Source organism: Streptomyces krungchingensis (genome assembly GCF_054729265.1).
This window is the reverse complement of sequence record NZ_JBPUKY010000001.1, coordinates 8,227,160-8,340,356: the sequence shown is the minus strand read 5'-3', so window position 1 is coordinate 8,340,356 and position 113,197 is coordinate 8,227,160. Positions and strand designations below refer to the sequence as shown.

97 protein-coding genes and 3 pseudogenes (1 of these 100 only partly in view) are annotated in these 113,197 nt (G+C 72.2%); 43 read left to right on the top strand and 57 right to left on the bottom strand.

Translation table 11 applies throughout. The features are described 5' to 3' along the window. The 3 genes from ACSYGO_RS36305 to ACSYGO_RS36295 form a co-directional block, all read left to right on the top strand. Window positions 1-1,330: the 3' portion of a phosphatase PAP2 family protein gene (locus ACSYGO_RS36305; protein ID WP_460389801.1), read on the top strand. The gene continues 188 nt to the left of window position 1, outside the view; 1,330 of the gene's 1,518 nt are visible here — the last part of the coding sequence; its start codon lies off the left edge, out of view; the stop codon is at window positions 1,328-1,330. A 128-nt stretch (window positions 1,331-1,458) separates the two neighbouring features. Further along, window positions 1,459-2,280 carry a class I SAM-dependent methyltransferase gene (locus ACSYGO_RS36300; protein WP_426680888.1) on the top strand — a complete coding sequence of 274 codons (822 nt, stop codon included), beginning with the start codon at window positions 1,459-1,461 and terminating at the stop codon, window positions 2,278-2,280. A 43-nt stretch (window positions 2,281-2,323) separates the two neighbouring features. After that, window positions 2,324-2,494 carry a hydrophobic protein gene (locus tag ACSYGO_RS36295; RefSeq protein ID WP_345649158.1) on the top strand — a complete coding sequence of 57 codons (171 nt, stop codon included), beginning with the start codon at window positions 2,324-2,326 and terminating at the stop codon, window positions 2,492-2,494. Window positions 2,495-2,603: 109 nt separating this feature from the next. Here the strand turns inward: ACSYGO_RS36295 and ACSYGO_RS36290 are convergent, their stop codons facing one another. The 4 genes from ACSYGO_RS36290 to ACSYGO_RS36275 form a co-directional block, all read right to left on the bottom strand. After that, window positions 2,604-3,389, bottom strand: a complete 786-nt coding sequence (locus ACSYGO_RS36290; RefSeq protein ID WP_460389161.1) for a GvpL/GvpF family gas vesicle protein — start codon at window positions 3,387-3,389, stop codon at window positions 2,604-2,606. 101 nt (window positions 3,390-3,490) lie between these two features. After that, a complete protein-coding gene (locus tag ACSYGO_RS36285) occupies window positions 3,491-5,338 on the bottom strand; it encodes a transketolase (RefSeq protein ID WP_426680890.1) in 1,848 nt (615 codons plus the stop codon). Further along, window positions 5,335-6,678, bottom strand: coding sequence for an NAD(P)/FAD-dependent oxidoreductase (locus tag ACSYGO_RS36280; protein ID WP_460389159.1), 1,344 nt, complete (start codon window positions 6,676-6,678; stop codon window positions 5,335-5,337). Before ACSYGO_RS36280 ends, ACSYGO_RS36285 begins: the two co-directional genes overlap by 4 nt. Window positions 6,679-6,857: 179 nt before the next feature. Then, complete coding sequence (locus ACSYGO_RS36275; protein ID WP_426680892.1) at window positions 6,858-7,343, bottom strand: phage holin family protein; 486 nt, start codon at window positions 7,341-7,343, stop codon at window positions 6,858-6,860. Between the two features lie 205 nt (window positions 7,344-7,548). On the opposite strand from ACSYGO_RS36275, the gene ACSYGO_RS36270 reads away from it, so the two are divergent. Further along, window positions 7,549-7,899 (top strand): VOC family protein, encoded by a 351-nt coding sequence (locus tag ACSYGO_RS36270; protein WP_028801850.1) that lies wholly within the window; start codon window positions 7,549-7,551, stop codon window positions 7,897-7,899. Between the two features lie 193 nt (window positions 7,900-8,092). On the opposite strand, the gene ACSYGO_RS36265 is transcribed toward ACSYGO_RS36270, so the two are convergent. From ACSYGO_RS36265 to ACSYGO_RS36205, 13 genes are all read right to left on the bottom strand, one after another. After that, entirely contained in the window at window positions 8,093-10,066 is a 1,974-nt protein-coding gene (locus ACSYGO_RS36265; protein WP_460389157.1) for a DUF5107 domain-containing protein, read from the bottom strand. Window positions 10,067-10,117: 51 nt separating this feature from the next. Next, the gene (locus ACSYGO_RS36260) at window positions 10,118-11,014 is read right to left on the bottom strand and encodes an arginase family protein (RefSeq protein WP_426680894.1); all 897 of its coding nucleotides are present in this window, start codon (window positions 11,012-11,014) and stop codon (window positions 10,118-10,120) included. A gap of 4 nt (window positions 11,015-11,018) precedes the next feature. Beyond that, window positions 11,019-11,579 (bottom strand): GNAT family N-acetyltransferase, encoded by a 561-nt coding sequence (locus ACSYGO_RS36255; protein WP_460389155.1) that lies wholly within the window; start codon window positions 11,577-11,579, stop codon window positions 11,019-11,021. A 26-nt stretch (window positions 11,580-11,605) separates the two neighbouring features. Further along, window positions 11,606-11,845: a LapA family protein gene (locus ACSYGO_RS36250; RefSeq protein ID WP_432177194.1), complete on the bottom strand. Its 240-nt coding sequence runs from the start codon at window positions 11,843-11,845 to the stop codon at window positions 11,606-11,608. 119 nt (window positions 11,846-11,964) lie between these two features. Further along, the gene (locus ACSYGO_RS36245; RefSeq protein ID WP_460389153.1) at window positions 11,965-13,782 is read right to left on the bottom strand and encodes a CocE/NonD family hydrolase; all 1,818 of its coding nucleotides are present in this window, start codon (window positions 13,780-13,782) and stop codon (window positions 11,965-11,967) included. Window positions 13,783-13,964: 182 nt separating this feature from the next. After that, the gene (locus ACSYGO_RS36240; protein ID WP_460389151.1) at window positions 13,965-14,900 is read right to left on the bottom strand and encodes a S66 peptidase family protein; all 936 of its coding nucleotides are present in this window, start codon (window positions 14,898-14,900) and stop codon (window positions 13,965-13,967) included. A 31-nt stretch (window positions 14,901-14,931) separates the two neighbouring features. Continuing rightward, complete coding sequence (locus ACSYGO_RS36235) at window positions 14,932-16,905, bottom strand: LpqB family beta-propeller domain-containing protein (RefSeq protein ID WP_460389149.1); 1,974 nt, start codon at window positions 16,903-16,905, stop codon at window positions 14,932-14,934. 9 nt (window positions 16,906-16,914) lie between these two features. Next, window positions 16,915-18,219 carry a M20/M25/M40 family metallo-hydrolase gene (locus tag ACSYGO_RS36230; protein WP_460389147.1) on the bottom strand — a complete coding sequence of 435 codons (1,305 nt, stop codon included), beginning with the start codon at window positions 18,217-18,219 and terminating at the stop codon, window positions 16,915-16,917. Further along, on the bottom strand, window positions 18,212-19,045 hold the full coding sequence (locus ACSYGO_RS36225) for a M55 family metallopeptidase (protein WP_095937589.1): 834 nt from the start codon (window positions 19,043-19,045) through the stop codon (window positions 18,212-18,214). The genes ACSYGO_RS36230 and ACSYGO_RS36225 overlap by 8 nt, the downstream gene beginning before the upstream one ends. 76 nt (window positions 19,046-19,121) lie before the next feature. Beyond that, window positions 19,122-19,847 (bottom strand): methyltransferase domain-containing protein, encoded by a 726-nt coding sequence (locus tag ACSYGO_RS36220; RefSeq protein WP_426680901.1) that lies wholly within the window; start codon window positions 19,845-19,847, stop codon window positions 19,122-19,124. A gap of 171 nt (window positions 19,848-20,018) precedes the next feature. Next, window positions 20,019-22,520 carry a SpoIIE family protein phosphatase gene (locus tag ACSYGO_RS36215; RefSeq protein WP_432188351.1) on the bottom strand — a complete coding sequence of 834 codons (2,502 nt, stop codon included), beginning with the start codon at window positions 22,518-22,520 and terminating at the stop codon, window positions 20,019-20,021. 318 nt (window positions 22,521-22,838) lie between these two features. Further along, window positions 22,839-25,229 carry an MFS transporter gene (locus ACSYGO_RS36210; RefSeq protein ID WP_426680903.1) on the bottom strand — a complete coding sequence of 797 codons (2,391 nt, stop codon included), beginning with the start codon at window positions 25,227-25,229 and terminating at the stop codon, window positions 22,839-22,841. A 178-nt stretch (window positions 25,230-25,407) separates the two neighbouring features. Further along, a complete protein-coding gene (locus tag ACSYGO_RS36205) occupies window positions 25,408-25,854 on the bottom strand; it encodes an SRPBCC family protein (RefSeq protein WP_426680904.1) in 447 nt (148 codons plus the stop codon). 170 nt (window positions 25,855-26,024) lie between these two features. Between ACSYGO_RS36205 and ACSYGO_RS36200 the strand changes: the two genes are divergently transcribed. The 3 genes from ACSYGO_RS36200 to ACSYGO_RS36190 all read left to right on the top strand — a co-directional run bounded on the left by ACSYGO_RS36200 (window position 26,025) and on the right by ACSYGO_RS36190 (window position 29,572). Further along, window positions 26,025-27,071, top strand: a complete 1,047-nt coding sequence (locus ACSYGO_RS36200; protein WP_432175022.1) for an Rv2578c family radical SAM protein — start codon at window positions 26,025-26,027, stop codon at window positions 27,069-27,071. Window positions 27,072-27,276: 205 nt separating this feature from the next. After that, complete coding sequence (locus ACSYGO_RS36195) at window positions 27,277-28,860, top strand: alpha/beta hydrolase (protein ID WP_435225324.1); 1,584 nt, start codon at window positions 27,277-27,279, stop codon at window positions 28,858-28,860. Between the two features lie 199 nt (window positions 28,861-29,059). Further along, window positions 29,060-29,572: a GNAT family N-acetyltransferase gene (locus ACSYGO_RS36190; protein WP_432175030.1), complete on the top strand. Its 513-nt coding sequence runs from the start codon at window positions 29,060-29,062 to the stop codon at window positions 29,570-29,572. A 130-nt stretch (window positions 29,573-29,702) separates the two neighbouring features. Here the strand turns inward: ACSYGO_RS36190 and ACSYGO_RS36185 are convergent, their stop codons facing one another. Continuing rightward, complete coding sequence (locus tag ACSYGO_RS36185) at window positions 29,703-30,281, bottom strand: adenylosuccinate lyase (RefSeq protein ID WP_460389144.1); 579 nt, start codon at window positions 30,279-30,281, stop codon at window positions 29,703-29,705. A 369-nt stretch (window positions 30,282-30,650) separates the two neighbouring features. On the opposite strand from ACSYGO_RS36185, the gene ACSYGO_RS36180 reads away from it, so the two are divergent. The 9 genes from ACSYGO_RS36180 (at window position 30,651) to pssA (ending at window position 42,061) form a co-directional block, all read left to right on the top strand. Beyond that, window positions 30,651-32,456: a 3-hydroxyacyl-CoA dehydrogenase family protein gene (locus ACSYGO_RS36180; RefSeq protein WP_460389142.1), complete on the top strand. Its 1,806-nt coding sequence runs from the start codon at window positions 30,651-30,653 to the stop codon at window positions 32,454-32,456. 136 nt (window positions 32,457-32,592) lie between these two features. Further along, entirely contained in the window at window positions 32,593-33,405 is an 813-nt protein-coding gene (locus ACSYGO_RS36175; protein WP_426680909.1) for a TetR family transcriptional regulator, read from the top strand. A gap of 919 nt (window positions 33,406-34,324) precedes the next feature. Further along, window positions 34,325-35,662, top strand: coding sequence for a crotonyl-CoA carboxylase/reductase (gene ccrA / locus ACSYGO_RS36170; protein ID WP_095937579.1), 1,338 nt, complete (start codon window positions 34,325-34,327; stop codon window positions 35,660-35,662). A gap of 9 nt (window positions 35,663-35,671) precedes the next feature. After that, entirely contained in the window at window positions 35,672-37,699 is a 2,028-nt protein-coding gene (locus ACSYGO_RS36165; protein ID WP_426680910.1) for a protein meaA, read from the top strand. After that, on the top strand, window positions 37,696-38,661 hold the full coding sequence (locus tag ACSYGO_RS36160) for an HpcH/HpaI aldolase/citrate lyase family protein (protein WP_432175019.1): 966 nt from the start codon (window positions 37,696-37,698) through the stop codon (window positions 38,659-38,661). Before ACSYGO_RS36165 ends, ACSYGO_RS36160 begins: the two co-directional genes overlap by 4 nt. Before the next feature lie 5 nt (window positions 38,662-38,666). Further along, a complete protein-coding gene (locus tag ACSYGO_RS36155) occupies window positions 38,667-39,194 on the top strand; it encodes a MaoC family dehydratase (protein WP_426680912.1) in 528 nt (175 codons plus the stop codon). 2 nt (window positions 39,195-39,196) lie between these two features. After that, window positions 39,197-40,402, top strand: coding sequence for an acyl-CoA dehydrogenase family protein (locus ACSYGO_RS36150; protein ID WP_028801874.1), 1,206 nt, complete (start codon window positions 39,197-39,199; stop codon window positions 40,400-40,402). Between the two features lie 170 nt (window positions 40,403-40,572). Next, window positions 40,573-41,220 carry a phosphatidylserine decarboxylase gene (locus tag ACSYGO_RS36145; protein WP_426680914.1) on the top strand — a complete coding sequence of 216 codons (648 nt, stop codon included), beginning with the start codon at window positions 40,573-40,575 and terminating at the stop codon, window positions 41,218-41,220. Window positions 41,221-41,242: 22 nt separating this feature from the next. Then, window positions 41,243-42,061: a CDP-diacylglycerol--serine O-phosphatidyltransferase gene (gene pssA, locus ACSYGO_RS36140; RefSeq protein WP_028801876.1), complete on the top strand. Its 819-nt coding sequence runs from the start codon at window positions 41,243-41,245 to the stop codon at window positions 42,059-42,061. 68 nt (window positions 42,062-42,129) lie between these two features. On the opposite strand, the gene ACSYGO_RS36135 is transcribed toward pssA, so the two are convergent. The 5 genes from ACSYGO_RS36135 to ACSYGO_RS36115 all read right to left on the bottom strand — a co-directional run bounded on the left by ACSYGO_RS36135 (window position 42,130) and on the right by ACSYGO_RS36115 (window position 47,117). After that, complete coding sequence (locus ACSYGO_RS36135) at window positions 42,130-43,392, bottom strand: ABC transporter substrate-binding protein (RefSeq protein ID WP_460389139.1); 1,263 nt, start codon at window positions 43,390-43,392, stop codon at window positions 42,130-42,132. Continuing rightward, window positions 43,389-44,522, bottom strand: a complete 1,134-nt coding sequence (locus ACSYGO_RS36130; RefSeq protein ID WP_432188357.1) for a branched-chain amino acid ABC transporter permease — start codon at window positions 44,520-44,522, stop codon at window positions 43,389-43,391. Before ACSYGO_RS36130 ends, ACSYGO_RS36135 begins: the two co-directional genes overlap by 4 nt. Further along, complete coding sequence (locus tag ACSYGO_RS36125; protein WP_426680917.1) at window positions 44,515-45,405, bottom strand: branched-chain amino acid ABC transporter permease; 891 nt, start codon at window positions 45,403-45,405, stop codon at window positions 44,515-44,517. The genes ACSYGO_RS36130 and ACSYGO_RS36125 overlap by 8 nt, the downstream gene beginning before the upstream one ends. Next, complete coding sequence (locus tag ACSYGO_RS36120) at window positions 45,402-46,238, bottom strand: ABC transporter ATP-binding protein (RefSeq protein ID WP_426680929.1); 837 nt, start codon at window positions 46,236-46,238, stop codon at window positions 45,402-45,404. Before ACSYGO_RS36120 ends, ACSYGO_RS36125 begins: the two co-directional genes overlap by 4 nt. Window positions 46,239-46,313: 75 nt before the next feature. Next, window positions 46,314-47,117, bottom strand: a complete 804-nt coding sequence (locus tag ACSYGO_RS36115) for an ABC transporter ATP-binding protein (RefSeq protein ID WP_426680918.1) — start codon at window positions 47,115-47,117, stop codon at window positions 46,314-46,316. Window positions 47,118-47,296: 179 nt separating this feature from the next. Between ACSYGO_RS36115 and ACSYGO_RS36110 the strand changes: the two genes are divergently transcribed. Continuing rightward, entirely contained in the window at window positions 47,297-48,508 is a 1,212-nt protein-coding gene (locus ACSYGO_RS36110; protein ID WP_432175016.1) for a PucR family transcriptional regulator, read from the top strand. Window positions 48,509-48,633: 125 nt separating this feature from the next. Here the strand turns inward: ACSYGO_RS36110 and ACSYGO_RS36105 are convergent, their stop codons facing one another. Continuing rightward, window positions 48,634-49,785: a glycerate kinase gene (locus ACSYGO_RS36105; protein ID WP_460389137.1), complete on the bottom strand. Its 1,152-nt coding sequence runs from the start codon at window positions 49,783-49,785 to the stop codon at window positions 48,634-48,636. 303 nt (window positions 49,786-50,088) lie between these two features. Between ACSYGO_RS36105 and ACSYGO_RS36100 the strand changes: the two genes are divergently transcribed. The 3 genes from ACSYGO_RS36100 (at window position 50,089) to ACSYGO_RS36090 (ending at window position 53,094) form a co-directional block, all read left to right on the top strand. Next, entirely contained in the window at window positions 50,089-51,168 is a 1,080-nt protein-coding gene (locus tag ACSYGO_RS36100; protein WP_460389136.1) for an ADP-ribosylglycohydrolase family protein, read from the top strand. Between the two features lie 110 nt (window positions 51,169-51,278). Continuing rightward, on the top strand, window positions 51,279-51,770 hold the full coding sequence (locus ACSYGO_RS36095) for an NUDIX domain-containing protein (protein WP_426680921.1): 492 nt from the start codon (window positions 51,279-51,281) through the stop codon (window positions 51,768-51,770). Between the two features lie 364 nt (window positions 51,771-52,134). Beyond that, a complete protein-coding gene (locus tag ACSYGO_RS36090; RefSeq protein WP_460389134.1) occupies window positions 52,135-53,094 on the top strand; it encodes a hypothetical protein in 960 nt (319 codons plus the stop codon). A 179-nt stretch (window positions 53,095-53,273) separates the two neighbouring features. Here ACSYGO_RS36090 and ACSYGO_RS36085 read toward each other — a convergent pair whose 3' ends face one another. Next, on the bottom strand, window positions 53,274-54,770 hold the full coding sequence (locus ACSYGO_RS36085) for a glycosyltransferase family 39 protein (RefSeq protein ID WP_460389133.1): 1,497 nt from the start codon (window positions 54,768-54,770) through the stop codon (window positions 53,274-53,276). Between the two features lie 205 nt (window positions 54,771-54,975). On the opposite strand from ACSYGO_RS36085, the gene ACSYGO_RS36080 reads away from it, so the two are divergent. Both ACSYGO_RS36080 and ACSYGO_RS36075 read left to right on the top strand, forming a co-directional pair. Then, window positions 54,976-56,082, top strand: a complete 1,107-nt coding sequence (locus ACSYGO_RS36080) for a tetratricopeptide repeat protein (RefSeq protein WP_432175012.1) — start codon at window positions 54,976-54,978, stop codon at window positions 56,080-56,082. A gap of 69 nt (window positions 56,083-56,151) precedes the next feature. Then, entirely contained in the window at window positions 56,152-56,877 is a 726-nt protein-coding gene (locus ACSYGO_RS36075; RefSeq protein WP_432175011.1) for an SIR2 family NAD-dependent protein deacylase, read from the top strand. Window positions 56,878-56,936: 59 nt separating this feature from the next. Here the strand turns inward: ACSYGO_RS36075 and ACSYGO_RS36070 are convergent, their stop codons facing one another. Together ACSYGO_RS36070 and ACSYGO_RS36065 are read right to left on the bottom strand one after the other, a co-directional pair. Then, window positions 56,937-57,425: a methylated-DNA--[protein]-cysteine S-methyltransferase gene (locus ACSYGO_RS36070; protein WP_426681948.1), complete on the bottom strand. Its 489-nt coding sequence runs from the start codon at window positions 57,423-57,425 to the stop codon at window positions 56,937-56,939. Window positions 57,426-57,465: 40 nt separating this feature from the next. After that, complete coding sequence (locus ACSYGO_RS36065; protein WP_460389130.1) at window positions 57,466-58,947, bottom strand: AlkA N-terminal domain-containing protein; 1,482 nt, start codon at window positions 58,945-58,947, stop codon at window positions 57,466-57,468. Window positions 58,948-59,181: 234 nt separating this feature from the next. Here ACSYGO_RS36065 and ACSYGO_RS36060 point away from each other — a divergent pair. Then, window positions 59,182-59,325: pseudogene (locus tag ACSYGO_RS36060) on the top strand (transcriptional regulator); the annotation flags it as partial. A gap of 28 nt (window positions 59,326-59,353) precedes the next feature. On the opposite strand, the gene ACSYGO_RS36055 reads toward ACSYGO_RS36060, so the two are convergent. The 4 genes and pseudogenes from ACSYGO_RS36055 to ACSYGO_RS36040 all read right to left on the bottom strand — a co-directional run bounded on the left by ACSYGO_RS36055 (window position 59,354) and on the right by ACSYGO_RS36040 (window position 63,318). Then, window positions 59,354-60,283 carry a M48 family metalloprotease gene (locus tag ACSYGO_RS36055; RefSeq protein ID WP_460389129.1) on the bottom strand — a complete coding sequence of 310 codons (930 nt, stop codon included), beginning with the start codon at window positions 60,281-60,283 and terminating at the stop codon, window positions 59,354-59,356. A gap of 71 nt (window positions 60,284-60,354) precedes the next feature. After that, window positions 60,355-60,717: pseudogene (locus ACSYGO_RS36050) on the bottom strand (BlaI/MecI/CopY family transcriptional regulator); the annotation flags it as partial. Window positions 60,718-60,877: 160 nt separating this feature from the next. Beyond that, complete coding sequence (locus ACSYGO_RS36045) at window positions 60,878-61,813, bottom strand: lysylphosphatidylglycerol synthase domain-containing protein (protein ID WP_426681951.1); 936 nt, start codon at window positions 61,811-61,813, stop codon at window positions 60,878-60,880. Further along, entirely contained in the window at window positions 61,810-63,318 is a 1,509-nt protein-coding gene (locus ACSYGO_RS36040) for a hypothetical protein (RefSeq protein WP_426681952.1), read from the bottom strand. Before ACSYGO_RS36040 ends, ACSYGO_RS36045 begins: the two co-directional genes overlap by 4 nt. A 220-nt stretch (window positions 63,319-63,538) precedes the next feature. On the opposite strand from ACSYGO_RS36040, the gene ACSYGO_RS36035 reads away from it, so the two are divergent. Then, on the top strand, window positions 63,539-63,922 hold the full coding sequence (locus ACSYGO_RS36035) for a BlaI/MecI/CopY family transcriptional regulator (RefSeq protein WP_426681953.1): 384 nt from the start codon (window positions 63,539-63,541) through the stop codon (window positions 63,920-63,922). A gap of 140 nt (window positions 63,923-64,062) precedes the next feature. Here ACSYGO_RS36035 and ACSYGO_RS36030 read toward each other — a convergent pair whose 3' ends face one another. From ACSYGO_RS36030 to ACSYGO_RS36015, 4 genes are all read right to left on the bottom strand, one after another. Further along, entirely contained in the window at window positions 64,063-64,584 is a 522-nt protein-coding gene (locus ACSYGO_RS36030) for an O-acetyl-ADP-ribose deacetylase (protein ID WP_426681954.1), read from the bottom strand. Further along, entirely contained in the window at window positions 64,581-65,990 is a 1,410-nt protein-coding gene (locus ACSYGO_RS36025; RefSeq protein WP_426681955.1) for a phytoene desaturase family protein, read from the bottom strand. The genes ACSYGO_RS36030 and ACSYGO_RS36025 overlap by 4 nt, the downstream gene beginning before the upstream one ends. Window positions 65,991-66,798: 808 nt before the next feature. Continuing rightward, the gene (locus ACSYGO_RS36020; RefSeq protein ID WP_460389126.1) at window positions 66,799-67,638 is read right to left on the bottom strand and encodes an inositol monophosphatase family protein; all 840 of its coding nucleotides are present in this window, start codon (window positions 67,636-67,638) and stop codon (window positions 66,799-66,801) included. A gap of 87 nt (window positions 67,639-67,725) precedes the next feature. Beyond that, window positions 67,726-69,555: a gamma-glutamyltransferase family protein gene (locus tag ACSYGO_RS36015; protein WP_460389125.1), complete on the bottom strand. Its 1,830-nt coding sequence runs from the start codon at window positions 69,553-69,555 to the stop codon at window positions 67,726-67,728. Window positions 69,556-69,766: 211 nt separating this feature from the next. Here ACSYGO_RS36015 and ACSYGO_RS36010 point away from each other — a divergent pair, with 211 nt between their 5' ends. Continuing rightward, the gene (locus tag ACSYGO_RS36010; RefSeq protein WP_426682012.1) at window positions 69,767-70,831 is read left to right on the top strand and encodes a lipoate--protein ligase family protein; all 1,065 of its coding nucleotides are present in this window, start codon (window positions 69,767-69,769) and stop codon (window positions 70,829-70,831) included. 187 nt (window positions 70,832-71,018) lie between these two features. Here the strand turns inward: ACSYGO_RS36010 and ACSYGO_RS36005 are convergent, their stop codons facing one another. Genes ACSYGO_RS36005 through ACSYGO_RS35995 form a run of 3 tightly spaced genes read right to left on the bottom strand, consistent with a single transcriptional unit; the run spans window position 71,019 to window position 73,491 of the window. Next, window positions 71,019-71,675 carry a DUF4232 domain-containing protein gene (locus tag ACSYGO_RS36005; protein ID WP_426681958.1) on the bottom strand — a complete coding sequence of 219 codons (657 nt, stop codon included), beginning with the start codon at window positions 71,673-71,675 and terminating at the stop codon, window positions 71,019-71,021. Window positions 71,676-71,713: 38 nt separating this feature from the next. Beyond that, window positions 71,714-72,382, bottom strand: coding sequence for a response regulator transcription factor (locus tag ACSYGO_RS36000; RefSeq protein ID WP_359495104.1), 669 nt, complete (start codon window positions 72,380-72,382; stop codon window positions 71,714-71,716). After that, the gene (locus tag ACSYGO_RS35995) at window positions 72,379-73,491 is read right to left on the bottom strand and encodes a sensor histidine kinase (RefSeq protein ID WP_432188367.1); all 1,113 of its coding nucleotides are present in this window, start codon (window positions 73,489-73,491) and stop codon (window positions 72,379-72,381) included. Before ACSYGO_RS35995 ends, ACSYGO_RS36000 begins: the two co-directional genes overlap by 4 nt. Window positions 73,492-73,721: 230 nt before the next feature. Between ACSYGO_RS35995 and ACSYGO_RS35990 the strand changes: the two genes are divergently transcribed. From ACSYGO_RS35990 to ACSYGO_RS35980, 3 genes are all read left to right on the top strand, one after another. Beyond that, window positions 73,722-74,729 carry a carboxymuconolactone decarboxylase family protein gene (locus ACSYGO_RS35990; protein WP_426681960.1) on the top strand — a complete coding sequence of 336 codons (1,008 nt, stop codon included), beginning with the start codon at window positions 73,722-73,724 and terminating at the stop codon, window positions 74,727-74,729. Beyond that, window positions 74,726-75,679, top strand: coding sequence for a class I SAM-dependent methyltransferase (locus tag ACSYGO_RS35985; protein WP_432174999.1), 954 nt, complete (start codon window positions 74,726-74,728; stop codon window positions 75,677-75,679). Before ACSYGO_RS35990 ends, ACSYGO_RS35985 begins: the two co-directional genes overlap by 4 nt. A gap of 168 nt (window positions 75,680-75,847) precedes the next feature. Further along, window positions 75,848-76,513 carry a hypothetical protein gene (locus tag ACSYGO_RS35980; RefSeq protein ID WP_426681962.1) on the top strand — a complete coding sequence of 222 codons (666 nt, stop codon included), beginning with the start codon at window positions 75,848-75,850 and terminating at the stop codon, window positions 76,511-76,513. Between the two features lie 19 nt (window positions 76,514-76,532). On the opposite strand, the gene ACSYGO_RS35975 is transcribed toward ACSYGO_RS35980, so the two are convergent. The 9 genes from ACSYGO_RS35975 to ACSYGO_RS35935 form a co-directional block, all read right to left on the bottom strand. Beyond that, on the bottom strand, window positions 76,533-78,059 hold the full coding sequence (locus ACSYGO_RS35975; RefSeq protein WP_426681963.1) for an NCS1 family nucleobase:cation symporter-1: 1,527 nt from the start codon (window positions 78,057-78,059) through the stop codon (window positions 76,533-76,535). Between the two features lie 197 nt (window positions 78,060-78,256). Further along, window positions 78,257-79,276 (bottom strand): TIGR03842 family LLM class F420-dependent oxidoreductase, encoded by a 1,020-nt coding sequence (locus ACSYGO_RS35970; RefSeq protein ID WP_359495090.1) that lies wholly within the window; start codon window positions 79,274-79,276, stop codon window positions 78,257-78,259. Window positions 79,277-79,294: 18 nt separating this feature from the next. Then, window positions 79,295-80,695, bottom strand: a complete 1,401-nt coding sequence (hydA, locus tag ACSYGO_RS35965; protein WP_359495088.1) for a dihydropyrimidinase — start codon at window positions 80,693-80,695, stop codon at window positions 79,295-79,297. Between the two features lie 151 nt (window positions 80,696-80,846). After that, entirely contained in the window at window positions 80,847-81,689 is an 843-nt protein-coding gene (locus tag ACSYGO_RS35960; RefSeq protein WP_460389121.1) for a nitrilase-related carbon-nitrogen hydrolase, read from the bottom strand. A gap of 124 nt (window positions 81,690-81,813) precedes the next feature. Further along, complete coding sequence (locus ACSYGO_RS35955; RefSeq protein ID WP_435225373.1) at window positions 81,814-83,439, bottom strand: PucR family transcriptional regulator; 1,626 nt, start codon at window positions 83,437-83,439, stop codon at window positions 81,814-81,816. 97 nt (window positions 83,440-83,536) lie between these two features. Beyond that, on the bottom strand, window positions 83,537-84,820 hold the full coding sequence (locus tag ACSYGO_RS35950; protein ID WP_426681965.1) for an aspartate aminotransferase family protein: 1,284 nt from the start codon (window positions 84,818-84,820) through the stop codon (window positions 83,537-83,539). Then, window positions 84,817-85,659: a nitrilase-related carbon-nitrogen hydrolase gene (locus ACSYGO_RS35945; protein ID WP_460389119.1), complete on the bottom strand. Its 843-nt coding sequence runs from the start codon at window positions 85,657-85,659 to the stop codon at window positions 84,817-84,819. Before ACSYGO_RS35945 ends, ACSYGO_RS35950 begins: the two co-directional genes overlap by 4 nt. Window positions 85,660-86,241: 582 nt before the next feature. Beyond that, window positions 86,242-87,747, bottom strand: coding sequence for a hypothetical protein (locus tag ACSYGO_RS35940; protein ID WP_460389117.1), 1,506 nt, complete (start codon window positions 87,745-87,747; stop codon window positions 86,242-86,244). A gap of 147 nt (window positions 87,748-87,894) precedes the next feature. Further along, entirely contained in the window at window positions 87,895-88,149 is a 255-nt protein-coding gene (locus ACSYGO_RS35935) for a helix-turn-helix domain-containing protein (protein WP_426681967.1), read from the bottom strand. Window positions 88,150-88,181: 32 nt separating this feature from the next. On the opposite strand from ACSYGO_RS35935, the gene map reads away from it, so the two are divergent. Continuing rightward, complete coding sequence (map, locus tag ACSYGO_RS35930; protein WP_460389115.1) at window positions 88,182-88,949, top strand: type I methionyl aminopeptidase; 768 nt, start codon at window positions 88,182-88,184, stop codon at window positions 88,947-88,949. A gap of 82 nt (window positions 88,950-89,031) precedes the next feature. Here map and ggt read toward each other — a convergent pair whose 3' ends face one another. Next, complete coding sequence (ggt, locus tag ACSYGO_RS35925; protein ID WP_460389113.1) at window positions 89,032-90,843, bottom strand: gamma-glutamyltransferase; 1,812 nt, start codon at window positions 90,841-90,843, stop codon at window positions 89,032-89,034. A 104-nt stretch (window positions 90,844-90,947) separates the two neighbouring features. Between ggt and ACSYGO_RS35920 the strand changes: the two genes are divergently transcribed. Continuing rightward, complete coding sequence (locus ACSYGO_RS35920) at window positions 90,948-91,709, top strand: hypothetical protein (RefSeq protein WP_426681970.1); 762 nt, start codon at window positions 90,948-90,950, stop codon at window positions 91,707-91,709. A gap of 217 nt (window positions 91,710-91,926) precedes the next feature. Beyond that, the gene (locus ACSYGO_RS35915) at window positions 91,927-93,498 is read left to right on the top strand and encodes a CocE/NonD family hydrolase (protein WP_460389111.1); all 1,572 of its coding nucleotides are present in this window, start codon (window positions 91,927-91,929) and stop codon (window positions 93,496-93,498) included. Between the two features lie 48 nt (window positions 93,499-93,546). Here the strand turns inward: ACSYGO_RS35915 and ACSYGO_RS35910 are convergent, their stop codons facing one another. The 3 genes and pseudogenes from ACSYGO_RS35910 to sigJ form a co-directional block, all read right to left on the bottom strand. After that, window positions 93,547-93,840 carry a hypothetical protein gene (locus tag ACSYGO_RS35910; RefSeq protein WP_460389109.1) on the bottom strand — a complete coding sequence of 98 codons (294 nt, stop codon included), beginning with the start codon at window positions 93,838-93,840 and terminating at the stop codon, window positions 93,547-93,549. Between the two features lie 131 nt (window positions 93,841-93,971). After that, window positions 93,972-94,238, bottom strand: a pseudogene (locus ACSYGO_RS35905) (ATP-binding cassette domain-containing protein); the annotation flags it as partial. Window positions 94,239-94,560: 322 nt separating this feature from the next. Further along, on the bottom strand, window positions 94,561-95,433 hold the full coding sequence (gene sigJ, locus ACSYGO_RS35900) for an RNA polymerase sigma factor SigJ (protein WP_460389107.1): 873 nt from the start codon (window positions 95,431-95,433) through the stop codon (window positions 94,561-94,563). 99 nt (window positions 95,434-95,532) lie between these two features. Here sigJ and ACSYGO_RS35895 point away from each other — a divergent pair, with 99 nt between their 5' ends. Then, entirely contained in the window at window positions 95,533-95,919 is a 387-nt protein-coding gene (locus ACSYGO_RS35895; RefSeq protein ID WP_426681974.1) for a hypothetical protein, read from the top strand. A 60-nt stretch (window positions 95,920-95,979) separates the two neighbouring features. Here the strand turns inward: ACSYGO_RS35895 and ACSYGO_RS35890 are convergent, their stop codons facing one another. Next, on the bottom strand, window positions 95,980-96,420 hold the full coding sequence (locus ACSYGO_RS35890) for a DUF6278 family protein (RefSeq protein ID WP_460389105.1): 441 nt from the start codon (window positions 96,418-96,420) through the stop codon (window positions 95,980-95,982). 507 nt (window positions 96,421-96,927) lie between these two features. Between ACSYGO_RS35890 and ACSYGO_RS35885 the strand changes: the two genes are divergently transcribed. The 9 genes from ACSYGO_RS35885 to ACSYGO_RS35845 all read left to right on the top strand — a co-directional run bounded on the left by ACSYGO_RS35885 (window position 96,928) and on the right by ACSYGO_RS35845 (window position 106,344). Next, complete coding sequence (locus tag ACSYGO_RS35885; protein WP_426681975.1) at window positions 96,928-98,283, top strand: radical SAM protein; 1,356 nt, start codon at window positions 96,928-96,930, stop codon at window positions 98,281-98,283. Window positions 98,284-98,342: 59 nt separating this feature from the next. After that, window positions 98,343-98,501: a hypothetical protein gene (locus tag ACSYGO_RS35880; RefSeq protein WP_158690554.1), complete on the top strand. Its 159-nt coding sequence runs from the start codon at window positions 98,343-98,345 to the stop codon at window positions 98,499-98,501. A 194-nt stretch (window positions 98,502-98,695) separates the two neighbouring features. Continuing rightward, window positions 98,696-100,195 carry a coproporphyrinogen-III oxidase family protein gene (locus tag ACSYGO_RS35875; RefSeq protein ID WP_460389102.1) on the top strand — a complete coding sequence of 500 codons (1,500 nt, stop codon included), beginning with the start codon at window positions 98,696-98,698 and terminating at the stop codon, window positions 100,193-100,195. Between the two features lie 4 nt (window positions 100,196-100,199). After that, window positions 100,200-100,916, top strand: a complete 717-nt coding sequence (locus ACSYGO_RS35870; protein ID WP_460389100.1) for a hypothetical protein — start codon at window positions 100,200-100,202, stop codon at window positions 100,914-100,916. Then, window positions 100,913-101,737, top strand: coding sequence for a methyltransferase domain-containing protein (locus ACSYGO_RS35865; protein ID WP_460389098.1), 825 nt, complete (start codon window positions 100,913-100,915; stop codon window positions 101,735-101,737). Before ACSYGO_RS35870 ends, ACSYGO_RS35865 begins: the two co-directional genes overlap by 4 nt. Window position 101,738: 1 nt before the next feature. Then, window positions 101,739-102,623 (top strand): SAM-dependent methyltransferase, encoded by an 885-nt coding sequence (locus ACSYGO_RS35860; protein WP_460389096.1) that lies wholly within the window; start codon window positions 101,739-101,741, stop codon window positions 102,621-102,623. A 22-nt stretch (window positions 102,624-102,645) separates the two neighbouring features. Further along, window positions 102,646-104,133 (top strand): MFS transporter, encoded by a 1,488-nt coding sequence (locus ACSYGO_RS35855; RefSeq protein ID WP_460389094.1) that lies wholly within the window; start codon window positions 102,646-102,648, stop codon window positions 104,131-104,133. Beyond that, window positions 104,117-105,727, top strand: a complete 1,611-nt coding sequence (locus ACSYGO_RS35850; RefSeq protein WP_460389092.1) for an FAD-dependent oxidoreductase — start codon at window positions 104,117-104,119, stop codon at window positions 105,725-105,727. Before ACSYGO_RS35855 ends, ACSYGO_RS35850 begins: the two co-directional genes overlap by 17 nt. Window positions 105,728-105,786: 59 nt before the next feature. Beyond that, window positions 105,787-106,344: a TetR/AcrR family transcriptional regulator gene (locus ACSYGO_RS35845; protein ID WP_426681982.1), complete on the top strand. Its 558-nt coding sequence runs from the start codon at window positions 105,787-105,789 to the stop codon at window positions 106,342-106,344. Between the two features lie 51 nt (window positions 106,345-106,395). Here ACSYGO_RS35845 and ACSYGO_RS35840 read toward each other — a convergent pair whose 3' ends face one another. Genes ACSYGO_RS35840 through ACSYGO_RS35830 form a run of 3 tightly spaced genes read right to left on the bottom strand, consistent with a single transcriptional unit; the run spans window position 106,396 to window position 109,283 of the window. Next, complete coding sequence (locus ACSYGO_RS35840) at window positions 106,396-106,605, bottom strand: acyl-CoA carboxylase epsilon subunit (protein ID WP_432174988.1); 210 nt, start codon at window positions 106,603-106,605, stop codon at window positions 106,396-106,398. A 21-nt stretch (window positions 106,606-106,626) separates the two neighbouring features. Then, window positions 106,627-108,201, bottom strand: a complete 1,575-nt coding sequence (locus ACSYGO_RS35835) for an acyl-CoA carboxylase subunit beta (protein WP_460389090.1) — start codon at window positions 108,199-108,201, stop codon at window positions 106,627-106,629. Next, window positions 108,198-109,283: a 3-oxoacyl-ACP synthase III family protein gene (locus ACSYGO_RS35830; RefSeq protein ID WP_460389088.1), complete on the bottom strand. Its 1,086-nt coding sequence runs from the start codon at window positions 109,281-109,283 to the stop codon at window positions 108,198-108,200. Before ACSYGO_RS35830 ends, ACSYGO_RS35835 begins: the two co-directional genes overlap by 4 nt. Before the next feature lie 170 nt (window positions 109,284-109,453). Between ACSYGO_RS35830 and ACSYGO_RS35825 the strand changes: the two genes are divergently transcribed. Together ACSYGO_RS35825 and ACSYGO_RS35820 are read left to right on the top strand one after the other, a co-directional pair. Continuing rightward, on the top strand, window positions 109,454-110,059 hold the full coding sequence (locus ACSYGO_RS35825) for a TetR/AcrR family transcriptional regulator (protein WP_432174986.1): 606 nt from the start codon (window positions 109,454-109,456) through the stop codon (window positions 110,057-110,059). Between the two features lie 185 nt (window positions 110,060-110,244). Further along, the gene (locus tag ACSYGO_RS35820; RefSeq protein ID WP_426681987.1) at window positions 110,245-110,970 is read left to right on the top strand and encodes a TetR/AcrR family transcriptional regulator; all 726 of its coding nucleotides are present in this window, start codon (window positions 110,245-110,247) and stop codon (window positions 110,968-110,970) included. Between the two features lie 359 nt (window positions 110,971-111,329). Here the strand turns inward: ACSYGO_RS35820 and ACSYGO_RS35815 are convergent, their stop codons facing one another. Continuing rightward, complete coding sequence (locus ACSYGO_RS35815; RefSeq protein ID WP_460389085.1) at window positions 111,330-111,494, bottom strand: hypothetical protein; 165 nt, start codon at window positions 111,492-111,494, stop codon at window positions 111,330-111,332. Between the two features lie 63 nt (window positions 111,495-111,557). Further along, on the bottom strand, window positions 111,558-112,619 hold the full coding sequence (locus tag ACSYGO_RS35810) for a type III polyketide synthase (RefSeq protein ID WP_426681989.1): 1,062 nt from the start codon (window positions 112,617-112,619) through the stop codon (window positions 111,558-111,560). Window positions 112,620-113,197 lie beyond the last annotated feature (578 nt).

Genomic DNA, 113,197 nt, shown 5'->3' with positions numbered 1-113,197 from the left:
GATCGCCGCGAGCCGCACCCCGCGGGCCCGCCGGGCCGCCGTCCGGGGCCTGGCCTCGCTCACCCTCGCCTCCGCGGCCATCAACACGATCGGGAAGCGGTCGGTGCGCCGCTCCCGTCCCGCCCTGGACCCCGTCCCGCTGGTGCGGCAGCTGAAGCGCCAGCCGATCACCACGTCGTTCCCGTCGGGGCACGCCGCCTCGGCCGCGGCCTTCGCGACGGGTGTCGCCCTGGAGTCCCGGGGGTGGGGCGCGGCCGTGGCGCCGCTGGCCACGGCCGTCGCACTGTCCCGCGTCTACACCGGTGTCCACTTCCCGAGCGACGTACTGGTGGGCGCGGCCCTGGGCGTGGGCGCCGCGTACGCCGTACGGGCCCTGGTCCCGACCCGTGACCTGGGCCGCCCGGCCGGGCGGCCCCGCGTGGACGCGCCGGCCCTGCCCGAGGGCGAGGGCCTGGTCATGGTGGCGAACACGGGTGCGGGCACGCCCGAACGGGTCCGGGCCCTGGCCGACGTGCTGCCGCGGGCGGAGGTCGTCGAGTGCGAACCGGCCGACGTCGGGGCCGAACTGGAGAAGGCGGCGGCGCGCGCCCGGGTGCTCGGCGTGTGCGGCGGTGACGGCACCGTGAACGCCGCGGCGGAGGTCGCGCTGCGCCACGGCCTGCCGCTCGCCGTCCTGCCGGGCGGCACCCTCAACCACTTCGCGCTCGACCTCGGCGTGGAGGGCGAGCGCGATCTGAGCCGTGCCCTCCAGCGGGGCGAGGCGGTACGGGTGGACGTGGGCCGCTTCTCGGCGGGCCGCAGGGGGGGCATCTTCCTCAACACGTTCAGCCTGGGCGTCTACCCGGAACTGGTGCGGGAGCGGGAGCGCTGGTCGCCCCGGATCGGCGGCTGGCCGGCCGGTCTGGTCGGCGCGGTCCGCGTCCTGCGTGCGGACCGCCACCCGCTGCACGCCGAACTCGGCGGCCGCAAGCACCCGTTGTGGCTGCTGTTCGCGGGCAACGGCACGTATCACCGGATGGGCCTCGCGCCGGCCCGGCGCTTCGACCTGGCGGACGGCAAGCTGGACGTGCGGGTCGTGCACGGCGGACGCCACCCGGCCATACGTCTGCTCGCCGCGGCCTTCGCGGGACCGCTGACCCGCTCCCCCGCGCACGCCGCCGTCCGGGTGCGCAACCTGCGCGTCGACGGCATCGCCCCGGGCACGCTCCTCGCCCACGACGGCGAAGTCACCGAGGTGGACGGCCCGGTGACCTTGCGGAAGACGCCCGAGGCACTGACCGTCTACTGCCCGCTCCCCTTCGACAGCCAGGACACAGGCCCCACCACGTGAACCAAGGCGTGTCCACATGGCAAGACACCGGTCTCATCATTCGACATGGACGCGTACGGTGATGCCATCGCCTCGCGGGGTGCGCACGCGGCCCCGCGAGGTCCCGTACGACGCGAAGGGGATCGGTCATGTCGAAGCCGCAGGAGACCGCCGTCTACACGCACGGCCACCACGAGTCGGTGCTGCGTTCGCACACCTGGCGCACCGCCGCCAACTCGGCGGCCTACCTGCTCGGTTCGCTGAAGCCCCACATGAAGATCCTGGACATCGGCTGCGGCCCGGGCACCATCACCGCCGACCTGGCGGCACTGGTCCCCGACGGGCACGTCACCGGCGTGGACCACGCGCCGGGCATCCTGGACCAGGCCCGCGACCTGGCCGCCGAACGCGGCCTGGACAACGTGGAGTTCGCCGTCGCCGACGTGCACGCGCTGGCGTACCCGGACGACACGTTCTGCGTGGTCCACGCCCACCAGGTGCTGCAGCACGTCGGCGACCCGGTCCAGGCGCTGCGCGAGATGTACCGGGTCACCAAGCCGGGCGGCTTCATCGCGGTCCGCGACTCGGACTACTCGGCCATGGCCTGGTACCCGCTGTCGCAGGGCATGGACGACTGGCTGGACCTGTACCTGCGGGTCGCCCGCGCCAACGGGGGCGAGCCGGACGCCGGACGCCGTCTCAAGTCGTGGGCACTGGCCGCCGGCGTCCGGGACATCACGGCCTCGTCGAGCACCTGGACCTTCGCCGGCGAGGACGAGCGGTCGTGGTGGAGCGGGCTGTGGGCCGACCGCACGGTGGCCTCGGCCTACGCGGAGAGGGCCACGGAGGCCGGTCACGCGACGGCGGAACAGCTGCGGGCGGTGGCGGACGCCTGGCGGGAGTGGGGTCGTCGGGAGGACGGCTGGTTCTCGGTCCTGCACGGCGAAATTCTCTGCCGTAAGGAGGCCTGATTCTGCGCTTCCGGGAAACTCGGACGTGCAGGAGGTCAACACTATGGTTCCCATCCTGCTGGTACTGCTTCTGGTCCTGATTCTCTTCGGTGCCGGTTTCGCGGTGAAACTGCTCTGGTGGATAGCGCTGGCGGTGCTCGTCCTGTGGCTGCTCGGATTCCTGGTGCGCGGCACGAATGCCGGCGGCGGCAGGGGCCGGTGGTACAGGTGGTAGCCATTCCAGTCTGATTCCGGGAGCTGTCCAGAGTTCCGGGAGAGCGAGACGAGCGGCCCGCGGACCGGTCATCCGGTCCGCGGGCCGCTCGTCTCGTGTCCCGTGCAGGTCAGGCGTGATGGACGGTGGTGTCGCAGGCGGGCCATGCCAATTCGCCGGCGAACGCGGATTCTCCGGTGAAGGCGTAGGCCGCCCACGGGCCGGTGAATTCGACCCGCACACCTTCCTCCTCATGCTGTGCGCGACGCACACGCTCCACGAATTCCTCCGATTTCATTCGAGGAACCAGATAGGCGGCGTCGAGCACATTCGTGCCGGACTTCCCGGGGAGCGCCACATTGCGTGGCGGATGCAAACAGGCGCCCTCGGCGCGGCGCGACAGGTCGTCGTGCAAGTGCCGGGCGTATTCCTCCGCATTCTCCGGAACCCGGCCTTCCGCTGCCGCGCCGGAAATCCCCGCGCGGTCCGGTCCCGCGCCGTCGAGGGCGGCGGGCCGGCCGGTCTCCGTGTAGATCCGCACGCGCCATTCCACCCGCCCGTCGATCCGGTCGAGCGCGCGCACGAACCGGTCGTGCCCTTCCTGCATCATCAGGCGCACGGCGGCGTCGTCGCGGAGCACCGTGGCGAGCCGCAGGGGCAGCGGGCTGGTGACGGTGGTGAGCGCGTCGACGACGCACTCGTGGGCCAGGGCGGTCTCGCCCACCCATTCCGGATCCCGCAGGCGGCCGCGCAGCGGCTCCACGGCGAAGTCCTCCTCCGGGACCGTGCCGACCACGGCGACCAGGTCCTCGTGCAGGACCTGGCGCGCCGGAGCTCCGGCGACACCGGTCAGCTCGGCCGACAGGGCCGCGGGGAACGGCCGGCAGATCGCGTAGACGTACCGCAGACCAGTCATGCGCTCTCCTCCTTCGGGCCCGGCCGGCGCGGCTTCGGCATTGTCCGCCCGCACGCGCCGCTCGGCATACCTTCGCGTCGTCCTTCGTCCTCGGCCGCCGCTCAGCGCACCACCGCCGTCTCCACCAGGAGCCGCGCCGCCGCCGCGATCGCCTCGGCGTCGATGCCCGCGGCGTGCAGCTGCTCTCCCGGGCTCGCCGAACCGGGCATCGTACGGACGGCGAGGCGCACCAGGCGGGGCACCGGGCGGCCGTCCAGGAAGGCGTCGAGGACCGCGTCCCCGATGCCGCCCTCCTCGCGGTGGTCCTCGACCGTGACGAGGCAGCCGGTCTGTTCGGCGGCGTCGCGCAGGGTCCGGCGGTCGACGGGCTTGACCGAGTAGAGGTCGACGACCCGGACCTGGATGCCCTCGCGGTCGAGCGCCTCCGCGGCGGCCAGCGCCTCGTGGACGGTGACACCGGCCGCGACGAGGGTCAGCCGGTCCTGGCCACTGGCGCGCAGCACCTTGCTGCCGCCGACCGGGAACTCCTCCGTGGCGCTGTAGATCACGGGGCTTTCGCCGCGCGAGGTGCGCAGATAGCGGATGCCCTCCAGGTCGGCCATGGTGGCGACGAGCTTGGCCGTCTGGTTGGCGTCGCACGGGTACAGCACGGTCGTGCCGTACAGCGCGCGGAACATCGCCAGGTCCTCCAGGCCCATCTGGGAGGGCCCGTCCTGTCCGATGGCCACGCCCGCGTGCGAGCCGACCAGGTTGATGCCGGAGCCGCTGACCGCCGCCATGCGGACGAAGTCGTGGGCGCGGGTCAGGAAGGCGGCGAAGGTCGAGGCGTAGGGCACCCAGCCGCGGCTGGCCATGCCGACGGACGTGGCGACGAGCTGCTGTTCGGCGATGTAGCACTCGAAGAAGCGGTCGGGGTGCTCCTTCGCGAAGAACTCGGCGCGGGTCGAGTCGCTGACCTCGCCGTCCAGGGCCACGACGTCGCCGCGTGCGCTGCCGAGCGCGGCGAGCGCCTGCCCGTAGGCGTCCCGGGTGGCGACCTCGTCGCCGGTGTCGTAGCGGGGCAGGTCGAGGTGTGCGGAGTGCGCGGCGTGCACGGTCCGCGCGGCGGGCGGCTGCTGGACCTCCACGTGCCGGTCGTGGACCCCGCCCAGCTCCGCGACGGCCTCCTCGGGGTCGGGCAGCGGCTTGCCGTGCAGGCCCTCGCGGTCCTGGGCGGAGGCGACGCCCTTGCCCTTGAGGGTGCGGGCGATGATCGCGGTCGGCTGTCCGGCGGTGGATCCGGCCTCGCCGTACGCGCGGTCGATCGCGTCCACGTCGTGCCCGTCGACTTCGACGGTGTGCCAGCCGAAGGCCCTGAAGCGCCGGGCGTAGGCGTCCAGGTCGTGCCCGTGCCGAGTCGGCCCGCGCTGCCCGAGGCGGTTGACGTCGAGGATCGCGACGAGATTGTCGAGGTGCTCGAATCCGGCGTGCTCGGCGGCCTCCCACACGGAGCCCTCGGCGAGTTCGCTGTCCCCGCACAGGACCCACACCCGGTAGCCGGTGTGGTCCAGCCGTTTGCCGGCGAGCGCGACGCCCACACCGACGGGGAGCCCCTGTCCGAGGGAACCGGTGGCGGTCTCCACCCACGGCAGTCGCCGGGGCGTGGGATGGCCCTCGAGCCGGCTGCCCCGCTTGCGGAAGGTGAGGAGCTCCGCCTCGCTGATGGCCCCCGCGGCCTTGTAGGCGGAGTACAGCAGGGGCGAGGCGTGGCCCTTGGAGAGGATGAACCGGTCGTTGCCGTGATGCTGGGGGCGTTCGAAGTCGTACCGCAGGTGCTTGGCCAGCAGTACGGCCATGAGATCGGCGGCGGACATCGACGACGTGGGGTGCCCGGAGCCCGCGGCGGCGGCCGCGCGCACGCTGTCCACACGCAACTGCTGTGCCAGCTCGTTGAGTTGACGGGTCTTCATGACGCTCCTTCCGGTCGGTCGGCGTGCTGCGCCGGTGCACCGGGCACTCGTGCCAGTTCCGGCGACGCGGTGTCCAGGGGGACGGACCACGAGCGGACCAGGCCGAGCTGTACGGCCTGGCGCGGGAGTACGGCGTCCAGCAGCCAGTCGGCCGCGACGCGGACGCGGTTCGCCGGCATGGCGGCGAGGTGGTAGCCGCGGGTGACCGCTCCGGCGACGGGCCCCGACAGCGGGATGCCGAGCGGGTCGGCGGCGGCCTTGGCGCCGCCGAGGTCGACGGTGAAGCCCAGGTCGCGGTGGTGGTAGGCGCGGCGGCTGCCGATACCGAGCGAGGCGGCGACGTTGCGTCCCGCGATCCGTCCGTGCCGCCAGGCGTGCTGGGCGGTCATCGGCGTGTACTGCCCGGGCCGGTCCAGATCCGGTACGGCCGCGGCGTCCCCGCACGCGTACACCTCGGGATGGCCGGGCACCTGGAGGTACGGGTCGACGAGCAGCCGCCCGTGCTCCAGGGGCCGGTCGAGTCCCGCGACCAGCGGGTCGGGGCGGACGCCGACACACCACACCAGGGTCCGGGTGTCCACGAACTCCCCGTCGCTGAGCCGGACCCCGGTGGGCGTGGCCTCCTCGACGGACGTCTGGGTGCGCACGTCGACGCCTCGCTGGCGCAGCACGCGGTCGGCGGTGCGCGAGAGCCGCTCGTCGAGTTCGGGCAGGACGCGCGGCGCGACGTCGAGGAGCAGCCAGCGGGGCCGCATGCCGTCGTACGACGGCTGCTTGCGCACCAGCGCGTCGGTGAACAGCTTTCCCTGGGCGGCGACCTCGGTCCCCGTGTAGCCGGCGCCCACCACGACGAAGGTGCGGCGTGCGGCGCAGTTCTTCGGGTCGTCGGCCGCGGCGGCGAGCTCCAGCTGCCGGGTCACGTGGTCCCTGAGGTAGAGCGCCTCGGGCAGACCGCGGAAGCCGTGCGCGTACTCGGCGACGCCCGGCACGGGCAGCAGTTTGTTGACGCTGCCGACGGCGAGGACGAGGCGGTCGTAGCCGAGGGTGCCGCCGTCGCCCTCCGGGCCGATGCAGTGCACGGTGCGGGCGTCGAGGTCGATGCCGTCGGCCTCGCCGAGCACGAGGCGCACCCGCGGCAGGGTTCCGGCGAGCGAGACGGTGACGCGGCGCGGCTCCAGCACACCGGCGGCCACCTGGGGCAGCAGGGGCAGGTACAGGAAGTAGTCGGTGGGGTTGAGCAGGGTGATGTCGGCCTTGTGCCGGGTCAGCCGCGACAGGACGCGGGCCGTCCGGTACCCGGCGAAGCCGGCACCGACGATCAGGATGCGGGGTCGACTCACGGTTCGCCTCCGGCGGTGTCGCTCGTACGGGCTCTTCCGCGTCCCCAGGGCGCGGGCACCCAAACACCGGCGCCCCCAGCGTCTCACCCGTCTCGTCCGGGTTCACGTCGGGAGCGCCGCGGCGACGACCCGCCGTCACCGCACGCGGCGTGCGGGACGGTCACCGCACGCGGTGTCCGTCACGCGCGGTGATGCGGCGCCTCCGGATAGTCCGTTCCGGGAATGTGAGGTGTGCTGCCCGGGGCGCCCGGCGGGACGGGCGGGACCGGCGGGTAGGGCATGCCGAGGCCGCTGGGCGGAGCGGCCGGGGCCGAACCGCCGACGACGCGGTCGGGGTCGGTGTGCCCGTGCGGGTGCGCGGAGTGCCCGTGCGCGGACGGCCGGGCCATGCCGCGCAGCACGAAGGCCACCACGCCGAGCAGCGCCGCGGTGATCAGGGCGGCGGCCCAGCCGGGCAGCCCCGCGGCGAGGCCCAGCCCGATGGCCAGAGCCAGCGCGGCGCCCGCGTACAGGGCCAGGGCGCCGGACGCCGCGTACAGCGTGGCCGTGCGGCGCTGTTTGCGGGTCTGTTCGCGCAGCTCGTCCCGTACGGTCTCGCGGGCCACCTGCGCCAGCTCGTCGACGAGGTCCTTGTCCAGGTGTTCCAGATGATCCAAGCGTTCCATGGCCGCCGAGTACCCGGCCCGGCAGTGGCATAACGCGAGGTCGGCGGCGGGTCCGGGGGCGGACCCTGGCGGCCGGTCCGGGGCGGACCCTGGCGGGCCCGGGCGGCCGCGCGTCCCGGCGGACCGGCGGGTGCGGTGCTCCCGCGCTGTGCGGGATCCGTGCGAAACGATCTCCCGTCCGGGCGGCCCCAACTAGGCTCCTCCCATGGAGATTCTGGGAGCCACGCTGCGTATCTGCGTCGACGACCTGGAGGCCTCGGTCCCGTTCTACGAGAGACTCGCCGGCGGGAGCGCCCTCCGCTTCGAACGCGGCGGTGTCTCCGTGGCCGCGGTCGGGTGCTTCCTGCTGATGAGCGGGCCCGAGGCCGAACTGGAGGTGCTGCGCAAGGTCGCCGCCACCATCGCGGTCAAGGATGTCGACGAGGCCCACCGCGTCCTCACCGACTCGGGCGCGCACGTGCTGGCGGGTCCCGTCGCCACTCCGGCGGGCCGCAATCTGATCGCCATGCACCCGGACGGATCGGTGTACGAGTACGTGGACCGCCGAGCGGAGTAGCCGTCGGGATCGGGGCCGGCCGGCCCCCGGGAGCTCCGGAGCGGATCCGGCCGGCCGCCGGCCCCCCTGGGGCTCCGGCGCGGATCCGGCCGCCCCCGGCGGGCTCCGGTGCGGATCCGGCCGCACCCACGGGGCTCCGGTACTGACGGAGCCCCCCGGCGGAACGCCGGGCGTGTGCCTCCGGCCGGTCCGGTCAGTCCGTGGGCGGCCGCATGCGGAACTCGTACCGCGCCGGCAGCGGATCGTCGGTCAGGCGGGCCCACACCTGGGACATCACCTCGGCGCCCTCCCGCAGGTCGGCCACCTCGAATCCCTCGTCGAAGACGGCGCGGGCCGCGGGCACGTCCCCCTCGGCGAGCAGCAGCTGCGCCTCGATCAGACGGAACCGGCCCCGCGCGCGGGTGCCGGAGCCGAGCCGCTCCCACACGGACCGCGCCTGACGGGTCCGCCGAACGGCGAGGAGCGCCTCCACGGCCTCCCGCCCGAGCGCGGTCGTCGCCGCGGTCCACACCTCCCCGGAGTCCCGCCGCTCGCGGCACAGGTCGTCGAACGCCTCGACGTACCGGTCGGCGGCCCGCTCCTTGTTGCCCGCCTGCGCGTCGGCGACGGCGAGGCAGCGGAGCAAGGGCCACAGGGACGGGGCGAGTGCGAGGGCACGCTCCCAACTGCGCACGGCCTGCGCCGAGTCGCCGGCGTGCCACTGGGCCACCCCGAGGTGGTACTCGGCCAGCGGCACGGCGGGCGCCGTCTCCAGCATGTCCCGCCAGTGCGGGGCGACCAGCGTCTCACCGGGCGGCCCGACCCGCCGGGGCTCGGGAAACGCTCCGGTCCGCAGGAGTGCGAGCCAGGGGGCCTGTGCCTCGCCGAGCGTGGACTCCTCGAACGGCGTGCCGGGCAGCTTGTGGGCGGAGCGCAGGACCTCCAGCGCTCCCCAGCCGGATCCGACGGCGAGCACCTCGCCGGGGTCGGTGTCGGCGTGCGGCAGCCAGGCGGCGTACGCGGCGTCGACGTCCCGGCGCGGCAGGACGTCCTCCAGCCGGGACTCGGCCTCCGCACGCGCCGCCGCCCAGTCCTCGCCGTGTGCCGCTCCGGCTCCCACGGTCAGCGGCCCGTAGGCCTCCAGCCAGGAGAACTCGCTCTCCGCCTCCAGCCGTACGTGTTCGAGCTGCGTGCGCGCCAGTCCGGCCTGGATCTCGCAGTAGCCGCCGGTCCCGGGCTCGGTGAGCCACTCCTGCCAGCGCCGCCCGCCCGGTCCCGAGCCCCACACGAACAGCTTGCGTCCGCGCAGCAGATCGGTCGAGGTCTGCACGAGCGCGTCGCCCGCCTCGTCGACCGCCGCGATCCAGCGGCGCTGCCCGTCGGGCACCTCGTAGAAGAAGTCGGCGGGGAAGTGGCTGTTGAGCGGGTACGTCCGGTCGGCGTCGTCGTACGACGGCACCGGTATGCGCCGCAGCCGGCGCTCGTACCCGAAGTGCCAGGCCTCGTCGGCCGGCGCCAGGACCCTGCGCTCCTCGGGGACCGCGATGTTGGACCACCAGTACACGGGCGCGGGCCGCTCGTGCGGATTGCGCACGCGGACGCCGACGTACAGGAAGTCGGAGCCGTCCGGCAGCCACAGATCGACCTGGAAGGGGAGGTCCCGCAGGCGCTCCCACTCCCACAGGCGCAGCATCTCGCCACCGTCGGGGGCGGGCACACGGGCGGCGTGGAGGGGTGAGCAGGACAGGGTGGTGTGGCCGGTGGCGCCGATGTTCCACTCGATGCCGCCGGAGAACCACGCGCCGTTGAGGGCGAAGCAGGCGGGCTGCACCACCGGGTTGCGGTAGAGGAGTTCGCGCTCGGTGGGTTTGTGCAGGAGCGAGACGATCCGGCCGCCGAAGCCGGGCAGCACGGTGGCGCGCAGCCGGTCGTTCTCGATGACGATGGCGTCGAGTTCGCGGGGCGCGCGCGCCCTGTCGTATCCGTCCCGGATGCGCTCCGGCAGGACGCTGTGCAGGGGCTCGTAGCCGATCTGCCGGGCCATGTCGCGCGGCAGGCCCTCGCGGTCCCGCTCGTCGATACGGTGCGCCTCGTCGAGGGTCAGCAGCGGAGGCAGCGGATTGCTGGGGCCCAGGTCCGCCGCCGGGAGGGTCAGTACGTCACGTCGGATCGTCGTCACGATGACCATGGAACATGGTCCCGCGGGAAGTGACCAGGGGCTGTGCTCGCAAGAATGCGGTCAGGATTCCGCAAAGGCGGCGACGACGAGGTCGGCGAGCAACCGGCCCGCGGCGCCGTCCGGGTCCAGGTCGGGGTCGTAGATGGTGACGTTGAGGCCGACGCAGTGCGGGGAGCGCACCAAGGGGCGCAGCAGGGCGAGAAGTTCGTCGGGGAGCAGTCCGTCGGGGTCGGGGCTGTCCACGGCCGGCATCACCGACGGATCGAGGCAGTCGGCGTCGAGGTGCACCCAGAAACCGTCGAGGTGCGGCTGTTCGAGGGTCTGCACGGTGGCCCGCGCGAGGGCGTCGGCACCCCACTCGCGCAGTTCCCCGACGGTCACCGTCGGGATCTTCAGCGCGGCGAGCTCGTCCCGCTCGGTGTCGTAGTCGCGGATGCCGAAGAGCCGGACGTCCTCGTCGCGCAGATAGGGCCTCAGCCCCTCCAGGTCGGTCAGGTCGTCCTGGCCGCGGCCGGTGGCCAGGGCGAGTTCCTCGCCGCCCGCGGCGCCGATCCGGTCGGAGTTGCCGGGGTGCCGGAAGTCCGCGGATCCGTCGACGGCGGCGAGTCCGTAGCGGCCGATGCGGCGCAGGGCGAGCGACGCGCCCAGCTGGATGGAGCAGTCGCCGCCGAGGACGACGGGCAGGTCACCGGCGCGGACATGGTGCTCGATGCGGTCGGCGAGCTTGACGGTGTACGCGGCGATGGCGGCGGCGTTGAAGACGCCGTCGCCTTCCTGCCAGTCACCCCGGTCGTAGCGCGGCGGGACGACGACACCGCCCTCCAGGGCGCCGAGCCGCTGCACGATGCGCTGCTCGCGCAGGGCGCCGGCCAGTTTGTAGCAGCCGGGGACGGTGCCCGGCGCCGGGGGCCGCAGGCCCAGGTTGGAGGGCGCGTCCAGGACCACGATGGTGCGCATGGGCTCATCCTCTCCCGGCGTCCGCCGGACGGGAAGGGATCATCTCCGCCGTGATCGCCCAGCGCTCGTGGTCCCGCCAGACGCCGTCGATGCGGATGAAGTCCGGCGAGAAGCCCTCCAGCCGGAAACCGCACCGCCGGGCGAGCGCGAGGGAACCGGCGTTGCCCGGCTGCGCGTTGATCTCCAGCCGGTGCAGCCCCATCGCGCCGAAGGCGTACCGCACGACGAGGTCGAGCCCCTCGGCCATCAGCCCGCGGCCCGCGGCGTGCGCGAAGGCGCCGTACCCCAGCGCGCCGCACAGGAAGCCGCCCTCGACGATGTTGTTGATGTTGATGAATCCGGCGATGCCCCCGTGGTCGCGTTCGCACACGAGGAAGCCGGCCTTCGTCGGATCGTCGATGAGCCGTCCCGCGTACCGGGCGTAGGCGTCGGCGCTGTCGGGCGGGAAGAGCCAGGGCTGGTGCAGTTCCTTGCTCTCGCGGGCCCGGGCGGTGAACTCCGCGCCGTCCTCGTGGGTGAAGTGGCGTATGCCCACACGAGGGCCTTCGGCGAGGTAGTCAGGCATTCCGTCACCTTACGCGAACGGGTGTTTCAGCTGCGGCGCTTCCTGACGGCATACGCGCCGCAGAGCCCGCCGATCGCCCCGGTACCGAGCAGGGCCATCCACAGCGGCATGGTCACCTCCGGGCCGAGCAGCCGGATCTTCGTGCTGTGCCTGTTCTCGAAGACGAAGATCAGGGTCAGCAGGGCCAGGGCCGCGATGCTGATCCTGCCGGGGGACGCCGGCCCGCCGCCGTTCCCGCCCGCGCTCTCGGAGGTCTTCGGGCTCATGCGCCCAGCATGGGCGGCGCGGTCGCGGCACGCGCGGTGGGACGTTCCTACGGGTGACCCGTGACCGCGGGCGGTCACGGGTCACCCTGGCCGGTCGCCGGGTTCCGTCGGTCCCCGCGTCAGTCCCCGACGACCGGCAGCTCCAGTACTCCGGTGTCCCCCGGTGAGCTGGTGACGGTCACCGGCTTCACCCCCTTGTTCCCGAAGTAGGCGTCGTCGCTGGCGGCGACGACGAACCGGAGCCGGTGTCCCGCCTCGTACCGGTGCACGATCCCCGGCAGCGAGACGGTGAAGCTCCGCGTGACGTCCGGCACCCGCACCGGCGCCACCAGGCGGTGCACCAGCGTCTTCGTGCCGTCGGGCGCCACGTCGTAGAGCTTGGCGAAGAGGACCAGCTTGTCCGCGGCGTCGCCGGAGTCCTGCACACGCTCCGTCCTCGGCGAGACGACCTTCAGCGTGGCCCGGGGCGCCCCGACCACGTCGACCGCGCGGGGCAGTGGTTCGCTGGTCCAGCCGAGGTAGGTGCCCGGTGTGTCGTACGGCGCGGGGTCGGGCACTCCGACGACCCCGGCGAGGGAGCTCTCGGAGTGGCTCGTGGGCAGCGGCAGGTTGCGGTACTCCCGGCTGCCGCGTGCGACCTTCTTGCGGTCGTCGACGAGCTTGCCGTCACCGGACAGGTAGAGCGTGCGGCTGAGCGAGGGCAGCCGGTCGGCCGTCGCGTAGGTGTGACCGGGGTCGGTGATCCAGTCGCGGTAGTACGCGAACGCCGGTCCGGTGCCCGCGTCCTCACGGTGCCTCAGATAGCGGTCGAACCAGGCGAGGATCCGCTTGCCGACGTAGCTCGTCTCCAAGTTGCCCTGTGACAGGTTGAGTTCACCGCTCGCCGGGTCGGTGAGCCCGCCGCTGTGGCCCCACGACTGCCAGATCATCCTGGTCGTGGTGCCCTGGGCCTTGAGCGCCTTGTACGTCGCCGTCGCCTCGTTGAGATTGAACAGGCTGTCGGACTGGCCCTGGACGAGGAGGGTCGGCGCGCACACGCCCCGCAGATAGGAGACGGGCGAGACGCTGCGGGCGTAGTCCAGCAGCGGCCCGGTCCTGGCCGCCGGGTAGCTGCCCGAGTTGAGGGTCCGCACCGTCCGGCAGGCGTCGCTCACGAAGTGCAGGCAGGTCAGGTTGTTGATCCGGGAGGGGTCCAGGTTCGGTTCGGTCAGCGGCTGGGTCTCGCCGATCAGGTAGAAGCCGTTGGCCCACTGCCATTTGAAGGCGCCGGGCACCTGGCTCGCACCGACCGCGTTGTTGGGGTCCAGGGAGTACGCGAGGTCGTGCCAGGTGATGAGGGGAACGAGGGCGTCGACGCGGTGGTCCACCGCGGCGGTGGCCATCTGGACGGCGCCGCCGTACGAGCCTCCGATCATGCCGACGCGGGGATCGGCCTTGCCGTCCCGCGCGACGTAGTCGGCCCGTGTGCCGTCGTCCGCGGCGCGTGTGCCCGCGAGGAAGTCGACCAGCCGGGAGGCCGCCACGCCGTCGATGCGCGGGTCGTCGAGGGAGATCAGGCACCCTGATCCGCCGAAGCCGAGCCCGGAGTAGACGAGTCCCACATAGCCACGGGCGGCGAACGCCTTGCCGATCGCGTCCGTCGAACCGTCCGACTTGCTGCCGCCGAAGCCGTTGGTGGCGAGCACGGCGGGTGCGGGGTGGTCGCGGTCCACACCCGCGGGCCGGTACAGATCGGCGTCGATCGTGCAGGTGCGCCCGCCGGCCTCGACCGTGAACGTGAGCGCGGTGACGGAGTACGGGACGGGCGCGGCGGACGCGGGTGCGGTGAACGCGAGCGGAGCCGTGAGCGCGGCTCCGAGAGCCAGGGCGAGCGGGGCACGGGATCGCCGGGCCCGGGATCCGGGCACTCGCGGGCGACGGGACACATGGACCTCCACGGTGAGGACGACCCGAATGAGCGCGAAACGACTACCGACCGGTAAGTACCGGCCGGAAGTCATGCTGTGACACGTGTCAGACGGAGGTCAATCACCGTGCTGCATGGTGTTGACGGAGATTCAGTGAACAGGCCGCGTCGGCGACCGCCGGTCACGGCGGTCACCGACGCGGCCCGGGAGCTTCAGACCAGGGCGGGTTCGTCCAGCGTCAACGTCCCTGCGTCGGCGTCGAGTTCGGCCGACAGGCCGAAGGGTGTGGTGAGCGCGCCCTCGCAGTGCCCGAAGCCGAAGTGCTCGGCCACGGGGACGCCGAGACCGCCGAGCCGGTCGGCGAACACGGCGCGCACCTCTTCGTAGGGACCGCAGTCCTCCCAGGATCCGAGGGCGATCCCGGAGACCCCGTCGAGCCATCCGGCGCGCAGCAGTTGCGTCAGGATGCGGTCCAGCCGGTACGCCTCCTCACCGATGTCCTCGATCAGCAGGAGCCCTCCCCGGGCGGAAGGACGCGCGTGCGGGGTGCCGAGGCCGGCGGCCAGCAGGGACACGCAGCCGCCGAGGGTGACTCCCCGGGCGCGCCCCGGCACCAGCGCGGTGCCGCGGCCCGAGGCGATCGTCAGCACCGACTCGGGCTCGAAGAGGGTGGCCCGCAGATGTTCCTGCGCCCGCGCGTTCTTCAGGAAGTCGATGCCCGCCACCATCGGGCCCTGAAGGGTCGCGAGGCCCACTCGGCTCGCGAACGCCTCGTGCAGCGCGGTGATGTCGCTGAACCCGAGGAAGACCTTGGGCCCGGCGGCGCGGATGGCGTCCCAGTCGAGCAGGTCGATCATGCGCTGCACGCCGTACCCTCCGCGGGCGCACAGCACCGCGGACACGTCCGGGTCGCACCAGGCGGCCTGGAAGTCTGCGGCCCGGTCGGCGTCCGTGCCCGCCAGATAGGTGAAGTCGGGGTGCCGGTCGAGGACATGGGGCGCCACCACGGGGTCGAGATGCCAGCCGCGCAGGATGTCCAGGCCCGCCTGGAGCCGCTCCTCGGGGATGGGGCCGCTGGGCGCGACGACGGCGACACGCGCCCCGGGAGCGAGTCGTGCGGGTCGGGTCAGGGGCTCGGTGGTGGTCACTCGGCGGGCTCCGGTTCCTGGCTGAGGGGTGTCACTTGGCGAGCTCCAGGGTCGGGACACCGGGCGGGTGCAGTCCGAAGACCTGGGCGTACAGGGAGAGTTCGGACTCCAGGGCCCGCACCATCGTCTCGGCCCGCCGGAAGCCGTGCCCCTCGCCCTCGAAGGCGATGTAGGCGTGCGGGACGCGTCGGCCGTGCTCCTCCAGCCTGGCCAGGAACCGCTCGCACTGCACGGGAGGACAGATCGCGTCGTCGAGCCCCTGGAGCAGCAGGAACGGCGCGGTGATCCGGTCGGCGTGCTCGGTGGGCGACCGCTCCGCGTACCGGCCGGGCACCTCGGCGATCGGGCCGACCAGGCTCTCCAGATACCGCGACTCGAAGTCGTGGGTCTCCCCCGTGGCCCAGCCCGCGAGGTCGAGGATCGGGTAGATGATCGTGCCGCAGGCGTACACATCGGTGCTCGCCAGGGACGCGGCCGTGGTCCAGCCGCCCGCGCTGCCGCCGCGGATGGCGAGCCGGCCGCGGTCGGCGGTTCCCTCCGCGGCCAGAGCCAGTGCGACGGCCGCGCAGTCCTCGACGTCGACGACGCCCCACTGCTCGCGGAGCCGGTTGCGGTACTCCCGCCCGTGGCCCGTCGATCCGCCGTAGTTGACCTCGGCGACGCCGATCCCGCGGGAGGTGAAGTAGGCGATCTCCAGGTCGAGGACGAGGGGTGCGCGGCCGGTGGGTCCGCCGTGCGCCCAGACGACGTACGGCGGCAACTCGTCGCCCGCGGCCACGTGGCCGGGATGGTGCGGCGGGTAGATGTGGGCGTGGATCTCGCGCCCCGCGGGACCGGTGAAGGAGCGGATCTGCGGCTCCGGGTAGTACGCGGGGTCCACCGGATCCTCGTGCCGGGCGCCGGTCACCCGGGCGCGGCCGGTGCGGGCGTCCAGCTCGACGACCTCGTAGGCGCTGCGGGGGCTGGCCCCGACGCCCATGACCCTGCTGCCGTGCACGGCGAGGGTGGGCGCGAACTCGGTCCAGGGACCGGCCGCGTCGACCACCTCACCGGTCTCCGGGTCCAGGACGCCGAGGGCGGTGGCGCCGCGCCCGTGGACCACAGCGATCAGGCCGGTCTCCAGCGGGGCGAACCAGCGGTGTCCGACGCGCCACGGCGGACCGCCGAACTCCTCCTCGCGCGGGCACAGCGCCACCGGGTCGCCGTCCGGGTCCAGGCGGTACAGATTCCACCAGCCGGTGCGGTCGCTCGCGTACAGCAGGGTGCCGTCGGGTGCCCAGTCGGCCTGCACCACGGACTCCTCGGGACCGCCGGCGACGGGCCGCGCGGCGTGGAGGGTGCCGTCCTCGGCCACGTCGGCGAGGACCACCTCCGTCCCGTCCCACGGCATCCGGGGGTGGTCCCAGGCGAGCCAGGCCGCCCGGCGGCCGTCCGGCGACAGGCGCGCCCCGGTGACGAACCGGTGCTGTCCGTCGCTCAGTTCCCGGACGGCGTCCCGGTCCTCGGCGGCCGACCCGTCCAGCGGTACGGCGGCGAGCACCCGCCGTACGTCGGAGGGGCCCTCCCCGGTGAACTCCTCCAGGACGCACCACACCTCGCCGCGCTCCGGCCGCAGCTGCGGGTCCACCCAGCGCCGTCCGCCGCCGACCGGCGAGAGGGGGGTGAGCGGCGTGGGTGTGCCGCCCGGTTCGTGCCGGTAGAGCCGCTGGTCGGCGAAGTTCACGAACACCGTCAGGGGCCCCTCGGGGCGCATGACCGCGGCCCACGGCTGTCCGCCGTACTCGATGACGCGGCTGCGCACGTTCCACGGGGCCGGCAGCAGGGACTCCTCCGTGCCGTCCGCACGGCGGCGGACGAGAGTGCGGCGCCCGCCCTCCTCGGGGCGGGGCTCGGTCCACCAGGCCTCGTCACCGACGAAACCGACGAACTCGGGGTGGCCGTCGTGCGCCGCGGCCAGGGTCGCGCCGATGGGCGAGGGCCACGATCCGTACGCCAAGGTCTGCATGCCGTCCCCCTAGGCCGTGCGCAGAAAGCGGTCGAGGACGCGGACACCAAAGTGGAGCGCCTCGACCGGGACGCGCTCGTCGACGCCGTGGAACAGGGCCTGGTAGTCGAAGCCCTCCGGAAGCTTCAGCGGGGCGAAGCCGTATCCGGTGATCCCGAGGCGCGAGAACTGCTTGGCGTCCGTGCCGCCGGACATGCAGTACGGCACCACATGCCCCTCGGGCGCGAACTCCTCCACGGCCGCGCGCATCTTCGCGTACGTCGCGGAGTCCAGCGGTGCCTGGAGGGCCACCTCCCGGTGGTGGAACTCCCACTCGACGTCGGGTCCGGTGAGCCGGTCCAAGGTCGTGCGGAACTCGTCCTCGAAGCCCGGGAGATATCTGCCGTCCACGTGGGCGACGGCCTCTCCCGGGATCACGTTGATCTTGTAACCGGCCTCCAGCATGGTCGGGTTGGCGCTGTTGCGCACGGTGGCCTCGACGAGCGCGGCGGCCGGTCCGAGCTTGCCCAGGAGGCCGTCCACGTCGTCCAGGCCGGCGTCCACGCCGTACAGGGCGGCCAGTTCGGTCAGGGCCGCGCTCACGGTGGGGGTGAGCCGCAGCGGCCACTCGTACTCCCCGATCCGGGTGATCGCGGCGGCCAGCCGGGTCACCGCGTTGCTCCGGTTCACCTTCGAGCCGTGCCCGGCCCGTCCGCGCGCGGTGAGCTTGAGCCAGCCGGTGCCCCGCTCGCCCGCGGCGATCGGATAGAGCTGCCGGCCCGCTCCGTCGTGGAAGGTGAACGCCCCCGACTCGCTGACGCCCTCGGTGCACCCCTCGAAGAGCGCGGGGTGCTGATCGGCGAGGAAGCCCGAGCCGTCCTCGGCACTCGCCTCCTCGTCGGCGGTGAAGGCGACGACGATGTCGCGGCGCGGACGCACGCCGGTGCGCGCCCACTCCCGGACGACGGCCAGGATCATCGCGTCCATGTTCTTCATGTCGACGGCGCCGCGCCCCCAGACCACACCGTCGCGGACCTCGCCGGAGAACGGGTGCACGCTCCAGTCCTCCGCCTGCGCGGGCACGACGTCGAGATGGCCGTGCACGAGCAGCGCGTCGGCGGACGGGTCGGTGCCCTCGATGCGCGCGACGACGTTCGTCCGTCCCCGGGTGCGCTCCAGCAGTGTGGGCTCCAGACCCGCTTCCGCGAGGAGCGCCGCGGCGTACTCGGCGGCCGGGCGCTCCTGGCAGTCGCCTCCGCCGCGATTGGTCGTGTCGATACGGATGAGCTCGGAGGTGAACCTCACGACCTCGTCGAGTGCCTGTGCGTCAGCCATACTGCTCCTCCACCGCGGCCGAGACGATCGTGGTGACCGCCTTGAAGGTGCGAATCCCCTCGTACATGGTGTCGCTGGTGTAGGCCACCTTCCGCTCCCCGATGCGGTCGACACCGGGCACGACGGTGGCGGCCATCGACAGATGCTCGGCGTCGAACTCCAGCGCCACGGTGAACGGGCCGCCGACTACCGGTTCGTGACGCACCGCCAGCGCCGCCGCCTCCTTGGCCGCGGCCCGGATGTCCGCGGCGGTCCTGGCGGGTGTGCGGCACACGGCCGCATAGCGCGAGACATGGTCCTTGACGGCGACCTTCAAGGCCTCCGGCGCGTAACCGAGCGCGTCCTCGCAGGCCACGTCGTCGCCGGTGACGAGGACGACCGGCACTCCGTACTCGGCGACGACGTGGGCATTGAGCAGACCTTCGCTGGCGCGGACGTCGTTCACCCACACCCCGGTGATGGAGTTCGCCAGGTAGGTGTGCGCGAGGACTCCCTCCATTCCGGCGCCCGCGTGATAGCCGACGAAGGCGATGCCGTCCACGTCGGCGTGCTGCACGCCCTCCACCATGGACAGCGACTTGTGCCGCCCGGTGAGCATCTGTGCCCGCTCGTCGAGCCGCTCCAGCAGGAGATTGCGCATGGTCCAGTGCGCCTCGTTGATCAGCACCTCGTCGGCGCCGCCGTCGAAGAAGCCGAGCACGGCCGCGTTGACGTCGGAGGTGAACAGTGAGCGGCATCGCTCCCACTGCTCGGTCCCCGGCAGCACGTCGGCCGGCCAGGTCACTCCCGTGGCGCCCTCCATGTCGGCGCTGATGAGGATCTTCATGACTCGAAACCGTACGCGCTTCGGCCCGGACCCGGCAGAGCCTGTGGACAACTCTCACCGGTCCAGACCACTGACGTCACCCGGTACGCCCCGCCACCAGCCATTTCGACGGAAGCTCGATGCGTGTGCCGTCCGCCGTGTACTCGGTCGTGACGAGCGGGAGTTCACCGTTCGCCAGGACCGTGAGGCCGGCGGCGCGCAGGTACTCGGGGACGGCGGCGTCCGCGACCTCACCGGGGGCGATGCCGTGCCGGAACACCGGAGCCAGCTTGGCGGGCGGGCCGTCGGCGCCCTGCGCCAGACCGCGCAGCACGGCTCCCGCGGCCTCGGCGAGTTCGACGAGGAAGACCCGGCCGCGCTCCCCCACCAGCGTCGCCAGCCCGTCCACCAGCGGCTGCCGGTCGTCCGGTTCGGCCTGGTGGAGGACCCCGCGCATGTAGACGTTGGCGTCGCCGAGCTCCGCGTGCAGGGTCTGCGCCTCGGTCTTCTCCGCGGCGTCGAGCTGCCGGTAGCCGGCCTGACCCGCCGGGTCGGCCTGGCGGGCGTGCGCGAGCGCGGCCGCCGACAGGTCGGCGCCGACGACGTGCGGGAAGCGGTCGGCGAGGAAGCGGGTCTGGGTGCCGTTGCCGCAGCCGAGGTCCACGACGGGCAGGTCCCGGGCCCCCAAGTGGGGTTCGAACAGGGCGAGATGGACACCGGCGGTCACGGCGGGCTCGGCGTCCCAGAAGACCGCTCCGGGTCCGTCGGGGGCCTCCTGCCAGAAGCCCTCCCAGGCCTGCCTGTACCGACTCGTCACACTCATGCCCGCTCCCCGGGTCGAGACCGCAGCCCGCCGGGACCTGGCAGGCGAGATCGGTCTATCGCGCCCGGCGCGCGGCGACAAGCGGACGGCGCGTTCCTTCACGCCACTTTCGGTCCGTGTACCCCCGGCGCACTTCGCGCGCCCCCTCCCGGTGGCCGCCGGTACCGCCGTTCAGTGTCGTCGTGGCAGGGTCAGTTCGAACCGGACGGACTTGCCCGCGCCGGTCCGGCTGGCGCCCCACTCGCGGGCCAGGGTGCTGACGACGCGCAGTCCGCGCCCGCACTCGTCGGTGGGCCCGGCGCTGAGCAGCGTCGGCAGTGTGTGGTCGTCGTCGGCCACCTCGCACAGCAGGGTGTCGCCGCGCACCAGCCGCAGCTCGATGCGCCGGCTGTGCGCGTGGCGCACGGCGTTGGTGACCAGCTCGCCGACCATCAGCTCGGCGTTGTCGGTCAGTCCGCCCAGATCCCACGCGTGCAGCTGTTCGCGGACCACCGCGCGCGCCCTGCCGACCTCGACCGGGTCGAGCACGAGACGCCATTCGGCGACGTCCTCGGGCTCGATGCCGTTCAGGCGGGCCATCAGGAGGGCCACGTCGTCCTTGCGTCCGCCGCGGGTGTTGAGGGAGCGGATGATGGTGTCGCAGGCGTCGTCCATGGACGCGGCGGGGTGGGCGGCGGATTCGCAGAGGGTGGCGAGGCCCACACCGATGTCCTCGCCACGGACCTCGACCAGACCGTCGGTGCACATCACGAGCCGGTCGCCGGGCGTCACGCGCACGCGTACCGACTCGAAGGGCACCCCACCGACTCCGATGGGCGCACCGGTCGGCAGGTCGAGCAGCTCGCTGTGCCCGTCCCCGGCGTGCACGAGGACGGGTGGGATGTGGCCCGCGTTGGCGATCTCCAGCTCACCGGCGATGGGGTCGTAGACGGCGTACAGGCAGGTGGCCAGATAGGTGTCGCCGAGTCGCTGGGCGAGGTCGTCGAGATTGCGCAGGAGCTGGGCGGGCGGCAGGTCGAGCGCGGCCATGGTCTGCACGGCGGTCCGCAACTGGCCCATCATCGCGGCGGAGTTGAGGCCGTGGCCCATGACGTCACCGACGACCAGTGCGGTGCGGGAGCCGGGAAGCTTCACGGAGTCGAACCAGTCGCCGCCGACCCGGCCGAGGAGCGTGCCGGGCAGGTAGCGGGTCGCGATGTCGCAGCCGGCCATGCGGGGCGCGATGTGCGGCAGCATGCTCTCCTGGAGGGTCTCGGCGACGCTCTCCTGGTAGGTGTACATGCGGGCGTTGTCCAGCACGAGGCCTGCGCGGGCGGCGAGTTCGGCGCCGGTGACGCGGTCCATGTCGTTGAACTCGACGCGCTCGGGGTGGCGCAGCAGGATCATGAACCCGAGGACCACGTTGCGGGCCTTCAGGGGCACGACCAGCATGGACCGGTTGGTGATGAGCGGCCGGATGTCGCGCTTCTCGAACTGCGCGGCGATCATGTGGCCCATCTGCTCGCTGATGCGCGGCACGAGCACGGGCTCACCGGTGGTCATGCACTGGAAGAACGGGGTGTGGGCGGGGAAGGGCATGGCCTCGCCGACGGGCACGACGTCGTCCCAGCGGCCCGGCTCGTCGGTGTGCTCCAGGGCGACGCGGTGCCACATGGTGGTGGTGTCCGGCACACCGTCGTGGAACCCCTCGCCCGCGACGACCTGTTCGCGCAGGTAGGTGCCCGCCACGTCGGTGAAGCGGGGCACGACGGCCCGGCTGACCTCCAGGATGGTCTGCGCCAGGTCGAGGGAGGTGCCGATGCGTCCGCTGACTTCGTTGAGGAACTCCAGTCTCTCGCGCACCGCGACGTATTCGAGGTCCGTGGCCTCGTCCTGGTCGTCCTGGTCGTCCTGCGGCAGGGGCTCGCCGGAGGCGGCGGCCCGGGCGGCCCGGGCGCGGCGCGCCTTGCGCTCGGCGCGCCGGGGGACGCCCCAGTCGGGGGTGACGGGCACCCGGTCGTTCTGGCTGAACTCCAGGACGGGATAGCCAAGTTCGAGGACCTGGGCGACGATGCGGGCGCTCTCGCCGACGCTCATGCTGGGCAGGATCTCGGGGAGCCTGCGGGCCAGTTCCTCCGCGCCGGGGAAGTCGGTGTGCAGGGCGAAGCCGGGCGCGATGCGTTCGATGCCCGCGCCGGCCACGGGGTGGCCGTCCGGTCGGCCGGGTCCGTCCTGGTCGCCGAGGCGGAGCGCGGCCGCGTCGGCGGCGAGCACCAGGAGGCGTTCGCGACCGGGGCCCACCAGCGGGTACGCCCACCACAGGACGTCGATCCGGTCGCCGTCACCGGCGCTGAGCCGGGCCCGGCCGGCGGCCGGGTACGCGAGCCGTCCGTCGAGGGACGTCTCCAGGCCCGGGCCGAGGCCGTCGTAGGCCGCGTAGGCCCCGTAGGGAGCCGTGTCCTCGTCCTCGGGCAGTGCGCCGGAGACGGGCAGCAGGTCGGCGGCGGGACGGCCCACCGCGGCTTCCTTGGGGGTGCCGAACAGGCGCCTGGCGCCGGTGCTCCAGTGGGAGACGAGTCCGCCGCGGTCCACGAGGACGACGGCCAGAGGGATGCGGCCGACGGCGGTGTGGTCCGCCGTGCCGTTCCCAGCTCCGCGGCTGGGAGTCGTGCCCACTTCGGTGCCACGGTCCATGGCCCAGGCCCTCTCTCCCCACGGCTCCGCAAGATCTGTGCCGCCCCCCCTTACCGTACGGCGACCCCCCGTCATGATGTGTGTCAATACGGGAATTGACCTCACCGGGGGCGGCTCCGGCGCGTGGTGTGCCGGGCGTGCTCCGTCGCGCCACCCGGATCCGCCGCCGACTCCGGTGCGCCCGCCCGCGGGCGTACTCCGTCACACGCCCGGCAACGCCGCCGGATCCCGCCGTCGAGTCCGCTGCCGAGCCCGCGGCCGGGCCGCAGCCGAGCACTCCCGCGGCCGCGCGTCCGTGTCGCCCCGCGCCGCCCCGCGTCAGTCTTCGTGTCCCAGTTGCAGGTCCCGTTCCGTCCTGCCTCCCCCGGCGACCTGGAGCACGGTCGCCACCGGCGGGTAGCCCGCGGCGATGACGGTGTACTCGCCGGAGGACAGATCGACGAACCGGAACGTTCCGTCCGCGCCGGTGGTCAGGGTGTCCACCACGTTGCCCGCGGCGTCCAGGAGGGTCACGCGGGCGTCCTCGACGGGGCGTCCGCCGCCCGCCCGTACCGTGCCGCGCAGCACGGCACCGCCCGCGAGCTCGACGTCCTGGCGGGTCTCGCGGGCGGCCTGGACGGAGACGGGGAGCGCGGCCGGGCGGAACGCGGGAGCGCTGGCGGCCAGGGTGTACTCGCCCGCCACCAACTCCGTCATGACGTAGCCGCCTTCGCGCCCGCTGCGGGTGGTGGCCACCACCTCGCCGTGCACATTGGTGAGGGTGACGGTGGCTTCCCGTACCGGGGAGCCGTCCGCGGTGAGCACGCTGCCGGCGAGGCGTCCCGCGCCGCCGAGCACGACGTCCAGCTCCACGGGGCGCTCGCCGACGGTCACCGAGACGGCCTGCGGCTGGTGGCCGCCGGCCGCGGCGATCAGGACGTACGAGCCGGATCCCGGCGTCGACAGCGCGTACCGTCCGTCCTCGCCGCTGGCGCCGCGTCCGATCTGGGCTCCCGCGATGTCGATGAGGGTGAGCGCGGCGCGCGGTACGACGGTGCCGTCGGGGTGCTGCACCGTGCCGCAGACGGGGACTCCGGCCGGGTACGGCGAACGGCCCGGCGGGATGTGGGCGGTGGTCCGGGCGGTTTCCGGTTCGGCGGCGGGGGCGTTGTGGGACACCAGGGGTTTCTCCTTGAGGAAGAAGGCGATGGCCAGGCCGAGGGCGAGCACCGGGACGAGGTAGAGGAAGATCCGCGGCATGGCGTCCGCGTAGGCCCCGATGTAGTCGTCGCGCAGGGCGGCGGGCATCGCGTGGACGAGCTGTGGGGTGAGGGACTCGGAGTCCCCGAGGGCGTCCTGCCCGCGCGTGGGCAGACGCTCGGCGAGGGCGTCGGCGAGCCGGTGGGCGAACAGGGTGCCGAAGATGGCGGCCCCGACGCTGCCGCCGATCTGCCGGAAGTAGTTGTTGGCGCTCGTCGCGGTGCCGAGGTCGGCCGGGGGCACGGAGTTCTGGACGGCGAGGACCAGGACCGGCATCACCAGGCCGATGCCGGCGCCGAGGACGGCCATCCAGATGCTGTAGTGCAGCCGGGGCGTGTCGGCTTCGAGGCGGGACAGCAGCCACATGCCGACGACGGAGAGGGCGCTGCCGAGGAGCGGATAGGGCTTGTAGCGGCCGGTGCGGCTGATGAGCTGCCCGGAGATGATGGACGCGCCGACGATGCCGCCCATCATGGGGAGCATCAGCAGTCCCGATTCGGTGGCGCTGGCCCCGTCGACCATCTGCAGGAAGGTGGGCAGATAGCTGGCGGCGCCGAAGAGGGCGACGCCGATGACGAGCCCCACCAGCGCCGTGACGTTGAAGACGCCGTCCTTGAACAGCCGTAGCGGGATGAGGGGTTCGGGCGCGACGCTCTCGACCACGAGGAACAGCAGTGTCGCGATGAGCGCGCCGGCTCCGAGCCCGAGGATGACCTGTGAACCCCAGGCGTACTCCGTGCCGCCCCAACTGGTCAGCAGCACGAGGCAGGTGGACGCGGCGGCGAGCAGGAGCACGCCCAGGACGTCGACGCGCCCTCGGGCCTCGGGCTTCGGCAGTTTCAGCACGACGGTCACGACGGCCAGCGTGAGCAGCCCGAAGGGCACGTTGATGTAGAAGCACCAGCGCCAGGACAGGTGGTCGGTGAAGTAGCCGCCCAGCAGGGGGCCCGCGACGGATGCCAGGCCGAATCCGGCCCCGATCAGCCCCATGAAACGGCCGCGTCGGCGGGGCGGCACGATGTCCGCGATGATCGCCTGCACACCGATGAGGAGACCGCCCGCGCCGACGCCCTGGAGCGCGCGGAAGGCGATCAGCTGGTCCATGGTGCGCGACCAGCCGGCGAGCGCCGAGCCGATCACGAAGACGACGATCGCGAACTGGAAGACGCCCTTGCGTCCGAAGAGATCGCCGAACTTGCCGTAGACCGGGAGTCCGACGGTGGAGGTGAGCAGGTAGGCCGTGATCGCCCAGGACATCTTGTCCAGGCCGTGCAGCTCCCCGACGATCTTCGGGAGCGCGGTGGCCACGATCATCTGCTCCAGGGCGGCCAGCAGCAGGGCCAGCATCAGCCCGAAGAAGACCAGACGGATCTGGCGCGAGTCGAGTTCGGCGGGCCGGGCGACCGCCTCCGCGGCATCCTTCGGGGGTGCGGTACCCGGCTCGTCCTGCACCAGAGTGATCCCGCCCACGTGCCGCTCCCCTCGTCGCGCCCACCGCACAATTCCCGCTTATCGCGACAACTGCGAGCAAGCGCGACGAGTTACGGCACGACGTCGCGCGAGAGGGAGATCCACTCGAAACGGTGAGGACCGCAACGGGCCCTGGAGCGCGGCCCCTTGGGCGCCGGGCGCCTACTCCCCGGGACCGCTACTTCTTCTCGGTCTCGGCGGCGAGCCTGACGAGCACCGCGTCGTAGATCCGCCCGAGCCCCTTGGGCGCGAAGGTCTTCTCGAAGAAGCCGCCGATGCCGCCGGCGCCGTTCCAGACGCTGGTGACCACGACGCGGGACGAGCCCTCACCGGCCGGCGTGACCCGCCAGGTGGTGACCATCGAGGAATTGCGGTCCTTCTCGACGAGCTCGCCGTCGGTGGGCTCGCTCACCTCGAGCAGGCAGTCGCGGACGCGCTTGCTGGTGGCCTGGAGCTTCCAGTGGACGAGGGTGCCCTCGCCGTCGCCGCCCTCACGCACCTCGTACTCGCTGAAGTGCTCCGGCAGCAGCTTCGCGCGCGTGCCGCTGTAGTCGGCCAGCGCGTCGAACACCGCCTCCGCGTCCGCCGCGATGACCCGCTCCGTCGTGGCCTCGACCTGCGCCATTGCACTTCCTCCAGCACTTGGTTCCTCGGGGTGTGCGGCCAGCCAACCACCAGGCGGCCCGGCCGCCCAAATCGGGGCCGGGCGGGGTCTGCCGGGCGATGCGGGTATCCGGTCGCACGATCAAGGGAACATGTGTTCTATTCTGTGGTCAGTGCTACCGAGGAGGCGCCATGCGCTGGGAGAACCTCACCGTGGACCCCGCCGGGGACCCGGCCCGCGACGCCGCGCTGTTCGGCGCGGACGCGGTGACCACCCGTACGTTCGACACCCCCGAGTTCCGCGGGATCACCTTTCACGAGATCCGGGCGCGATCGATCGTGAACCGGGTGCCGGGGGCTTCGCGCATGCCCTTCGAGTGGACGGTCAACCCCTACAGAGGGTGCACGCACGCGTGCGTGTACTGCTTCGCCCGCAAGACGCACAGCTATCTGGACCTCGACACCGGGCTCGACTTCGACTCCCAGATCGTGGTGAAGGTCAACGCGCCTGACCTGCTGCGCCGCCAGCTCGCCTCGCGCCGCTGGCACGGCGAGCACATCGCGATGGGCACCAACGTCGACTGCTACCAGCGGGCCGAGGGCCGCTACCGGCTGATGCCCGGCATCATCGCGGCCCTGCGCGACCACGCGAACCCCTTCTCGATCCTGACCAAGGGCACGCTGATCCTGCGCGACCTCGACCTGCTCAGGCAGGCGTCCGAGGTGACCGACGTCGGCATCTCCGTCTCGGTGGGCTTCACCGACACCGAGCTGTGGCGCACGGTCGAGCCGGGCACCCCGGCTCCGGAACGCCGCCTGGACGTGGTGCGCACCCTGACGGACCACGGCATCGGCTGCGGTGTGCTGATGGCGCCCGTCATCCCCTTCCTCGGCGACCACCCCGCTCAGCTGCGCGCCACCGTCCGCGCGATCGCCGCCTCGGGGGCCACGTCCGTGACCCCGCTGGTCCTCCACCTCCGGCCCGGCGCCCGCGAGTGGTTCATGGCCTGGCTGGAACGGCACCACCCGTACCTGGTCCGCCGCTACGAGCGGCTGTACGCGGAGGGCGCCTACGCCCCGAAGTGGTACCAGCGCCGGATCACCCGTCAGGTGCACGAGCTGGCGCAGGAGTACGGCATCGGCCCCACGCGCGCGGGGATGCCGCGCAGGACCGCGGCCCCCGAACCGGCCGCTCCCGAAACCGTGGCCTCCGAGCCGACCCAGCTGACGCTGCTGTGACGACCGCGCGGCGCGCCACCCGTGCCGCATGAACTCCCAGGACCGGTTCACCGGCGTCCGTGAACACTTCTAACGGCATCCGAGCGATCTCCCGGCTCAATCGGGTCAAGTCTTGTCAGAACCAGTTCCTCCGGCCTCCCTTTCCGGCACGATGCGGCGAAGGCCGTGGCGTGCACGGCTCAAAACCTCCGTCCTGGGAGGCCTTATGAAGAAACGCGCAGCTGCTCTGTGCGGGGCAGCCGCCGTGGTGGCCGGGATGATCACGTCGATCCCGGCCGACGCGAGCGCCGGCTCCGCGACCGCACCGCGCACCACCCAGACCGCCAAGCTCACCTGGAAGAAGTGTGCGACCAGCGACTACCCGACGCTCCAGTGCGCGTCGGTGAAGGTGCCGCTGGACCACTCGCACCCCGACGGGCGGAAGATCACCCTCGCCCTCTCGCGCGTCCCGCACACCGCCGCGAAGTCCCAGGGACCGTTGCTGGTGAACCCGGGCGGCCCCGGCGGCAGCGGGCTCACCCTGGCCGGATTCGTCGCCTCCTCGCTGCCGAAGTCGGTGGCCGCGCAGTACGACGTCATCGGCTTCGACCCGCGCGGCGTCGGCAAGAGCGAGCCCGCGCTGGACTGCAAGCCGGGGCACTTCGCGCCCGTACGCCCCGACTCGGTGCCCGCCACTCCGGCCCTGGAGAAGGCCAACGTCGACCGCGCCAAGGCCTTCGCCACCGCGTGCGGCAAGAAGTACGCGAGCCTGCTGCCGTACATCGACACGGTCAACGCGGTCCGCGACATGGACTCGATCCGCGGCGCGCTCGGCGCCAAGAAGATCAACTACTTCGGCTACTCGTACGGCACCTACCTGGGCGCCGTGTACGCGAAGCTGTACCCGCAGCGCGTGCGCCGCCTGGTCCTGGACTCCATCGTCGACCCCGACGGCGTGTGGTACGACGACAACCTCGGGCAGGACTACGCCTTCGACGACCGTCAGAAGGCCTTCCTGGCGTGGATCGCCAAGCACAACGCGACCTACAAGCTGGGCACCGACCCGGCCAAGGTCGAGGCCAAGTGGTACGCGATGCGCGCCGCGCTCGCCAAGAAGCCCGCACAGAAGAAGGTGGGCGCCTCCGAGCTGGAGGACACCTTCATCCCCGGTGGCTACTACAACGGCTACTGGCCCCACCTCGCCCAGGCGTTCTCGGACTACGCGAACGGCAAGAAGAGCGACTCGCTCGTCCAGGCGTACGAGGACTTCGGTGCCGTGGACGCCTCGGGCGACAACGGCTACAGCGTCTACACCGCGGTGCAGTGCCGTGACGCGTCCTGGCCGAAGGACTGGAACCAGTGGCGCAAGGACAACTGGGCGGTGTACGAGAAGGCGCCGTTCATGGCATGGAACAACGCCTGGTACAACGCGCCCTGTGCCTTCTGGCCGACGCGCTCGCTGCGGCCGGTGGACATCTCCAACAAGTCGCTGCCGCCGGTGCTGCTCTTCCAGGCCACGGACGACGCCGCCACCCCGTACCAGGGCGGTGTCACGGTCCACCGCAAGCTGCGCGGCTCCAGTCTGGTCGTCGAGCAGGGCGGCGGGAACCACGGCATCACGCTGAGCGGCAACGCCTGCCTGGACAAGTACCTGACGGCGTATCTGACCGAGGGCAAGGTGCCGCACGGCAGCGGTGAGGCCGACGCGGTGTGCAAGAAGCTGCCCGACCCTGAGCCGCTGAAGGCGAAGGCCGCGTCCGCCTCCTCGCGGGGTTCGACGCTGCACGGACTGCTCGGCTTCCGGGGCTGATCCCCGCAGGCCGAAGGCCCGTCGGGGGCGCTGTCGGACCCGTGGTCCACCATGGACCCATGACCGAACCGACGCGCGTCACCGCCCCCGACGGGCCGGCCCCCGCCGCCACGCCGCTGTCCCCGACGCCCCACGGGGACAGCCGGGGGAACCGCTCGTACGGGGTGGTGTGCGGGTGAGCGGGCTCGTGATCCGCGAGATGACCCTCGACGACTGCCCGCACGTCGCCGAGATCCGTGTGCGCGGCTGGCAGAGCGCGTACCAGGGGCTGATACCGCAGGCGTACCTCGACGGGCTCAGCGTGGCCGAGGACACGGCGCGTCGGCGCGCGTTCTTCGAGCGGGGCGGCGGCGATGTGGTGAACCTGGTCGCCGAGCGGCAGGGCGAGCTGGTCGGCTGGGCCTGCCACGGTCCGTACCGGGACGGCGAAGTCCGCACCGGCGACATCGAGTTGTACGCGATCTACGTGCGTCCGGGCCGGGTCGGCAGCGGGATCGGGCGGGCCCTGCTCGCCGAGTCCGTCGCCCGGTGCGCGGCGGCCGGTCACGAGCGGATGCTGCTGTGGGTCCTCAAGGAGAACGCTCCGGCCCGCCGTTTCTACGAGCGGTCGGGTTTCGGACCGGACGGCGCCGAGGAGCCTTTCGAGGTCGACGGTGTCGCGATACCCGAGGTGCGTTACGCGCGCCCCCTGTCCGGTACCGCCCTCACCTGAGCCGCCCTCGCCGGGTCGCCGACGTCCCCGCGAGGCGCTGGACGGTCCCGTCCCGGCGCCCTCCGGCCGGCACCGCGCGCGCCGGGCGCCCGCACACCTTTCCGGCCGATCCCGCGCCTTCCGGTCCGCCCTACCCCTTCCGAGCGGGCAGCAGGGCCAGCGCGTGGACCGCCGCCTCCGCGAGGGCCGGATGGGCCAGCGCCTCGCTCAGCACGGGTCTCGCACGGTCGTCCCCCAGCGCGCCGAGGCCCTGCACGCACGCGAGGGCCACGCTCCGGTAGGGGTCGTGCAGGCGCAGCCGGCGCTCCAGGGTGGTGATCAGCGCGGGCACCGCCTCGGGGGCGCGCAGCTCGACGAGCAGCCGTATCGGATGGAGGGCGTAGGCGACGCGCAGCTCGTTCGTGGCGAGCGCCGCCGCCGCGCGGGCGGTGCGCGGATCGCCGAGCCGTGCCAGCGCGTACGCGGCGGACGCGCAGCGCTGCGGGTCGCGGTGGTTGAGCAGCAGGACGAGTGCCTCGAAGGCCCGCCGGTCCCCGGCCAGCCCGAGCCGGAAAGCGACCAACTCCCTGGCCCACAAAGGCTGTCCGGCCTCCGTGAGCGCGGACGCCAGTGCGTCGGCGTCCTCGGTCGCCACGAGCCGGTCGTACTCCGCCGAGCCTGCGGCCTCGTTCCGTAGACGCTCCGTGAGTGATCGCAACTCTCCGTCCATGACGCCGAGTCTAGAGAAACGCGTGGGACGTCGGGACGTACATCACAAACTCGGGGGCTGGCGCGCTCGTTACCGGCGGGTTAAGCTCAGACGAGCGAGTTACCCACTCGCCTCACCCTTGCGGTGGCCTGGTGACGCAGCCGCCGCAGGAGCAGTCGGTTCGGTGCCTCAGGTACCGCAGTACGACACGGCTTGGGACAGGGCCGGTCGACTTCACCGTTCGTCGGGGCGCGCGTTGTGAGCGCCTCGGGACGGACCGGGCGTGTGCGCCAGTCAGCCCGGCAACACCCGCAATCTCCGCACCCGGTGCGCCCGTCGGCGCACCCCATGTGCACTCCTCAGTCGTCACCCTCTTCCTGGAGTCCCGCGATGGCCACTCCCCTGTCCGACACCCCTCTGCCCCAGCTCAAGACCGTCGCCGTGGTCGGCCTCGGCACCATGGGCACCGGCATCGCCGAGGTCCTCGCCCGCGCCGGCCGCGAGGTGATCGGCATCGACATCAGCGAGGCCGCGGCCACCCAGGCCGTCACCGCGCTCGAAGCGTCCACGGCCCGCGCCGTGCAGCGCGAGCGCCTCACCGAGCAGGAGCGCGGCGACGTCCTCTCCCGCTTCCGCACCTTCACCGAGCTGGCCGCCGCGGCCGACGCCGACCTGGTCATCGAGGTGACCCCGGAGTCGTACGACATCAAGCAGCAGGTCTTCCGGGAGCTCGACGCCGTCGTGCGCCCCGAGGCCATCCTCGCGACCGGCACCAACGCGCTGTCCGTGACGCGGCTCGCCGCCGACTCGGCCCGCCCCGAGCGCGTCCTCGGACTGCACTTCTTCAACCCGGCCCCGGCGATGAAGCTCGTCGAGGTCGTCTCGTCGGTGCTGACCTCCCCGCAGGCCGTCGGCGCCGTCACCGACCTGGCGATCGAGCTCGGCAAGGAGCCCGTCGCGGTCGGGGACCGCCCCGGTTTCGTCGCGGACGGACTGCTGTTCGGCTACCTCAACCAGGCCGCCGCGATGTACGAGGCGAAGTACGCCTCCCGCGAGGACATCGACGCGGCGATGAGGCTCGGCTGCGGCCTGCCCATGGGCCCGCTCGCACTGCTGGACCTGATCGGCGTGGACACCGCGCGCACGGTCCTGGAGGCCATGTACGCCGAGTCGCACGACCGGCTGCACGCTCCCGCGCCCATCCTCAAGCAGCTCAGCGAGGCGGGCCTGACCGGCCGGAAGTCGGGCCGCGGCTTCTACTCGTACGAGGCCCCCGGCAGCGCGACCGTCGTGCGGGACGCGCTCACGCCGCTGGAGGGCGCCGCCCTGGTCCCGGGCCGCACCGTCCGCTCCGTCGGCGTCGCGGGGTCCGGCACCATGGCGTCCGGCATCGCCGAGGTCTTCGCGAAGGCCGGGTACGAGGTCGTCCTCGCCGCCCGCAGCGCGGAGAAGGCGCAGGCCGCCAAGGCCCGTATCGGCAAGTCGCTTTCGCGTTCTGTCGACAAGGGGCGGATGACCGCCGAGGCCGCCGCGCAGACCCTGGACCTGATCACCCCGGCGGGCACGTACGACGCGTTCGCCGACGTCGACCTGGCCCTGGAGGCCGTCGCCGAGGACCTGGCGATCAAGCAGCAGCTGTTCGCCACGTTCGACAAGGTCTGCAAGCCCGGCGCGATCCTGGCCACCACCACGTCGTCGCTGCCCGTCGTGGCCTGCGCCCGCGCCACCTCGCGCCCGCAGGACGTGATCGGCATGCACTTCTTCAACCCGGCCCCGGCGATGAAGCTCGTCGAGGTCGTGCGCACCGTGCTCACCGCCGACGACGTGCACGCCACCGTGCGCGAGGTCTGCGCGAAGGTCCGCAAGCACCCGGTGGACTGCGGTGACCGGGCGGGATTCATCGTGAACGCCCTGCTGTTCCCGTACCTGAACAACGCGATCAAGATGGTCGAGGAGCACTACGCGACGCTCGACGACATCGACGCCGCGATGAAGCTGGGCGGCGGCTACCCGATGGGTCCCTTCGAGCTGCTGGACGTGGTCGGCCTGGACGTCTCGCTCGCCATCGAGAAGGTCCTGCACCGCGAGTTCCGCGACCCCGGCCTGGCCCCCGCGCCGCTCCTCGAACACCTGGTGGCCGCGGGCTGCCTCGGCCGCAAGACCGGCCGCGGCTTCCGCGAATATGCCCGGCGCTGAGCGTACGGGCGACTGGTTCGCGGAGAGCCCCGACTGGGGCGGACTGCTCGACCCGGCCGGACACCCCCCGCCCCAGGAGGGCGGGGGGATCCCCGGACATGCGCGCTCCCCTGCGCACATGCAGTACGTTCGGGTCATGTCCCAGCCCGCCAAGTCCTCACGTACACCAGCCACGCCCGACGCACCGGAAAGTGCCGCCGGCAGTCGCGCGGCCGCTCAACGCCTCAAGATGCGCCGGGAACTGGCGGCCGCGGCCATGGAGCTGTTCGCGACGAAGGGGTACGAGGCGACCACCGTCGACGAGATCGCGGCCCAGGCCGGAGTGGCCCGCCGGACCTTCTTCCGCCACTTCCGCTCCAAGGAAGAGGCGATCTTCCCCGACCACGACGACACGCTGATCCGGGCCGAGGCCGTGCTCAACGCGGCTCCCGCGCACGAGCACCCGCTCGACACCGTGTGCCGGGGCATCAAGGAAGTCATGAAGATGTACGCGGCGCGGCCCGAGATCTCGGTCGCCCGCTACAAGCTCACGCGCGAGGTACCCACCCTGCGCGAGGCCGAGATCGCTTCGGTGGCCCGCTACGAGCGACTCTTCACGCGTTATCTGCTGGGCCACTTCGACGAGCACGCGCACGACGACGACGCCAACGACGACCCGCTGCTGGCCGAGGTGGCCGCGTCCGCCGTCGTCACCGCCCACAACCACGTGCTGCGGCGCTGGCTGCGGGCGGGCGGCCAGGGCGACGTGGAGGCACAGCTCGACCACGCCTTCGCCATCGTGCGGAAGACGTTCGGCAACGGGATCGGCGCCGGGCGGGAGACCGCTCCCCGTTCGGCACCCGCCTCCTCCTTCACGGAAGGCGACGTGCTGGTGACCGTCGCCCGGGTCGACGCCCCGCTCGACCAGGTCATGCGCACGATCGAGCAGGCGCTCAAGGAGCGTCCGTAGCGGCTTCGCCCGCGCGCCGCGCCGACGCCGCGGCGCGCACCTCCGAACCGTGACGGCTCGGAACCCCGATCCGAGGCCGCGCCACTCCCCGACCTCGCCGGCACCGGGGCCCGCACCTCGGATCCGTGACCGCCCCGGACTCCGAGACGGGCCCCGGAACCCGACCCAAGGCCCCGCGACTCCTCGGCCGGGCCGCCGGGGCTCGCACCTCCGAGCCATGAGGGCTCCGGCCCGGGCCATGCCCACCGCCCCGGGCCGCGCCATGCCCCGGCTCCCCGACTCCCCGGCCGCGAGAATCCCGGCCTTCGCCGGTGCCGCCGATCCCGAGGGCCGCCGGGCCCGCCCGCCCGGCACCCCGGTCCGGAGCCGGTGGCAGGGAAGGCGTCCGTCGCCACCCCTCCAGACAGTCGACCCGCCGTCCAGCAGCGGGGCCCCACACCTCCTCACGGACGCTCGCGGGCAGCCTCCCCGCCCCGCCCTCGCCGCACCGTTCCGCGCACTCACCCGGCGTCCGGAACGCACACGGGCAGCGCCCCCGCCGTGACATCCGGCGGACCACGACAAGACCTCCCATAGCCACCTACTCGACAGTAGCTTTGATCGATCATCGCTCATTTGTTACGTAAAGATTTCATCTGAGGCCAACTTCTGGCACTCAGTGCCTTGTCAGGTGACACGCGGTGTCATACGTTGAAGGAGTCCGGGCGGCCGGCGTGCAGAGACCTTTCGTACGCCGGCTGTCCCCGCAAGCCCCCCAGGCTGCGCGCCCGGACGCCTGCGTCACAGGCAACCTCCTGCGCCGACCAAGCGCCGCCACAGCACCACCTCCGCCGAACCGACGGCACCCCTCACACCCTCAGCAGCACCGACGTAACCCTCAGCGTCTTCCCTCAGGACGCTCATCGCCGGAGGCAACACAGTGAAGGAAATCCTGGACGCGATTCAGTCGCAGACCGCCACGTCTGACGACTTCGCCGCTCTGCCGCTCCCCGAGTCCTACCGTGCGATCACCGTGCACAAGGACGAGACGGAGATGTTCGCCGGGCTCAGCACCCGCGACAAGGACCCCCGCAAGTCGATCCACCTGGACAACGTGCCGGTGCCGGAGCTCGGCCCGGGCGAGGCCCTGGTGGCCGTCATGGCCTCCTCGGTCAACTACAACTCCGTGTGGACCTCGATCTTCGAGCCGCTGTCGACCTTCGGCTTCCTGGAGCGCTACGGCCGGCTCAGCGAGCTGACCAAGCGCCACGACCTGCCGTACCACATCATCGGTTCCGACCTCGCGGGCGTCGTCCTGCGCACCGGCCCGGGCGTGAACGCCTGGCACCCCGGCGACGAGGTCGTCGCGCACTGCCTGTCGGTCGAGCTGGAGTCCTCGGACGGCCACAACGACACGATGCTCGACCCCGAGCAGCGCATCTGGGGCTTCGAGACCAACTTCGGCGGACTCGCCGAGATCGCCCTGGTCAAGTCCAACCAGCTGATGCCGAAGCCCGACCACCTGTCGTGGGAGGAGGCCGCCGCTCCCGGCCTGGTGAACTCCACCGCCTACCGGCAGCTGGTCTCCCGCAACGGCGCCGGCATGAAGCAGGGCGACAACGTGCTGATCTGGGGTGCGAGCGGCGGGCTCGGCTCGTACGCCACCCAGTTCGCGCTGGCCGGCGGCGCCAACCCGATCTGTGTCGTCTCCAGCGAGCAGAAGGCGGACATCTGCCGCTCGATGGGCGCCGAGGCGATCATCGACCGCAGCGCCGAGGGCTACAAGTTCTGGAAGGACGAGCGCACGCAGGACCCGAAGGAGTGGAAGCGCTTCGGCAAGCGCATCCGCGAATTCACCGGCGGCGAGGACATCGACATCGTCTTCGAGCACCCCGGCCGCGAGACCTTCGGCGCCTCGGTCTACGTCACCCGCAAGGGCGGCACCATCACCACCTGCGCCTCGACCTCGGGCTACATGCACGAGTACGACAACCGCTACCTGTGGATGTCGCTGAAGCGGATCATCGGCTCGCACTTCGCCAACTACCGCGAGGCGTGGGAGGCCAACCGCCTGATCGCCAAGGGCAAGATCCACCCGACGCTCTCCAAGGTCTACTCCCTGGAGGACACCGGGCAGGCCGCCTACGACGTGCACCGCAACCTCCACCAGGGCAAGGTCGGCGTGCTGGCGCTCGCCCCCGAGGAGGGCCTGGGCGTCCGCGACCACGAGAAGCGCGCCCAGCACATCGACGCCATCAACCGCTTCCGGAACGTCTGAGGTCCCCAGATGACTGAGCGTCAGAAGGACCGGCCGTGGCTGATGCGCACGTACGCCGGTCACTCCACCGCCGAGGCGTCGAACGAGCTGTACCGACGCAACCTCGCGAAGGGCCAGACAGGCCTGTCGGTCGCGTTCGACCTTCCGACGCAGACCGGTTACGACCCCGACCACATCCTCGCCCGCGGCGAGGTCGGCCGGGTCGGGGTCCCGGTCTCCCACCTCGGTGACATGCGCCGTCTGTTCCAGGACATCCCCCTGGAGCAGATGAACACCTCGATGACGATCAACGCCACGGCCATGTGGCTGCTGGCGCTGTATCAGGTCGTCGCCGAGGAGCAGGGCGCGGACATCACCAAGCTCCAGGGCACGACCCAGAACGACATCGTGAAGGAGTACCTGTCGCGGGGGACGCACGTCTTCCCGCCGGGTCCCTCCCTCCGTCTGACGACGGACATGATCACCTACACGGTGAACCACATCCCGAAGTGGAACCCGATCAACATCTGCAGCTACCACCTGCAGGAGGCGGGCGCCACGCCGGTCCAGGAGATCGCGTACGCGATGTCCACCGCGATCGCCGTCCTGGACGCGGTGTTCGCGTCCGGCCAGATCGCCGAGGACCGCAAGGGCGACGTCGTGGCCCGTATCTCCTTCTTCGTCAACGCGGGTGTCCGCTTCGTCGAGGAGATGTGCAAGATGCGGGCGTTCGGGCGCATCTGGGACCGGATCACCCGCGAGCGGTACGGCATCGAGAACCCCAAGCAGCGGCGTTTCCGGTACGGCGTCCAAGTCAACTCCCTCGGTCTGACCGAGGCGCAGCCGGAGAACAACGTCCAGCGGATCGTGCTCGAGATGCTGGCCGTGACCCTCTCGAAGGACGCACGCGCGCGTGCCGTGCAGCTGCCGGCCTGGAACGAGGCGCTGGGCCTGCCCCGGCCCTGGGACCAGCAGTGGTCGCTGCGCATCCAGCAGGTGCTCGCGCACGAGAGCGACCTGCTGGAGTACGAGGACATCTTCGAGGGTTCGCACGTCATCGAGGCCAAGGTGTCGTCCCTCGTCGAGGAGTCGCTGGCCGAGATCGACCGCATCCAGGAGATGGGCGGCGCGATGGCCGCCGTCGAGTCGGGCTACCTGAAGTCGCAGCTCGTCTCCTCGCACGCCGAGCGCCGCGGCCGTATCGAGTCCGGCCAGGAGAAGATCGTCGGCGTCAACATCTTCGAGTCCACCGAGCCGAACCCGCTCACGGCCGACCTGGACGCCGCCATCCAGACGGTCGACCCGGCGGTCGAGGCCCGGGTGATCGGCGCCCTGGAGAACTGGCGCGACACGCGCTACCAGCCTCCGTTCAACCACCCGCGTCCGTGCAAGGCGCTGGAGCGGCTGAAGGAGGCCGCCAAGGGCACCGACAACCTCATGGAGGCCACCCTGGAGTGCGCCCGCGCCGGGGTCACCACCGGCGAGTGGGCCGGGGCCCTGCGCGAGGTGTTCGGCGAGTTCCGCGCACCGACCGGTGTCTCCTCCGCGCCCGTCGCGGTCACCGCCGAGGAGGGCACCGCGCTCGCCCAGGTCCGCCGCAAGGTGGAACTGACGGCACGGGACCTCGGTGTCGGCAAGCTCCGCTTCCTGGTCGGCAAGCCGGGCCTGGACGGACACTCCAACGGCGCCGAGCAGATCGCCGTGCGGGCCCGCGACGCCGGCTTCGAGGTGGTCTACCAGGGCATCCGGCTGACGCCCGAACAGATAGTCGACGCCGCGGTCGCGGAGGACGTGCACGGTGTCGGACTGTCCATCCTGTCCGGCTCGCACGCCCAGTTGGTGCCGGACGTGCTGGAGAGGCTGCGCGAGGCCGGCGCCACGGACATCCCGGTGATCGCGGGCGGGATCATCCCGAACGCCGACGCCGAGCAGCTGCGGGCCGCGGGAGTGGCCGCGGTCTTCACACCGAAGGACTTCGACATCACCGGAATCATCGGCCGTATCGTCGACGAGATCCGGAAAGCGAACAAGCTCGACCCCCTGGAGGTCCCCGCATGACCACGCCCGTCAACCGTCTGCGTCCGCGTCGCTCCTGCCTCGCGGTACCGGGGAGCAACCCGCGCTTCCTGGAGAAGGCCCAGGGCCTCCCCGCGGACCAGGTCTTCCTCGACCTGGAGGACGCGTGCGCGCCGCTGGCCAAGCCCGGGGCACGGCACACCATCGTGAAGTTCCTCAACGAGGGCGACTGGACCGGCAAGACGCGGGTCGTGCGCGTCAACGACTGGACCACCGAGTGGACGTACCGCGACGTCGTGACCGTCGTGGAGGGTGCGGGCCAGAACCTCGACTGCATCATGCTGCCGAAGGTGCAGACGGCCGAGCAGGTCGTGGCGCTTGACCTGCTGCTGACGCAGATCGAGAAGACGATGGGCTTCGAGGTCGGCAAGATCGGCATCGAGGCGCAGATCGAGAACGCCCAGGGCCTGAACAACGTCAACGAGATCGCGACGGCCTCCCAGCGCGTCGAGACCATCATCTTCGGCCCGGCCGACTTCATGGCGTCCATCAACATGAAGTCGCTCGTCGTGGGCGAGCAGCCGCCCGGCTACCCGGCGGACGCCTACCACTACATCCTGATGAAGATCCTGATGGCCGCCCGCGCCAACAACCTCCAGGCGATCGACGGCCCCTACCTCCAGATCCGGAACATCGACGGCTACCGCGAGGTCGCCCAGCGCGCCGCCGCGCTCGGCTTCGACGGCAAGTGGGTGCTGCACCCGGGCCAGGTCGAGGCCTCCAACGAGATCTTCTCGCCCTCCCAGGAGGACTTCGACCACGCCGAGCTGATCCTGGACGCGTACGACTACTACACGTCCGAGGCGGGCGGCAAGAAGGGCTCCGCGATGCTCGGCGACGAGATGATCGACGAGGCCAGCCGCAAGATGGCCCTGGTCATCTCGGGCAAGGGCCGGGCCGCCGGCATGCAGCGCACCAGCAAGTTCGAAGCCCCGGAGGCCTGAGCACCATGCAGTTCGGACGCACCTACGAAGAGTTCGAGGTCGGCGCGGTCTACAAGCACTGGCCCGGGAAGACGGTCACGGAGTACGACGACCACCTCTTCTGTCTGCTGACCATGAACCACCACCCGCTCCACATGGACACGAACTATGCGGAGAAGACGACAGATTTCGGGAAGAACGTCGTCGTCGGCAACTACATCTACTCGCTGCTCCTCGGCATGTCCGTGCCGGACGTGTCGGGCAAGGCGATCGCCAACCTGGAGATCGAGTCGCTGCGGCACGTGGCGCCGACCTTCCACGGCGACACGATCTACGGCGAGACGACCGTTCTGGACAAGACGCCCTCCCGGTCCAAGTCGGACCGCGGGATCGTCTACGTCGAGACCAAGGGCTACAAGCAGGACGGCACGCTGGTGTGCGTGTTCCGCCGCAAGGTGATGGTCCCCACCGAGACGTACATCAAGGAGCGCGGCGGCGAGCAGCCAGGCCGTCCCGAGCTGGCCGCACCCGCGGACAAGAAGACGGAGAAGTAGCCATGGCGCGACTCGCCCAGACCGCCGGTCTGACCGACATCCAGCAGGAGATCCTCTCCACCGTCCGCGACTTCGTGGACAAGGAGATCATTCCGGTCGCCACCGAGCTGGAGCACCGCGACGAGTACCCGCAGCAGATCGTCGACGGCCTCAAGGAACTGGGCCTGTTCGGCCTGATGATCCCGGAGGAGTACGGCGGCCTGGGCGAGTCCCTGCTCACGTACGCGCTGTGCGTGGAGGAGATCGCCCGCGGCTGGATGTCCGTGTCCGGCATCATCAACACGCACTTCATCGTGGCGTACATGCTCAAGCAGCACGGCACGCAGGAGCAGAAGGACCACTTCCTGCCGCGGATGGCGCTGGGCGAGGTGCGCGGCGCGTTCTCGATGTCGGAGCCGGGTCTCGGCTCGGACGTCTCGGCGATCACGTCGAAGGCGGTCAAGGACGGCGACGAGTACGTCCTGAACGGTCAGAAGATGTGGCTGACGAACGGTGGCTCGTCGACCCTGGTGGCCGTCCTCGTGCGAAGTGACGAAGGACACCCCGAGGGCACGGCGCCGCACAAGTCGATGACGACGTTCCTGGTGGAGAAGGAGCCCGGCTTCGGCGAGGTCCGTCCCGGTCTGACGATTCCCGGGAAGATCGACAAGATGGGCTACAAGGGCGTCGACACGACCGAGCTCATCATGGACGGACTGCGCATTCCGGCCAATCGTGTACTCGGCGGGACGACCGGCCGAGGGTTTTACCAAATGATGGACGGAGTCGAGGTCGGGCGCGTCAACGTCGCGGCCCGTGGCTGCGGCGTCGCGCAGCGCGCCTTCGAGCTGGGTGTCTCCTATGCCCAGCAGCGTCACACTTTCGGCAAGGCGATCGCCCAGCACCAGGCCATCCAGTTCAAGCTGGCCGAGATGGCTACCAAGGTCGAGGCGGCCCATGCCATGATGGTGAACGCGGCACGCAAAAAGGACTCCGGGGAACGAAACGACCTCGAAGCGGGGATGGCGAAGTACCTCGCCTCCGAGTACTGCAAGGAGGTCGTGGAGGATGCATTCCGGATCCACGGCGGCTACGGCTTCTCCAAGGAGTACGAGATCGAGCGCCTCTACCGCGAGGCTCCGATGCTGCTGATCGGTGAAGGTACCGCCGAAATCCAGAAAATGATCATCGGGCGCAGGTTGCTCGAAGAGTATCGACTCCAGGGCTAGATGTCGTGATTCGGGGTGTTTTCTTCGCGAAGAAGATCACACCCCGTCAACACTCTTCGGCCGCCGACTCGGCTTCCTGGCTTGCCCAGTTGCGGCCCGCGACCGGTACGATCGCCGGAAAGCCGCCGTCCCCCGTTCCAGCGCGGCATCATCCGCTACGAAGGTCATCCATGCCCCACAGCCAAACCTCTGCACAACGCGGCCGGGTCCGCCTCGCGCGCGGAGCATCGCCGTGGCTCCTCCCGACCGTGGCCACCGCAGCACTCAGCCTGGCCCGCGCGCGCCGCTCCGGCGCCGCCAAGGCCGTGGCCGTACCCGCCACCGCGCTCGCGGCGGGCATGCTGTGGTTCTTCCGCGACCCCGAGCGCGAGATCACCCAGGGCCGCGTCATCTCGCCCGCCGACGGTGTGGTGCAGAGCATCATGCCGTGGAAGGACGGGCGCACCCGCGTCGCCATCTTCATGAGCCCGCTCAACGTCCACGTCAACCGCGCGCCGCTCTCCGGCACGGTCACGTCGGTCGAGCACATCCCCGGCGGGTTCGTTCCGGCGTTCAACAAGGAGAGCGAGAACAACGAACGCGTCGTCTGGCACTTCGACACCGAGCTCGGTGACATCGAGATGATCCAGATCGCCGGCGCGGTGGCCCGTCGCATCGTCCCCTACATCCCCGAGGGCACCAAGGTCGAGCAGGGCGACCGGATCGGTCTGATCCGCTTCGGCTCGCGCGTCGACATCTACCTCCCCGAAGGTGTCGAGGTCGATGTGGAGGTCGGTCAGAAGACCGTGGCTGGGGTGACTCGAATTGACCGTGATTGATCCTGAGACACAGGCCGGCTGGGTGCCGGAGGCCGAGGACGTGGACGACGAGGAGGAGATGCCGCTCTCGCTCCGCCTCTCAATAGCGGACACCCTCACCCTCGGCAACGCCACGTGCGGCTTCATGGCGGTGTACTTCACGACCACCGGCATCCTGATCCCGCACCTCACGGGCAGCCAGGAGACGGGCATGGCGCGCCACAGCGCCGCCACGGCCGTCATCCTCATGCTCTGCGCCGCGGTCTTCGACCTCTTCGACGGTCTGGTCGCCCGCAAGCTGCGCTCCTCCCCCATGGGCGCGGAACTGGACAACCTGTCCGACCTGATCAGCTTCGGACTCGCGCCGGCGTACTTCGTGCTCGTCTACGGCATGGTCGCGGACGACGCGCATCAGCGGGTGGCGGCGGTGGGGGCCATCGTGGTCCTGCTCGCGGTCGTCCTCCGCCTCGCGCGCTTCTCCTGCGTCACGGTCAAGGACGGCACCTTCCAGGGCATGCCCTCGCCGTTCGGCGCGCTGACCGTGGTCTCCATCGTGCTGCTGGAGCTGCCGTTCGTCGCCACGCTCATGGCGATCATCGGCACCGCGTGGCTTATGGTGAGCCGGGTCGAGTACCCGAAGCCGCGGGGCCGCCTCGCGGTCGCGATGCTCTCCTGGATCGTGCTCAGCATGGGTCTCCTGGCGGCCTGGGCGTTCGACGCCCCGAGCGGCCAGCTGCTCCTGCAGACGGGCTGCGCGCTGCAGCTGGTCATGGGCGCGGTCATCCCGCTCTTCGCCACGGCCCGGAGGGTGAACAACTTCCGGGACAACCGTCGCGAGGCACGCGCGGCGCAGCTGCCGTAACACCCCGTACGTCGCCGAAGGGCCCCGAACCGGATGGTTCGGGGCCCTTCGCGTGCGGGAGCGGCGTGTCACGAGCCGGGCGTGTAGCCCTCCGCCGCGGACGAGGCCTCGGCCTCGCGGACCACCTTCATGCCGCCCACCGCGCTCTTGTCCGGCCGCAGGATCACGCTCTGCTTGGAGGACGCCGACTTCGGGTCGCTGAAGTCCTGCGTGATGCCGAAGCCCGGGTCGAAGGCGTTGATGGTCAGCAGGGCCTTGTCGACGCCCTCACGGGTGAGGTCCTTGGCCGCGCACGCCTTCTTCAGGGCCTCGCCGAACGCGGCGGCGGCGGTCCAGCCGGCCACCACGCCGTTGTCGAGGGAGTCCTTCGGATAGGCGGCCTTGTAGTCCTCGACGAGCTTCTTGGCCTGGGGCGTGTCGGCCCCGATCGGCAGCGACGGCGAGGCCACGTAGTAGTTCGCCGTCAGGGCGGGACCCGCCTGGGTGGCGAGCAGCTGCGGGGCGAAGGCCGAGTTGTTGCCGATGATCGGCACCGGGAACTTGCCGGCCGCCGCGACACCGACCAGGGAGGCCGCCTGGCGCGGGCCCGCGCTGATCACGATGGCCTTCACCTTCGCCTGCTTCAGCGCCGCGACCTGTCCGGTCATGTCGTTGTCCGTCGGCTTGATCTTCTGCTCGACGACCTGGAGCCCCGCCTTCTTCGCCATGTACTTGGAGCCGGCCAGCGCGTTCTCGCCGTAGTCGCCCTCGAAGTACACGTGGCCGATCTTGTCGCCCTTCTTGAGGCCCTTCTCCTTCATCAGGAAGTCGATGGCGTTGATGGTCTCGATGTCGTACGTGGAGCCGATGACCCGGATGTAGGGGCTGCCGAGCAGGGTGGCGGACCAGGCCTGCGGCAGGACCAGCCCCTTGTCCTGGCCGTCGATGCGCTGCTTGACCGCGGCGACGAACGGCGAGCCGATGAACTGCGTGAAGCCGAGCACCTTGGGCGCCAGCTCGGTGTACCCGGAGACGGCCTTCTGGGGGTCGTAGCTGTGGTCGCGGACCGTGAGGGCGAGCTTGTAGCCGCAGACCCCGCCGCCGGCGTTGACCTGCTTCACATAGAGCTGCTGGGCCTGGGTGACGCTCTTGCCGAGGGTCGCGTACACCCCGGTCATGTCGGTGAGCACTCCGAGGGAGATCGTCTTCCCGGAGATCCCGTCACCGGTCTTCACCCCGCCCGCCGACTGCTTGTCCCCGTCGTCGTCCTTGGCCTTGGAGCTGCAGCCGGCCAGCACGAGCAGTGCCGCCAGCGCCCCGGCGGCCACCCTGGCCGTATATGTCGTTCTCATCGTTCCTCCCCTGGAGTGGCCCCTGAACCGGGACTGACGCGGCGCCGGGCGGCCAGCCTGACCAGGCCGCCCGGCAGGAAGAGCACCACCGCCACGACGGCGGCGCCGTACAGGTACCGGGCTGCCTCGCCCGGTGCGATTCCGCCCGTCCCGGGGTCCGAGACAAGGGGCAGCGCATCGCTGTAGCGGGTCAGCAGCTGGGGCAGCAGCGAGACGAAGACGGCCCCGACCACCGCCCCGGCCACCGATCCGAGCCCGCCGATGACGATCATGGCGAGATAGTCGAGCGAGAGCGTGATCCCGAAGTAGTCGGGCACGGTCCGCTGGAAGACCAGGGCGAGCAGGACCCCCGCCAGACCCGCGTACATCGACGACAGGACGAAGACGGCGGCGCGATAGCGGGCCACCGGCACCCCCATCACCCCGGCCGCGATCCGGTGGTCGCGGATCGCGTTCATGGCGCGGCCGGGCCGGCCGCGCAGCACCCCGCGGGCGAAGAGGGCGCAGCCCAGCAGCAGCACCAGCCCCGCGTACCAGAGCTTCTCGGCGGAGCCGAACGGCACGGCGGCGACGACGACCTCCCGGTCGTCGAAGGTGAGGCCGAACAGGCTGAGCGGGGGTACGTCACGGCCGTTGAAGCCGCCCGTCAGGTCGCGCGCGTTGAACAGCACGTGCTGGCCGATGAAGATCAGCGCCAGCGTGGCGATGCCGAGGTAGGCGCCGCGCAGCCGGCCCGCGATCGGGCTGAACAGGCCTCCGGCGACACCCGCGACCAGTACGGCCAGCACCGCCGCCAGCCAGCTCGGCAGTCCCAGACCGGTCAGCCCGTCGCCCCCGTCGGCGGCGAACACGCAGTAGCCGTAGGCGCCGACCGCGAGGAAGAAGGCATGGCCCATGGAGAGCTGCCCGGTCGCGCCGGTGAGGAGATTGAGGCCGATCGCGCCGATGGCCGCGGCCATCGCGAACAGCCCGGCCTGGAGCCAGAAGCGGTCGAGGTAGAAGGGCAGCGCCAGCAGCAGGACCGCACCGGCCACCCGGACCCAGGTCCGGACACCGGGCAGCCGAAGGGTGCGGTGACCGGCGGGCCGGGTGGTGCCGGTCGTCTCGTCACGGGCGAGGACGTCAGACACGGGCGAGCTCCTTGGTGCCGAACAGCCCGGCGGGCCGGATGAGCAGGATCGCGACCATGACCAGGTAGGGCGCGAGGTCGCCGAGGCCGCGTCCGAGGAAGGTGAGGTCGCTCTGGTAGCCGGTGGCGAGGGATTCGGTGATGCCGACGAGCAGCCCGCCGACCAGCGCGCCCGTCGTCGAGTCGAGGCCGCCGAGGATCGCCGCGGGGAACGCCTTCAGCGCGGCGAGGGAGGTGGCCCGTTCCAGTCCCGGTGTGGGGAAGACGGTCAGGAACAGCGCGGCGACGGCGGCGAGGCCTCCGGCCACCGCCCAGGCGCCGAGCGACACCCGGCCCAGCCGCACACCCATCAGGGCCGCGGTCTCCGGGCTCTCCGCCGCCGCGCGCATCGCCACGCCCCAGGACGTGTAGCGGAAGACCAGCAGGAAGGCGGTGATGAGCAGGGCGGCGGCGACGAACGCGGCGATCCGTGTGTGGGCGAGCGAGACCGGCCCGACGGTGAGCACGGCGTCGCCCCACGGGTCGCCGAGCGCCAGCACGTCGGTGCCGATGCGCCGGGTCAGTTCGGTGGTGAGCAGGATGTCGACGCCGATCGTGACGATGGCGAGGACGCTGTGGTCGGAGCCCCGGTAACGGCGCATCACCAGGAACTCCACGGCGGCCCCCACCACCGCGGCGCCGGCGATGCCGACGAGGAGAGCGGGCCAGAAGCCGATGTCGTCGTGGAGGGTCGCGGTGACGTATCCGCCGGCGAGCAGCAGCGAGGCGTGGGCGAAGTTCACGACCTCGGTGGCCCGGAAGATGACGACGAAGCCGAGCGCGATGAGTGCGTAGACGGAGCCCAGCGAAATGCCGTTGAGCAGGAGTTCGGCGAAGGTGCTCATGAGGCGCTCTCCTCCTCGTCGGCGCGCTCGCCCAGATAGGCGCGCACCACCGCCGGATCGTTCTGTACGTCGTCGGGTGCGCCGTCGGCGATCCGGCGCCCGAAGTCGAGTACGGTCACCGCGTCCGCGAGCCGCATCACCACCCCCATGTCGTGTTCCACCAGCAGGATCGAGATGCCGAGGCTGTCGCGGACGCCCGCGACGACCGCGGCGGTGCGGCGCCGTTCGTCGGCGGTCATGCCGGCGACGGGTTCGTCCAGGAGCAGGATCCGGGGCTCCATGCACAGCGCCCGGGCGAGTTCGGCGAGCTTCTGCTGCCCGTACGGCAGTGAACCGGCGGGCCGGTCGAGGCAGTCCTCCAGACCCACGAACGCGGCGATCTCGCGGACACGTTCGCGGTGTCGCCGTTCCTCGCGCGCCGCCGCGGGCAGCCGCAGCCCCGCGGCGAGGAAACCGGTGCGGGTCAGCCGGTGGCGGCCGAGCAACAGGGAGTCCTCGACGGTGGCGTGCGGCGGCAGGGCGAGATTCTGGAAGATCCGGGCCACGCCCAGCTCCGCGATGCGGTGGGGCGGCAGACCGGTGAGCTCGTGGTCGCCGAAGCGGACGCTGCCCGACGCGGGCCGGCAGACACCGGAGAGCACGTTGAAGCACGTGGACTTCCCGGCGCCGTTGGGGCCGATGAGGGCGTGCACGGTGCCCGGCCGCACGGTGAAGCCGACCGCGTCCAGCGCGGTCAGCCCGGCGAACCGGACGGTGACGTCCCTGACGTGCAGCGGGGGGACGTCGGCGATCGTGCCGGCGGGTGCGGGCGCTTCGGCGGCGTCGCCCGGCACGGCGGCGTCGGAGGAGGGCCGGTCCTTGGCGGGGCCGGGTGTTGCGGCTGTTTCAGGTGTTTCCACTGGTGCTGTTCACCCCTTCCAGCGGGACAAGGCCGGCAGGCCGCCCGCTCGGGACACGTCGGCCGCCGCGTCCTCGTCGGTCACGCCCAGATAGCGGCGGCGCACCTCGTCGGAGGCGGCGAGCGTGTCCGCGGGGCCGGAGAGGGCCACCTCCCCCACCTCCAGGACGTAGGCGCGGGACGCCAGCCGCAGGGCGAGCGCGGCGTTCTGCTCGACGAGCAGGACGGAGGTGCCCTGTTCGTTGATCTCGCGCACGGTGTCGGCGATCCGGGCGGCCATCAGCGGGGCGAGTCCGAGCGACGGCTCGTCGAGGAGCAGCACCTTCGGGGAGCCCATGAGTGCCCGGCCGACCGCGAGCATCTGCTGCTCGCCGCCCGACAGCAGTCCCGCCCGCTGCTGGGCCCGGTCGGCGAGGACGGGGAAGAGGTCGTGCACGCGGCGCAGGGCGCGGGCCCGCTCCGCCCGGCCGCCCGAACCGCCGAGCGCCCCGGCACGCAGATTGTCCGCGACCGTCATGCGGGCGAACACCCGCCGTCCCTCCGGGACTTGGGACACTCCGGCGGCGACCACGCGTTCCGGCGGGAGCCGGTCCAGTGGGCGCCCGCCCAGCGAGACCGTGCCGCCGGTCACCGCTCCCCCGTGGAAGGAGAGGGTCCGGCACACCGCCCGCAGCAGCGTCGACTTTCCCGCGCCGTTGCTGCCGAGAACCGCCACCACGGCGCCTTCGGGCACCTCCAGCGACACCTGGCGCAACGCGCGCACGGGTCCGTATCCGACCGACAGATCCCGCACGAGCAGAGCGGATCCGCCCATGGCACCTCCCTTTCCTTGCTCGGTGTGGCGCTCACCTCAGCACCGGCGGGGACGCCCGTCCACGGGGTGCGGACGAAACGCGGCGGGAGCCCAGAGGTGACGTCGGCCGGTTGTGCGCGCGCACAACACCGCGTGTCAGGGGCCTGTCCGGCAGGGTGCCGCGGTGGCATCCTCCGGCCATGGGACGGCGCAGACCGCGGACGGGTCATGACTGGAAACTGCTCGGGGAGTCCTGTACGGCGCTGCTGGAGCGACTGCCCGAGCTCGTCGACGAGCACCTGCGTCAGCTCGCCGAGCACTCGCCGGTCTACGGGCAGGTGCTGCCGTACGACCAGCAGTGGCAGGAGGCGGAGACGGCGATGCGCATCGGCATCCAGACGATCTCGGCACCCCGGGACTCCCCGCGCCGCGACCTGGAGCACGCCGAGGACGCGGGGCGGCGCCGCGCCCAGCAGGGGCTGCCGCTGGAACTCCTCGTCCACGCCTACCGTGCCGCGGGCTATCTCGTGTGGGACGCCCTGCTGGAGGGTGCCGCGAGCCGGGAGCCGGAACGGCTGGCGGTGCTGATGCGGTCCGCGACCATGGTGTGGGCGGCCGTGGACGCGCAGGCCGCCATCGCCTCCGAGGCCTACCTCGCGACCGAGAAGGAGCTGCGGCGCCGAACCGACGAGCAGTTGCAGGCCCTGCTCGACGCCCTGCTCGAAGGCAAGGAGGCGCCCGGGCTGGCGGCGCGGGCCGCGGCGGGGCTCGACCTGCCGGAGCAGGGGCCGTACGCCGTGGTGGTGCTGCGTCCCGATCGCCGCGACGGACGGGACGCGTTCCCCCGGCCCATGCGGGGAGCGGGGCTGCGTTTCATCTGGCGGATGCGGACGGACTGCGAGGTCGGTGTGGTGGCGCTGGGCCCGGGGCAGGGTCTGGACGCCGTGGCGCAGCTGCTGGACGGACGCCATGCCGGACCGGGCGGCATCAGTCCCGTGGTGTCGGGCCTCGCCGAGCTGGGCCGGGCGCGGCGGCTGGCCGAGCTGGCGTTACGCACCTGTCCGCCGGACGCGACACATGTCGTACGCCTCGACCGGCGGATGCCGACGGCGCTGGTGGTGAGCCAGCCGGAGCTGGCGGGGCAGCTCGTGTCGGACGTGTTCGGCGAGCTGCTGGCGCTGGACCCGGCGGACCGGGCGGTGCTGCTGGAGACGCTCGACGTGTGGCTGGCCTGCGAAGGCTCCGCGGGCCGGGCGGCAGGTCAGCTGTACTGCCATCGCAACACGGTCTTCAACCGGCTGCGGCGGCTGGAACAGCTGACGTCGAGGTCCCTGGCCCGGCCCAGGGACCTGATCGAGATGACGCTGGCGCTGGACGCGTACCGGCTGGCCGGGGGCGGGGCGGCGGCCTGAGGCGGCACGGATCCCTCCGGCCGGGGCTGGCACCGCCCCGGACCAGGGATCCCGCCCCTCCGGCGCGGGCCGGCCTCGCCCGTACCTGGAGAGCACCGCCCCGGCCGCGCCCCCGTCACGGCGTCTCAGCCGAGGAAGTCCCGCCCGATGTTCTCCGCGACCCGCTCCAGGATGGGGCCGGCGTCCGCGATGCACTTCGCGACGTCGGGCTCGACCTCCGTCAGCGGGTACGCCCGCCTGATGCCCGCCTGTCCGAGCGCCTCGGGAGGAAGGGCGAGGCGCCCGCAGACCGCGACGACCTCCTTGCCCGCCGCTCGCGCGGCGGCGGCGACGCCGGCCGGGGCCTTGCCGTGCAGGGTCTGCTCGTCGAGCGAGCCCTCACCGGTGACGACGAGGTCGGCGCGGTCGAGGGCCGGGGCGAAGCCGAGGACGTCGAGCATGACCTCGATGCCGGGACGGAAGCGGGCCCCGAGGACGAGCGCCCCGTACCCGATGCCGCCCGCCGCACCGGCGCCGGGTGCCGCCGCGTACTCGGCGGCACGGGCACCGATCGCCTTCTCCAGGACCGTGGCGAAATGGGCGAGCGCGGCGTCGAGGGTGGCCACGTCGTCGGGGCTCGCACCCTTCTGGGGGCCGTAGACGGCCGGGGCGCCCTTGGGGCCCGTCAGCGGGTTGTCCACGTCACTGGCGAGCACGAAGTCGACCGAGGACAGCCGGGCGTCCAGCGCGGAGAGGTCCGCGCTCGCCACGTCGCGCAGCGCCGCGCCACCGGGTGCCACCGGCTCGCCGTCCGCGTCCAGGAAGCGCGCGCCCAGCGCGGCCAGCATGCCCGCGCCGCCGTCCGTCGTGGCGCTGCCGCCGACGCCGAACACGATGGTGCGCGCACCGGCGTCCAGCGCGGCGCGCAGCAGCTCGCCCGAGCCGTACGTCGACGCGGTGAGCGGCGCGAAGACCCCGGCGGGCAGCCGCTGCAGCCCGCTCGCCTCGGCCATCTCGACCACGGCGGTGTCGCCGCGCAGCGCGTACGCGGCGGTCACCTCGTCGCCGAGCGGCCCCGCGACGCGCAGCTCGCGCCGCTCGAACCCGGCCGCGACCGCCGCGTCCACCGTGCCGTCGCCTCCGTCGGCCACGGGCAGCGCCTCGACCTCGGCGCGCGGCGCGACCCGGCGCAGTCCGGCCGTCACCCGTTCCGCGACCTGCACGGCCGTCAGCGATCCCTTGAACTTGTCCGCGGCGATGAGCACACGCGGGGTCCGATTCACTGCAGCGTCCGCCACCTTGCATTCCCCTTGCTTTCCGGGCCTTGCTCACGTCAAGGCAGTCGCGCCGCTGCGACCTTAACCGGAGGAAGCCCCCGCCGTCATGCCCCGCCCACCTGCCGGAACCGTCCCGCTCCGTGGACCGCGACGGTCCGATCCGTGGATCACCGCGGTACGGCCCCGTCCGCGCCGCAAGGGGTCCGGCACCCGGCGGCGTCCGGCGGCCCGGGACGTGCGACGCGGCGAAGCGATCCGGTGCCCGGAGGCACCAGCCTTGCCGAACACCGCGCGCGGCCGCCCGTAATTGGGTAAACCGGAGCTATGACCCCTGTGGGCACTGAGCTCGCGGACCGCGTCCTCGGGGGCTGGCTGGGCCGGATCGCGGGCAACATGCTCGGCAAGCCGGTCGAGCAGGGCGACCACTGGACGCGGGATCGCATCGACCGCTATCTGCGGCAGGCCGCGGCCCTGCCGCTCACCGACTACCTCCCCGAGCCGGCCAACGACGGCACCGGCGAGGAGTTCGCGCTGCGCCCGGAGTGGCGGAGTTGCGTGCGCGGCCGTATCCACGGCAGCTGCCGTGACGACGACGTGGACTACGCGATCCTCGGGCTCGACCTGCTGGAGACCCACGGGTTCTCCTTCAGCACCGAGCAGGTGGGCGACCTGTGGCTGCTGCGGCTGCCGTATCTGCAGACGTTCACGGCGGAGCGCGCCGCGTACCGCAACCTCGCGAACGGTCTGAAACCGCCGCTGACGGCCACCTACGACAATCCGTACCAGGAGTGGATCGGGGCGCTCATCCGCGCCGACGTCTACGGCTGGACCTGCCCGGGCCTGCCGCGCCGCGCCGCCTCTCTGGCCCGCCGGGACGCCGTCCTGTCGCACACGGGCAACGGTGTGTACGGGGCGATGTGGGCGGCCGCGCTGGTCTCGGCGGCGTTCACGGCGCCGACCGTGCGGCACGCACTGGACACGGCGCTGACGGTGATCCCCGCGAGCAGCCGGCTCGCCCGCACGGTGCGCCGGGTGCTCACGCTCCACGAGACCCGGATGACCTGGGAGGACACGCTCAGCACGGTCGCCGAGGAGACCGCGGGCCTCGGCTGGATCCACACCGTCCCCAACGCAGCGGTCCTCACGGCGGGCCTGCTCTACGGCGACGGGGACTTCACCCGCACCATCACGCTGACCGTCCGCGGCGGCCTGGACACCGACTCGAACGGCGCGACGGCGGGCTCGGTCGCCGGGGTCCTGTGCGGGGCGGACGCGGTTCCGGAGCAGTGGAAGGCCCCCCTGGAGGACACCGTGCGCAGTGCGGTGTTCGGCTTCGACGGGGTGCGGATCAGTGAGCTCGCGTCCCGCACGGTCGCTCTCGCCGAGGCCGGGAACGGTTCCTGAGCCCCTGGGCCGGCGGGCTTCCGGACCGGTGGCCGAACGCCCGTGGCCGAGCCCGCACTTCGCGCAGGTGAGTCCAGGGGTGGGCGGCGCGGGCTGGTTACCCTTCGGGCATGACCACTCCGGACTTCGCCACGTACATCGCGGGGCTGCCCCGCATCCTCGCCGGGGCAGCCGCCCTGTTCCGCGACGCCGAGGGGCGGGTGCTGCTCGTCGAACCGAACTACCGGGAGGGCTGGGCCCTGCCGGGCGGCACCGTCGAGTCCGACGACGGGGAGACCCCGCGGCAGGGCGCCCGCCGGGAGACCGCCGAGGAGATCGGTCTGGACGTCGGCCTGGGCCGGCTGCTCGCGGTCGACTGGGTGCACGGGACGGCGCGGCCCCCGCTGGTGGCCTATCTGTACGACGGCGGCGTCCTCGACGAGAGCGCGCTCGAGTCGATCCGTCTCCAGGAGGAGGAACTGCTGTCCTGGCGCCTGGTGCCGCGCGAGGAACTGGCGGACCATCTGCCGGGCGCCCTGGGCCGACGGGTCCTGGCCGCCCTGGACGTCCTGGCCGACGGCGGGGGCACGGCGGAGCTGGAGAACGGCCACCGGGTGGGCTGACCGCCGGCCTTCGGTGCCCGGCCTCACCCCGGCCGTGGCAGCTGCCTGTCTCACGGTGGAGTCGCCGTCCGGAGAGTGCACCTCTTGTGGCGTCAGATGCTCCCGCATCAATCTGACATGACCGGATCGACGACGTCAGGCCGACCCGCGAGAGGGGCCCGAAGGTGCCCTCGAACGGCTGCACCTGGGGGCCAACTGGGGCTGGTGGTCCGAAAATTGAGCCATCAGAACGCACGAGTTAGACCAATCTATGGAAAAAGGGGCGCGTTTCGCCGGGGCGCACCCCATGACCGGTCGCTCAGGGTCCAACCTCGCACTCGGATTCGGGACATCACCCGAACCTGATGAGGCAAGGAGCACCCTGATGAGTCCTGAGTACAGGACGACTTCGCTTCTCGGGCCGCTGGCGCGAGACAGATTCAAGAAGGCCGGAATGGTGGCCTCCCTCGCTCTGGTCCTGGCGACCGGCGTGGTGAGCCCCGCCGCCGCTTCGGCACGGGCCGTGAACGACCACGCCACTGCGATGAGCCGCTTCGGCGGCGACAAGTGCGACGAGTCGAAGCCCAGCAAGGCGAAGTCCGCCCTGCCGTACGGCGAAGACGGCAAGGGCGACGGCAAGGACAAGTGCAAGGGCGCGACGGGTGCGACCGGCGCGACCGGCGCGACCGGCGCGACGGGCAACACGGGCGCGACCGGCGGAACCGGCGCCACGGGCGAGACGGGCGCGACCGGCGGAACCGGCGCCACCGGCGAGACGGGCGCCACCGGCGGAACCGGCGCCACCGGCGAGACGGGCGCCACCGGCGGAACCGGCGCCACCGGCGACACGGGCGCCACCGGCGGAACCGGCGCCACGGGCAACACCGGCGGAACCGGCGCCACGGGCAACACCGGCGGGACGGGTGCCACCGGCGGCACGGGAGCGACGGGGCCGTGCTCCGACATCGACTCCGCCCAGGGCCAGGGCAACTTCGAGCTCCGGGCCGCGCTGACCGGCGGAATCTTCTACGCGGGCATTCGTGACCCTGCATCGACGGGGAATATCCGCTGGACCGACCTCAGCGTCAACGACGGGTACCCCCAGGGTGGTACGGACAGCCAGGGCCGTCCCATCGGCTTCCCCTGTGGGGCCGCGGTCTCCGAGCACCAGACGTCTGAAGGCGTCAAGTTCGAGACCATCACGGACACGGGACGGGTCTACGAGATCACGTGTGACGAGAGCGGTGGCAACCCGCAGGCCCTGGAGTGCGAAGACGCGACCTGGTCCCAGGTGACCTTCCAGCCGGTCGCCGGCGCCAACGACGGCGGGGCCCCGGCTGGGTGATCTGTAGATAGAGCGCAAAAGGGGTGTCCGACGGGCAGACCGCCGGACACCCCTTGCGACTTTCGCGGCCTGTACCCACAAGAGGACGCAGTGGCGGCAGAGCGACTGCCCCTTCACAACAAACCCGCCCCGGAACACCGAGTCCTGGGGCGGGCCGCAGTCTCATTCGGGCGTGGCGGCTAGCGCTTGTCCCTGCGTACGAGCAGGGACACGGTCATCCCCGTCACCGGCTGAGTCGCGGACAGTTTGTACTGGCTCTGCAGAACGCTCGCCTGCACCGGGTTGATGGCCATGAAGGGGAATTCGGTGCCCTGCGTCAGCAGCCAGATGCGAGGCTCGCCCTTGAGGCACTGGACCGGGGCGGAGCACTCGACCGCGTAGAGGTCGTTGATCTCGGTGGGGGTCTTGGCCAGGAAGACGTCACGCAACTTCAGGTCGCGGGGCAGGTAGTACTGGACCCCGCCGTCGAGCTTCCAGGTGTTCGCGCGGTCGTAGGCGACCGCGTCTCCGGACTGGTACTGCCGCTTGATGACGTCGGCCGCCGCCGCGTAGTCGAGGGTCACAGGGGCGTCATGCTCGAACGGTCCCCGCATCTGCTTCTGGTCGGACAGGGTGAGGACGGCCAGCGCCACGACGAGGGCCGCGGTGGCTTTCGGGGAGCGGGAGGCCGCGGCGAGGCCGGCGCCGGCGAGGAGCGCCCAGGCCGGGAGGGTGAAGAGGACGTAGACGTTGCGGAAGTAAGAGACCTCTCCGTGTGAGGCGAGCCAGACGATGACGGGGGGCAGAAGGGCCCAGGTACCGCACAGGAACAGAGGAGCCTTGCGCGGCGAGCGGGCCAGCAGGGCAAGGGCGATCAGCGCTCCGGCCCCCAGGGCGGAGGCGAAGACGTCACGCACCATGGAGAGCAGTGCCCACGCGTCGGGCTCCGGGACCCAGTACAGCTGGCGATGGGCCTGGGATCGGCCGAGCAGGAAGACCGGGGTGACACAGCCGGCGGCGACCAGGAGGGCGAGGGCGGACTTCCACCACAGGGAGCGGTTCCGTCGCGCCTGGGTCACGAGTACGCAGGCATGGGCGACCACGACGGAGAGTGCGATCAGGTGGAGGAGTCCGACGACGGCCAGCGTGAGTGAGTAGGCGACCCATCGCCAGGGGCTGCGAGGGTTGTCCAGCGCGCGGAGCAGCAGGAGCGTCGCCAGGGAGACCATGAAAATCACCAGAGCGTAGCTCCGGGCCTCCTGGCCATAGCGGCTCACGGCCGGCACGATCGCGAAGAGAATTCCGGCGAGAATTCCGGCACGGTACCCGAAGAGCCGGTTTCCGATGAGACTCAGGACGGACGCGGCTCCGGCCACGGCCAAGACGGTGGGGAGCCTCAGGGAAATGACGGAATCCCCGAAGAGCCCGACCCACAGATGCATCAGCAGATAATACGTGCCGTGCACGGCGTCGACATTCTGGAGAGTGTCGAGGATCTGGCCGGCGCCGCGGTTCACCATATCCTGGGTGACCAGTTCGTCGCGACCCAGCAGAGAGTCGGCCATACCGTGGCCGACCACGGCGAACGTGAGGGCGAACGGCCAGAGCCACAGCCCCGCCCGGCGGCTTCTGGACTCGGTGACTTCGCCGCTCTGGTCCTCTTCGCGCGGAAGGGGGAGCGGCGCGGTGATTACCATGAGAATCTCCCATGCCCGACAGCAGGAACTGCTCCCTTATACAGAGGCACGGGCGGCCGGGATGAAAGGCAGGTCGAGCCACCACCTGTATGGCCGCCAAACTTCCGATTACGGTCCTTGCATGGGGTTTCATGATTCACTAAAGTCACCGACTGATCCTTTTCATCACAGAAAAGAAAAAGTCATGAAAACGGTCTGCCTCAATATGATCGTCAAGAATGAGGCGCATGTGATCCGGCGCTGCCTCGAATCCGTGCGCCCCCTTGTCGACTCCTGGGTGATCCTCGACACGGGCTCGACCGACGGCACCCAGGACGTCATCCGCGAAGCCCTCGCCGACCTGCCCGGGGCGCTGTACGAGAGCCCTTGGAAGGGCTTCGACCTGAGCCGCAGCGAGGCGATCGGTCTGGCACGGGACCGCGCGGACTATCTCCTGTTCATCGACGCCGACGACGTGATGGAGACCGTTCCCGGCTTCACGATGCCGGAACTGTCCCACGACTGCTACGACTTCGAGGTACGCCACGGTTCCCTCGTCCACTGGCGGGCGACGATGGTGTCGACTCGCCTCCCCTGGCGGTACGTGGGGGTGCTGCACGAGTACCTGGAGTGCGACACCCGCTTCGACCGGGCGACCTTCGAAGGCGCGCGCATGGTCATCATGGGCGGCGGCGGGCGCCTCCAGGGCAGCCAGCGGGAGAAGTACCTCCGGGATGCCGCGGTCCTCAAGGGCGGGCTCGCCAAGGAGCCGGACAACACCCGGTACCAGTTCTACCTGGCCCAGAGCTGGCGCGACGCAGGTGAACCCGCCAAGGCGCTCGCCGCGTACGACCGGCGCGCCGGCATGGGCGGCTTCGCCGAAGAGGCGTTCTGCGCCCGGCTCTACGCGGCCCGGCTCGCGGTGGATCTCAAGCGCCGGTGGCCCGAGCTCATCTCCCGCTTCCTGGAGGCCCACGAGTCCCGGCCCACGCGGGTCGAACCGCTCGGCGAACTCGCGCGCCTGTGCCGCGTGAAGGGAGAGCGCTGGCCGCTCGCGTACACGTTCGCACGACGTGCGGTCGAGATCCCGCAGCCGCAGGACATCCTGTTCGTCGAGCACGGTTGGTACGAGTGGCGGTCGCTGGACGAGCTGGCGGTCTCGTCGTACTGGATGGGCGAGTACCGCGAATCGCTGGAGTGCTGCGAGAAGCTGCTGGACGGTGGGAAGCTGCCCGAGGAGCATCGTCCGCGCATCGTCGCGAACCGTGACTTCGCCCTGGGGAAACTGCGCTTGGGCGCCGGCCCAGGCGCACGGACACTCGTCGGTGGATGAAGTTCGTTCCGTGCGGGGCGGAACGATATCCGTTCGCCCCGCTCCCCGGCCCGCCCTACCCTCGGTCCCATGAACAGGCCCCTGGTCGCCATTCTGAGCGGCGCCGGTATCAGCACGGACTCCGGAATCCCCGACTATCGCGGTCCCCAGGGGCTGTGGCGGCGCGATCCCGAGGCCGAGAAGCTCGTCACGTACGAGTACTACATGGGTGATCCGGAGATCCGGCGCCGCTCGTGGCAGATGCGGCGTGGGAACCAGGCGCTGGAGGCCGAGCCGAACGCGGCGCACCGGGCGGTGGCCGAGCTGGAGCGGTCCGGGGTGCCGGTGCGGGTGATCACGCAGAACGTGGACGGACTGCACCAGCTGGCGGGCATGCCGGCGCGCAAGGTGCTCGAACTGCACGGCACCGCGCGGGCCGTGGTGTGCACCGAGTGCCACGCGCGGGCGCCGATGGAGGACGCCCTCGCGCGCGTCGAGGCCGGGGAGGACGACCCGCCGTGCCTGGAGTGCGGCGGCATCCTCAAGTCGGCGACCGTCATGTTCGGCGAGCGCCTCGACCCGGTCGTCCTCGGCGAGGCGGTCGCGATCACCAAGGCCTGTCAGGTGTTCATCGCGGTCGGGAGCAGCCTCCAGGTGCAGCCGGCCGCCGGGCTCGCGGGGGTCGCCGCCGATCACGGCGCGCGGCTGATCATCGTGAACGCCGAGCCGACGCCGTACGACGACCTCGCCGACGAGGTCGTGCGGGAACCGATCGGCACGGCGCTGCCCGAGCTGCTGCGGGGGCTGGGGAGCTGAAGCAGGCGGCAGGGGTGTCGCTCAGTCCCGCCGATCCGCGCGACACCCCCGGCCGGCCCTCAGAAGAGGGCTCCTCCGCTCTCGAAGTCGAGCAGACGCTTCTTGCGGTCCAGGCCGCCTCCGTATCCGGTGAGGCTGCCGTCGGCGCCGACGACACGGTGGCAGGGCACGATGATGCCGATGGGGTTCTTGCCGTTGGCGAGGCCCACCGCGCGGGAGGCCCCGGGACTGCCGAGGGCGTCGGCGAGGTCGCCGTACGAGCGGGTCTCGCCGTAGGGGATGCGGCGCAGCTGGTCCCACACGCTGCACTGGAACGGCGTTCCCCGCAGGCTCAGTTCGAGGGTGAACTCCTTCAACTCCCCCTTGAAGTAGGCCTCCAGCTGGTCGGCCGCCTCGTCGAAGAGCGAGTCGTCGCGGTCGCCGAAGGTCTCGTCCGGCGGACGGTGGCGCTGGCCGACCATGTAGAGGTTGGACAGGACACCGTCCGTGGCGACGAGGGTCAGGGGCCCGTACGGGCTGTCGAGCAGGGTGTGCCGTTTCGCTGTCATCTCGCGCAAGGTCCTTGGTCGTCGGTCCTCGATCCGGTGGTCACACGGGGAGGAAGTTGATCGGGTGGCCGTCCGTCGCCCACAGGTACTGGACGGCGTACGCCCGCCACGGCCGCCAGGCCGCCGCGCGAGCGGTGAGCGCCGCGGGCGTGGAGGGCAGGCCGAGTTCCTGTGCGGCGCGGCGGATGCCGAGGTCGGTGGGCAGGAACGCGTCGGGGTCGCCGAGTGCCCGCATCGCGATGACGTCGACCGTCCAGGGGCCGAACCCCGGCAGGGCGAGCAGCCGGGCCCGGCTCTCCTCCCAGTCGCTCTCGACGCCCAAGTGGAGTGTCTTGTCGGCGAGTTGGGTCACCAGCGTGGTGAAGGTGGTCCGCCGAGTGCGGGGCATGGCCAGCGACTCGGGGTCGACGGCGGCGAGCGCGTCGGGCGCCGGGAAGAGATGGGTGAGCCCGCCCTCCGGGTCGTCGACGGGATCGCCGTGCGCGGTGACCAGGCGGGCCGCGTGGGTGCGGGCGGCGGCCGTGGAGACCTGCTGGCCCAGCACGGCGCGTACGGCGAACTCCGCCTCGTCGACCGTGCGCGGCACCCGCCGGCCGGGCGCCTTGTCGACGAGCGGGGCGAGCAGCGGGTCGGCGCGCAGCCGGTCGTCGACGGCCACCGGGTCGGCGTCGAGGTCGAGCATGCGGCGGCAACGGCTGATCGCGACGGGCAGGTCGCGCAGGTCGCTGAGGGTGAGGCGGCACGCGATGTGGTCCGGCATCGGCGTCAGCGCGGTGATCCCGTGTCCGTACGGGAGCCGAAGGGTCCGCCGGTACGCCCCGTCGCGCCACTCCTCCACGCCGGGTACGGCGGTCGCGGCGAGGTGGCCGAAGAGGTTGTCGGGGTTGAGCGGGGCGCGGAAGGGGAGCCGGAGGCTGAGCACGCCCGGTGTGGCGCCGGCACCGTTCTTCGGCCGGCGGGCGCGCAGTTCGCTCGGGGAGAGCGCGAAGACCTCGCGCACGGTGTCGTTGAAGGTACGGATCGACGAGAAGCCGGCCGCGAAGGCGATCTCCGCCATCGGCAGGGGTGTGGTCTCGATGAGCAGCCGCGCGGTCTGGGCGCGCTGGGCCCGCGCGAGGGCGAGGGGTCCGGCGCCCAGCTCGGCGAGGAGTTGCCGTTCGATCTGGCGGGTGCTGTAGCCGAGCCGGCCGGCGAGGCCGGGGACGCCCTCGCGGTCGACGACGCCGTCACCGATCAGGCGCACCGCGCGGGCGACGACGTCGGCGCGCTGGTTCCACGCGGGAGAGCCGGGGCTGGTGTCGGGCCGGCATCGCTTGCAGGCGCGGAAGCCGGCCTGCTGGCAGGCGGCGGCGCTCGGGTAGAAGGTCATGTTCTGCGGCTTCGGCGGTACGGCCGGGCAGCTGGGCCGGCAGTAGATCCGCGTCGTCAGCACCGCGGTGAAGAACCATCCGTCGAAACGCGCGTCCTTCGACTGGACGGCACGCACGCAGCGCTCGATGTCGGTGTGCATTCCGTTCCGCATGTCTCCAGCATCGGGCACCGGCGAAGGCGGGGCTGGCGAAAAAGCGACATGTACGTCGGCCTGCCTGCGGGCCCCCGGACCGCTCCGCTCAGCGGCGCCACGCGGACGCACGCAGGAGCCGTAGCCCGTTGAGTCCGACCAGCACGGTGGAACCCTCGTGACCTGCGACGCCGAGCGGCAGCGGCAGGTCTCCGAGTAGGTCCCACAGGACCAGGACGGTGATGAACGCACCGGCGCGGTCTGGGGCTGGTCGTCGGTGAGCGCAGGGGCCGTTCGGTGGTCTACGCACTGCACGACCACCACGTCGCCGAACTCCTCGACCAGGCGGTCTATCACGTCGAACACCTGCGGCTCGGCCTCAGCGACACGGCCGAGTGACGTCCCGCCGGGCGGGACACGGGCGGGGTCAGCGGGCCGCTTCGCCCTGAGCCACCTCGACCTCGTGGTGGAAGGCGAGCACCCCGGCCGCCGAGGCTCCGGCCGACACGCAGGCGCAGGCGACCACGAGCAGGGCCAGCCAGGAGGCGGTGCGGGAGCGGCGCCGGGGAGCGGCGAGGAGGGCGGCGACGCGCCGGGGCACCGGCCCCGTGGTGGCCGCGGGGGCGAAGTCGGGGCGGTCCGAGCGGGCCGCCTGCGTGGCCAGCGCGGCCCGGGCGATGGCGCGCGCGGTCAGCTTCCGGTCCCCCACCACGGCGGCCGCGGCCTCGTCGGCGGCGCGCTCCGCGGCGAGCGCGACGGCCGCACGGACCGGGCGCAGACCTGGGTGGCAGTGCGCGGCGAGCTCGGCCGCGAGGAGGAAGCGGTGGTGACCGTAGTTGTTGTGGGCGCGTTCGTGGGCGAAGAGCGCCTCGCGTTCGCGGGGGGCGAGGCTGCGGAGCATCGCGGTGGTGACGACGATGCGGTGCGGGCGGCCCGGCAGGGCGTAGGCGTCCGGGTGCGGTGAGTCGATGACGCACAGGTCGCCCGCGGCGGGGCGGCGGTCGGCCTGGGTCCGGGCCACCCGGAAGGCACGGAGCTGGCGCGCGGCGGAGCGGGCGAGGGTCCAGGCGCCGACGGTGAGCACGCCGGTGGCGCCCGCGGCGGCGGGCAGGACGACCAGGTCGGAGGCGGTGCGCAGCGGATGGACGAGTTCGCCGAGGGTCGCGAGGACCGGCACCTCGAGCAGGCCGTTGAGGACGAGGGCGCCGAGCGCCGCCACGGACGCGCCGGCCAGCACGAGGACCGCGCAGGTCAGCGTCCACAGCGCGGTCACCGGCGCGAGCCGGTCGAGACAGCGGCGGGCGAGCGGCGGCAGCGCGAAGGGCAGCAGCAGCGGGAGGAAGAGCAGGGCCGTCATCGCCCACCCGATTCCGGCCGGCCGTCCCCGCCGCGCTCCGCCGGACCGAGCTCGGCCGTCCCCGGCGAGCCGTCGGACTCCAGCAGGTCGCGCAGGAGGCGTTCGTCGTCGGGGCTGAGCTGGGCGACGAACCGGGCCAGGGCGGTCCCCCGGTCGTCGTCCCGGTCCAGTTCGGTGTGCATGCGCCGGGCGGTCAGGCCGTGCGGGTCCTGGACGGGGAAGTACGCGTAGCCGCGGCCCTGCCGCTCACGGCCGACGATTCCCTTCTCGTGCAGCCGGGACAGGATCGTCGTCACCGTCGTCCGGGCGAGGCCGGAGTCCAGCTCCTCCTGGACGCGCCCGGGTGTCAGGGGCGCGCCCGCGGCCCAGAGGGCGGCCAGCACGCCGGCCTCCAGCTCGCCCGCCGGCCGGCGTTCGTCCTTCGCACTGCTCATGGGCACGATCCTCATCCCGTCATCGTCTACAGTCCAGTAGACCATCTACGGAATTGTAGTCACCGAGGTGCGCCTCGATGCTCCGACGGTACGCGCCCGTCGCGCGTGAGCGGTCGTGCACGGACGGTCGGCCCCGTGGCCGGCCCGGTCCTGCGGTGGCTCACAGGACCCGGCGTCGCACCAGTACGCCCAGCGCCATGAGGCCCGGGAGCAGGGGCAGCCAGGTGGTGAGCAGCCGGTAGCCGAGGACGGTCGAGGCCGCCGCGCTGCCGGACGCCCCCGCGAGGGTCAGCGCCAGGGCGAGGGCGGCGTCCAGCGAACCGAGGCCGCCGGGAGTGGGCAGCAGGACCGCGGCGCCGCTCGCGGCGAGGTAGGCCAGGGCCACCTCCGCCGGGGGCAACGGCAGGCCGACGGACTGGGCCACGGCGACGACGACGGCCGCGTGCAGCCCGGCGAACGCCAGCGAGCCGCCCCACAGCGCGGCCGCCCGTCCGGGGACCTCGTGCACCGCGCGGACGTCCGCGAGCACCGCCCGCAGGGCGCGCCGCAGAAGCCCCGAGAGGGCGATCACGGCGGTGGCGAGCACCACGACGGTCACGGCCCACGCCGTCGGGGAGACACGCGGAAGGCGCAGGGCGCCGGGGCAGGCGGGCGCCAGTGCGGCGATCAGCAGGGCACGGGCCACGGCGCCGGCGGTCGCCTTGACGGCGAGCGCGGTCGCCGACCTGGGCACCGGCAGCCCGCACCGGTTCAGGAAGCGGAAGTTGACCGCCCCGGATCCCAGTCCCGCGGGCAGCAGATGGTTGGCGGCACAGGCCGCGAACTGGACCGCCACCAGACGCCCGGTGGGCAGCGGCCGGACCACGGCGCCCTGCTGGGCGAGGGCTGAACATGCCCAGGTCGCCAGGGTCGCCGCGGCCGCCACGAGCAGCCAGCCGCGGTCGGCGTGGGCGAGCCGGCCCGCCGCGGTCTCGATCACCGGCCAGTGGCGCCAGGCCAGACAGCCGGTGCCGAGCAGGACGGCCAGCGCGACCCCGGCCTGCCAAGGCGTCCCGCGGCCCAGGGCGGTCGGGACGGTGCCGGGTGGAGAACTCATGAGTCCCGGCCTCCCGGTCCGGTGGGGGCGAGGTAGGCGTGCAGGACGCCGACGCGATGGCGTTCCCAGGTCCGGGCGAACGCGGGCGGTCGCCCGCGCCGGGAGGTCAGCACCGCGACCGGCCGGGTCCGTCCGGTCCGCGCGAGGGCCTGCCCGGTCGTGTTCGCGTTGTGCCCCGAGGTCGCGGCGGACGCGCACCCGGCGAGGAAGGCGATCGGGACGGCGTCCCGGCCGGTCACGACGCACGGCGGCCGTACCCCCAGCTCGCGCAGGCCGGCGGCGGCGCGGGACCAGTCGCGACGGGAGTCCGAGTTGTCGCGGACGGTGTCGTCCAGCACGGCGTACTGGACCGCCACGTGGCCGGCGAGGCCGAGCACGACCGCGGTCACGGCCGCGGGGCGCCACGCGCCGTGCGCGACGGTGACGAGACGGACGAGGGCGTCGGCGACCGGGAGGGAGAGGAGCGCGTAGGCGGGGAGCAGGAAGCGCGGGGCGGCGTAGCCGATCATGAACAGATACGGGAACGCGGCCGTCGCGGCGCAGGCCAGCGGGACCAGCGTGCGCGCCGCGCGCCGGGCCCTGACCGCGGTCACGAGACCTGCCACGGCCAGCGGGGGCAGCGCGAACCACCACACCGTCACGGCGGTGTCGGGCATCGCGCCGGTGCAGGGACGGCACAGGATGCGTCCGCCCAGGCTGCGCATCTGGTCGGCGACGGCGATGTTCCAGCCCAGGCCGCCCTGGATGCGGGAGCCGTCGGCGAGCCTCTGGCCGAGGCCCCCGTAGCCGATGTACGCCTCGACGATCCACTCGGCCGCTCCGGCCACCAGGCCCGTGACCAGCGCGACGGGCAGCCAGGGCCGTCCTCGGCGCAGCTCCACGGCCGCGAGGACGAGCAGCGGGAGGGTCGCCCAGACCGCGTCGGTGGGCCGCATCCACGCCATGAGCGCGGCGCCCAGCCCCACGCCCCACAGCGCCGCCCGGTCCCGGGGGACGGCACGTGCCCGCAGGAAGCAGGCGACGCACAGCAGGGCTCCGACCGCGACCCAGTAGTTGGGCATGGCCTGCGGGCCGTAGAAGAGCGTCACCCACAGGCTCGCGAACAGGGCGCCGGCCAGGGCGAGCAGCCGCGCCGGGAACAGGTGCCGCCAGGCGCACAGCGCCACGAAGAGACCGAGCCCCGACAGCAGGGCCAGACACACGCGCAGGAGTGCCGTGGACGACGACCAGGAGGCGACGGGGGCGACGAGCAGGGGGACGCCGCGGGCGCGGGGTGCGCTGAAGAACGCCGCCGGCGCGTGCCCGCTGACCTGGCTGACGTAGACCGTCTCGTCCCAGCCGAGCCCCATGCCGGGCCCCACCAGCAGCAGTTGGGCCAGGGTGAAGGCGACGGCCACGAGGGCGATCCCGCGGCGTCCGCCGGAGTGCCGGTCGGTCGGGTGGCCCGACGGCGGACCGGCCGCCCTTCCGGCACCGGCGAGCGGCATGTCCGCGGTCCTGACCATCGTCCACCCTCCAGCCCTACAAGCTGTAGGGTTCCCTCGTCCCACGCGACGCGGGAAAGGGGTCAAATCCGTGAAATCATGGACAAATTACCGCGCCCTTCAGGGCCTCGCAGTCCGGGAACGGCATCCGGGGCGAGCGCCTCCACCCGCCCGGTCCCCCCCGTCCCACCCGAGGCCCGGACCGGCCTCCGCTCCCCCTACGCGCTGTAAGGTGGCGACCATGGCCGGCACGAGCCCCCACGGCAGAGCGGACCGGCGCGGCGCCGGCGAGTTGGAGAGCGCCGTGCTCGCCACCCTCTGGGCCACCGACGACGCCCTGACGCCCGCCGAGATCCAGGGCGAGATCGGCGGCGGTCTCGCCTACAACACCGTGCACACCATCCTCAAGCGCCTGTACGACAAGGGGTTGGTGCTCCGAGACGTCGACGGGCGGCGCGGCGCCTACCGGCCCACGAAGGACGCGGCCGAGATGACCGCCGACGCCATGCACGAGGCGCTCGACCGCGGCCCCGATCCGATCGCCGCCCTCCGGCACTTCGTCACCGGGCTGAGCCCGCGGGAGGAAGCGGCCCTGCGCGTGCTGCTCGACGGGGACGAGCCGTGAGGACCGGCGTCCGCGCCGCGGACGTCTTCCTCGCTCGTTCCCCCTCCACCGCGTGACCGGTTCGTCGCGTCAGCGGCCGGCGGCCGGACGCCGTGGGATGCCGTGGGATGCCGTCACGGACACCGCCGGACCCTCGGCGGCTACTTCTCCTCGGAGGGGACCTGTGCCGCGAAGGCCCGGTAGGCGGACTCGTCGAAGAGGACGAAGGTGACCTCCTCGACGTCCGTCGGGGTGGCCCGGACCGTCTCCACGGCGATCCTGGCGGCGTCGTCCATCGGCCACCCGTAGATGCCGGCGGACACGGCCGGGAAGGCGACCGTGCGCGCGCCGAGTTCGTCGGCGACGCGCAGGGACTCGCGGTAGCAGGACGCGAGCAGCGCCGAGCGGTCGTCCTCGCGGCTGTACACCGGTCCCACGGTGTGGATCACCCAGCGCGCGTCGAGTTCACCGGCCGTGGTGGCGACGGCCCGGCCGGTGGGCAGGCCCTTGCCGTACTGCGAGGCGCGCAGTTTGCGGCAGTCGTCGAGGATGGCGGGGCCGCCGCGGCGGTGGATGGCTCCGTCCACGCCTCCGCCGCCGAGCAGCGAGGAGTTCGCCGCGTTGACGACGGCGTCGACGCTCTGCCGGGTGATGTCGCCCTGGACCAGCTTGATCGCGGTCATGCCTGTCTGAGTCTCCTCCACACGGCCTTCGCCGCGTTGTGCCCCGACATGCCGTGGACGCCCGGGCCCGGTGGGGTGGCGGACGAACAGATGAAGACGGCCGGGTGGGGGGTGCTGTAAGGGAACAGGGACAGTCTGGGGCGCAGCAGGAGCTGAAGCCCGGAGGCGGCGCCGCAGGCGATGTCACCGCCCACGTAGTTCGCGTTGCGGGTGGCCAGCTCCGGCGGGCCCGCTGTCGCGCGGGCGAGCACACGGTCGCGGAAGCCCGGCGCGAAACGCTCCAGCTGCCGCTCGATCGCGTCCGTGAGGTCACCGCTCCAGCCGTTCGGCACGTGCCCGTACGCCCAGAAGACCTGCTTGCCCTCGGGCGCGCGGGTGGGGTCGGCGACGCCGGGCTGCACGGTGATGAGGAAGGGTGTGTCCGGTGCCCGGTCCTCCCGGGAGGCCGCGTGCAGCGCACCGGCGATCTCCGCACGACTGCCACCGACCTGCACGGTACCGGCGGCGCGCGCCTCCTTCGCGGTCCAGGGCACGGGTCCGTCCAGCGCGTAGTCGATCTTGAACACGCTCGCCCCGTACCGGTAGTGCTCGTAGAACCGGCCGAGTCCGGCGATGCGGGCCAGGGCGGTGGGCGAGGTGTCGAAGACGTACGCGCGGGCGGGCGGCAGGTCGTCGAGGCGCTTGACCTCGTAGTCGGTGTGGACGGTGCCGCCGAGGTCCTTGAGGTACGCGGCGAGCGCGTCGGAGATGGACTGCGAGCCGCCGCGCGCGACCGGCCAGCCCCGGGCGTGCGCGGCCAGCGCGAAGACGAGGCCGACGGCACCGGTGGCGAAGCCGCCGAGCGGGGCGATGACATGGGCGACGAGGCCCGCGAACAGTGCCTGGGCCCGCTCGTCGCGGAAGCGGCGCATCAGCCAGGTCGAGGGCGGCAGCCCCGTGAGGCCGAAGCGGGCGAGGGTGACCGGGTCCCGGGGCAGCGCGGTCAGCGGCAGCGACATGAAGTCGTGGGCCAGCGTGTCCCACTTGGTGAGGAAGGGCGCGACCAGCCGGCGGTACGCCCCGGCGTCGCGGGGGCCGAACGACGCGGCCGTCTCGGCGACGGACCGCGACAGCACCGCCGCCGTGCCGTCCGTGAAGGGGTGCGCCATGGGCAGCTCGGCGTGCAGCCACTCCAGGCCGTACCGCTCCAGGGGCATCGCTCGGAACGCGGGCGAATTGATGCCCAGCGGGTGCGCCGCCGAGCAGGGGTCGTGGCGGAAGCCGGGCAGGGTCAGCTCTTCGGTCCGCGCTCCCCCGCCCACGGTGTCCCGGGCCTCGAAGACGGCCACGGAGAAGCCGCGGCGGGCCAGCTCCACGGCAGCGGTCAGTCCGTTCGGTCCCGCACCCACCACGACGGCATCGAGCATCGACGGCACCTTCGGACTCCTTTGTCAGCCGATGGCCACTGGGGATCAGGATATGCCGCAGGACCGACAGCCTTGGCGGCGCGGGGGGTTGGGAGGGGACACCTCCCGACGTGCGCGGGGCGGCACACGCCCCCAGGGGCTCGGCGGAGGCACCGGCGATCTCCCCGAGCCCCACCGGCAGCGCCCTGGTCCCGGCGCCGTCAGCCCCCTGCCCCGGTCGCGCTCGTCCAGCACCCGGACCAGGCCCGGACCAGGCTTGGCGGAACCTGGGTGTGTCCGGGGCAGGGCCGCTTCCTTTCGGGGGCCCCTCCCCCATCGGGTTCGGGACAGCCGCGCGCGACGGACTCCGCACGGGCGGTGGTGCCCGCACCGTGCCCAGGGTGCGACGGCGGACGCCGAGGGCTGCGCCCCGGCAGGCGCTGGGGGCCGGGCCGCTCCGGGAGGGCGGACGCCGACCCGGGCTGCGGCGGGCCTCGGTGTGGACCGGGCGGGCCGAGCACATCGACGGCGACGAACGGGCCGGCCGCCGGGCGGGCCCCGGTGTCACCCGCGGCCGAGCTGGTCGACGGCGGGCGCGAGTCACCCCGCGCTGGTCGACGGCGGGCGCGAGTCACCCCACAGGCCGACCTCACCGGCAACCATGGCCGGTGCCGTGACCGGGCGTAACCCCAGCCGGCCGAGCGCACCGGGCCCCGCGGGGCGGGCTGGCCACCGGGCAGGCCTCGGTGTCACCCCGGAAAGCCGAGCTCACCGCCCTTCGGGGCGGGGCGCCGCGGCCGGGAGGGGCCGAGTCGGCGTCGGGTCGGGCTCACGCCGACAGCAGGGCCACCACGCGGCGGGCCGTGGCCTCGTCCCGGGCCGCGGTGAACGGCAGCGCGTTGCCCCCCGTCACGCGGAACGGCTCGCCCGTGAGCGTCAGGTGGGCGCCGCCCGCCTCCTCGACGAGGAGCAGGCCCGCGGCGTGGTCCCACGCCGCCTCCCAGGAGAACGCGACCGCGTCCGACTCCCCCCGTGCCACGGCCAGATACTCGAGGCCGGCCGAGCCGCAGGGGCGCGTTACGACTCCTTCGGTACGCAGGCCGGTCAGCGCGCGCTTCTGGTCGTCCGTGGTGTAGTCCGGGTGGGAGGTGGCGACGTCCAGGTCGCGGCCGGGCACCGGCGAGCCGGAGCGCAGGCGCACGCCGTCGAGGAAGGCGCCCCGGCCGCGTATCGCGACGGCGAACTCGTCGCGCGCGGGGGCGTACGTCCAGGAGGCGAGCACGACTCCGTCCCGGGCCAGCGCGACGAGCGTGCAGAAGCCGGGATCGCCGTGCACGAACTGACGGGTGCCGTCGACGGGGTCGACGATCCAGACCGGCGCGGAGCCCTGTAGCGCCTCGTAGGTGGCGGGGTCGGCGTGCACCGCTTCCTCGCCGACGACGACCGAGCCGGGCAGCAGTGCGGTGAGCACACCGGTCAGATACTGCTCGGCCTTGCGGTCGGCGTCCGTCACCAGGTCGTGCGGGCCGGACTTCTGGTCGATCTCGTGCGCTCCGAGCTGCCGGAAGCGGGGCATGATCTCGGCCGCCGCCGCCTCGCGGACCGCTTCTTCGACGTCGGAGCTGCGCCGGGCGAGAAACTCGTCGATGGTTTCGATGTCTTCGATCATGGCTCCATGAGAGCACGCGCCGCTGACAATCCCGGCATGCCCGGTGCACTCCGGGTGGAATCCGGATGAATTCCGAGGGCCCCGCTCTCAGCGTCCGACCGCGTACCCCTGCATCCCGCGCGGATTCGCCGCGGCCGACAGCACGCCCGTCTCCGGGTCCCGCGCGACCGCGCACAGACGTCCCTCCGACCACGCCTCCCCGACCTGGACGTCGTGCCCGCGACGCCGCAGCTCGTCGACGACCGCCTCGTCCGTGCGGGACTCGACCGTGAGGCTGCCGGGGTGCATGCCGCGCGGGTAGAAGGAGCCGGGGAAGCTGTCGTTGTGCCAGTTCGGGGCGTCGATCGCGCCCTGGAGGTCGAGCCCGCCGCGTACGGCGGAGCGCAGCGCCACGGCCAGGAAGAAGTGCGTCTGCCACTGGTCCTGCTGGTCTCCGCCCGGTGTGCCGAACGCCATGACCGGGACGCCGTCGCGCAGGGCGAGCGACGGGGTGAGCGTGGTGCGGGGACGGCGGCCCGGCGTGAGGGAGTTGGGCAGTCCCTCCTCCAGCCAGGCCATCTGGAGCCGTGTGCCGAGCGGGAAGCCCAGTTCGGGCACGACGGGGTTGGACTGGAGCCAGCCGCCGCTGGGCGTGGCGGCGACCATGTTGCCCCAGCGGTCGACGACGTCGAGGTGGCAGGTGTCGCCCCGGGTGCCGCCGTCGGCCGCGACCTCGGGTTCCGGGGCCGTGCGGGCCGGCCGTGCCACGGTGGGTTCGCCCGCGCCGGGCGCCGCGAGCGCGTCGAAGCCGGGTTCCCACGGAGCGGGCACGCGCGCGTGCCGGCTCAGCCGCGGGGCACGCCCTCCGGGGCTGCCCGGACGCAGCTCGTACGACGCCTTGTCGCCGACGAGCGCCCGCCGCTCGGCGTTGTACGACTCGGAGAGCAGCTCGTCGAGCGGTACGTCGTCGGCGTCCCCGTACCAGGCCTCCCGGTCGGCCATGGCGAGCTTGCAGCCCTCGACGAGCAGGTGGACGTACTCGGCGGAGCCGTACGCGGGCAGTTCGGGCGGCAGCAGGGCCAGCTGCTGCAGCAGGACCGGGCCCTGGCTCCAGGGGCCCGCCTTGCACAGGGTCCAGCCGCGCCAGTCGTAGGTCGCGGGCGGTTCGTAGCCGGCGGACCAGCCCGCGAGGTCCTCGGCCGTCAGGGTGCCGGTGTGCCGCTCGCCGCTGGTGTCCAGGGTGGGGCGGCGGGCCTGGCGCACCAGGGCCTCGGCGATGAAGCCGGAGCGCCAGATCCTGCGCGCGGCCTCGATCTGTTCCACCCGGCCGGTCTCCTCGGAGATCTCGGCGAGGAGCCGGCGCCAGGTCGCGGCCAGGGCGGGGTTGCGGAACAGCTCGCCGGGTCGGGGCGCCCTGCCGTCCGGCAGGTACACCTCGGCCGAGGTCGTCCACTCCGTCTCGAACAGCTCGCGCACCGTCTCGACGGTCTCGCCGACGCGTTCCACGGGCGCGTGGCCGTCCTCGGCGTATCCGATGGCGTAGGCGAGGACGTCGGCGAGCGGCTTGGTGCCGTGGTCGCGGAGCAGGAGCATCCAGGCGTCGAAGGCGCCCGGCACGGCGGCGGCGAGCGGCCCGGTGCCGGGGACGAGGTCCAGCCCGAGCCCTCTGTAGTGGGCGACCGTCGCACCCGCGGGCGCGACGCCCTGGCCGCACAGCACCCGCACCTCGCCGCCGGCCGGGGCGAGGATGATCGGGACCTCGCCCGCGGGTCCGTTGAGGTGGGGTTCGACGACGTGCAGGACGAAGCCCGCGGCGACGGCGGCGTCGTACGCGTTGCCGCCGTCCTCCAGGACCGCCATCGCGGACTGCGAGGCGAGCCAGTGGGTCGAGGACACCATGCCGAAGGTGCCCTGGAGCGTCGGTCGGGTCGTGAACATGCCTGCCACCTCGCTGTGCCGAGCGATCAACCTCGCCCCCGACTATGGCACTTGCCGCGGCCCGGGCGGCAGGGTGGCCCGCCCGGAGCGGACGGACGCCTTCCGGGACGTCCCACGGAGCGGACCCGCCGGTCCGGAAGAACCCGGAATGATCGGAATCATTCGTCACCGGCCGTCGTTGCTCCTCGTGGAACTGAACGGAGGCGGATCGGTGCACGGTGAGTACAAGGTCCCCGGCGGCAAGCTCGTCGTGGTGGATCTGGACGTCGAGGGCGGGGTGCTGCGCCACGCGCGCGTGGCGGGCGACTTCTTCCTCGAACCGGACGAGGCGCTGGACGCCGTCGATCACGCGCTGGAGGGTGCGCCGGCCGACACCGACGCGGCGGGTCTCGCCGCCCGTATCGACGCCGCGCTGCCCGAGGGCACGGTCATGTACGGCCTGACATCGGAAGGCATCGGGATCGCGGTGCGCCGGGCGCTGGCGCACGCCGCCGACTGGACGGACTACGACTGGCAGTTGATCCACGAGGGGCCGCAGTCCCCGGCCCTGCACATGGCACTGGACGAGGTGCTGACCACGGAGGTGGCCGCGGGCCGGCGTGCGCCGACACTGCGGGTGTGGGAGTGGGGCGCCCCGTCCGTGATCATCGGCAGTTTCCAGTCCCTGCGCAACGAGGTCGACCCGGAGGGCGCCGCCCGGCACGGCATCGAGGTGGTCCGCCGCATCTCCGGCGGCGGCGCGATGTTCGTGGAGCCGGGCAACACCATCACGTACTCGCTCTCGGTGCCGGAGGCCCTGGTCCAGGGCCTGTCGTTCCAGGACAGCTACGCGTATCTCGACGACTGGGTGCTGGGCGCGCTCGCTGACATGGGGATCAAGGCCTGGTACCAGCCGTTGAACGACATCGCGACGGATCAGGGGAAGATCGCGGGCGCCGCGCAGAAGCGGGTCGTCGGGCCCGGCGGGGGTCCGGGCGCCGTGCTGCACCACGTGACCATGTCGTACGACATCGACGCCGACAAGATGCTCGAAGTGCTGCGCATCGGGCGGGAGAAGCTCTCCGACAAGGGGACGAAGAGCGCGAAGAAGCGGGTCGACCCGCTGCGCCGGCAGACGGGACTGGCGCGCGAGGCGGTCATCGAGCGGATGATCGACTCGTTCCGCGGGCGGTACGGGCTGGTGGACGGCAAGGTGACGCCGGAGGAGCTGGCGCGGGCGCGGGAGCTGGCCCGCTCGAAGTTCGGCGCCCCGGAATGGACCGCTCGGGTGCCGTGACCGGTGCCGCGCGCGGCTCCTGCCGCCAGGGGTTTTCGTTCGGATCGGGTCGGATCGGGCCGCGGTGTCCGGTGCGGTGCATCGCACGGCGGAGGATCACTCGCGTACTGGGCGTACTCGGGTGGTCCGACAACGCGGCGAGGTGCCGTGCCGGGCGTCGCGGACCCGGGCTGATCCAAACGACCCCCTAGGTGGCCGGTGCCCAGGCCGTCGTGCCCAGGGTGTTCTCCGGGCCGATGTCGAGGGGGTCCGGCAGGCGTACGGTCGTGGTGCTGCGCCCCGCGGCCGGGGCGACCCGCAGATAGGTGCCGTCCTCCGCGGCCATCCGCCAGTACAGGCCCGCCCGCGCACCCTCGCCGGGACCGAGCGTGAGCGCCTCGGGGCCCGGATCCTCGGGCGCCATGGCCACCTGGTCGGTGCCCTCCACGGTCCGCACGCCGGGGATCGGGTCGCCCTCCGCGCCGAGGACCCGGACGGCCGGGTACCCCTTCAACTCGTACGGCTTCTTGCCGCAGTTGGTGAGCGTGATGGTCATGGCGCGCAAGCCCATGGCCGCGTCGACGGGGCCGGTGCCGACGCGCAGGCCGGACGGCGGGCAGCCGCGGTCCTGCTGGACCGGGACGGCAGGTGACGCCTTCGGCCCTCCGGGGACGGCGGGTGACGTCTCGGAGACCGCGGGGGCGGACGGCTGGACGGCGCGGGTCCGTGTGGCGGTGGGGGTGGGTTTCCGTGCGGGGTTCTGCTCCCGGTCCAGCTCCGCGGAGAGCCCGCAGCCGCTCAGGGTGAGCGTCAGCAGACAGGCGAGAGCGGCGGGACGGATTCGCTTCCGGCGTGTCGCGATCACGGACCGATGATCGCACGAGGCCGCCTCGACGGACGCCCTCACTCCGTGTGCCCACGTGCCGTGACGAGGCCCGACTCGTAGGCGAAGACGACCAGTTGGGCGCGGTCGCGGGCCCCCAGCTTCGTCATCGCGCGGCTGATGTGGGTCTTGGCCGTCAGCGGACTGATCACCATGTGCGCGGCGATCTCCTCGTTGGTCAGGCCGCGCGCGGCGAGCGCGGTGACCTCGCGCTCGCGACGGGTGAGGCATTCGAGTCCCGGCGCGGTGGCCCGGTCGGGGGGACGGGCCACGAACTCCCCGATCAGCGTCCGGGTCACGGACGGGGACAGCAGCGCCTCGCCGAGCGCGACGACCTCGATGGCCTGGAGCAGATCGGCCGGTTCGGTGTCCTTGAGCAGAAACCCGCTGGCGCCGGCCCGCAGCGCCTCGAAGACGTACTCGTCCAGGCCGTAGTTGGTGAGGATGACGACGCGTACGCCGGACAGTGCGGGGTCGGCCGCGATACGGCGGGTCGCCTCGATGCCCGTCATCACGGGCATCTGCACGTCGACGAGGGCGATGTCGGGGATCTGCGCGCGGACGAGCGCGAGCCCCTGCTCGCCGTCGGCGGCCTCGCCCACCACCTCGATGCCGTCCTCCGCCTCCAGCAGGGCGCGGAAGCCGGCGCGCATGAGGGCCTGGTCGTCGACGAGCGCCACCCGGATCACGGGGCGTCCCCGGGCGGGCACAGCGGGAGGGCGGCCCGGACCGAGAAGCCGCCCTCGGTGCGCGGGGCGGCGTGCAGGGTGCCGCCCAGGGCCTGGACACGCTCGCGCATTCCGGTCAGTCCGATGCCGGGGACGGGTGCGCAGGAGGGCCGTGCGGTGCCGTCGTCGTCGACGCGGATCGTCAACTCCTGCTGCGCGTAGTCGAGTTCGACCAGGACCTTGGCGGGTCCCGCGTGCCGGGCGGCGTTGGTGAGGGCCTCCTGCACGATGCGGTACGCGGCGCGGTCCACGGTCGCCGTCAGGGGCCGTTCCTCGCCGGTCACCCGGAGGTCGACGGCGAGGCCCGCGGCGCGCGCCCGCTCCACGAGCACAGCCGGTGTGCCGGTCGGCTCGTCGGTGCGCAACACCTCCAGGGTGGAGCGCAGTTCACGCATCGCCTCGCCGCTCGCCTCCTGGATGGCGAGCAGCGCGGGCGGTATCTCCTCGCCGCGTTTGCGGGCGAGGTGCACGGCCACCCCGGCCTGGAGCTTGACGATCGAGATGCTGTGCGTGAGCGAGTCGTGCAACTCCCTCGCGATGCGGAGCCGTTCCTCGCCGGCGCGCCGCAGGGCCGCCTCCTCGCGGGTGCGTTCGGCCTCCAGGGCGCGCTGCTCCGTCTGCCGCAGGTACGCCTGCCAGTTCCGGTCGGCGAGGCCGGTGACCAGGGCGCAGAGGAACCAGCCGGTGAGCAGCGTCGTCCGCTCCACCAGTTCCTGGGTCGTGGGGCCCGCGGTCGCGAAGCCCGCGAGGAACACGACGCTCGCCAGCGCGGCCACGCCGCGGCGTCCGGCTCGTGCCGCCGTGTGGACGGCGCTCAGCACCGGGAGCGCGGACAGCGAGCCGGGATGGGCGTGCACGACGTACGCGGTGGTGGTGACCGTGGTGATCGCCAGCACGGCACGCGGGGTGCTGCGGTACGCGGCGAGGGCCAGTGAGCCGAGGGCGACGAGGGCGAAGTCGACGGGGGTCGTGTCGGCGTCGAAGGCGGCCGCGGTCAGCACGAGCGCGCCGACGACGACCGCGAGGGCCGTGTCGGCCAGGCGCCTGCGGGTGGCCCGGTCGAGCTGCATGGACGGCACTTTATGCGGCGGGGACGACACCCGCGTCAGCCCTGTGGAGGGCGCCCGGAGTACTCCCGGCGGAGTAGGCCGGGCGTTTCCCGGGCCCGGTGGAGCAGCCCGCAGTGCCTCCGGGCGTACGACGCCCCCGGGGCCCCGTCCGGGCGAGGGTTCTCACGGCACGGCACATGGCATCCGGCGCCGCCGGAGGTGCCGCCCCGACCCGACCCAGGAGGCATGACATGCCGCTCTCCAGCCCCTTCCGGTACACCACCCCACCGCCGCCCGACGCGGCGACGGGGCGGACCGCCGAGGTCTACGCCCAGCTCTCCGACGACTTCGGCATCGCGCGTCCGCCGACCTTCGTGGTCCTCTCCTCCGCACCCGAACTGATGGCCGCCTCTTGGGCGTTGATGCGCGAGTCGCTCGTCGCGGGCGCCGGCGGACGGGCGGAGAAGGAGCTCGCGGCACTCGGGGTGTCCCAGGCGAACCGCTGCCCGTTCTGTGTGGACGCGCACACGATGCTGCTGCACGCCACCGGCGACCACGCGCTCGCGGAGTCGGTGGCCCGCGGCGACACGCCCGCCGACGCGGAGCACGCGCGTGTGCTGGCCTGGGGCCGGGCGACCCGGACCCCCGGCGCGCCGGAGCTGAGGCCGTACCCCTTCCCCGCGGCGCACGCCCCCGCGTTCATCGGCACCGTGCTCTCCTTCCACTTCATCAACCGGATCGTGTCGGCGCTGCTGACGGAGAACCTGCTGCCGGGCAACATGCAGCGGTTCCGGGCGGTGCGGAGTCTGGCGGGACGCTCGGTCTCCCGGACGGTGCGCCGTCGCCCGGCCCCGGGCGCGGGGACGACGCTGCTCGACACCACGGACCCCGGTCCCGGCTGGGCGCTCGGCACCTCCGTCGGTCCCGCCTACGCCGCACTGCGCGACGCCGCCCTCCAGGGCGCGGGACTGCTCGACGAGGCCGACCGGCTGCTCGTGCGGGACGTGGTCGGGCGGTGGGACGGCACGCACCCGCCGCTCGCGTGGGACGCCCTTCCGGACCGGTCCCGCCCCGGGGCACGTCTCGCGCTGCTGGCCGCCCTCGCTCCGTACCGGATCACGGACGAGGACGTGACGGCGTGGCGCGGACCGGAACATTCCGACCATTGTCTGGTGCATCTCGTCGCGTACGGCGCGTTCGCCGCCGTCGACCGCATCGAGAGCGCCCTGCCCGTGCGCCGGGTCCGGGAGGCATCGTGACCGCGATCGCCAACTCCGTGCAGGCGGAGGCCTGGAACGGCCCGGTCGGGGCGCACTGGGCCGCCCATCAGGAGCGGTACGACACGATGGTCTCCGGTGTGAACGAGGCGCTGTTCGCGGGCGCGGACATCGCGGCGGGCGACCGCGTCCTGGACGTGGGCTGCGGCGCCGGGGCGACCACGCGGATCGCGGCACGGCTCGCCGCGACCGGGCACGCGGTCGGGGTGGACATCTCGGCGCCGCTGCTCGCCAGGGCTCGGGAGATCACCGCGGCAGAGGGCGTCCCGAACGCCGCGTACGAGCTCGCCGACGCGCAGGTCCACCCCTTCCCGCCCGCCGGGTACGACGTGCTGATCAGCCGGGGCGGTGTGATGTTCTTCGCGGATCACGCGGCCGCGTTCCGGAATCTGGCGCGGGCGTTGCGGCCCGGCGGGCGGCTCGCGTTCGTCTGCCCGCGACCGGCGGGTCCGGACGTGGAGGAGTCGCGGGCCCTCGGCCTCTTCGCGAGCCTTCTGGAAGGAGCCGCACGGGCCGCCGGACAGCGTTCCGGTGCGAGCGAGGGGACGGACCCGGCCGCGGAAGCCGCTGCCCGCACCGGGACGGACGCCGCTCCGGCCCCGGAAGACAGGAGGACCTGTGCGGCCCGGCAGTCCGCCCGCTCCGCGATGACCGCGATGTCCTCGCTGTCCGACCCGGCACGGATCCGCGAGGCGCTGAGCGTGTACGAGGACGTGGCGGTGACGCCGGTCGACACGGAGACGGTGTGGGGACGCGACGCCCCGGACGCGGTGCGCTTCCTGCTGTCCCGCACGCCGGGGCAGTCGATCGCGCCCGGCACCCGTGCCGCGCTGGAGGACACCCTGCGCCCGTACGAGACGGCCCGCGGCGTCCGGCTCCGGGCGGCTGTGTGGCTCGTGACCGGACGAAGGAGCGCGCGAGGGAGCGTCTGACGGACCGTGAGCCGGTGTCCCGCTGTCACCGCACGGGCAGGGTGTCCCCGCTGTCACCGCACAGGCACGGAGCGAGTTGGCACTTCCGCCCCACAGGGACTCGTGTGACACTGGCGTCCCGTCCGCAGTGCGGACCTGCTCCGCACCGTCCCCCACGAGAAGTGAGCCGTGCGTTCTCTTCCTCTGCCGCTCGCCCTCACCGCGCGTCTGCTGCCGGTGGCCGTGCTCGCCTCGGCGGGCTGGGCCCTGACGTCCGGGCCGTTCGCCGCGGCCCCCACCGCGGATCACAAATCGTCCCAGAAGAAGACCAGTACGGCGTCCGCGCCGTCGACGTCGGCGGCCACCAAGACGTTCACGGCGTCGCCCGCGCCGTGCGGAAGCGTGCCGACGGCCACGCTCAAGTCCCTGGTGCCGGGCGCCAAGACGGCAGGCCAGGAGATCCCGTCGACGGACAAATCGGTACGCCGCACCTGCTCCTGGAACGCCCTGAAGGGGTTCGACTACCGCTGGCTCGACGTCTCGTACGAGATCAAGGAGTCGGACCAAGCGGCACAGAAGTCGTACGACGGGCGCATCGCGGACAAGAGCGGCGGAGGGGCGGTTCCCGGGCTCGGCGACTCGGCGTACTCCGTCGTGAACCTGACCACCGAGGACAAGCAGCAGACGCGTGAGGGGGTGGTGATCGTCCGCGCGTCGAACGCGGTGGTGATCATCACCTACAACGGCAGCGACTTCGAGACGAAGAAGGCGCCCGGCACCGACGAGATCAACAAGGGCGCCATCAAGGCGGCCAAGGCGGCGGTGGCCGCGCTGGAGGACGGCCAGAAGGGCTGACCGTCCTCCGAAGGGCGCGTCAGACGGCGGTCTCCCGCCTGCCGCGCAGCAGCATCAGCACCACGTACAGCACCAACGAGGTGCCGAGGCCGACCGCCCAACCGTAGTCGGCCAGGGGCTCCAGCGCCGGGATCGGCCGTCCGTCGACCAGCGGGTGGAAGTCGGCGCCGCCGACGGCCAGGACGCCGCCGGTGACGAAGGCGACGACGGCCCGCCAGTTCCAGCCGCCGTCGTACCAGTAGCGGCCGCCCGTGCGATACAGGTCCACCAGGTCGAGCCGGGTGCGGCGCAGAATCCAGTAGTCGGCGATGAGGATGCCGGCCACCGTGCCGAGCAGGCCGCCGACGAGGCCGAGCCAGGTGAAGATGTAGCCCTGCGGGTCCGCGTACAGCTTCCACGGGAAGATGAGCACGCCGAGCACGCAGGTGATGAGCGCGCCCGCACGGAAACTGACCTTCCGCGGCGCGACGTTGGAGAAGTCGAAGGCCGGTGAGACCATGTTGGCCGCGATGTTCACGGACAGGGTCGCCACCAGCACGGTCACCAGCGCGTACAGCAGTCCCACCACGTTGTCGGTCTTGGCGGCGAGCTGGACCGGGTCCCAGACCGGCTTGCCGTAGACCGCCTGCGAGCCGGAGGTCACCAGCACGGAGAGGAAGGCGAAGAGGGTCATCGTGGTCGGCAGGCCGAGGGCCTGGCCCCACGTCTGCGCCTTCTGGCTCCTGCCGTACCGGGTGAAGTCGGGGATGTTCAGGGACAGCGTGGACCAGAAGCCGATCATGCCCATGAGGGAGGGCCAGAACAGCTTCCAGAAGTCCCCGCCCCAGCCGAGCGCGGAGGGCTGGTCGAACAGCGGGCCGAAGCCGCCGGCCTTGCTGCTCATCCACCACAGCATCACGCCCGCGCCGACGAGCACGAAGGGCGCGGCCCAGTTCTCGAAGCGGCGGATCGTCTCCATGCCCCGGTAGATGATCGCGACCTGGAGCGCCCAGAAGATCGCGAAGGACAGCCACATCGTCCAGGCGTGGCCGCCGATCTGCGAGGCGTTCGCCCAGCCGTCGCCGAAGAGCTTCCCGGCGAGGAAGTAGATGGCCTCGCCGCCGATCCAGGTCTGGATGCCGAACCAGCCGCAGGCCACCAACGCCCGTACCACGGCAGGGAGGTTGGCGCCGCGAATACCGAAGGAGGCACGCGCGAAGACGGGGAAGGGGATGCCGTACTTGGGTCCGGCGTGCCCGGTGAGGAGCATCGGGACCAGCACGATCAGATTGGCCAGGGCGATGGTGAGGACGGCCTGCTTCCAGTCCATGCCGACGGCGATCAGGCCGGAGGCCAGGGTCCAGGAGGCGGTGTTGTGGGCCATGCCGACCCACAGCGCCGAGAAGTTGTAGGTGGTCCAGGTGCGCTTCTCGGTGGGGACCGGCAGCAGGTCCTCGTTGGCGTAGGGGCCGCTGGGCTGCGGCGAACCAGGGGCGATCTCCACCCGGCCGTCGGCGAGGGTGACTTGGGAGGTCGGCGGTATGGCCGTGGGAGCGGTGTCGGTCATGGGCAGGCCAATCGAAGGAGGCGGGACGGGAGAGGCCGTGCGGGTGGCGCCGATGGGGGGTGCACTCCTTGGGACACCGGCTGCGGTGTCCCGTGACGAACCTGCTCGGAGCGCCCTGACCCCCTTCCCGGGACGGCGGGAAGGGGGAGTTCACAGGGGACGTACGGGGACGGGGAGCCCGTACGGGGGACGGGAAGCTAGCCGTTGACGGCGGGGATGACCTCGTCGCCGTACGCGTCGATGGTGGCCTCCTGCGCGTCGTGCATGTCGTAGACGGCGAACTGGTCGACGCCCAGCGCACGGAGCGCGTTCAGCTTCTCGATGTGCCGCCCGGGTGTGCCGATCAGGCAGAACCGGTCGACGATCTCGTCGGGCACGAACGCGGTGTCCGGGTTGTCGGCGCGCCCGTGGTGGGAGTAGTCGTAGCCCTCGCGGGCCTTGATGTAGTCGGTGAGTTCGTCGGGTACGGCGCCGGAGTGCTCGCCGTACTTGGCGACGAGGTCGGCGACGTGGTTGCCCACCATGCCGCCGAACCAGCGGCACTGTTCCCGCGCGTGGGCGAGCGCCTCGGGCGAGTCGTCCTCGGTGACGTACGCGGGTGCCGCCACGCAGATCTTCACGTCGGACGGGTCGCGGCCGGCCGCGGCCGCCGCGTCCTTCACCGCCTTGACCATGTACTCGGTGAGGTAGAGGTCGGCGAGCTGGAGGATGAAGCCGTCGGCCTCCTCACCGGTCATCTTGAGGGCCTTCGGGCCGTACGCGGCCATCCAGACGGGGAGTTCGGCGCCGGGCCGCACCCAGGGGAACCTGACGACGGTGCCGCCGAGGTCGGCCTCGTCGCCGCGCGCGAGTGCGCGGATCACCTTCATCGCCTCGCTTATCCGGGCGAGGGTGTTGGGCTTGCGTCCGGCGACGCGCATCGCCGAGTCGCCGCGCCCGATGCCGCACACCGTGCGGTTGCCGTACATGTCGTTGAGCGTCGCGAAGGTGGAGGCGGTGACCTCCCAGGTACGTGTGCCGGGGTTGGTCACCATCGGTCCGACCGTCAGCCGCTCGGTGTGCGCGAGGATCTGACTGTAGATCACGAAGGGTTCCTGCCACAGCACGGCGGAGTCGAAGGTCCATCCGTAGGTGAAGCCGTTGTCCTCGGCCCGCTTCATCAGCTCGATGACGCGGGAGGCAGGGGGGTCGGTCTGCAGGACGAGTCCGAAGTCCATGGCGCCACTCCTGGTCGCTCAGAGAAGGTACTGACAGGTGGAGCGGGGGGTGTAGACGCCGTGCCCCGCGCGTCCGGTGAACTCCCGCTCGGTGATGACCGGTTCGCCGCGCGAGAGCACGGACTCGACCCGTCCGGTGACGCGCTTGCCCTCGTACGCGGAGTAGTCGACGTTCATGTGGTGCGTCTCGACCGACATGACCTGCTCGGCGTGCGGGTCGTAGATGACGACGTCGGCGTCCGCGCCGGGCGCGATCGTGCCCTTCTTCGGGTACAGGCCGAACATGCGCGCCGGGGTGGCGCAGGCGATCTCGATCCACCGGCGGCGTGAGATGTGCCCGTCGACGACGGCCTGGTGGAGCAGGTCCATGCGGTTCTCGACGCCCGGCAGGCCGTTGGGGATCTTCGAGAAGTCGCCCCGGCCGAGCTCCTTCTGGCCCACGAAGCAGAAGGGGCAGTGGTCCGTCGAGACGACCTGGAGGTCGTTGGTGCGCAGCCCCCGCCACAGTGCCGCCTGGTGCTCCTTGGGGCGAAGAGGCGTGCTGCACACGTACTTCGAGCCCTCGAAGTCCGGCTCGGCCAGGTTGTCCGTCGACAGGAACAGATACTGCGGGCAGGTCTCGCCGAAGACGTTCAGGCCCTCGTCGCGCGCCCGTGTCAGCTCCGCGACGGCCTCCTGCGCCGAGACGTGCACGACGTACAGCGGGGCGCCCGCGACCTGGGCCAGCTTGATGGCGCGGTGGGTGGCCTCCGCCTCCAGGAGCGCCTTGCGGACCTCTCCGTGGAAGCGCGGGTCGGTCTCGCCGCGGGCCAGCGCCTGTTCGACGAGCACGTCGATCGCGATGCCGTTCTCGGCGTGCATCATGATCAGTCCGCCGTTCTCGGCGGAGCGCTGCATGGCGCGCAGGATCTGGCCGTCGTCGCTGTAGAAGACGCCGGGGTAGGCCATGAACTGTTTGAAGGAGGTGACGCCCTCCTCCACCAGCAGGTCCATCTCCTTGAGCGTCTCCTGGTTCACGTCGGAGACGATCATGTGGAAGCCGTAGTCGATGGCGCAGTTGCCGTCGGCCTTGGCGTTCCAGGTGTCGAGGCCCTCGCGCAGCGAGCGGCCGACGCTCTGGACCGCGAAGTCGATGATGGTCGTGGTGCCGCCCCAGGCCGCGGCCCGGGTGCCGGTCTCGAAGGTGTCGGAGGCGAAGGTCCCGCCGAAGGGCAGTTCCATGTGGGTGTGGGCGTCGACGCCGCCCGGGATGACGTACTTGCCGGTGGCGTCGATGGTCCGTTCGGCCGTCCACGCCTCGGCCGCGGGAGTGCCTGTCGCGGCGAGGGCGGCGATCCGGCCGTCCTCGATCAGGACGTCGGCGTGGATCTCGTCGGACGCGGTGATGACGAGTCCACCACGGATGACGGTACGGCTCATGCTCCCTCTCCTTCCGGTCGTGCGTGCACTGAGGGAATACCGAAGCTGTCAGGGGCTGGGGTCAACGCTGTTTCCTCGGGGGAAAGCCGGTGGGAGGGGCGGGTCCGCGGGCCCGCCCCCTCGTGCGCCGGGCCCGCGGGACGCGGCGTGTCTACGGCGTGGTCAGCGGCCCGTAGGTGCCCGGGGCGCGGTCGCGGTAGAACTGCCAGCGGTCGCGGACTTCGCGGAGCTTGGCGAGGTCCAGGTCGCGGACGACGAGTTCCGTCTCCTTGTCGCCCGCCACCTCGCCGACGAACTGGGCTTCCGGGTCCACGAAGTACGAGGTCCCGTAGAAGTCGTTGTCGCCGTACTCCTCGACGCCGACCCGGTTGATCGCGCCGATGAAGTACTCGTTGGCGGCGGCCGCCGCCGGCTGCTCCAGCTGCCACAGATAGCCGGACAGGCCGCGGGAGGTGGCCGACGGGTTGAAGACGATCTCGGCCCCGGCGAGGCCCAGCGCGCGCCAGCCCTCGGGGAAGTGCCGGTCGTAGCAGATGTAGACGCCGATCCTGCCGACCGCCGTGTCGAAGACGGGCCAGCCGGAGTTGCCGGGCCGGAAGTAGAACTTCTCCCAGAATCCGGGGACCTGGGGGATGTGGGTCTTGCGGTACTTGCCGAGGTACGAGCCGTCGGCGTCGATCACCGCCGCGGTGTTGTACAGGACGCCGGGCTGCTCCTCCTCGTACATCGGCAGGACGAGGACGAGGCCCAGCTCCTTCGCCAGCGCCTGGAAGCGGCGCACAATGGGTCCCTCGGGGATCTGCTCGGCGTACGCGTAGAACGCCTTGTCCTGGACCTGGCAGAAGTACGGCCCGTAGAACAGCTCCTGGAAGCACAGGACCTGGGCGCCCTGCGCGGCCGCGTCGCGGGCCGCCTGCTCGTGGACCTGGATCATCGATTCCTTGTCGCCGGTCCATGCGGTCTGGAAGACGGCGGCGCGGATCACTCTGCTCATCGGGACCTCCGGTCGCTCGGTGTGCGAGGAGCCTAGGAAGCCCGGACGGCGGCTTTGAGTTGCACCGTGTCACGTCTGAGACGCCCGGCCGTTCCACCGTGTCACCCTTGCGTCGTCCCATGTTTCACCTGAGTCGTCCGGTGTTTCCGTGTCGTTGCCCGTCGTGCTCCCACCGGTGGCGCGGGGCGTGCTCCCGGTGTTGTTGCGCGTCGTGCGCGAGCAGTGCGATGTGCACGGACGCGGCCTGTTCGAAGTCGTCGAGGTCGACTCCCAGACGCGTCTGTATGGCCTCCAGCCGGCGGTACAGGGCGGGCCTGCTGACGTGGTGGAGCTGAGCGGTGCGCGACTTGTTGCGGCCGGTCGCCAGGTACGTCCGCAGCACCGGCAGCAACTCCTGTTCCGCGTCGGCCCCGCACAGCAGCCCGTCGAGCTCCCGCTCGGCGAAGGACTGGACGTGCGGATCGTCGCGCAGCAGCCGGACCAGGCCGCGCAGGTGCACGTCCCGCAGTCGCACCAGCACCGGCCGGTGCTCGTCGGCGGGCGCGTCGGCCGCGGCCTCGGCGACGTGCAGGGCCTCGCGCAGGCCTCCCGGTACGTCGTCCCAGGCGATGCGCGGGGAGGCGGCGGCCACGGTCGTACGGGCGCCGGTCTCGTGGCGCAGCCGGGCGGCGAAGTGCCCGGCCAGCGCCTCCGCGTCCTGGTCGCGGGCGAGGCTGAGCAGGACGGCCGTGGCCCCGTCCGCGAGTTCGGCGACGAGCCCGGGAAGGCCCACCAGCCTGAGGACGCGGTCGAGTTGTGCCGGGTCGCCGTCCGGCACGACCAGCGGCACGAACGTCCGCCGGTTGACGGGCAGTCCGGCCGCCCGCGCCCTGGGCAGCAGCTGCCGGACCGGGACGACACCGCTCACCAGGTCGGTCAGCAGACCCTGCGCCGACTCCTCCTCCCAGGTGTGCACGGAGCCGCCGAGCATCCGGTGCAGGACCAGCGCCTCGGCGGCGCGATCGGCGAGCAGCCTCCCGGTCGCGCCGTCGCCGCGGTACCCGCACAGCACGATGCGGCCCCAGCGCTCTCCGCGCCCGCCCAGCTCGGCGCGGATCCACCCGTCGCCCTCGCTGCCGCCCGCCTGCCGCGCGATGCGCTCCCAGTCCCGCAGCACGTCGTCCACCGCGGACCGCTCGCCCGCCGTGGCGAGCACCCGGTGCGCGAGATTGGTGACGACGACGGGGCAGGCGGCGTGCCCGGCGATCTCGTCGAGCATCCGTTGCAGCGGGGCGCCCGCGGTGACGAGCCCGGTGAGCGCCGTGCGCACGGCCTCGGACAGGCTGACGGCCGCGAACTTGCTGCGCACCAGCCGGGACTGCACCTCCTCCGTCAACTCGGCGAAGGGGAAGGGCCGGTGCAGCACCACCATGGGCAGCCCGCATCGCTCGGCGGCCCGGCGCATCACGTCGGGCGGTGCGGGGAAGGCCCGGCCGAGCCCGAGGACGACGGCCGCGGCCTCCGCGCGATGCAGGGAACGGATGTACTCGGCCTGCGCGTCGGGGTCGCCGGCGAGCAACACACCGGTGGTGAGCACCATTTCGCCACCGCTGAGCATCACGCCCACGTCGGCGGCCTCGGCGACGTGCACCCAGCGCACCGGCCGGTCGAGGTGGCCCGCCCCGGCCACCACCTCGGGCTCTCCGGCGAGCACCCGGTCCAGGGTGAGGACCTGGCGTACCGACAGGGCGGGTTCCAGGGCGGTGGTCATGGCGACGTTCCCCTTATGTCCTTGGCTCGGTTCGCTCCGGGGCGCCGTCGCCCGTGCCGGGGAGGCCGGCCGTGCTCGGCTCTCCTTCGCCGTGCTGCTACTGGGCGCGCCGCAGGGCGCGCTCCAGGATCGCCGCGCCCTCCTCCGCCTCCGCGACGGTGAGGGACAGCGGCGGCGCGATGCGCAGCACGCTGGTGTTGTGGCCGCCGCCCTTGCCGATCAGCAGGCCCTCCTCGCGGGCCGCTTCGAGGACGGCCGCGGCCGCTTCCGGGTTCGCCTCGTCGCTGCCCGCCTTGACCAGTTCGACGCCGATCATCAGCCCGCGTCCGCGAACCTCGCGTACGCCGTCGAGCTGCGCGGCGATCGCGCGGAGCCGCTCGATGAGCAGACCGCCGACGCGCCGGGCGTTGCCCTGGAGGTCGTGTTCGAGGAGGTAGCCGAGGTTCGCGAGCCCCGCCGCCATCGTGACCGGCGAGCCGCCGAAGGTGGAGATGGAGTTGGAGTCGAGGCTGTTCATGATCTCGGCCCGGGCGACGACTCCGCCGATGGACATGCCGTTGCCGATGCCCTTGGCGAAGGTGAGCATGTCCGGGGGTCCCGCGTCGGCGTGCGCCTGCCAGCCCCAGAAGTGGTCGCCGGTGCGGCCCCATCCGGTCTGCACCTCGTCCGCGATCCACAGGACGCCGTGCCGGTCGAGGACCTCGCGGAAGGCCGCGTACAGGCCGTCCGGCGGCGTGGTGAAGCCGCCGACGCCCTGGATGGGTTCGGCGATCAGGGCCGCGGGCGGGCGGACATGGCCGAGCAGGTCCTCCAGGTCGTCGACGCACGCCGCGATGAACTCGGCGTCCCCCAGACCCGCGTAGGGGCCGCGGGTGCGCACGCCGCCGTGGACGTAGAGCGTCTGGAGGGGCGAGAGCGAGGTCGGTGACCAGCTCTTGTTGCCGGTGATGCCGACGGCGCTGAAGGAGCGGCCGTGGTAGCTGTTGCGCATCGCCAGGATCTGGTTGCTCTGCCGGTGGGCGGTGGCGAGCAGCAGGGCGGTGTCGTTGGCCTCGGTGCCCGAGGTGGTGAAGAAGACCCGGGCGTCGGGGATGCCGGACAGCTGGGCGATCCGCTCGGCGAGTTCGACCATCGGCCGGTTGAGGTACAGGGTCGAGGTGTGGATGATCCGGCCGGCCTGTTCGCTGACGGCCTTGGTGACCTCGGGCAGGGCGTGCGCGGTCATCGTGGTGAGGATGCCGCCGAAGAAGTCCAGGTACTTGTTTCCCTGGGCGTCCCAGACGTGCCGGCCCTCGCCGTGCGTGATCTCGATCGGGTCCTCGTAGTAGAGGGCGAGCCAGTCCGGCATTACCGCCTTGTGCCGTGCGTACAGGTCCGTCACGGCTGCACCAGCCCTTCGTACGCGTCGGGACGGCGGTCCCGGTAGAACGCCCATTGCTGACGTACTTCCTCGATCAGGTCGAAGTCGAGGTCGCGGACGACGAGTTCCTCGGTCTTGTCGCTCGCGGGGTCCCCCACGAACTGTCCGCGCGGGTCGACGAAGTACGACGTCCCGTAGAAGTCGTTGTCCCCGTACTCCTCCTGCCCGACGCGGTTGATCGCCGCGATGAAGTACTCGTTGGCGACGGCCGCCGCGGGCTGCTCCAGCTGCCAGAGGTAGGCGGAGAGGCCGCGGGAGGTGGCGGAGGGGTTGTACACGAGCTGGGCGCCGTTCAGGCCGAGCTGGCGCCAGCCCTCCGGGAAGTGCCGGTCGTAGCAGATGTAGACGCCGATCCTGCCCACCGCGGTGTCGAAGACGGGCCAGCCCAGGTTCCCCGGTTTGAAGTAGTACTTCTCCCAGAAGCCCTTCACCTGGGGGATGTGGTGCTTGCGATACTTGCCGAGGTAGGTGCCGTCGGCGTCGATCACGGCCGCGGTGTTGAAGTAGAAGCCGGACTGCTCGACCTCGAACACGGGCACGACGACGACCATTCCGGTCTCGCGGGCGAGCTCCTTCATGCGCGCGACGGTCGGGCCGTCCGGCACGGGCTCCGCCCAGCGGTAGTGTTCGGGCTCCTGGACCTGGCAGAAGTACGGGGCGTTGAAGACTTCCTGGAATCCGATGACCTTGGCGCCCTGACGGGCCGCCTCGCGGGCGTGTTCCTCGTGCTTGGCGACCATGGATGCGGTGTCGCCGGTCCAGGTGGCCTGGACCAGGGCGGCACGTACGACGTTGGCCATGAGCTGCTCCTTCGACGGGACGTCAGAGAGCCTCTACGCCCGTAGACAAAGGCTGTAGAGGCTCGAAAGTAAGCCCCGGGGAGAGCCTTGCCAAGACCATCGTCGTTAACCCGCTGAGTCGATCACGTTTCTTACCCCAGCGGGTGAGTGACGGCACGGGTGCCCCGGCGGAAACATCCGCGCGGAGGGGGGCGGGGCCGTCTCGCCGACTGCCGGTGGGTAGCTGCGGGGCCGTCTCACCGACTCCCGGTGGGTAGCTGCGGGGCCGTCTCGCCGACTGCCGGTGGGTGGGTCGGGTCCGTGCCGGTGATCCGCCCGTTGCAGCCGTCGTGTGGTCCGGTGGGTCAGTGCGGTGGGGTCGTGTTGCCGTCCGCAACGGGCATGTGATGCACCGGCACGGCCCCTTCTGTCAGAGGGCGACTGCGGGTGCGAGTGGGGCTGGGGGTCGGCCCCTGCAGAGCGGGCGGGTGCGGGGGCGAGCGGGGTGTTCCTACGGGTGCGGGTGTGGGGCGGTCGGTGCGGGCCCTTCCCCGCGGGCGGGGGTGCCCTGTCGACAGGCGCGACGTTCTGCCGGCGAGCGGGTCAGGCCGTGTGGCCCGCCACTCTGAGAGCGTGGACCAAGTCCCAGTGACGCTCGTCCGACACCTCTCGCGCGGCCTCCAGGAGCAGCGGGACGAGCCGCCGCGGGTCCGTCTCCGCGCTTCGGGCCGCCTCCTCCGGGGTGCGTACGCGGACGTAGGCGCCCAGCAGCGCGCGGATCTCGCGGTCGCGGCCGTCCCCCGCCAGGCCGAGCACGGCGGCCCCGATCTCCGGCGCCGGCCGCGCGACGCCCTGGCGCAGCATCTGGCGGCCGTCGGCGCTGCGGCCCGCGGCGGTGAGCGCGTCGGCGGCGGCGACCAGCCGGTCGGCGGGGAGCGAGGCCGCCTCCCACAGCAGCGTCGCCCAGTCCGCGTCGAGGCCCGCGCGGTGCAGTTCGGCCGCGAGCAACGGGAAGCGGGCGGCGGGCCAGTACGCGGCCTCGACGAGCAGGGCGTGCGCCTCGCCGCTCCGCCCCTCGCCGCGCAGCCGCGTCAGCGCCGCCACGGTCTCGGAGGTGGCCCGCGAGGCGTCTGCGTCCACCGGGGTCGCGTGTGGCTGTTCGGGTTCCTCGGCAGCCCCCGCGAAGCGGGCACCCCGGGGCGTGCGCCGGGAGCTCGGGGCGGCCGGGGCGGGCAGCGCCTGCACGGCCTGGGGTACGGCCTCGGGGGCGTCGTCCTGCTCCATCATCCCGGCGAAGCGGGCGCTGCCCCGGGGGCGGCGTTTCGATCGCTGCCTGGGGACGGGCCCCGCGGTCCCGGCCGTGGGGCGAGGGCTTCCGGACGCTTCCGCGGGCTCGACGGCGGGCCGTGGGCCGCGCGAGGCCGCGGAAGGCCCCTGAGGACTCGCCAGGGGCTCCGCGGACGTGCCCGCGCCACCAGCACCGGCGTCCCACCGGACGTCGTCCGTCGCCGTGGGCAGGCCGCCCGGTGCGCGTGCCGGCAGCGCGTCGCCGCTCGCCCTGGGCGGAAAAGCGGGCGCGCCCTGTGCGTGGGGGCGCAGGGCGCGGCGGTCGAGGTCGACCATGCGGCGTCGGAGCTCCGCGCAGCGGGCTGCGGCGCGTTCATGGTCGTCGTGGGCCCAGGCGAGGTCGAGGCGGATCGACTCGGCCTCCTCCGGGGAGCCGGCCGAGGGGAGCTGCCGGTTCAGTTCGGCCTGGCGTTCCGCCGCGTAGCGCTGTTCGCGGAGCATGACGTCGAGTCGGTCGCTGAGGGCGTCGCGGCCGCCCGGCCGGGCGTCGTACGCGGCGAGCGAGGCGCCGTGCAGGGCACGGGCCCGCTCGCCCTCCTCGTCGGCCGCACGGTCGCCGAACTCGGCGGCGAGGTCCTGGAGGAGCGCCGCCACGACGTCCCAGGGCGGAACCTCCCAGCCGTCCAGACAGGCCCGCATGCCGTCGGGATCTCGCTGCCAGAAGACCCCGCACCAGCCGCCGTTCTGGTCGAGCCGTGCCATCAGCCCGTTCAGGTACTCGGCGAAATCCCGCATCTGCACCGGGAGTTGTCCTACGGCCATCACACGACTCCCTGCCCGAACGGACCACTTCGGTCCGGTAGACAACACGAGTCGTGTTACGGGACGGCTACGGGGAGTTTTCGGACGGGACGCAGAGGGCTCCCGTACGGGGCGCACGGAGGTGTGCGGCCCCGCACGGCCCGCGCGTCACGCCGCCGCGGCCGGCGCGCACCGAGCGACGAGGTCGTCCATGGACAGCCCGAGCGCCTGGGCCAGCGCCGCCACCGTGAAGAAGGCGGGGGTGGGCGCGCGGCCGGTCTCGATCTTGCGCAGGGTCTCGGCGGAGATCCCGGCGACGGCCGCGACCGCCGCCATGCTGCGGGCGCCGCGGGCCTCGCGCAGCAACTGGCCGAGCTGCTCGCCGCGTTCGCGCTCTTCGGGGGTCAAGGGGGTACGCACCATGCCGCCATTCTAATACCGGTATAGTAATTGGCATGGTGGAACTGAAGACGGACACGTCGATGGACGAGATGTACGAGGCGGGCCAGGTCGTGGGCCGTGCGCTGACCGCGGTGCGGGAGGCGGCGGCGGTCGGCGTCTCGCTCCTGGAGCTGGACGCGGTGGCGCACCAGGTCCTGCGGGACGCGGGCGCGAGCTCGCCCTTCCTCGGGTACCGCCCCTCCTTCGCCCCCACGCCGTTCCCCGCGGTCATCTGCGCCTCGGTCAACGACGCGATCGTGCACGGCGTGCCGGACCACTACCGGCTGCGCGACGGCGATCTGGTCTCCATCGACTTCGGCGCCGAACTGAACGGCTGGGTGGGCGACTCGGCGATCAGTTTCGTGGTCGGCACGGCGCGGGCCGCCGACGTGCGCCTGGTGGAGACCGCCGAGCGGGCGCTCGCCGCGGGCATCGAGGCCGCGGTCGTCGGCAACCGCATCGGGGACATCGCGCACGCCGTCGGCACGGTCTGCCGCGCCGCGGGGTACGGCATCCCGGACGGGTTCGGCGGCCACGGCGTGGGCCGCCGGATGCACGAGGACCCGCCGGTCCCGAACGAGGGCCGCCCAGGGCGGGGGCTCCCGCTGCGGCACGGCATGGTCCTCGCCATCGAGCCCATGCTCATCGGCGGCGGCACCGACGGCTACCACGCGGCCCCCGACGGCTGGACCCTGCGCACGAACGACGGCTCCCGAGCGGCCCACGCCGAGCACACGGTGGCCATCACGGACGCGGGTCCGCGCATCCTCACGGCCCGCTGACCGGCCCGACGGGGACCGGGCGCGGACGACACGGGGCCCGGCCCCGCCGGCCCCGTCGCCGTACACCCGGTGTGTCCCGTGGCTATGAAGCCGGGCGCACCACCATCGCCGAGCCTCCGCCGCGGCGCACCTTCTCCGCCGCGGCCAGCCATTGGCCGTTCGCCAGGCGCTGGACGCCCGTCGCCGCGCCGATCTCGGGGTTCAGCTTGAAGGAATGCCCGATGGCGGCCAGCCGGGCACTGGTCGCGCTGTCGTAGAGGCCCGGTTCGAGCTCCGTCTGAGCGGCGTTGCGCTGGCTGGCCCGCGGGGCGGCGATCGCGTCCACCAGCGGCATCCCGCGGTCGACGAACTCGGTGAGGGTCTGCAGGACCGTGGTGATGATGGTCGCGCCGCCGGGCGAACCGAGCGCCACGACGGGCCGGTCGTGCTTGTCCAGGACGATGGTCGGCGAGATCGACGAGCGCGGACGCTTGCCGGGGCCCGGCAGGTTGGGGTCGTGCACCGCCGGGTTCGCCGGCGTGAAGGAGAAGTCCGTCAGCTCGTTGTTGAGGATGAAGCCGCGGTGCGGGACCGTGATGCCGCTGCCGCCCGTCTGCTCGATGGTCAGCGTGTACGAGACGACGTTGCCCCACTTGTCGGCGACCGTCAGGTGCGTGGTGTTCTCCCCTTCGTACGTCGTCGGGGCGGCCTTCCCGGCGGCGGCGCAGGTCGCCGGGTGGTCCGGGTCACCGGGTGCCAGCGGGCTGGTCAGTACGGCGTCGTCCTTGATCAGGCACGCGCGCGAGTCCGCGTACTTCTGGGACAGCAGTCCGCGGGTCGGCACGTCCTCGAAGGCGGGGTCGCCCACCCAGCGGCCGCGGTCGGCGAAGGCGATGCGGCTCGCCTCTATGTAGCGGTGCAGGTACTGCACGTCACTGGCCTTCGAGAGGTCGGACCGCTCAAGGATGTTGAGCGCCTCCCCGACCGTGGTGCCCCCCGAGGAGGACGGGGCGATCGAGTAGACCTTCAGACCGCGGTAGGAGACCTTCGTCGGGGCCTGCCGCTTCGCCTCGTAGGCCTCCAGGTCCTTGAGGTCGAGCCTGCCGGGGCGCGCGTTGTAGCCGGAGGCCGGGTCGACCGGCGGCTTGTTCACGGTGTCGACGATCTCCCGGCCGAGCCTGCCGCCGTAGACGGCGTCGACGCCCTTGCTGCCCAGCTCTTCGTAAGTACGCGCCAGATCGGGGTTCTTGAAGGTGGATCCGACGACGGGGAGGGAGCCGCCGGGGAGGAACAGGCGCGCGGTGTCCGGGAAGTTCTTGAAGCGGGCCTGGTTGGACTCGGTCTGCGAACGGAAGGTCGCGTCGACGGTGAAGCCGTCGCGGGCGATGCGCTCGGCCGGAGCGAGCACGCTCGTCAGCCGCTTGCTGCCCCAGCTGTCCAGCGCGGTCTGCCAGGTGGCGGGCGTGCCCGGTGTGCCCACGCTCAGCCCGCTGGTGACGGCGTCCGCGAAGGCGAGGGGTCTGCCGTTCTCCATGAAGAGGTTCGAGTCGGCGGTCGACGGTGCCGTCTCGCGGCCGTCGATCGTGTGCACCGTGCGGGACTTGGCGTCGTAGTAGACGAAGTAGCCGCCTCCGCCGATACCGGACGAGTAGGGCTCGGTGACACCGAGGGCCGCCGCGGTGGCGACCGCCGCGTCCACGGCGTTGCCGCCCTTCTTCAGGACCTCGATCCCTGCCGCGGAGGCGTCCGCGTCGACGCTCGCCACCGCGCCGCCGTACCCGACCGCGACGGGCACCTTGTCCGGCGTGACGGGTGCGCCCTTGGCCCCGGCGGAGGTCGGCGCCGCGGCGCCGACCGAGACCACCGCCGCCGAAACCGCCAGGACCGCCAGATTCCGCGCAACAGAGCGACTCATCCGTACCTCCAGTCATCAGCCGTCCGCGCAGCGTAACTTCAGCGCACCGTCCCCGTCAGGACCCCCTCGAACACCGTTCCGCATTCCCGCTAGCATGCGCGCCCATGAATGACGACGTCCGCAACATCGTCCTCGGCGTGGTCGCCGCCGGCCTCAGTGCCGCGCTCGGCTGGCTCACCCGTACCTACCTGTGGAAGCGCAAGCTGCGCCGCAAGCAGGCGTTCTTCGGACTGCCGGACAACTCCGAGTCACTCCTCGTGGTCAACCGTGAGGCGGGTGGGCCTGAACTCACGGTAATGCGCCACGACGTGTTCGCGCTGCTCGAACTGTCCGCGCTGATCAAGGACTGCGGTGCGCATGCCCAGGTCATCGCGCACGACACGGCGCAGCAGGGTTTCGGCGAGCGCACCGAGTTCTGCGTGGGCGGGCCGTCGTCCAACCGCCGGATGGCCGCGCATCTGCACTCGCTCCTCCCGGGCATCCGCGTCAACGTCGACCCCGAGCCGGGCCCGGACCGCGGGGCCTTCCAGATCGGCAGCGAGCGCTACCGTCTGGAGTCGGGCAAGAGCGAGTACGTGATCCTCGCCCGGCTGGTCGCGGGCCAGGACCGGGCGACGAGACCGGTCTTCCTCTTCTGCGGCCAGCGCGCGATCACCAATCAGGCGGCGACCCGTTATCTCGCCCGCAATCACGAGCGCCTCGCGCGCAAGCACAACAACGGCTCCTTCGTCCTGCTGCTGAAGGTCGTCAACTCCCAGGCGTACGGCCCCGATGTCGTCGAGGTCGTCGCGGACGTCACCCGGGCCGCCCAGAGCCCGCTGCCCACGCCCGCCCCGCCGCGGAACTCGCACCGGTCCGCCTCGTAGCCCGAGGGACGATTCCCCACGTGCCGCCGGGCGCCCTGGCGGCACATTTCGTGCCCGGCGTCCAGCACCTGGAGCGCACACTTCGACCCCCTCGGCACTCACTGAATGCACAGTTCAACAATCGTTACTCCCACGTAACTTACCGGCGGGTTACCTCCAGTAAGGGGGCGAGGTTACCGTCGGGTCACTTTGCGCTGACACGAGTGAGGAGTGACCCGTGGGACACGGTCGCAACGCCCTGCGCACGTCCGCCGCCGGTGCCGTCTCGGCGACGCTGCTCGCCGCCGGCCTCGGCCTGGCACCCGCCGCCTCGGCCGCCGCCGGCACGCCCGGTATCCGCTTCGTCGACATCTCCGGGGACGGGGGCACGGTCCTCAAGGCCAACGTCGTCACGCCCGCGGGCGCCGACGGCACCCGCAGCTATCCGCTCATCGTGCTGCCGACGAGCTGGGGCCTGCCCCAGGCCGAGTACCTCGTCCAGGCCCAGAAGCTTGCGAACTCCGGCTATGTGGTGGTCAGTTACAACGTCCGTGGCTTCTGGCAGTCGGGCGGCGAGATAGAAGTCGCGGGTCCGCCCGACGTCGCGGACGCCTCCAAGGTGATCGACTGGGCGCTCGCGAACACCCCGTCCGACGCGCGGAAGGTCGGCATGGCGGGCGTGTCCTACGGCGCGGGCATCAGTCTGCTGGCCGCGGCGCACGACGAGCGGATCAAGGCGGTGGCCGCCCTCAGCGGATGGGCCGACCTCATCGACTCGATCTACTCGGGCCGCACCCAGCACTCCCAGGCCGCCGCGCTGCTGAACGGCGCCGGGGCGCTCACGGGCCGGCCGAGCGCCGAACTCCAGCAGACCTTCAAGGACTTCTTCTCCTCGGACCTCTCCAAGGAACAGAGCCTCATCGCCTGGGGCAAGAAGCGCTCCCCGCAGACCTACGTCGACCGGCTCAACGCCAACGGCGCGGCGATCATGCTCGCCAACGCCTGGGGCGACACGATCTTCCCGCCCAATCAGTACGCCAAGTTCTACGAGGAGTTGACCGGTCCCAAGCGGCTGGAGTTCCGCCCCGGCGACCACGCCACGGCCGAGGCGACCGGACTGTTCGGACTCCCCAACGACGTATGGACGGACACCGGACGCTGGTTCGACCACTATCTCAAGGGCGAGGACAACGGCATCGACCGCGAGCAGCCGGTCCAGCTCAAGTCGCGCTCCACGGGCGGCTACGAGGCCTACCCGGACTGGAAGTCGGTCGGGAAGACGTCGAAGAAGCTCGCGCTCCCGGGCACGACCACCATCCACGCGAACGTGGACTCGGGCGCCGACGGCGGGATCGTGTTCCTGTCCAGCATCCTCGACCAGCTCGCCCAGTTGCCTCCGACGGCCTCGATCCCGCTGCTGCCGCGGTGGTGGGCGGCGGTCTGGCAGTCGGAGAGGTACGCGAGCGCGCAACAGGTGCGCGGCACCGCCAGGTTGCACACCACGGTCACCGCGACCAAGGAGAGCGGCACCCTCGTCGCGTACCTGTACGACGTGGGCCCGCTCGGCCTCGGCAAGCTGGTCAGCAACGCGCCGTACACCTTCCACGGGCAGACGCCCGGCAAGCCGTTCGGCGTGGACCTGGAGTTGTACTCCACGGCCTACGACGTTCCGGCAGGGCATCGCCTCGCCCTGGTCGTCGACACGGTCGACCCGCTCTACATCGAGCACAACCCGTCCGGCGCGCAGCTGACCTTCTCCTCGCCGGCGCACGACCCGTCGTATGTGACGGTGCCCCTGCGCGAGCAGTGATCTCCGGCTGCCGCCGGCCGGGCCTGGCCCTGTGAGCTGCTGCTCCCCCTACGGTCTCGGGGCCGTGGGGGGACCCCCACCCGGCAGCAGCGTCTCTGGTTCGGCCGGTGCACCGTGCACGGCCTCGGTCTTGGGACCGTGCCGCTCCCGCCGGGCCGCCCCGAGGGCGAGCCAGTGGTGCGGCATGCACGTCCCGGTGCGCGACGACGGGGGCGCCACCGGCACGAGGACGAACGGCACATCGTAGTCGACGTTCCGCGCGAGCGGCTTCCCGGTGCGGACGAGCGCCCTGTCGCCCGGCAGCGGCCGGACCTCATGGGCGCACACGTGTGGTACGGACATGTGCGGCACTCCCCGTTCAGTGCTTGAGCATCTCGGAAAAGAAGTCCTTGGCGCGGTCACTGCGCGGGTCGGTGAAGAACTCCTCGGGGGTGCGGTCCTCGACGACTCGGCCGTCGAGTGCGAACACGACGCCGAAAGACCGTGCCGGCCTCGGCGCGGAGCCGGGCCGGGGCCCTGCCCTGGTCGGGGAGCGGCCGGCCGTCGAGCTCGATCGCCCCTGATCCGATGGTCTCCAGAAAGTCGATCGTTGTGCGCAGGGTGGATCTGCCCGGGCCCGACGGACCGGTGATCAACACCACCTCCCCCGTGCCGACCGTGAGGCTGATGTCTTGCAGGACATGTGGCTCCCCGAAGTACTTGTTCACGTCGTGCAGCTCGATCAACGGATCGACAGCCATACCGGACCTGCCTGCTTTCAGCTCTGTCGATCACGCAAACTATCGACGCAAAAGGGGACTTACGGGACGACACGCACTCGCGATCATTAACCGTATTTGAGGCTGCATAACGGTCGGATCACGGCGCCGGGCGAGCGGGGCCGCCCCGCCTCGCCCGGGCGCCGCGAGGGCCCGGCCTCCGGATCGCGCCCGGTCAGCGGGGGTGCGGAACCTTCCGCCATGGGGCGCACCCCCGGACGGCGGCGCCCTGAGCGCCCCCTCGGACGATCCGATCGTCGGCCTGGGCGTGTCGCCCGGGGGGGGTCGTTTGGATCAGGTCGGATCAGGCCCACGCCCCGAGCTTCTCGGGGTTGCGGACCGCCCAGATGTGGGTGACCCGGCCGCCGGAGCCGGAGAAGGCCGCCACCGTCACCGTCATCCCGGCGCGCTGGGCCACGAGGCCGGGCTGACCGTTGACCGTCCGCTCCAGGAGCGTCAGGCCGGGGGCCTTCTCGGCGAAGTGGGCCAGGTACTGGGCGATGCGCTCGCCGCCCTCGACCGGACGGAGCGCGGCGCCGACCAGGCCACCGCCGTCGGCCGTCATCGTGGCGCCGGGGGCGAGCAGACCGACCAGTGCCTCGATGTCCCTGGCCTCCCACGCCTGCTTGAAGTCCCGCACCAGACCTGCCTGTCCCGAGACCGGGGTGTGCGCGGCCCGCACCCGGCGCCGGGCCGACGACGCCAGCTCACGGCAGGCCCCCGGCGACCGGTCGAGGATCTCGGCGACCTCGACGAAGGGGTACCGGAAGACGTCGTGCAGCACGAACGCCACGCGTTCGGCCGGTGTCATCGACTCCAGGACGACGAGGAAGGCCATGTGCACCGACTCGTCGAGGGTGACCTGGTCGGCGGGGTCGACCGCGCGGTTGGTCCACTCCGTGCGGTCGGGCAGCGGCTCGGGCACCCATGCGCCGACGTAGCGCTCGCGCCTGACCCGCGCCGAGCCGAGCAGGTCCAGGCAGACCCGGGTCGCCACCGTCGTCAGCCAGGCGCCGGGCGAGGCGATGGCCTCATGCTGCCGCGACGACAGCGCGTACCAGCGGGCGTACGTCTCCTGCACGGCGTCCTCGGCCTCGGCCAGCGACCCGAACAACCGGTAGGCGATGTTGGTCAGATGCCGCCGTTCGCCGAGGACAGCGCTCAGCTCTGTGGTCACGAAGACCGTCCCCCCCTGACATTTTCCGAACCTGTGTCGTCGGAACAGCGCAACCGTACAGAAGATCCACTGCCACGAGGCAGGAGAGAGGACCGCATCATGGCCATCCGGACGACGGCAGTCCCGCGCGGCACCACATTCCTCCAGGTCGCGGTCGCGCTGCAGACCGCGACGATCTTCCTCCAGGCCGTCAGCGCCGGGCTGCTGCTGACCGCGCACTACGGCGAGGTGATGCACGGCGTCGGCGCGCGGGTGATGTACGGCGCGTCGATGCTGTACGTCCTCGCCGCGGTGCTGGCCTGGAAGCCGGGCGGAGGTTCGCCCCGGCCCGTCCTGCACGCGTCGGGCTTCCTCGCCCTCGCCTCGGTGCAGGTGGTGCTGGGCATCGCGCACGTACCGGCGGTCCATGTCCCGCTCGGCATCCTGATGTTCGGCCTGAGCGTGCTGGCGCTGGCGCGCCACCGGTCCCAGGCCGTCCCTTCCTGACCGCGGCGCCGACCGGATCACGCCGCCCGCGCCGCGGCCGGACGGCGCGCAGGGAACGCCTCAGGCCTCGGCGGCCTCGGCGTACACCTGCGAGAGTTCGGGGACGCCCTGCACGGCCCAGTCGAGCCCGGCCTCGACGACGGGGATCTCGCGGCCGGAGGCGAGCCGTACCACCGGGCTGCCGCCCGACCAGACGTGCCAGGTGGCCCCGGGAACGGTGCGCACCACGACGGTGCCGAGATACAGGCCCGCGTCGTTCCCCAGCCACGGCAGCGCCTCGGGATCGTCGCGCCAGCACGGCAGGAGCTGATCGAGCGCGGTCAACGAGGCGGGGGTGTCGTCGAGTTCGAGCCCCGCGGCCGACGCGTGGGAGCGGAGCAACTCGCACTCCGAGAGCAGTTCGGCCACGCCCTCCGGGTCGTTCTCGAAGGCGACGGCGAGGCTCTGTCCGTGCTCGTGCGGGGTGCGCCCGAGCAGTCTGTCCAAGAAGCGGATGTTCATGACCGGCCTCTCCGTGGGGTGCGATCTCCGACAGCTCCGCGTTTCCGGTATTTCCAAGAATGTATCTTGCGGCAGTTGATCACGGAATCATCCGAATCACGGCGCCGTCACTCCCCGGCCCACATGTCTCGTCACGAGCATGGCACGCCGCCGGCACGTCACCGCCGGCCGCCGCGAAAGGGTCACGCCACCCACACCACTCGCCGACGCCCGCGGCGGGCGCGTGACACCGCTCGGCGACGTCGCCGCTGCCACCGCCGCCAACAGGGCACGCCGCTCGTACCTCGTACCGCCGGCCGCCGGCCGGCGCGATGGGCCCACGTCGCCCGCACCGCCCGCCGCCCGCACCCCGCCCCCTCGCCCCACCCCGGCGCGACCGGCCCCGGCGGCCGTCTCCGTCACACCCTTGCCAAAGGTATTCATCCTTCGTAGAGTTCAACGCAACATGAGTTCAACACTCGTTGACTTTCATGTTCCGCCACCCCACGACCAGGAGAGGCAGGGCCCGTGCAGAAGATTCCCTTCCAGGTGAACGAGGGCGGGATCGTCGCCCTGCTGCCGAACGGGCATGTCGAGTTCCTCGCCGCGTCCGCACGGGAGCCGATCGAGCGCCACAACTCCGGACAGGCCGTCAGCGCCGCGGAGTTGATGACGCACGCGCTGGCCGATCCGCTGGTGACGCTCGACCGGTTCCATCTGCCCGCCCCGGCCATCGCCTTCGTGGAGACGACGAACCTCTGCAACCTGCGCTGCCGCCACTGCTACGCGGACTCCGCGTTCAAGCGCCCCGACGAGATATCCACCGCGCGCATCAAGCAACTCCTCGACGAATTCGCGGAGATGGGCGTCCTCCAGGTGTTCCTGACGGGCGGCGAGATCTTCTCGCACCGGGACGCCGTCGAGATCATCCAGCACGCCCGCAGCAAGCCGTTCAGCACGCAGATCTTCACCAACGGCCTGCTGGTCACCGAGGAGCGGCTCGCGCGGATCCCGCCCGGCCAGTCGTTCTTCATCAGCTTCGACACCGCGGACCCCGAGCGGACCGTCCGCGGCAGGATGGACTTCCCCAAGCTCCAGCACGCCTTCGAGATGATGCGCAAGCACGGGCACGTGTTCCGCACCGCCATCTCCGTCCACCGCAACAACATCCAGGACGCCGAGGAGATCTTCGACTGGTGCGCGGAGCGCGGGTACCCCCGGCCCCAGTGGCTGGAGACGCACCCGGTGGGCCGCGCGCTGCTCCACCCCGACATGCTGCTGCGCCCCGAGGACGTCGACGAGGTCTTCGAGGTCTACAAGCGCTGCATGGACCGGTACTCCGCCGAACCCGACCAGGAACCGGTCGCGACGCCCGCCGGTGAGGGCCGGCGGGCCGCCGACGAGATCCGCGGGGTGGACACCATCCAGTTCTGCCAGCGCCTGGAGCGCGCCGTGGGCCAGGAGAAGTGCGGCCGCTCGGTCGTCTACGTGAACAGCCGCGGCGACGTGTACCCGTGCAGCAACTGCATGTCGGGGCAGCTCTACCGGGCCGGCAACACCGCCGAGAAGCCGTTCGCCGAGATCTGGCGGCACGGGTTCGACGAGTTCCGCGACATCCGCTTCAGCGACCACTCCGTATGCGGCTCGTGCCCGGTGGCCCAGGAGGACATCTGGTGCCAGTTCCGCTGCCCGCCGCTGGCCCGGAACATCACCGGCGACCCGAAGGGCTGCGGCGCCACCGAGTACCTCCAGGAGTTCACGCTGCGCTCCGGCCGCTACTGGCGCGACCGCAAACAGCGCAACGTACGCCTGACCCTGACGCCCCGTCAGTCGACGTCGGCCGACCCGTCCGGCCCCACCCGACTCCCGCTCCCGACGACGTGAGCGGGCCCCTGTCCCACGGCGGCGCGACCGCTGCCGCCTCCACCGAAGGGAAGACTGCCATGCCCGAAGAGAAGAAGGTCATCCGCATCCACCTGGAGCCGGGGCAGGAGGGCGTGACCCTGAGCGCCGTCGGAGCCGCCTCGGCCACCGCTCCCGCCGAGACCCTGGTGGAGGCCACCAACATCACCGAGGCCACCGTCATCGAGGTCGAGGTCTGATCCCACGCCTTTGCCGAAGGCGACGAAGCGGTGCACCGCTTCCCGGCCCGTTGAGGGGCGGGCCGGGAAGCCCCGCCGGACGGCAGAGGCCCGCACGCCATCCGTTCCTCCCCCGACGCGCGGGCCCGGCCCGGAGCGGGGGGACACCATGCCCAGCTCCCTGCGCGGAGCCGGCTGTAGGAGACGAGGTCGCGATGAGCAGGACGGCTGCTTCGGCCGGCACCACAGCACTGCGCCGCCCCGGCGGGGGTACCACGTCACGCCCCGGCACGGGACTCGCGCGACTGCTCGACCAGAACCCCGCGCTGCGGATCGGTCAGGACGACTACAACATCAACGTGACGGCCAACTACGGTGACCAGCTGTCGACTTCGCAGGTCTCCACCGCCATCCGGGACCACCCGGGAGCCGGCCGCCCCGCCCACCTCTACTTCCACGTGCCGCTGTGCGCCTACATCTGCCACTTCTGCAACTACGTCAAGCGCAAGGTCGCGGACGGCCCCGAGGGCGAGGCGGCCCCGCGGATCTGGACGGACCTGCTGCTCGACGAGTCCGGCCGGCGGCTCGCCCACTCCCCCTGGCTCGCGCACGCGCCCATCGAGTCGGTCTATCTCGGCGGCGGCACCGCGTCGCTGCTCGGTACCGAACAGCTGAAGCGGCTGCTGGACCACGTACGCGCCCGCTACACGCTCGCCGACGACTGCGAGATCTCGCTGGAGGGCAACCCGGACAACTTCCAGCACGACGAGCTGGCCGAGGCCTGCGCCATCGGGTTCAACCGCTTCAGCGTCGGCGTGCAGTCCCTGCAGAGCGAGGTCAACGCGTTCGCCGGACGCGGCCACGACGCCGAGATGTCGCTGCGGGCGGTCGCCAAACTGCGGGCCACCGGCAGGCCGTTCAACGTCGACATGATGTTCGGGCTGCCCCATCAGTCGACCGCCACGGTCGCGGACGACATCCGGCGGCTCATCGACCTGGACGTCCCGACCATCACCATCTACCGCCTGCGCAACGCGGACCGGGCGAAGATGGGCATCGGCAACCGGGCACTGTGGAACGTCGAGAGCGTCAAGAACAGGCTGCGCGAACAGCACCTGTTCCCGTCGCTCGGCGAGACGTACGCGATGCGCGAGGCCGTCGTGGAACTGCTGCTCGACGGCGGCTACCACCCGAGCCCCTGCGGCTGGTGGAACCGGCCCGGCGTCTACCCGGACGGGAACATCCCGCGGGTGTCCTGCAACAAGTGGCAGCGCCACGACTCGATGATCGCGTACGGGCCCGGTGCGTACGGCTGGCTGACCGGCGACGGGGACACCGTCGTACAGACCCACAACATCGCCGACATCTCCGGGTACGCGGCCCGGCTCAAGGAAGGCCCGGGTCTGCCGCTGGCCTCCGGACGGCGGCTGGCGGGCTACCAGGCCATCGGCATGGTGCTCGGCTTCGCCTTCAAGGCGAACCAGCCCGTCGACGCGGGCCGGTTCCGCCGGCGGTTCGGCGTCGAGCTGTTCCACGACGAACCGTTCGCTGCGGTCTTCGCCGAACTCGTCGAACGGGGCCTCATGGAGCGGGTGCCCGGCACCCCGGAGAGCATCGCTCCCACCCTGGACGGCGAGGCTCTCCACGAGGAGATCATCAGCGTCTACTTCCACCGGCGCATCGGCGGTTTCGCCGAGGCCGTCTGCCACAGGTGAGCCGATGAACGTGCATCAGCGCACCCAGTGGCGCCGGGACACCGACGGGACGCGGTACCGCACCCGGCGGTCCTTCCCCGCCGGTCCGGCGCGCGCGACCGTTCTGCTGGCCGGTCCCGGCAGCGTCTCCGTCCTGGACGGGCAGGGACGGGACGACCTGCTGCTGGAGCAGCTGACCGGCCGGCTGGTCGCCCAGGGCGCGCAGGTGCTCACCTGCGACATGCCGGTGCGGGAGCCGAACTCGCCCTCCACGGAGGCCGATCGGCGCACCCGGGCCGGCCGGCTGTCCCGGCTGCTGGCGGCACACCGGCACCTGCCCGCCGGACCGCTCGCACTCGTCGGCTTCTCCCTGGGCGCGCTCGCCCTGCTCCAGCTGCTGCGCTCCGGCGAACCCCGGCAGGCGGACCGCGCGGTGCTGGTCGGCACGGTGATCGAGGAGGACGCCTTCCTGACCTCGCACGTCCCGTCCCTCGACCTGGTGTACGGCAGCTTCGACCTGGTGGGCTACGTGGCCGACGCCGACGACGAGACCCTGCCGCCCGCCGTGTTCGCCCCGGACATGTACGGCCGGTGGTCGGCGAGCCGGCTGGTCGGGCGGCGCGCCTTCGAGGTCCGCGTGCATCTGCTCGAAGGGCTCGGGCACACCCTCCATCCCTGCGGCCCGGGCCCGTCCCGGGACGCGATCGCGGCACTCACCGACCTGGTGGGCACCGCTCAGTGACGGACAGACGGCACACGACGCAGAAGGCGGCGCACGACATGCTCTCCAGCCAGCGATTCGACAAGATCGCCGAGAACTTCGCGACCAGCGAGGTGCATCGTTCCAGCCCCACGATGGAGGCCCTGCACGAGACGCTGGGCCCGCAGACCGGGCGCGCCGTCTGCGACGTCGCCTGCGGCGCCGGCCACCTGGGCCTGTCGTTCGCCGACGAACTCCCCGCTCGTCTCGTCGCGGTGGACCCGGCGCCGAACATGCTGGCGTCCGTCCGCAGGCTCGCGGCGGAGCGCGGCATCACCGTGGAGACGACCGAGGCCCGTGCCGAGGAACTCCCCTTCGCGGACGCCTCGTTCGACCTCGTGGTGTCCCGCCTGGCCCCGCACCACTTCGGTGACATGCCGAAGGCCGTGAGCGAGATGACACGACTGCTGCGCCCCGGAGGGCGTCTCGCGGTCATCGACCTGGAGGGCCACGAGGACCCCGCCGTCGACGCGCTCAACCACGAACTGGAGATGCTGCACGACCCGACGCACGTGCGCAGCTACACCCTGGACGAGTGGATCGGCTTCTTCCAGGACGCCGGGCTCAACGTGCCGGTCGCCCGGGGTGCCCAGTCGGAGAGCCGCACCGGGGTGCCCGTCCGGCGGTGGTGCGAGATCGCGTCGTCCGGCGCGGAGGCCGAGCGGGCCATCCGGGCCCGGCTCGCCGAGGCGCCGGCCCGGCACCGGGAGGCCCTCGGCATCCGTCAGGAGGGCGAGGAGTACTTCATCCCCGTGCGCACCTGCATGGTGATCGGCGTGAAGCCGCTCGGCGGGGTGCGCTGAGATGCCGGTGATCAGGCTCTTCTCCCCGGCGCCCAGCCCCGGGGCGGCCGTGCTCGGCGAGCTGGCCGACTCGGTGACGGCGCTGCTCGGGCTGGAGCGCGGTCACTGCTGGGTGTGGTGGCAGCGCCTGGAGCCGGACACCTTCCACCGGCCCGAATGGCACGCGGGTGCCGCGGCACCGGCCCCGGTCGGGTTCGTCGTGTGCAAGGAGAGCTACAGCCGGCCGCAGGTGCACCGGCTGCTGCGGCTGCTCCAGGACCGCCTGGGCGCCCTGCTCGACGTACCGCGCGAGGAGATCTATCTGACCGTGCAGCGGGCCACCGATGGGGAGTTGCTCGTCCGGGGCCGGGTGTGGTCCCTGGAGCAGGACGCCGCGGGACCTGCCCTGGACGGCGACGACGGAAGGACTGGCATGACCGGTGAACCGATCACTGACCTGGTGCCCATCGCGCATGTGCGCAACGAACGGCGCGAACTCGTCGACGACCACTGGGGGAAGGTGACGTCCGTCATCCGGCTGGACGCCGAGCGGTTCACCGCGGACGCGCTGCTCTCCCTCGACTCGTTCTCCCACCTGGAGGTCGTCTTCCACTTCCACCGGGTGCCGCCGGCCAAGGTGCAGGAGGGCGCGCGTCATCCGCGCAACAACCCTCAGTGGCCGCTGGCCGGCATCTTCGCGCAGCGCGGCAAGAACCGCCCCAACCGCATCGGGGTCTCCCGCTGCCGGCTGGTCAAGACGGACGGACTCGATCTGCATGTCGTCGGTCTCGACGCCGTCGACGGCACCCCGGTGCTCGACATCAAGCCGTATCTGCGGCAGTTCGGACCGCGCGAGGAGGTCGTCCAGCCGGAGTGGGTGGACGAGCTGATGCGCGACTACTACTGACCACCGACCGAGTGAGGAAGCCATGGCACAGGCAGCGGAGCGGGAGCGGCGCGGGCGGCTGCACGGCGCGGCGGCGGTCCTGCTCGTCGCGGTCTTCGTCGACGCCCTCGGCAGTGGGCTCTACATGGCCGTGTCGGTCGTCTTCTTCACCCGGTATCTGCACCTCGGCGGCGGACAGGTGGGAGTCGGGCTCTCCGTCGCGGGAGCGGTGTCCCTCCTGTCCCTGGTGCCGATCGGGATGCTGGCGGACCGGGCCGGCCCGCGACGCATGCTGATCGCCGCGCATCTGGCCCGGGCGGCACTGCTCACCTGCTATCCGTTCGCCTCCGCCTTCCCGGCGTTCCTGTGCGTGATCGCGCTGCTCGCGGTCGCCGACCGCGCGGCCTCGCCGCTGGTGCAGGGCCTGTTCGCAACCGCGGTCGGCAAGGACCAGCGGGTCCGGGCCATGGGGCGGGCACGGTCCCTGCAGAACCTGGGCCTGGCCCTCGGCGGCCTGGTCGCGGGAGCGGCGCTGGTACCGGACAGCGACGGCGTGTACGTGGGCATCGTGTACGCCAATTCGGTCTCGTTCGTGGTCGCGGCGGCCCTGGTCGCCCGGTTGCGGACGACGGCGGCGGCCGCACCCGACGGTGGGCGGCCGCTGCCGTGGAAGCGGCGGTTCAGTGTGTTCCGAGACCGCCGCTTCGCTCTCCTGACCGGGCTCAACTCGCTGGTCAGTCTGCATGTCACCGTGCTGACCGCCGGTGTCCCGCTGTGGGTGCTCGCCCATGACCGCCTTCCGCGGGCGGCCATCGCCTGGACGCTGGTCCTGAACACGGTCGTGGTGGTGCTCTTCCAGGTGCGAGCCACCCGGGGCATCGAGAGCGCCGGTGACGGCGGGCGCGCGTTGCGGCGCAGCGGGCTGCTGCTCGCGGTGGGCTGCGGCGGGCTCGCCGTGACCGGGGCGGTGCCGGCCCCGTTCGCCGTCGCGCTGCTGCTCGGCGCGGTCGCCTTCCAGGCGTTCGCCGAGATGCATCAGCAGGCGGGGGCCTGGGCGATCTCGTACGACCTGGCGCCCGAGGACAGCCGCCAGGTGTATCTGGCCTTCTTCGGCCTGGGGAACGCGGCCCGCAACACCTACGGGCCGCTGGTCGTGACCTTCCTGGTGGTGCGGCAGGGGGCGGTGGGCTGGCTGCTGCTCGGGGCCCTCGTGCTCGCCGCCGGGGTCTGGTCGGCCCGTGCCGGCCTGTCGGCCGGCCCGCCGCCCGTCGCCGGGTCCGCCGGCGAGACCACCGCTCCGCCCGCGGCGCCGTCGGCCGACCCGGCCGACCCGCCGTCCCCGGACCCGGTCCGGTGCGTAACCCCGGTCGCCCCGCCGCATGCGAACCCAGGCTCGGCCCCGTCGGCACCCCCGGTCGTCGCGCCGCACGCGAACCCGGCCCCGGCGCCGTCCGCACCCCCGGCCGCCGCGCCGCACGCGCCGTCATCCGTGCCCCACGTCCAAGGAGGAATCCGTGGCCATCGCTCCTGAGCAGTCCGTCATCGTCGTGGGAGCCGGGCCCACCGGGCTCGCCCTGGCCTGCGAGCTGGCCGCGGCCGGCGTGTCCTGCACCGTCCTGGAACGTCGTCTCGCGCCGTCCACGCAGTCCCGGGCGATGGGCCTGTACAGCAGGACCATGGAGGTGCTCGACCTGCGCGGTCACGCCGACGCCCTGGTGGCCCTCGGCCGGCCGGTGGGCCGGATGGTGCCGGCGCGCGGAGCCCGTGTCGACTTCGCCGAGCTCGACACCCGCTTCCCCTCCCTCAACGTCATCCCGCAGAGCCGCACCGAGGAGGTGCTCCAGCAGCGGGCCCTCGACCTCGGCGTCACCATCGAGCGCGACGCGGAGGTGTACGGCCTGACGCAGGACGGCTCCGGCGTCACGCTCCAGGTGCGCACCGCCGACGGGGAGTGGGAGGAGAGCGCCGACTTCGTCGTCGGCTGCGACGGCGCCCACAGTGCCGTACGCGAACTGGCCGGCATCGCCTTCCGCGGCCGTACGTACGACATCGCGCCGATCCTCGCCGACGTGCGGCTGCGCAAGCCGCCGCCGGACGACGTGCTCGTCGTCTCCGGCGGCGGCGGGGTGATGGTCTCGGTGCCGTACGGCGACGGGCTGTACCGGATCGCCGTGGCACGCCGCGACCGGCCCTGGACGCGGGAACCGGTGACGCTGGAGGAGCTCGGCGAGGTTCTCACGCGGGCGCTGGGGTTCGATCCCGGACCGTACGAGCCGGAGTGGCTGGCCCGGTTCAAGATCCACCAGCGGATCGCCGACCAGTACCGGACCGGGCGGGTGCTGCTCGCCGGGGACGCGGCGCATCTGCACTCGCCGCTGGGCGGGCAGGGGCTGAACCTCGGCATCCAGGACGCCGTGAACCTGGGCTGGAAGCTCGCCGCCGAGGTGCAGGGCTGGGCGCCCGCCGGGCTGTTGGACTCCTACGAGACGGAGCGCCGGCCGCAGGCCGAGCGGATTCTCGCGGCCACCGACCGGGCCACCCGGCTGGCCACCGCCTCGTCCCCGCTGGTGACCGCGCTGCGCCGTGCGGCGATGGCCAGGGCCCTTTCCCACCGGCGGATCCGGAAGACCGCCGGTGAGGCGATCTCCGGGCTGCGGACCGGGTACGCGCGGCGCGGGGCGCCGGGCGCCCGGCTGTCCGTGCGGGCGGGGCAGCGGGTGCCCGACCTCACCGTGCCGCGCGCGGGAGGTGCTCCGGTGCGGCTGTACTCGCTGATGCGCGACGGGCGGTTCCTGCTGCTCGACCTCGGCGAGGACGGGCGGTGCGCCACGGTGACGGAGGCGTGGGGGTCGCGGGTCAGCCCGGTGCGTGTCGGCGCCCCGCTGCCCGAACTGCCCGGTGTGGGTGCCCTGTTGGTGCGCCCGGACGGTTACGCCGCCTGGGTGGACGGGACGGGCGACGCCGACGGGCGCGAGGGGCGGATCCGGTCGGCCCTGCACCGGTGGTGCGGCGAGGAGGGACCCGCGCCGCGCCCGGCGGTCCGGGAGACAGGCCGGGCGGGCGCCGCCGCGCCCGGTGCGGCGACGGCCGCCGAGCAGGAACCCTCGCCCGTCGAGCAGGCCTGAGGGCGAAGCGCCCGGTCCCGCCGGACGGTGGGGCCGGGCCCGGGTGAGGGAGGAAGGCCGTGGTGACAGTTCGTTCCCAGCGGACCCGGGAGGCGATCCTGTACGCCGCTCGCGTGCACTTCGCGGCCGACGGGTACCAGCGGGCGACCATACGGGCCATCGCCGCTACGGCGGCCATAGACCCCTCGATGGTCATGCGGTACTTCGGAAGCAAGGAGCGGCTGTTCGAGGCCGCCCTCGACGTCGATCTGGGGCTGCCCGACCTGACGGGCACACCGGTGGAACGGCTGCCGCACGCCCTCGTCGCGCATTTTCTGGCGCCGTGGGAGCAGGACACGGCCGAGGGGTCGCTGCGCCTGCTGCTGCGTTCGGCGGCCACCAACGAGCGGGCCGCGGAGCGGCTGCGCAGCGTGCTGCACGAGCAGTTCACCAGCAGTCTGACCGGTGTGCTGGGCGTGGAGCGGGCGGCGGCCGGCAGCGGACTGGTCGCCGCACAGCTGCTGGGGGTGGCCTTCGCGCGCTACCTGCTGCGGCTCCAGCCGATCGCCGGGTTGTCCGTGCAGGCCCTGGCCGACCTGGTCGCCCCGTCGATGAGGGCCGCGCTGGCCGGTCTGTGAGGCACAGGGGAAGGGGCCCGATGCCGTCGGCATCGGGCCCCTTCCCCTGTGTCAGCTGCGCCAGCTCTGCGGCGAACGGTAGGGCGCCGGGCGGTCCCAGAGGGGGACGACCGGCGCGGCCTGCGCGGGTGGCGCCTCGTCGGCGGCGGGCGTGGCCCGGGCCAGGAGGACCGCGGTCAGGGCGGCCAGTTCCTCGGCGGGGAGCGCGCCTCCCCTGACCACGCGGACGAGGGGCGCTGCTGTTTCGGTGGCTGTGGTCATGACGCTCCTTCGGGTGCGCGGTCACTGAGGGGGGTTGCCGTGTTTGCGGGATGCCAGGTCGGCGTGCTTGGTGCGCAGCATGCGGAGCGACTCGGCGAGGACGCGGCGGGTCTCGACGGGGTCGACCACGTCGTCCAGCAGTCCGCGCTCCGCGGCGTAGTACGGGTGCATCAGCTCGGCCTTGTACTCCTTGACGAGCTGGCGGCGGGTGGCCTCGGGGTCGTCGGCGGCCTGGATGCGGCGGCGGAAGATGACATTGGCGGCACCCTCCGCGCCCATCACCGCGATCTCGTTGGAGGGCCAGGCGAACGAGAGGTCGGCGCCCACGGAACGGGAGTCCATGACGATGTACGCGCCGCCGTAGGCCTTGCGCAGGATCAGGGATATCCGGGGCACGGTGGCGTTGCAGTACGCGTAGAGCAGTTTGGCGCCGCGCCGGATGATGCCGTTGTGCTCCTGGTCGACGCCGGGCAGGAACCCGGGGACGTCGACCAGGGTGACCAGCGGGATGTTGAACGCGTCGCACATCTGGACGAAGCGGGCCGCCTTCTCGCTGGCGTCGATGTCGAGGACACCCGCCAGGACCAGGGGCTGGTTGGCGACGATCCCGACGACCTGGCCACCGATGCGGGCGAGGGCGACGATCACGTTGGCCGCCCAGCGTTCATGGATCTCCAGGTACTCGCCGTCGTCGACGATCTCCTCCACGACCCGTCGCATGTCGTAGGGCCGGTGTCCGCCGGCGGGGACGAGGTCGAGGAGCGGGTCGCAGGGCCGGTCCACCGGGTCCTCGGGGTGGACGACGGGCGCGGTCTCGCGGTTGTTCTGCGGGAGCAGGGAGAGGAGGTAGCGGACCTCCTCCAGGCAGGTCTCCTCGTCGTCGTACGCGAAGTGCGCGACGCCCGACACCTCGGCGTGCACGTCGGCGCCGCCGAGCCCGCCCAAACTCACCTTCTCACCGGTGACCGCTTGGACGACGTCGGGTCCGGTGATGAACATCTGCGAGGTCTCGCGGACCATGAACACGAAGTCGGTGAGCGCCGGAGAGTAGGCGGCGCCGCCCGCGCAGGGGCCGAGCATCACGCTGATCTGCGGAATCACCCCGGAGGCGCGGGCGTTGCGGCGGAAGATCCCGCCGTAGCCGGACAGCGCGGTCACGCCCTCCTGGATCCGGGCGCCCGCACCGTCGTTGAGCGAGACGAGCGGGGCCCCGGCGGCGAGGGCGCGGTCCATGATGCGGTGGATCTTCTCGGCGTGGGCCTCGCCCAGGGCTCCGCCGAAGATGCGGAAGTCGTGGGCGTAGACGAACACGGTCCGTCCATGGACGGTGCCCCAGCCGGTGATGACACCGTCGGTGTGCGGCCGGCGGTCCTCCAGCCCGAATCCCGTGGCGCGGTGCCGGCGCAGCGGCTCCACCTCGGTGAAGGTGCCCTCGTCCAGGAGGAGTTCGATGCGTTCGCGGGCCGTGAGCTTGCCCTTGGCGTGCTGGGATGCGGTCGCCTTCTCGTCCGGGCCGCGGCGGACCTGCTCGCGCAGTCCGCGCAACTGCGCCACGCGTGCCCTGATGTCGGGGGCGGCCGTGTCGTCGGCGGTCACGGCGCGAGGGGGCCGACACGGCCGCCGACGGTGAGGAGGTGCGGGACGGCGGGGTCCGCGTCGGGCGCGGGGGTGCCCGCACGGGGCTCCATCGACCAGTTCAGCAGGGCGATGCCGAGGCTCATCCCGCCGCCGAACGCGGCGAGCACGACGAGGTCTCCTGGTGCGGCGGCTCCGCTGCGGTTCATCTCGGCGAGGGTGATCGGAACGGACGCCGCCCCGGTGTTGGCGTAGCGCTCCAGGGTGAGGTGGAGGGCGGCGCGGTGCAGGCCGAGGTCGGGCCAGAGTTCGGCGAGCATGATGCCGTTGGCCTGGTGCGGGACGAAGTGCTGTACGGCGTCGGCCGGGACGCCGGCCCGGCGCAGCAGCCGGCCGGTCTCGTAGGGCAGGGTGCGGGTGACGAAGTCGCGCACGCCCCGGCCGTCCATGCGGAAGTAGTGGTCTCCGTCGGTCACGGTCTGCGGGGAGGGCGGGCGGCGGCTGCCACCGGCGGTGACCTCGATCAGCCGGTGCGCGTCGCCGCGGGAGACCAGCGATATCTCGCGCAGTCCGAGTCCGGGGGCGACGGGCCCGAGTACGGTCGCGCCGGCGCCGTCCCCGAAGAGGGCTGCGGTGCGGCGGTCGCCGTAGTCGAGGATGCGGGAGTAGATGTCGGCGCCGATGACGAGGCCGTGGCGCGGTTCGCCGTCGGGGGCGCCGCCGAGCAGTTTCTCCACGGTCTTGAGGGCGTAGACGAAGCCGCTGCACACCGCGTTGACGTCGAAGGCGGCGGCCCGGCGGGCTCCGATGCGGTGCTGCACGAGGGCGGCCGTGGCGGGCTGCGGATGGTCGGGGGTGGAGGTGGCGACGACCACGTAGGCCAGCTGATCGGCCGTCAGTCCGGCACCTTCCAGGGCGCGTTCGGCCGCCGCGACGGCGAGGTCCGAGGTGGCCTCGTGCGGGGCGGCGCGGCGCCGCTCGCGGATTCCGGTCTTGCGGACGATCCACTCGTCACTCACGCCGGCGCCGCGCCCGATCTCCGCGTTGCTGATGATGGCCTCGGGCAGGTAGGAGCCCACTCCGATGATGCCGATGGACTGCACGATTCCTCCTCGGGCAGCGGCGAGCCACTCCTTAACTCACCAGGCGTTGAAATCATCGCAGAGCCGCTTGACAAATTCAACACCGAAAGAGTTCACTGAAGCATGAATTAATCGGCGCGCACCGCCCGCCCCGCCGACCGAGACGCCCCACACCAACGGGAGTTGCCGCGATGACCGCCACCGACACAGCGACCGCCTCCGAGGCCCGCGCCGAGGCGACCCAGGCCCTGATCTCCGCGGGCCGCACCCTCTTCACCCGGCTCGGATACCGGCAGACCGCCTTCACGGAACTGGCCGCCGCGGCCGGCCTCGACGAGGACCGCGCGCGCGAACTCCTGCCCGACAAGGCCGCGGTGTTCGGCGCCCTCGTCGAACGGACCGTCAAGGTGGCCGGAATCCTTCGTCCCGCGGTGACCGAAGGCGTCGACGAGGATCTGCCCGTCCGCCTCGCCCGCACCTATCTGTCCCTGTGGGAGCCCGGCGAGGAGGACTCCCCGATGGTCGAGCTCTACCGGGTCGCACTCTCCGACCAGGAAGCTTCCCTGATCCTGCGCGACCGCGTCAGCAGGGCCCTGAACAGCCAGGTCGACCACGAGCTGCCCGGCGCCGGGGCCGAGCTGCGCACCGCGCTCTTCGGGGCGCAGCTCGGCGGAGTAGCCTTCGTGCGACACCTCATGAGGGTGGACTCCGTCGCCGCGGCGGACCTGGAGACGGTCGTCGAGACGATCGCACCGGGACTGCGGCAGACTCTGCTCGGGAGCGACACCACGCGATGACCACACCCCGGCCGCGTCGGTGAACACCACCCGGACCGGAGTCGTCGCGCACGCCAACGCCCGGACATGACCATGTACTTGCCGAGCGCTTCCTGTGGATGGAATCCCGGGGGACCGCCTGATAGGATAGTTTTCACTACTCAGTGAATTATTCGCTCACGGACCCCCCGAAGTGCAGTGATCCCATGACATCCAGGCGCACAGACGGTTCGCCCACCCCCGCCCGCAAGCCCGGCTCGCCTCGGCGGGCCGCCACCCCCGCAGCGAAGAAGCCGCGCCCGGTGCGTGCGCGCAGCGGGCGCCGGCCCGGTGACAGCGGCACGAGAGAACAGATCCTGGAGTCGGCGCTCCAGCTCTTCGCCGACCGCGGCTACGCCAGGACCACCATCCGCGCCATCGCGGAGGACGCCCAGGTGGACCCGGCGCTGGTGCACCACTTCTTCGACAACAAGGAAGGCGTGTTCGACGCCGCGGTGAACTCGCCGCTCAGCGTCTCCTCCGTCTTCGACGAGATGCCTCCCTCCGTGGAGGAGACGGGCACCTCGGAGGCCTCCTGGCTCGCCCGCGCGTACCTCACGTTCTGGGAGAACGAGGAGACCCGGCACGGCATGACCGCCATCTACCGGGCCGGTCTCGCCGACAGCGCCACCTCGGAGACGCTGCGCGCCCGTGTCGAGGCGAGCACCAAGAGCTGGGCGGCGAGTTCGGGCTACAAGGACCGGCCGGACGCGGAGACCCGCGCCGCCCTGGCCTCGGGCCACCTCGTCGGCCTGGCTCTCATGCGTTACGTGCTCAAGATCCACCCGCTGGCCTCGATGGACTTCGAGGAGTTCCTCGCCTGGGTCGTGCCGGCCCTGGAACAGCGCCTGTCCAGCGAGCTGGAGCCGCGCACGGCCCCGGCGCAGGACTGACGCGCCGCACGGAGCCGGGCCCCGGGCCCGGCTGTCACGTCGGACGCCCTCGCGGGCCCGGGTTCGGCGGCAGGCCCCGCAGGGCCGCCGGTCACCGCCGGGCCGGAAGGGCGTACGGGACGGTGCGTTCGGGGGACGGTGGTCGTGCGGCACGGCGGTGCGGGGGCCGCGCGTGACGCACGGGCCCGCCCTCGCCCGGGCGACGCAGGCGCCGGTACCGGCGCCTGCCGCGGGTGCGGATTCGGGCACGGGTACTGGTGCGGATGCGGGTGCGGGTGCGCACGGACGGCCGACGCGGTCGCGCGCCGTGGGAGTGCGATCGGTACGGTCACGGACCCGTGCGGGTGCGACCGGTACGGTCACGGACTCATGCGGGTGCGGGCGAGGCGGTCGAGGGCCATGGGCGTACGGCCGGTGCGATCGCCGAGCCGTGCGCACCGGGTCGGCGCGGTCACGGGAGTCGGGTCGAGGGTCGGGGCGAGGACCGGTGCGGTGTCCGCCTGTGCCTCGACGACCCTACGCACACAGTGATGTGACTGTGTGTCAGTCTTCGGGTGAGCGGCCGTCGGTGGCGCGCCGGCCCGGGGTCACTGCCAGGGTCGCCAGACGGCCCGGGCCGCGAACAGGGAGACACCGGGGCCGGCCGCGAGGACGAGCCCGTGATCTCCCTCGGCGGGCGACTTGACGAAGGTCCGTTCCAGGACGTCGAGGACCGAGACCGAGCCCACGTTGCCCAGCTCCCGCAGCGAGTCGCGGGCCAGGTCCACCATCGCGGGGTCGCAGCCGAGGCCGCCGGCGATCGCGTCCAGGATGCGGGGGCCACCGGTGTGCGAGACCACGAAACGCGGTACGGGGTCCGTGCCGGGCGGCGCGACGCGCTCCAGCCATTCGAGGATGCGCGGCATCGTGCCCTCGATCACGTTGCGCAGCTTCGGGGAGTTGTAGGCGTGCAGCCCGTCCCCCTCCGTACGGCTGCCGACCAGGTCGCGGCTGTCGGGGTGGAGGTACTCCCAGGAGTGGGTGAGCTCCATGCGGGGACCCTGGGCCTCGGGACGCACCACGCAGGCGCCGGCCGCGTCGCCGAACAACCCCTTGAGGATCATGCCGTCGAGGCCGGTGTCCCCGCGGTGCAGATAGTGGCTGAACACGTCGGCGCAGACCACCAGGACCGTGGCGCCCGGGTGGGCCGCCACCATGTCCATCGCCCGGACCAGCGCGAACACCCCACCACCGCACCCGACTTGGGTGACGGGTATGCGCCGCACCGAGGGGGGAAGGTCGAGCCGTTCCATCAGGAAGACGTCGAGCCCCGGCATGGTGTGACCGGTGGCGCTGAGGACGACCAGGCCGTCGATGTCGGCCGCGGTCAGGCCCGCCTCGACGAGGGCCCCGCGCGCGGCCTTCTCCGCCAGGTCCAGGCTGTCCTCCAGATGCCTGCGCGTACGCTCCGCGAGCGGCAGGGTGTCGTCGAACTGCTCCTCCAGCGGCCGGGTGTACCAGCGCGCGCGGACCGTGGTGGACCGGATGACCCGCCGGGCGACGGCGAGACCGGGATGGCCCTCGTACAGCTCCGTGATGCGGTCGAGCAGTTCGTCGGTGGTCACTTGATGGCGCGGCAACGTGACGACGGGCGCGGTGACGACGGACATGGGACCTCCAAGAGCTCTCGGACAGGTGCGAACTGAGAACGAGCCCGCTCAGGACGGGGCGGCCACGGCCCGGATCATCCGAGCGTGGTGCCGGCCACCGGTGCGTTCGACAGCTCTCGCCATGGAAGTCTGCGCACGCGAAACACCCCCCAGGTGTCGACCGTGCTCCCCCCGTTGGGAGCGCCGTACAGCGCGGATGGAATACGTCGAGCTCGATGGCGCATGACGTTCAGGAACATTGGTTCGCGGCGCTCCCCGCGAGCGCGCAGAGGACGGTGGGGGCGTCCGGGCACAGCCCGGAGCACGTCCGTCGGCGCTTCCCGAGGCCCCGTGCGGTGGGCCCGGCGGGTGAAGCCAACGTGACCGTACGCCAGCCGAGTTGATGCCAGCAAGCCCCTATTTCAACAAGCGTGGAATCCACAGGAAGACCGTCCCACCTTCAACTTTCCCCCTCTTCCACCCCCTCGGAGCGCATGACTTCAGGCCAGATATCAACAACCATTGAAATCATTGCATGTTGAGTTTACTCTCGGTTCCGTGCCCACCGTCCCCGCCCACAACGAGGAAGGGCTGACCGC

What these genes read in the sequence shown, in the direction of transcription:
- ACSYGO_RS35855 (WP_460389094.1), top strand. Translation starts at nt 102,646, where the DNA reads ATGGCACAGGCAGCGGAGCGGGAGCGGCGCGGGCGGCTGCACGGCGCG.
- ACSYGO_RS35970 (WP_359495090.1), bottom strand. Translation starts at nt 79,276, where the DNA reads ATGGACTTCGGACTCGTCCTGCAGACCGACCCCCCTGCCTCCCGCGTC.
- ACSYGO_RS35975 (WP_426681963.1), bottom strand. Translation starts at nt 78,059, where the DNA reads ATGACCGACACCGCTCCCACGGCCATACCGCCGACCTCCCAAGTCACC.
- ACSYGO_RS35910 (WP_460389109.1), bottom strand. Translation starts at nt 93,840, where the DNA reads ATGTCCGTACCACACGTGTGCGCCCATGAGGTCCGGCCGCTGCCGGGC.
- ACSYGO_RS36115 (WP_426680918.1), bottom strand. Translation starts at nt 47,117, where the DNA reads ATGGGCGGATCCGCTCTGCTCGTGCGGGATCTGTCGGTCGGATACGGA.
- ACSYGO_RS35895 (WP_426681974.1), top strand. Translation starts at nt 95,533, where the DNA reads ATGGCCATCCGGACGACGGCAGTCCCGCGCGGCACCACATTCCTCCAG.
- ACSYGO_RS36090 (WP_460389134.1), top strand. Translation starts at nt 52,135, where the DNA reads ATGAGTCCTGAGTACAGGACGACTTCGCTTCTCGGGCCGCTGGCGCGA.
- ACSYGO_RS36230 (WP_460389147.1), bottom strand. Translation starts at nt 18,219, where the DNA reads ATGGCTGACGCACAGGCACTCGACGAGGTCGTGAGGTTCACCTCCGAG.
- ACSYGO_RS36030 (WP_426681954.1), bottom strand. Translation starts at nt 64,584, where the DNA reads ATGACCGCGATCAAGCTGGTCCAGGGCGACATCACCCGGCAGAGCGTC.
- map (WP_460389115.1), top strand. Translation starts at nt 88,182, where the DNA reads ATGGTGGAACTGAAGACGGACACGTCGATGGACGAGATGTACGAGGCG.
- ACSYGO_RS36135 (WP_460389139.1), bottom strand. Translation starts at nt 43,392, where the DNA reads ATGAGAACGACATATACGGCCAGGGTGGCCGCCGGGGCGCTGGCGGCA.
- ACSYGO_RS36070 (WP_426681948.1), bottom strand. Translation starts at nt 57,425, where the DNA reads ATGACAGCGAAACGGCACACCCTGCTCGACAGCCCGTACGGGCCCCTG.
- ACSYGO_RS36155 (WP_426680912.1), top strand. Translation starts at nt 38,667, where the DNA reads ATGCAGTTCGGACGCACCTACGAAGAGTTCGAGGTCGGCGCGGTCTAC.
- ACSYGO_RS36150 (WP_028801874.1), top strand. Translation starts at nt 39,197, where the DNA reads ATGGCGCGACTCGCCCAGACCGCCGGTCTGACCGACATCCAGCAGGAG.
- ACSYGO_RS36165 (WP_426680910.1), top strand. Translation starts at nt 35,672, where the DNA reads ATGACTGAGCGTCAGAAGGACCGGCCGTGGCTGATGCGCACGTACGCC.
- ACSYGO_RS36235 (WP_460389149.1), bottom strand. Translation starts at nt 16,905, where the DNA reads ATGCAGACCTTGGCGTACGGATCGTGGCCCTCGCCCATCGGCGCGACC.
- ACSYGO_RS35960 (WP_460389121.1), bottom strand. Translation starts at nt 81,689, where the DNA reads ATGAGCAGAGTGATCCGCGCCGCCGTCTTCCAGACCGCATGGACCGGC.
- ACSYGO_RS35990 (WP_426681960.1), top strand. Translation starts at nt 73,722, where the DNA reads ATGCCGCTCTCCAGCCCCTTCCGGTACACCACCCCACCGCCGCCCGAC.
- ACSYGO_RS36195 (WP_435225324.1), top strand. Translation starts at nt 27,277, where the DNA reads ATGAAGAAACGCGCAGCTGCTCTGTGCGGGGCAGCCGCCGTGGTGGCC.
- ACSYGO_RS36085 (WP_460389133.1), bottom strand. Translation starts at nt 54,770, where the DNA reads ATGGTAATCACCGCGCCGCTCCCCCTTCCGCGCGAAGAGGACCAGAGC.
- ACSYGO_RS35995 (WP_432188367.1), bottom strand. Translation starts at nt 73,491, where the DNA reads ATGCAGCTCGACCGGGCCACCCGCAGGCGCCTGGCCGACACGGCCCTC.
- ACSYGO_RS36100 (WP_460389136.1), top strand. Translation starts at nt 50,089, where the DNA reads ATGACCCCTGTGGGCACTGAGCTCGCGGACCGCGTCCTCGGGGGCTGG.
- ACSYGO_RS36160 (WP_432175019.1), top strand. Translation starts at nt 37,696, where the DNA reads ATGACCACGCCCGTCAACCGTCTGCGTCCGCGTCGCTCCTGCCTCGCG.
- ACSYGO_RS36255 (WP_460389155.1), bottom strand. Translation starts at nt 11,579, where the DNA reads ATGCCTGACTACCTCGCCGAAGGCCCTCGTGTGGGCATACGCCACTTC.
- ggt (WP_460389113.1), bottom strand. Translation starts at nt 90,843, where the DNA reads ATGAGTCGCTCTGTTGCGCGGAATCTGGCGGTCCTGGCGGTTTCGGCG.
- ACSYGO_RS35940 (WP_460389117.1), bottom strand. Translation starts at nt 87,747, where the DNA reads ATGGCCGTAGGACAACTCCCGGTGCAGATGCGGGATTTCGCCGAGTAC.
- ACSYGO_RS36145 (WP_426680914.1), top strand. Translation starts at nt 40,573, where the DNA reads ATGCCCCACAGCCAAACCTCTGCACAACGCGGCCGGGTCCGCCTCGCG.
- ACSYGO_RS36080 (WP_432175012.1), top strand. Translation starts at nt 54,976, where the DNA reads ATGATCGTCAAGAATGAGGCGCATGTGATCCGGCGCTGCCTCGAATCC.
- ACSYGO_RS35920 (WP_426681970.1), top strand. Translation starts at nt 90,948, where the DNA reads ATGAATGACGACGTCCGCAACATCGTCCTCGGCGTGGTCGCCGCCGGC.
- ACSYGO_RS36285 (WP_426680890.1), bottom strand. Translation starts at nt 5,338, where the DNA reads ATGAAGACCCGTCAACTCAACGAGCTGGCACAGCAGTTGCGTGTGGAC.
- ACSYGO_RS35875 (WP_460389102.1), top strand. Translation starts at nt 98,696, where the DNA reads ATGAGCAGGACGGCTGCTTCGGCCGGCACCACAGCACTGCGCCGCCCC.
- ACSYGO_RS36180 (WP_460389142.1), top strand. Translation starts at nt 30,651, where the DNA reads ATGGCCACTCCCCTGTCCGACACCCCTCTGCCCCAGCTCAAGACCGTC.
- ACSYGO_RS36125 (WP_426680917.1), bottom strand. Translation starts at nt 45,405, where the DNA reads ATGAGCACCTTCGCCGAACTCCTGCTCAACGGCATTTCGCTGGGCTCC.
- ACSYGO_RS36190 (WP_432175030.1), top strand. Translation starts at nt 29,060, where the DNA reads ATGACCCTCGACGACTGCCCGCACGTCGCCGAGATCCGTGTGCGCGGC.
- ACSYGO_RS36035 (WP_426681953.1), top strand. Translation starts at nt 63,539, where the DNA reads ATGGCCGGCACGAGCCCCCACGGCAGAGCGGACCGGCGCGGCGCCGGC.
- ACSYGO_RS35870 (WP_460389100.1), top strand. Translation starts at nt 100,200, where the DNA reads ATGAACGTGCATCAGCGCACCCAGTGGCGCCGGGACACCGACGGGACG.
- ACSYGO_RS36110 (WP_432175016.1), top strand. Translation starts at nt 47,297, where the DNA reads ATGGGACGGCGCAGACCGCGGACGGGTCATGACTGGAAACTGCTCGGG.
- ACSYGO_RS36065 (WP_460389130.1), bottom strand. Translation starts at nt 58,947, where the DNA reads ATGCGGAACGGAATGCACACCGACATCGAGCGCTGCGTGCGTGCCGTC.
- ACSYGO_RS35880 (WP_158690554.1), top strand. Translation starts at nt 98,343, where the DNA reads ATGCCCGAAGAGAAGAAGGTCATCCGCATCCACCTGGAGCCGGGGCAG.
- ACSYGO_RS36275 (WP_426680892.1), bottom strand. Translation starts at nt 7,343, where the DNA reads ATGGAACGCTTGGATCATCTGGAACACCTGGACAAGGACCTCGTCGAC.
- ACSYGO_RS36185 (WP_460389144.1), bottom strand. Translation starts at nt 30,281, where the DNA reads ATGGACGGAGAGTTGCGATCACTCACGGAGCGTCTACGGAACGAGGCC.
- ACSYGO_RS36205 (WP_426680904.1), bottom strand. Translation starts at nt 25,854, where the DNA reads ATGGCGCAGGTCGAGGCCACGACGGAGCGGGTCATCGCGGCGGACGCG.
- ACSYGO_RS36260 (WP_426680894.1), bottom strand. Translation starts at nt 11,014, where the DNA reads ATGCGCACCATCGTGGTCCTGGACGCGCCCTCCAACCTGGGCCTGCGG.
- ACSYGO_RS36295 (WP_345649158.1), top strand. Translation starts at nt 2,324, where the DNA reads ATGGTTCCCATCCTGCTGGTACTGCTTCTGGTCCTGATTCTCTTCGGT.
- ACSYGO_RS36020 (WP_460389126.1), bottom strand. Translation starts at nt 67,638, where the DNA reads ATGATCGAAGACATCGAAACCATCGACGAGTTTCTCGCCCGGCGCAGC.
- ACSYGO_RS36055 (WP_460389129.1), bottom strand. Translation starts at nt 60,283, where the DNA reads ATGACGGCCCTGCTCTTCCTCCCGCTGCTGCTGCCCTTCGCGCTGCCG.
- ACSYGO_RS35860 (WP_460389096.1), top strand. Translation starts at nt 101,739, where the DNA reads ATGCCGGTGATCAGGCTCTTCTCCCCGGCGCCCAGCCCCGGGGCGGCC.
- ACSYGO_RS36250 (WP_432177194.1), bottom strand. Translation starts at nt 11,845, where the DNA reads ATGAGCCCGAAGACCTCCGAGAGCGCGGGCGGGAACGGCGGCGGGCCG.
- ACSYGO_RS36175 (WP_426680909.1), top strand. Translation starts at nt 32,593, where the DNA reads ATGTCCCAGCCCGCCAAGTCCTCACGTACACCAGCCACGCCCGACGCA.
- ACSYGO_RS35825 (WP_432174986.1), top strand. Translation starts at nt 109,454, where the DNA reads ATGACCGCCACCGACACAGCGACCGCCTCCGAGGCCCGCGCCGAGGCG.
- ACSYGO_RS36095 (WP_426680921.1), top strand. Translation starts at nt 51,279, where the DNA reads ATGACCACTCCGGACTTCGCCACGTACATCGCGGGGCTGCCCCGCATC.
- ACSYGO_RS36265 (WP_460389157.1), bottom strand. Translation starts at nt 10,066, where the DNA reads ATGGTCATCGTGACGACGATCCGACGTGACGTACTGACCCTCCCGGCG.
- hydA (WP_359495088.1), bottom strand. Translation starts at nt 80,695, where the DNA reads ATGAGCCGTACCGTCATCCGTGGTGGACTCGTCATCACCGCGTCCGAC.
- ACSYGO_RS36225 (WP_095937589.1), bottom strand. Translation starts at nt 19,045, where the DNA reads ATGAAGATCCTCATCAGCGCCGACATGGAGGGCGCCACGGGAGTGACC.
- ACSYGO_RS36015 (WP_460389125.1), bottom strand. Translation starts at nt 69,555, where the DNA reads ATGTTCACGACCCGACCGACGCTCCAGGGCACCTTCGGCATGGTGTCC.
- ACSYGO_RS36290 (WP_460389161.1), bottom strand. Translation starts at nt 3,389, where the DNA reads ATGACTGGTCTGCGGTACGTCTACGCGATCTGCCGGCCGTTCCCCGCG.
- ACSYGO_RS36300 (WP_426680888.1), top strand. Translation starts at nt 1,459, where the DNA reads ATGTCGAAGCCGCAGGAGACCGCCGTCTACACGCACGGCCACCACGAG.
- ACSYGO_RS35935 (WP_426681967.1), bottom strand. Translation starts at nt 88,149, where the DNA reads ATGGTGCGTACCCCCTTGACCCCCGAAGAGCGCGAACGCGGCGAGCAG.
- ACSYGO_RS35820 (WP_426681987.1), top strand. Translation starts at nt 110,245, where the DNA reads ATGACATCCAGGCGCACAGACGGTTCGCCCACCCCCGCCCGCAAGCCC.
- ACSYGO_RS36075 (WP_432175011.1), top strand. Translation starts at nt 56,152, where the DNA reads ATGAACAGGCCCCTGGTCGCCATTCTGAGCGGCGCCGGTATCAGCACG.
- ACSYGO_RS36025 (WP_426681955.1), bottom strand. Translation starts at nt 65,990, where the DNA reads ATGCTCGATGCCGTCGTGGTGGGTGCGGGACCGAACGGACTGACCGCT.
- ACSYGO_RS36215 (WP_432188351.1), bottom strand. Translation starts at nt 22,520, where the DNA reads ATGGACCGTGGCACCGAAGTGGGCACGACTCCCAGCCGCGGAGCTGGG.
- ACSYGO_RS36045 (WP_426681951.1), bottom strand. Translation starts at nt 61,813, where the DNA reads ATGAGTTCTCCACCCGGCACCGTCCCGACCGCCCTGGGCCGCGGGACG.
- ACSYGO_RS36270 (WP_028801850.1), top strand. Translation starts at nt 7,549, where the DNA reads ATGGAGATTCTGGGAGCCACGCTGCGTATCTGCGTCGACGACCTGGAG.
- ACSYGO_RS36220 (WP_426680901.1), bottom strand. Translation starts at nt 19,847, where the DNA reads ATGAGTGTGACGAGTCGGTACAGGCAGGCCTGGGAGGGCTTCTGGCAG.
- ACSYGO_RS35955 (WP_435225373.1), bottom strand. Translation starts at nt 83,439, where the DNA reads ATGACCACCGCCCTGGAACCCGCCCTGTCGGTACGCCAGGTCCTCACC.
- ACSYGO_RS35810 (WP_426681989.1), bottom strand. Translation starts at nt 112,619, where the DNA reads ATGTCCGTCGTCACCGCGCCCGTCGTCACGTTGCCGCGCCATCAAGTG.
- ACSYGO_RS36200 (WP_432175022.1), top strand. Translation starts at nt 26,025, where the DNA reads ATGCGCTGGGAGAACCTCACCGTGGACCCCGCCGGGGACCCGGCCCGC.
- ACSYGO_RS35945 (WP_460389119.1), bottom strand. Translation starts at nt 85,659, where the DNA reads ATGGCCAACGTCGTACGTGCCGCCCTGGTCCAGGCCACCTGGACCGGC.
- ACSYGO_RS36040 (WP_426681952.1), bottom strand. Translation starts at nt 63,318, where the DNA reads ATGGTCAGGACCGCGGACATGCCGCTCGCCGGTGCCGGAAGGGCGGCC.
- ACSYGO_RS35890 (WP_460389105.1), bottom strand. Translation starts at nt 96,420, where the DNA reads ATGAACATCCGCTTCTTGGACAGACTGCTCGGGCGCACCCCGCACGAG.
- ACSYGO_RS35840 (WP_432174988.1), bottom strand. Translation starts at nt 106,605, where the DNA reads ATGACCACAGCCACCGAAACAGCAGCGCCCCTCGTCCGCGTGGTCAGG.